Origin of the sequence: Kushneria sinocarnis (genome assembly GCF_003633775.1) — a bacterium.
GTDB classification, from domain to species: domain Bacteria; phylum Pseudomonadota; class Gammaproteobacteria; order Pseudomonadales; family Halomonadaceae; genus Kushneria; species Kushneria sinocarnis.
Genome location: NZ_RBIN01000002.1, coordinates 56,366 through 169,268, shown reverse-complemented (window position 1 = coordinate 169,268; position 112,903 = coordinate 56,366). Strand labels below are relative to the sequence as shown.

Genomic DNA, 112,903 nt, shown 5'->3' with positions numbered 1-112,903 from the left:
ACCCCGCCGATGAGGCGCGCACGCCCAGCAGGCTGCTCTGCAGGCCGTTGCCCAGCATCAGCAGCCCCACGCCCAGCAGCAGCGTCCAGAGACTCCAGGCTGCCGACAGGGTGGTCGGTCGTCGCGCCGTGGTGGTGGTCATGGTGGTGTGTTCCCCTGGCAGTGGTTGGACAGCCTCGTCTCGGGCCATGGCTGAAAGGGCTTTTCCGGCCACACGGACGGGTTCAGAGTCGGAAGCATCGCTCGCGCTGCGGGTTCGCCCCAACAGTGAGGTCTCTCATGTCCCACTCTTCCCGTAGTCTGGCAAAACATGTGCTGCACAAGGAATGGGAGCAGCTCTCCCGGCGTGAGCGACGCGGGATCGAACACCTGCAGCAGCACGCCCACATCAGTCGCAACATCAACCGCGAGTTTGCCGATGGCCGTACCTTCGGCGAGCGTCTGGCGGACCGCATTGCCGCCTTCGGAGGGCCTGGTTGTTCATCGCGCTGTTTGTGTCGTACCGGGCGGCTGGATCGTGCTCAACAGCGTCGTACCAATCGCCTGGGCGCACGCCCTCGATCCCTATCCCTATATCCTGCTGAACCTGTTTCTTTCCATGCTGGCGGCCATTCAGGCCCCGGTCATCATGATGGCACAGAATCGTCAGGCGGCCCGGGATCGGCTGGAAGCCGCGCACGACCATGAAGTCAATCTGAAGTCCGAGCTGGAAATTCGCGGGCTGCACGACAAGCTCGATCGGTTGCGCGACAGCCAGTGGCTGGCGCTGGTCGAGCGGCAGATTCGCCTGCTGGCAAGGCTGCCGGGCGATCGGCAGCAGGAGGAGGCCGGCCCCCGGGAGCCGACGGTGATGCCGGGGGTGCACGCCAGCGGGCGGCAAGCCCGGGGCCGATCCGAGCCAGGGCTCTCAATGCAGCCCGTGTCGTGGCCGATATCGCAGGGCCTACTCATTACGGTGAAATCTCTCATGACCGTGACCGATATCGTATCTTCCCCGGCTGCCCGGGCGGAGCAGCTGACCACACTGATTGATCTGATCCAGGAATTCATTGTGCTCAAGGATGGGGAGGGGCGCTGGCTGATCACCAACCGTCAGGTGCTGGAGCAGTATGAACTGCTTGATGTGAACTATGTCGGCATGACCGACCGGGAGCTGAGCCGGCTGCGCCCTCATCTGAGTGAAGGATTCGAGTACAACACCTATACCGATGAACTGGCCTGGCACCGAAAAGCGCCGCTGGTCATCGAGAAATCCCTCAGGTCAGCCGATGGCCGGCTCAATACCTGGGAGGTGATCAAGACACCGATCTTCGATGCCGTCGGCCATCGCCACCGGCTGGTCATCGTCAGCCGGAACATCACCGAGCGCAAGAGTGCCGAGGCAGAGCTCAGGGCGAGGGAGCAGCAGTATCGCCTGATCACGGACAACATGCTCGATATCATCGGCGTGGTGGAGCCTGCCGGTCATGTCCGCTATCTCTCTCCCTCCTTCGAGCAGGTGCTGGGGTATCGCAGCGATGCGTATCAGGGCCGATGGCTGCCCGACTTGCTGCACCGTGACGATCGGGCCCGGGTCATCGGCAAGTGCCGGTCACTGCTCGGCAGGCCCGGGGCACATCTGAAACTGGAGTACCGGGTCCGCCATGCGCAGGGCCACTACATGTGGTTCGAGGGGCATATCTCCCAGCCCGAGGCGGCCGAGGGGGAGGAGGCCTCGCTGGTGTTCTCGAGCCGGGATATCGTGCAGCGTCAGCAGTATGCGCAGAAACTGCATGACATGGCCTATCGCGACGCGCTCACCGGGGTGGCCAATCGGCGTCAGCTGCTCGAGCAGCTGCAGCGGGTGATACGTTATGCAACGCCTGACACCTCGTTCGCCCTGATGTACCTGGACCTGGATCATTTCAAGAAGATCAATGATATCCACGGTCATGACGCCGGTGATGAACTGCTGATCGGCTTTACCCGGCAGATCGAAGCGCTGCTGGCACCGCATGACTGTCTGGCCCGCATCGGCGGGGATGAGTTCGTGATCCTGCTGCGGGAGGCGGATGATTGCCGGGTCGAGGCCCTGGCCCGGGCACTGTGCGACGACGCGAAAGCACCGGTGGTCGGGTCCCACAGGGCCCGCGTCTCCATCGGCATTGCAATGTTCCCCCGGGCGGGGCGGGATATCGACCTGCTGCTGAGACGGGCGGACGAGGCGCTCTATGAAGCCAAGCGCCGGGGGCGCGGCTGTTTCGTCATGCATGATGATGCGGCTGCGGACACAGCCGGGGCGCTCGCCGGCTGAGCCCGCCGCAGGGTCAAGGGGCCGTGGTCGGTTCGTGCTGCCGGCGCAGTTCGCAGGTCGGGCTGAGCCCGAAGTAGCGCTTGTATTCGCGGCTGAACTGGGAGGCGCTGTGATAGCCGACGGCGGCTGCCGCGGTGCCGACCTGCTCGGCACGGCGCAGCATCAGACGTGCCCGCAGCAGTCGGATGCGCTTCTGATACTGCAGTGGTGAATGGCAGGTCAGCTGGCGGAAATGGTGGTGGAAGGCGGAGGGGCTCATGTTGACCCGCTCGGCGAGCCACTCCACCGCCAGCGGTTCGGCGTAGTTGTGATGAATCAGCTCCAGCGCCCGGGCAATCCGTCCGTAGTGGCTCTGATGATGCAGTAGATGGTGCAGGGAGGCTCCCTGGGGGCCACGCAGGGCCTCGAAGAGGACCTCGCGGATGCGCGCCTCGCCCAGCGCCTGACGGATCAGCGGATCATGCAGACACTCGAGCAGCCGGACCACGCTGTCCTCCATGGCGGCATCGATCGGCACGGCGGCCATCGGCTGTGACGTATGCGAGGTCTCCGGTTCCGGCACGATGCGGGCCAGTTCGCTGAGCATGGCAGGATCGATGCGCAGGCTCAGCCCGAGCATCGGACACTCGGGGTCGGCGCGGGTTTCGCATTCGAAGGGCAGCGACATGGCCTGCACCAGATAATGGCCGGCCCCATAGTGCATCGTTCGATCCCCGAGATAGGCGGTCTTGCCGCCCTGGGCGATGATGATCAGCCCCGGCTCGTAGCACTGGGGGGTGGCCGGCTCCCCCTGATGCGCTGCCATCAGCTGAACCCCCTCGAGCGCTGTCGCCATGAAGCCATCGTGCTCGATCAGCGGCCTGATCAGGGCACTCATGCGCTGGTTGGAGGAGGAAGGATTTGCGGGATGTGGCGTAATGGTGTCGACAGTCGTCATTACCGGATATCCGAGTGCCAGGCTGGTATCAGCCATATATTATGCATGAAAACTGCATTGACTCCGGAATTTTGCCGCAGGGCATGGAGGATTGTGCAAGTAGTGGCGAGTATGGAGCATGGCTGAAGCCCCGCTGGTGACACATACTGAAGAGATTTCATGAGCGTCCGATGCCGATTCATTTCGGGCGCGGTTGCAATCTTCGGTTTCGAGGTTTTCATGCCAACACAGGTGCAATCCTACGCTGCCTATGCAGCTGATACGCCCCTTTCCCACTATCGTTTCGAACGGCGCGATCTGCGAGCCGACGATGTGGCCATTGACATCCTCTACTGCGGTGTCTGCCATACTGATCTGCACTTTGCACGTGATGACTGGGGGATGACGAGTTTTCCGATCGTGCCCGGCCACGAGATCGTGGGTCGGGTAACCGGCGTGGGCTCGGAAGTGACCGGTTATCAGGTCGGTGAACTGGTCGGTGTCGGCTGCATGGTGGACTCCTGCCGCCAGTGCAGTGCCTGCAGTGATGGTCTGGAGCAATACTGCGAAAACGGCTTCACCATGACCTATGGCAGTGTCGATCCTCATGACGGCACCATGACCCAGGGCGGCTACTCCGATGCCATCGTGGTCAGCGAGCGGTTCGTGGTACGCATGCCGGAAGGCATCGATCTGCCCTCGGCGGCGCCGATCATGTGTGCCGGTATTACCACCTATTCGCCGCTGAAGCACTATGGCGTGAAACCCGGCCACAAGGTCGGTGTGATCGGCATGGGCGGTCTGGGCCACATGGGAGTCAAGCTGGCGAAGGCGCTGGGTGCCGAGGTGACCATCTTTACCCGTTCGGAGAGCAAGGTGGCCGAGGCGAAGCGCCAGGGGGCCGATCATGTGGTGATCTCCTCCGATGAGTCGCAGATGGCCGAAGTGGCCGAAACTTTCGATTTCATGCTCGATACCGTGCCGGTACAGCACGACCTCAACCCCTATCTCAACGTGCTGCGCTATGACGGCACGCATATTCTGGTGGGCCTGCTGGAGCCGATCGATCCGGCCGTCAACGGTGGTTCGCTGATCTTCAAGCGTCGCGTGCTGGCGGGTTCGTTGATCGGTGGCATGCCGGAAACCCAGGAAGTGCTCGATTTCTGCGCCGAAAACGGCATTACCTGCGATGTCGAGATGATCAACATCGACCAGATCAACGAAGCCTTCGAGCGCATGCAGAAGGGTGACGTGAAGTATCGCTTCGTCATCGACATGGCTTCGCTCAAGACACAGTCCGCCGCCTGACGATGGCATGACGGACAGCGAGGCTGACCACCGGCGCCTTCGGGCGCCGGTTTTTTTGTATCATGGTCGCCTGTTTCAGCAGGAGAGGCACATGGCCAGCGACGACTACTACATGCACCGGGCGCTGGATCAGGCGCATCTGGCACTGGCCGCCGGTGAGGTACCGATCGGTGCGGTGGTGGTTGACGCTGCCGGAAACATCATCGGCGAAGGCTTCAATGCGCCGGTAGCCGCCCATGACCCCACGGCACACGCCGAAATCCGGGCATTGCGTACTGCCGGCGAACGGCTCGGCAACTACCGGCTGGGAGGCTGCAGCCTGTTCGTGACCGTGGAGCCCTGTCTGATGTGCACCGGCGCCATCATCCAGGCGCGCATCAGACGGGTGGTCTACGCCGTGGCGGAGCCGAAGACCGGCATGGCCGAATCCCGCGCCAATCTGTTTGCCCAGCCATGGTTCAATCACCGGGTGGACGTGGCATCCGGGGTACAGTCCGGCAGGGCACGCCGGCTGATGCGGGAGTTCTTCGCCGCACGGCGCTCGAGCCGCCGAAGCGCCGAGCCACAGCGGGATGCGCAGGCCACGGATGGTCCTGCCCGGGAGGGCGACGGCCCTACCTCGTCATGACCCGGTCCCGGCCGGCCTGCTTGGCACGGTAGAGTGCCCGGTCGGCCGTTTCGATCAGCCTGCCGATATCGAACAGGCCGACGGCACAGTCGATGCCGATGCTGACCGTCAGCCACTCGCCGGTGTGGGGCTGCTCGAGCTCCAGCAGCTGCACTTCCCGACGGATGCGCTCGGCGCAGAGCACAACCTCGTCTTCCTCCACACCGGGCAGACAGGCGACAAACTCTTCGCCGCCATAGCGGGCCAGCAGACCGCCGCAGGCCTCGATCGGCCGGCGGGCCACCTCGGCCACGCACTTGAGATAGTGATCGCCGCGGGCATGCCCGAGCTGATCGTTGACCGTCTTGAAGTGATCGATATCGATCAGCATCACGGCGCCGCCGCGACTGTCGAGCCGTTCGGAGGTCCACTCCATGAAATAGCGCCGGTTGGGCAGCTGGGTCAGCTCATCGTGACGGGCCAGCCACTCCACCTCGGTCTGCAGGGCAATCCGGGCCTCGACCTCGTTGCGCAGCCGTCGATTGGCATTGACCACGCCGCTGTGCTTGCTGCGCAGTCGCTGATGATAATACATCACCAGATAGAGCATCAGCGCAAAGGCCAGTCCGGTCAGCAGCAGCAGTGCCGGCAGCGTGGTCCGCTCGGCAAACAGCCGGGCCATGGTCGGCTGGGTGCAGAGGGTGAAGCTGTTGCCGCCCAGGGTGATCAGATTGCAGTAGCGATCCTCGCTGAGGCGCCGGTCGCGACCGGTGCGAAACAGCAGCTGCCGATCGTGATGGATGGTGACCAGATAGTCATTGGTATCCGTCATGCGATCTTCGAGCTGATGAAACAGTCGGGAGAGCGACAGGGTGAAGGCCACGGCGCCACGGCTGGGGCGCTGATCACCGGTATCGACCGGGAAGTAGAGGCCAATCGAGCGCTGTTCGCCGGCGGTATCGAAGACACCGGCGCTGCCTTGCTGGCCATAGCCGAAGACCTGCTGCAGGGCCTGCTTTACGGCGGGGTTGTCGGCCATGCCGGCCGGCTGCTGCGAACCGCGGTTGACGAGTCGCTGCAGCCGGCGCTCGCGATCGAACCAGCCGATGGCGGCAATATCCGGGAAATCCTGCAGCAGCAGCTGCCCTCGCAGCGCCCAGTCGTTTTCCTCGGGCACGCCCGGCTCGTTCTGCCAGCCCTTGCTGAACCGCTGCATGGCATCGTTCTGCACGGCCAGCATGCGACCCATGAGTTCGCTCAGCCGGTCACCGGTGACAAGCGCGAGGTGGTTGACCTGATACAGGTTCTGTCCGTTCTGGAAGTGCCACAGTGCCAGCGTGATGACCACCACCAGTAGAGCGCCGGCCTTGGCCAGCCGGATCGGGCGCCGGTAGCGCCCCAGCTGACGATGCAGGTCGATCGCCTCGGCCAGCAGCAAGAGGGCCAGCGCCAGCCCGCTCATCGGGGTCAGCCCGCTATCCTCGTTGAGATCGAAGATGAGCTGCTCGAACAGCTGGGTCACACTGAACAGCACGGCAACCATGCACAGCAGCGGGGCGATCAGATGAGGCCGCCAGAAGAGCAGTGACGGCAGCACCAGCAGGATCAGCGTCAGGGAGATCAGCAGTGATGGCCGCAGTGCATAGAATTCGCCGTCGCCGAGCCAGGCATCGAACAGCTCCGCCCAGCGCTCATAACCGATCCAGCTGTCGGGAATCAGAAAACTCAGCACGAACAGGGCCAGCAGGACGAGTACCGGCAGGCTGACAAGACGGGCGCTGCGCGGACATTGCAGCCGGCGCAGGATCAGGCTGAAGGCGACCAGCGCCGTGGTGCCTCCCAGCAGGTAGCGGCTGTCATCGGCGAACGCCATTTCCAGGCATACCGCCAGCAGCGACAGCAGGCTCAGCAGTAGCGGCAAACGGCGAAGCTCAGGGTGCGGCATCAGGGGTGACAATATTGAACGAAGGAGAGAGCGAAGCGGCCCGGCTGTTGACCAGGGGGGCAAACTGACGCTGGCTGCGCGTCACGTAGCTCAGGATTTCATGATAGCGGCGGATATTGCGCACATAGTAGACCGCCCCCTTGCCGCGGGCGAAACCGTGGGGCAGCTCATGATACCAGCGACTCTCCTGCAGCCTGGGCAGCATCTTCCTGACATCCTCCCAGCGATCGGGGTCCAGCCCCTGGCGATCCGCCAGCAGTCGGGCATCAGCGAGATGGCCCATGCCGATGTTGTAGGCGGCCAGCGCCATCCACAGGCGATCCGGTGAAGGGATGTCATCGGGCAACCGCTCCACCAGTTCCTGCAGATAGCGGGCGCCACCGTCGATGCTCTGGGCGGGATCGATGCGATCGTCGACGTTCATGCGTGCTGCGGTGGTGCGCGTCAGCATCATCATGCCGCGGACCCCGGTGGGCGAGGTGGCCTCGGGATTCCAGTGCGACTCCTGGTAGCTGATCGCTGCCAGCAGCTTCCAGTCGAAACCGGTCTTGCGGGCGGCGGCGAGAAATTCATCCGTCCACTGGTCAAGGTGCTTGCGGGTCTGGCTGATGAACCGTCGGGCGCCGACATACTCCAGATAGTCGTCATGACCGAAGTAGCTGATCTCGAGGCGCTCGAGTTCACCATTGGCATGCATCCGGTCGATGAAACGGTTGGCGCGCTCAAGCAGCGAGAGATCGCCGCTTGCAGGGAAGGCCCAGGCGAGGGTCAGCGGCTGGCCCAGCTCGAAGCCGTTCTCCACTCCCGGAAAGAAGATGCGGCTGAGCTTGAAGGCGTGAGCGTAGATCACGGCCGCATCGAGCCGACCGCTGGCCACCATGGCGATCAGGTCGGTGTTCTCGAGTTCGTGGGTTTCCCGCCAGCCGAGTTCCGGATGGTCGCGGCGCGCATTACGCAGCGCCAGCACGCTGCCGGAGTTGGCCAGCGCGCCGATCTTCAGACCGACCAGATCCTCCACCGATGTCGGCGGATTCAGACCACGGCGGTAGATCACTATCGGCTGCAGCGACATGATCGGCCGGGAGTAACGAATTCCGGGGGTCAACGGATCGAGCACCAGTCCGGCTGCGCCGAGATCGGCTTCACCGCTGCGCACGGCATCGAGCACGCCTTCGATGTGATGGCTGCGATCGACCGCGAGACTGACGCCCAGCTCATCGGCAAAACGACGCACCAGTTCGTATTCGAAACCGGTCGGGCCCTGGCGACCCTCGTAGTAGGTCGTCGGGGTATTGCGCGTATAGAGCTGGAGAAAGTCGCGTGTGTGGACGGCCGACAGGGCGGAGCTCTGGCCGGGCAGCCAGTCGAGTCGCGGCAGCAGGTTCCGCTCGGGCGTCGCAAGCGAGCCCATTCCGACCAGCAGCACCAGCAGCCATCGGCGGTGGTAGAATCCCTTGGGCATAGACGGGTCAATGGCTGTAGACGCCATAACCATACGCGCCCATGGGTCTCGGGACCAGCCGTCTGCCCCGGTCTTCGCCAGCCGGAGCGCTTTCCAGTATCATGACGGGCCGGCAAGGCCGCGCCGAGGCGCTGCCGGGCACGCCGCCCGACACAACCATCATGCACGTTGCAGAGGCTTTTGTTCGTCATGCTCGAACTGCGAGGCCAGAGCGCCCTCTCTTCCTTCCGCCATGCCCGCCTGCTCGATCGCCTGCGTGAAGCGGCCGATTGCGTCACGCAGGTGACCGCCAGCTGGCGCTACTTCGTCGACATCGACGAGGTCGATACCGCCACCCGCGAGCGACTGGAACAGCTGCTCGAGGCCAGCACCCAGCCTGAACCGGCGCAGACGGAAGGGGCGCTCTATCTGGTGGTGCCTCGGCTGGGCACGCTCTCTCCCTGGGCCTCCAAGGCGACCGATATCGCCCGCAACTGCGGCCTCGACGGCGTCCGGCGCATCGAGCGCGGCACGGCCTGGCGGGTGCAGACCGCCGAGATGCCGTCGAAGGCTCAGGTCGCGGCGATCATGGCCGAGCTGCATGACCGCATGACCCAGACGGTACTGTTCGATGCCAGCGATGCGGCTCGCCTGTTCGATCATCCCTCGCCGCAGCCACAGGCCCACATTGATGTGCTGGCGGGCGGCCGCGAGGCGCTGGCGGCGGCCAACGGCGAGCTGGGGCTGGCGCTCGCCGAGGACGAGATCGATTATCTGGTGGCGGCTTTTGGCGAGCTGGGGCGCAACCCCAGTGACGTCGAGCTGATGATGTTCGCCCAGGCGAACTCCGAACACTGCCGCCACAAGATCTTCAATGCGGACTGGACCATCGACGGCGAGGCCCGGCCGCACTCGCTGTTCGGCATGATTCGCAACACTACCGAGCACAGCGGTGAGCGGGTGCTGTCCGCCTACAGTGACAACGCGGCGATCATCAGCGGTCACGAGGGCGGACGTTTCCTGCCCGAGCCGGCAAGTCGACGCTACACCAGCCATCGTGAACCGATCCACATCCTGATGAAGGTGGAAACGCACAATCATCCCACCGCCATTGCGCCCTGGCCGGGCGCCTCGACCGGTGCCGGCGGTGAGATCCGGGACGAGGGTGCCACCGGCCGCGGTGGCAAGCCCAAGGCCGGCATGACCGGCTTTTCGGTCTCCAATCTGCGCATTCCCGAGTTCATCCAGCCGTGGGAGGAGTTCGACTACGGCAAGCCCGAACGGATCCGCAGTGCGCTGGACATCATGCTGGAAGCACCGATCGGCGCGGCCTCGTTCAATAATGAATTCGGCCGTACCGCACTCAACGGCTACTTTCGCACCTATGAGCACGATTTCATCGGGCAGGGCGGGATCGAGCGGCGCGGCTATCACAAGCCGATCATGCTGGCCGGCGGTTACGGCAACATTCGCGACGAGCATGTCAGCAAGGGCGAGATTCCTGCCGGCGCGAAACTGATCGTGATGGGGGGGCCGGCGATGCTGATCGGTCTCGGTGGCGGCGCGGCCTCCTCGGTGACCTCGGGCAGTACCGGCGCCGAACTCGATTTCGCCTCGGTGCAGCGCGACAACCCCGAAATGGAGCGGCGCGCCCAGGAGGTGATCGATCGCTGCGTGGCGCTGGGCGAGGCCAATCCCATTGTCTTCATTCATGATGTCGGCGCCGGCGGGCTCTCCAACGCGCTGCCGGAGCTGGTCAAGGATGGCGGCCGTGGCGGCCGTTTCGAGCTGCGCGACGTGCAGAGCGCCGAACCCGGCATGAGTCCGCTGGAGATCTGGTGCAACGAGGCCCAGGAGCGCTATGTACTGGCGGTGGCACCGGACGAGCTGGCGCGCTTCGAGGCGCTCTGCGAGCGTGAGCGCTGCCCGTTTGCGGTGGTCGGCGAGGCGACCGAGGCCCACCGCCTGACGGTCACCGATCGTCATTTCGAGAGCACCCCGATCGACCTGCCGATGGATGTGCTGTTCGGCAAGCCGCCGAAGATGAGTCGCAGCTTCAAGCGCCACGAACCCGAACTGCCCGGGGTGATGCTCGACAACCTCGATCTGCACGAGGCCCTGGCCCGGGTGCTGAGGCTTCCGGCGGTGGCTTCCAAGGGCTTTCTGATCACCATCGGTGATCGTTCGATCGGTGGCATGACCGCGCGGGATCAGATGGTCGGCCCCTGGCAGGTGCCGGTGGCGGACTGCGCGGTGACGACCGCCGCCTACGATACCCATGCCGGCGAGGGCATGGCGGTCGGCGAGCGTGCGCCGACCGCGCTGATCTCGGCGGCGGCCTCGGCGCGACTGGCGGTGACCGAGGCGATTACCAACCTGATGGCAGCGCCGATCGAGCACCTTGGCGATATTCGCCTCTCCGCCAACTGGATGAGCGCCGCCGACCATGTCGGCGAGAATCAGGCGCTGTATGACGCCGTGCACGCCGTGGGGATGGAGCTCTGCCCGGCGCTCGGGGTGGCGATTCCGGTCGGCAAGGATTCGATGTCGATGCAGACCGCCTGGCAGGAGGAGGGCCAGCACAAGGCGGTCACCGCGCCGCTGTCACTGATCGCCACCGCCTTCGCACCGGTGGTCGATGCGCAGCGCACCCTGACCCCGCAGCTGCGCACCGATGCCGGTGATACCGACCTGATCCTGGTCGATCTCGGCCGCGGCCGGAATCGGCTGGGAGCCTCGGCGCTTGCGCAGGTCTACGGCCAGGTCGGCAACGAGGCCCCGGATCTCGACGATCCCGAGGACCTCAGGGCGCTGTTCGCGGTGATCCAGGGGCTCAATCGCGACGGCCGGCTGCTGGCCTATCATGACCGCAGTGATGGCGGCATGCTGGTGACCATCGCCGAAATGGCCTTTGCCGGCCATGTCGGCGTGACCATCGGGCTGGACTGGCTGGTCGATCAGCCGCTGCAGGCGATGGAAGTGCTGTTCAACGAGGAGCCCGGTGTCGTCATCCAGGTGCGCCGCGAGGATACCGAAGAGGTGCTGTCGCAGCTCTCCGCCAGTGGTCTGGGCGGTTGCTCGGGGGTGGTGGCGCGCCTCTCCGAGGACGATCAGCTGCGGGTCACGCTGTTCGGCGAACCGCTGATCGAGATGCCGCGGGTCGAGGCGATGCGCAGCTGGAGCGAAACCAGCTACCGCATGCAGCGCCTGCGCGACAATCCCGAATGTGCCGATCAGGAGTTCGACAGCCTGCTGGACAGCCGTGATCCCGGGCTCTCCGCCAATCTCTCGTTTGATGTTGACGAGGATGTGGCAGCGCCCTACATCAATACCGGTGCAGCGCCGAAGGTGGCCATCCTGCGGGAGCAGGGGGTCAATGGTCAGCTGGAGATGGCCCACGGATTCGATCGGGCCGGCTTCGAGGCGATCGATGTGCACATGTCGGATATTCTCGCCGGCCGGGTCGATCTGGCCGACTTCCGCGGTGCGGTGGCCTGTGGCGGCTTCTCCTATGGGGACGTGCTGGGCGCCGGCGGTGGCTGGGCGAAGTCGACCCTGTTCAATACGCGCGCCCGCGATCAGTTTGCCGCCTTCTTCGAGCGCGAGGATACCTTTGCGCTGGGCGTGTGCAACGGCTGTCAGATGTTCGCCCGGCTGCGTGAGCTGATTCCGGGCACCGAGCACTGGCCGACCTTCGTGCGCAATCGCTCCGAGCAGTTCGAATCGCGGGTGTCGATGGTGCGCATCGAGCGCAGCCCGTCGATCCTGCTGGACGGCATGGCGGGCTCGACGCTGCCGATTGCCGTGGCGCATGGTGAAGGACTGGCGAGCTTCCGCGATGATGGCCATCTGCGCCGCGCCCAGAACAGCGGCACGGTGGCGCTGCGCTACATCGACAATCACGGCGAACTCACCACCCGCTATCCCGCCAACCCCAATGGCTCGCCGGCCGGCATCACCGGCATGACCAGCGAGGATGGTCGGGTCACCATCATGATGCCGCACCCGGAACGGGTGGCGCGGGCGATCACCAACTCCTGGCAGCCCGACGGCTGGACGCAGGATGGCGGCTGGATGCGGCTGTTCCGCAATGCCCGGCGGTGGCTGGGCTGACGGTCCGGCTTGCATGAAAACGCCCCGCCGGGCAGGCCGGCGGGGCGTTGCCGGGCCCGCGGGCCCGCTACCGGGGCAGCATCAGTTCTGCGGACGCTCTGCCCGATTGAAGAAGCGCACCACCGGCTCGTCGGCCAGCAGCGGCGCCGTGCCTTCCTGGAAGGGCGCATAGTGCGGCATCTGCGTATGCTGCTCGAAGGCCGCGCGGTCGGTATAGACCTCGTGCAGGATCACCCGGCTGCTGCCATCCTCAGGGACCAGTACATCGAACTCGTGGCAGCCGTGCTCATTGGCCAGCGATTCGTTGGCGTCGTTGTAGGCGAGCGCCAGAAAGGCATCCCGTTCCCCTTCCTTGACGCTGAATTCGGCGATGACCACGAATTGTCCCGTGGAGTCACTCATTGCTCTCTCCCTGTTGCGAGCGGCGGCGTCATTCCGCAGAAGACGCGGGTGGGCCTGCCGCTCGTGGATGATGTCGGACTGCTGCCTGTACTACTGTCGCTGCCCGGTGGCGACAACGCAACACACCCCGCGTCATACAGCCTAGTGCACCCGGGGGGCTTCCCCCATGCCGAGACGCTCGTGCAGTTCGGCCACGGCGCTGCGCAGCAGCTCGAGCATGCCGGGCAGCAGCGCCACGCCCTGCTCGGGGCCTTCGACGAACTGCTCGACACTGACATGGATGCCTTCGCCGTGAATGACCAGCTTGGCGGCCTTCAGGGTGTTCATGACATCATTGGTGGCTTCCAGCAGGGCGGTCCGGTCACTGCCGGCGCCGGCCTGCCAGGCACCGGGGAGCATCAGCTGGAAGAAGGCGGGTTCATCCTCGGCGACCACCAGCACGAACTCCAGTCCTTCATGGGTGATGCGCAGCGCATGGGAATCGATCAGCTCGCAATCATGGGACTGCGACTGCAGGTCGTGCAGATAGTGCGCCAGTTGCGCATTGGGTTGCATGAGCTGACTCCTCGATGATGAATGACGTTCCGCGGGTCTCTGCCCGGGCCCACGGAACCGGAAACAGGTGATATGGACATGGTAGCCCTGCGACCCTATCAGCAGGAGGCCGTGACCCGGGTGCTGCATCACTTTCGTGGCAGCAGCGAGCCGGCTGTCGTGGTCCTGCCCACCGGCAGTGGCAAGAGTCTGGTCATTGCCGAGCTGGCCCGGCTGGCCCGGGGCAGGGTACTGGTACTGGCCCATGTGCGCGAGCTGGTCGAACAGAATCATGCCAAGTATGAGGCCTACGGCCTGCATGCCGATATCTTCAGTGCCGGACTGGGGCGACGCGAGAGCACCCGGCAGGTGGTGTTCGGCTCGGTGCAGTCGGTGGTCAACCATCCCCGGGCCTTCGCCGATGGGGCCTTTACCCTGCTGGTGATCGACGAGTGTCATCGTGTGCCATCGGATGTGGCCGATACCGAGCGCCGGCCGGCCAGACCCTCGAGCTATCGTCGCGTCATTGATCATCTGCGATCGGTCAACCCGGATCTCAAGGTGCTGGGACTGACCGCTACCCCCTATCGGCTGGGGCAGGGCTTTATCTACCACCGCCACTACCACGGCATGGTGTGCGGTCCCGACAGCGCCTTCTTTCGGGCCTGTGTCTTCGAGCAGCCGCTGCGCGTGATGGTGCGCCAGGGCTATCTCGCCGAACCGAAGCGCATCGATGCCACCCTGGCGATGTACGACTTTTCCCGGCTCGAACCGAAGCGGGGCGGACGCTTCGCCGAGGAGGAGCTCGATCGGGTGGTCTGCGGCAATCGCGCTACCCCGCAGATCATCGAGGATGTGCTGGCGCATGCCCGTGACCGGCAGGGGGTGATGATCTTTGCCGCCACCGTGGCGCATGCCGAGGAGATCGTCGGCTACCTGCCCGGGGAGGCCACTGCACTGATTACCGGCGCGACCCCCGGCGACGAGCGCGAGCGGCTGATCGATGCCTTCAAGCGCAGGGCGCTGAAATACCTGGTCAACGTTTCGGTACTGACCACCGGTTTCGATGCCCCCCATGTCGATCTGATCGCCATTCTGCGGCCCACCGAGTCGGTCGGTCTCTATCAGCAGATTGCCGGCCGCGGGCTGCGGCTGGCGCCCGGCAAGCAGGACTGTCTGATCCTCGATTATGCCGGCAATCCCTGGCAGCTCTACGCCCCCGAGATCGCTGCGCCGAAACCGCCCGGCGACAGCGAGCCGGTGCAGGTCGAGTGCCCGCAGTGCGGTTTTGCCAACATCTTCTGGGGCAAGCGCGATGGCGAGCTGGTCATCGAGCACTACGGCCGGCGCTGTCAGGGGCTGGTCGATGCGCAGGGCGAGCCCGTCTCCGGTGAGGCGGCGACCGCCGGGCAGGATGTGCGCCAGTGTGATTTCCGCTTCCGTTACAAGGTGTGTGATCAGTGCGGGACGGAAAACGATATCGCGGCACGCCGCTGTGGCGGCTGTCAGAGGCTGCTGGTGGATGCCGATGACAAGCTGCGCGAGGCCCTGCGCCTGCGCGATGCCAGGGTGCTGCGGGTCAGCGGCATGACGCTGGAGGAGACCGTCAACGGTCGGGGACTGCGGCGGTTGAAGATCACCCATCACGACGAGGAGGGCGCGACGCTGGAGGAGTGGTTTGCCATGGAGACGGCTGCCCAGCGGGGTGCCTTTCATGCCGCCTTTCTGCGCCACCACCTGCGCGCTCCCGGGATCGACTGGCGACCGGCCTCGATCGAGGAGGTGCTCGGCCAGCAGCATCGACTGCGCGCCGCGGATTTCGTGATCGGCCGCCGGGTGGGACGCTACTGGCAGGTGCGCGACAAGCTGTTCGACTATGAGGGTCGCTATCGGACTGCCGACAGTGCCGGTTGAAGTCGCATTATGCGTTAAATCTCGTAAGGCGATTTGCTACAATGGGCGTATTGCCGAACCGGCAATACCCTCCGCCGCGCGAGCGGCCCGTGTTTTACCCACAATCAGGAGTTTCCCATGAGCTGGACGACCCCCGAAGTCAAGGAAGTCTGCGTGGGCATGGAAGTCAACGACTATCTGCCTGCCGAATTTTGAGCAATGCCAGCACCCCGCGCCTGCGGATTCGCGTGCTGGGGGCGGCCGCCGGTGGCGGCCTGCCCCAATGGAACTGCCGCTGCGAGGTCTGTCGCCTCGCGCGCACCGAGCCGGACCGGGTCACGCCGCGGACCCAGTCCTCTCTCGCGGTTTCCGTGGATGGTCAGCGCTGGGCGCTGATCAACTGCGCCCCTGAAGTCCTGACCCAGCTGCATCGTGAACCGGCGCTGCATCCCCGCGAGGGCAGCGGCGATCGTCATACGCCGATCGAATCGGTTCTGCTGACCAACGGCGATGTCGATCACGTGGCGGGGCTGCTCAGCCTGCGCGAGCGCTCGCCATGGCGGCTGTATGCCACGCCCGAGATTCACGGGGTACTGCGCCACAACCCGATCTTCAACGTGCTGGCGCCCGACTGTGTCGAGCGTTTTGACGTGGCACTCGACAGTAGTGTCGAGCTGCTGCCCGGGCTCGCGGTCCGCATATTTGCCGTTCCCGGCAAGACCGCGCTCTATCTGGAAGGCGATGAAGTCGAAATCGGCGCCGAGGGCGAGGCAACCATCGGCGTGGAGTTCAGCCACCAGGGCCAGCGGCTCTACTACATCCCGGGCTGTGCGACGCTGACGCCTGCGCTGGCGACGCGACTCGACGGTGCCGATGCGCTGCTGTTCGATGGCACCCTGTGGCGCGATGACGAGATGATTACCGCCGGCGTCGGCCGCAAGACCGGTCAGCGCATGGGGCACATGCCCATGTCCGGTGCCGCGGGCAGCATCGCGGCCCTGGCCGGGCTGACGCTGGGGCGGCGCATATTCGTGCATATCAACAATACCAACCCGGTGCTGATCGAGGACTCGCCCGAACGGCGCGAGGCCGAACAGGCCGGTTGGGAGATTGCCTTTGACGGCATGGAGATCGAACCTTGAATCAGCCGTCCGGAACGGCGGCCGAGCCGCTCGGCGCCGATGCGCTTGAAGCGCGGCTGCGCGAGATCGGCGAGCAGCGCTATCATCATCGTCACCCCTTTCAGCTGATGCTGCAGAACGGTGAACTCGATCGGCGCCAGGTCCGGGCCTGGGCGCTCAACCGCTACTATTACCAGGCGATGATTCCGATCAAGGACGCCTCGCTGATGGCGCGTCTCGAGGATCCCGAGTGGCGCCGCGAATGGCGCACCCGGCTGGTGGATCATGATGGCGAGGCGCCGGGCGAGGGCGGCATCGAGCGCTGGCTGAAGCTGACCGACGGGCTCGGCCTCGAGCGCGAGCTGGTGCAGTCGGGCCGGGCCATCCTGCCCGGCACCCGGTTTGCGGTGGATGCCTATGTGCACTTCGTGCGCGATCGCAGCCTGCTCGAGGCGATCGCCTCGTCACTGACCGAACTGTTCTCGCCGAAGGTGATCGGGACCCGCGTCTCCGGCATGCTGGCGCACTACGATTTCATCTCCGAGGAGACGCTGGCCTATTTTCAGCCACGGCTGACCCAGGCGCCGCGTGATGCCGAAATGGCGCTGGGCTATGTGCGCGAGCACGCCCGGCGACCCGATCAGCAGCAGGCAGTGATGGCGGCACTCGAGTTCAAGTGTGATGTGCTCTGGAGCATGCTCGATGCGCTGCAGCATGCCTATGTGCACGGGCATGTGCCGCCGGGGGCCTGGGAGGGCGAGCAGGGTCTGATCGCCGGAGCCACCCCATGAGCGGGGGGCTCGCCGAGGCCACGGTCGTGCGGCTGCCCCGCGGGGTACGGCTGCGCCACGATCAGGCGCGCGGCGGCTGGGTGCTGCTGGCGCCGGAGCGTGTGTTTCAGCTCGATGCCATTGCCCATGCCGTGGTCGAGCGGGTCGATGGCGAGCGCAGCGTGGCCGGTATCATCGACGATCTGGCCATCAGCTTTGATGCCGAGCGGCAGCGAATTCACGATGATGTGCTCGCCCTGTTCCGATCGCTGATCGACAAGGGCGTCATGGAGGTGGCATGAGCAACGCCGCGACAACGACTGCAGAGACTGCTGCACCGGCCATTGCCCCGCCGATGGGGATGCTGGCCGAACTGACCCATCGCTGCCCGCTGCAGTGTCCGTACTGCTCCAATCCGGTCGAGCTCGAACGCCGGTCGGATGAGCTTGATACCGCCACCTGGCAGCGGGTGCTGCGCGAGGCGGCCGAACTCGGCGTGCTGCAGGTGCATCTTTCCGGTGGCGAGCCGGCGGCCCGGCGCGATCTGGTCGAGCTGGTCAGAACCTGCGCCGAGGTGGGGCTCTACTCCAATCTGATCACCGCCGGGGTCAATATCACGCCGGAGAAGCTCCGGGAACTGTATGATGCCGGGCTCGATCACGTGCAGCTCTCCTTCCAGGGCGCGACGGCCGAGGTGACCGAGCAGGTTTCCAACCTGCCCGGGGCACACGCAAGAAAACGGGCCTTTGCCGGCGAGGTACGCGCGCTGGGGCTGCCGCTGACCGTCAATGCGGTGATCCACCGCGCCAACATCCACCAGATCGACGATTTCGTCGAGCTGGCGCTGGCGCTGGATGCCCGCCGGCTCGAGATCGCCCACGCCCAGTACTACGGCTGGGCCCTGGTCAACCGGGCGGCGCTGATGCCGCGGCGCGGGCAGGTGATGGAGGCGATCGACCGGGTCGAGGCCGCGCGTCAGCGTCTGCAGGGGCGGCTGACCATCGATGCGGTGGTGCCGGACTACTATGCGCGCCTGCCCAAGCCGTGCATGAACGGCTGGGGGCGGCAGTCGCTCAACATCACGCCCTCCGGCAGGGGGCTGCCATGTCACGCCGCCGAGACCATCCCGGGGCTTGAGTTCTGGAACGTGCGCGAGCATTCGGTGGCGGAAATCTGGCAGCAGTCACCGGCCTTCAATGCCTTTCGCGGTACCGATTTCCTGCCGGATGCCTGCCAGAGCTGCGAGCGTCGCGAGATCGACTGGGGCGGCTGTCGCTGTCAGGCGCTGATGATGACCGGCGACGCGACCCAGATGGACCCGGTCTGCGAGATGTCGCCCTATCATGACGATATCCAGCAGCTTGCGATCATCGACGCCGAACGTGACGAGCCGTTTCGCTACCGGCGCTTCGAGCGGCGCAGACCTGATCGGGTGCGTCAGCCCGCCTCCGAGACATCGGACTGACAGCGGCGGCCACGCCGCAGGGATGCCGCCGCCCGCCCGGCCTGATAGACTGGGTGCCGGCATCCCCGCCACGGGGATATTCATCCCGCCCTGAACGATCCTGCTTGCGTTGCCATGAGTGAACCCCTCGATGCATCATCCCCCGGGGATGGATCGGCTGCGCCTTCGCGGGAGGTGGCCGCACTGGTGCGTGGCGAGCCGCTGCACGAGCTCCCGGAGGATCTCTACATTCCGCCCGAGGCGCTGCGCGTCTTTCTGGAAACCTTCGAGGGGCCGCTCGATCTGCTGCTCTACCTGATCCGGCGTCAGAATCTGGATATCCTGGCGATCAACGTGGCCGCCGTGACCCATCAGTATATCGAGTATGTGGAGCTGATGGAGGCCAGCGGCATCGATCTGGCGGCCGAGTATCTGCTGATGGCGGCCATGCTGGCGGAGATCAAGTCGCGCTCGCTGCTGCCGCGTCCGCCGGCCAGCGAGGAGGAGGATGAAGAGGATCCCACGGCATCGCTGGTGCGGCGGCTGCAGGAGTACGAACAGCTGAAGAGGGCGGCCGAAGGGCTGGACGAACTGCCCCGTGAAGGGCGCGACTGGTATCCGGCGGCAGCAGCGCCCCCCGAGCTCGAGGTGCGGGTCCGTCATCCCGATGTGGCGCTCTCCGAGCTGCTGGGGGCGCTGTCGTCGCTGATGCAGCGGGCCGATTTCAATCAGGCGCACACCATTACCCGGGAAGTGCTCTCGACCCGCGAACGGATGATGGCGATTCTCGACCGGGTCAGCCCGGATCACTTCACGCCCTTCGAGGCCCTGTTCACGCCCGAGGAAGGTCGTGCCGGTGTGGTGGTGACCTTCATGGCGCTGCTGGAGCTGACGCGGGAGCGGCTGATCGAGCTGATCCAGAACGCGCCGCTGTCGCCGATTCATGTGCGTGGCCGTGCCGCCCACGAGTACGAGGAAGACGAGGGCGAGGGCGCCTATGAGGAAGGATTGTCGGTGGCCGGTTCGGGGGATGAACGTCATGAGTGAGGCAGGGCAGGACGGGGAGAGGCGATGACTGCCGAACTGGATCGGATTCTGGAGGGCGCCCTGCTGGCAGCCGGTGAGCCGCTCACCCTGGAGCGGCTGGAAGGCCTGTTCGATGAGAGCCGCCGACCCGAGCGGCGTCGGCTGCGCGAGGCGCTGGAGACCCTGCAGTCACGGCTCGGGGAGTCCGCGCTGCGCCTGGAAGAGACTGCGTCGGGCTACCGCCTGCGGGTCGATGACGCACTCTCGCCCTGGGTGTCGCGGCTGTGGGAGGAGCGCCCCCAGCGCTACTCCCGGGCGCTGCTGGAAACCCTCGCCCTGATCGCCTATCGTCAGCCCGTGACCCGCGGTGACATCGAGGATGTCCGGGGCGTCTCGGTCAGTTCCTCGATCATGCGGACCCTGAGCGAGCGCGGCTGGATCCGGGTGATCGGCCATCGTGAAATGCCCGGCCGGCCGGCAGTCTATGCCACCACCCGGGCCTTTCTCGATGCCTTCGGGCTGAAAACGCTGGATGAGCTGCCGCCCATGCAGGCGCTCAGGGAGGGCGAAACCGCCGACTGGCTGGAGCAGCTGGTAGCAAGTGAACCCGAGGCGAGTGCCGAGGCGGCCTCGGCAAGCGAGGCATCGGACAATACAGCGGCCGAGCTCGCCGCAGGGGAGACATCGCACGCCGCGACGGCGTCCGAACGGTCCGGACTGAGTCTGGCCGACATCGGGGATCGTTTCGCGCAGCGCGTGCATGCCGGTGACGAGCGTACCGGCGAGGATTCGGAAACCCCGGCCGAAGGTGAGGACACCTCCGGTGACCGGGAGACGGACACTTCTGAACAACGGGACTGACGTGCAAACGATGGATACGGAAAAGCTGCAAAAGGTGCTGGCACGAGCCGGCAAGGGCTCGCGTCGCGAGATGGAGAGCGCCATCAGCGCCGGCCGCGTGACCGTCAACGGTACCCCGGCGGCACTGGGCGATCGGGTGAGCGTCAATGATCACATCAGCCTCGATGGGCGGGCGGTCGTGGTAACGGCCAGCGATGATTCGACGCGCCGGGTGATCATGTACAACAAGCCCGAGGGCGAGCTCTGCACGCGCAAGGACCCGGAAGGACGCCGTACGGTCTTCGAACGGCTGCCGCGGCTGAAGGGCGAACGCTGGATCGCGATCGGTCGGCTCGACATCAATACCAGCGGTTTATTGCTGTTCACCACCGATGGGGAGCTGGCCAATCGGCTGATGCACCCGTCGATGCAGATCGAGCGCGAATATGCCGTGAGGGTGATGGGCGAGGTCACCATGGACCATGTCCGGGCGATGGTCGACGGCGTGATGCTCGAGGATGGCCCGGCCAGCTTTACCGATGTACAGGAATTCGGTGGCGAAGGCATCAACACCTGGTTTCATGTGGTGATCATGGAGGGCCGCAACCGCGAGGTGCGGCGACTCTGGGAGTCCCAGGGGCTGACCGTGAGCCGGCTCAAGCGGGTCCGTTACGGCAACATCTTTCTCGACAAGCGGGCCCGGGCCGGTGAGTGGAGCGAGCTGAATCAGGAAGAGATCGATGAGCTCTCCGCCATGGCCGGGCTGGCGCCGCGCAAGGTGCCCGAGATGACCCCCGATGAGCGCAACCGCTGGAGCCGTGACAAGCGCAAGCGCCGTCCCGTGCGCGGTCTGAAGAATCCCGGACGCAACGCCGATGCCGAAGGACGCGGCTCGCGCGAGCGTGACACCGGCAGCACACGCCGTGCCGGAAGCGGCCGCGGCAGGGGTTCGTCATCACGCTGATGATGCGCATCACTGCGCTTGCATCTGCACGTTTTTGAAAGTAATATTTGCGCCGCTGTTGCGCGGGTCGTTAGCTCAGTTGGCAGAGCAGTTGGCTTTTAACCAATTGGTCGCAGGTTCGAATCCTGCACGACCCACCATCGCAGCGGCAGACGACCGTTACCGGTCGTCGCATCGAGGCTGGCGGCGGGTCGTTAGCTCAGTTGGCAGAGCAGTTGGCTTTTAACCAATTGGTCGCAGGTTCGAATCCTGCACGACCCACCATGATCCTGCCGCCTCGGGGCCATGTTCAGCTATTCTGACTGCTGCTGTCATGTCCATCGCTTCGGGGTCGTTAGCTCAGTTGGCAGAGCAGTTGGCTTTTAACCAATTGGTCGCAGGTTCGAATCCTGCACGACCCACCAGATTGTCACGCCCCGGTCCTGTCGGACCGGGGCGTTCTGTTTTGCAGCCGTGTCAAGCCGGTCAGAACTTGTCGAGGGCCTGCTGATAGCCCCGAAAGGCCTGGCGCCGCTCACGAATCCGTCCGGTCAGGGCGTAGTCACCCGTCTGCTGCGACAGCTTTTCGGCAATGTCGAGCTGATCGAGCCCGCGGTCGATGTGGCCGGTGAGCTGCAGCTGTTCGGCCAGGGCCAGATGACCCCAGGCATCATGCCCGCTGCGGCCGGCTGCTTCGGCCATCAGGTTCCAGACATCGGGGTCCTCGTCATGATCCCGAGCGATGGCGCGCAACCGGGTAAAGGCCTCTTCCGGCGCAATGCCGAGCTGTGCTTCGGCAGCAATCATGCGAGCGGGAAAGTAGTCCGGGGCGAGCTCGAGAATCCGCTGCGCCCGCTGCAGTGCTGCCCGGTTGCGGTCGGCATCGAGCGCGGCATCGGCGGCACTGGCGGGGAGCATCAGCAGGTCGGGCTGCTCTTCGGCAAGCCGGTCGAAAGCCGCCAGCGCCTGGTCCGGGTGGTGGTTGACCGAGTCGACCAGCGCCTGCAGATAGCGCAGCGCCAGCGGGCTCGCATTGCTCTCCCTGAGCTGGCTGCGCACCTCTTCCGGATGTTCCATGTTGCTGGCCAGCATCACCCGGGCGCGAATCATGTCGTACTCCGGGCCGGGGGCGTGGGCTGCGTCGTGATACTGCTTGGCCCGGGCGCGGATGTCGCTCAGTCGGGACTGGGTCAAGGGGTGGGTCAGCAGGAATTCGGGGGGCGAATCTCCCTGCAGACTGGCGAGCTGCGCCATGGTCGCGAACATGTGGGCCATGGCATCAGGATCCATGCCGGCACAGGCCATGGTCTGCAGGCCGACCCGGTCGGCTTCCTGTTCGTACTGGCGGGAGTAGGCCAGCTGATTCTGCAGGGCTGCGGCCTGGGTGCCGGCGATGGTGGCCATGCCGAGATTGCTGCTGCTGCTGCCGCCTGCGCCGGCCGCGATCACCATGCCGGCCAGCAGGGCGGCCATGGTGGGGAGCTGAGCGCGTTCGGAGGCGGCCATCTGGCGGGCAAAATGGTGCTGCGAGAGGTGGCCGAGCTCGTGCGCTACCACCGAGGCGAAGGCATCATGGCTTGGTGCATAGCGAAACAGGCCGGTATTGACGCCGACCACCCCACCGGGCACGGCAAAGGCGTTGAGCATCCGGCTGGACACCAGGGTGATGGTAATGCGGGGATGGTCCAGCTGGCTGCAGGGTACCAGCTGATCGACCAGCGAACGCAGCCAGGCCTGGGTGATGGGGTCGCGCCACTGGGAAGTCTGGGCGCGAAACTGGCGCAGCCAGGTGCGCCCGAGCTGATATTCGCTCAGACCCTGGAAGCTGGTTCGGGTCGTACCGAGATCGGGCAGCTCATGACTGCGCTGTTCGGCTGAGCTCGACAGTGACGCGATCAGCAGGGTGCCGGCCAGCAGGAGGCACCCCGATCGCTTTCGGGAGAACCCGGGCATCAGCGACTCCATTGAAGCGATGGCAGGGCGGGTGCCGCGGCGGCATCGCGGCGCACCCGGTACGATCCGTCGGGCATTGAATTGTCTGGCAAAGTGCCCTTAAATCGGGGCGATTTCAAGACCCGACCCATACAGTGAGGAGGGGCATGGACGAGAACATCGATCGGACTCTGGACGCGACCGGATTGAACTGTCCGATGCCGCTGCTCAAGACCAAACAGGCCCTGGCCGAGATGAACAGCGGCGAGCGGCTGCATGTCATGGCGACCGACCCCGGCTCATGGCGCGACCTTGACAGCTTTGTCGCCCTGAGTGGCCACGCGTTCGCTTCCCGCGAGGAGCGCGACGGCCTTTTCCACTATGTGCTGATCAAGGGCTGAGCGGGGCTTGTCCGGCTCCCTCACTCATCCCATTTCGTAGAGCAGGCTTATCCCCGATGACATTCAAGGCCCTGATGAAGCGGCTGGTCAGCCGCTATTTCTCCGACGAGGAAGCGATCGTGCTGGGGGGCCTGCTGATAGTCGGCCTGCTGGTGGTGCTGCTGTTCGGCAGCATGCTGGCGCCCTTCTTCACGGCGCTGATCATTGCCTTCGTGCTGCAGGGGGGCGTCAGCTGGCTGGAGCGTTGCGGCCTGCCCCGACTGGTGGCCGTCGGCCTGATCTTCATCCTGTTTCTCGGCGTGCTTTTGACGCTGGCGCTGATCGTGCTGCCACTGGTGTGGAATCAGCTCGCCCACCTCATCCAGGAAATTCCCGACCTGCTGGGGCGCAGCCGGATCCTGCTCGAGGAGCTGCGGGATCGCTATCCGACGATCATTACCCCCGACCAGATCCAGCGCTGGATTTCCACTGCCGGCAACGAGTTCTCGCTGCTGGGGCGCCGCCTGCTGAGCCTGTCGCTGAATTCGCTGGGCAGCCTGCTGGGCGTGGTGATCTATCTGGTGCTGGTGCCGATTCTGGTCTTTTTCATGCTCAAGGACCGTGAGCGGCTGATCGGCTTTCTGCTCTCGCTGCTGCCGAAAAAGCGCGATCTGATGACACGCATCTGGTGGGAGATGGATGATCAGATCGCCAATTTCATTCGCGGCAAGTTCATCGAAATCGTGATCGTGGCGGTGGTCTCGTGGGTCACCTTCTGGGCGCTGGGGCTGCCCTATGCGACCCTGCTGGCGCTGATCGTGGGGCTCTCGGTGCTGGTGCCCTACATCGGGGCGGCCGTCGCCACGCTGCCGATCGCCGCGGTGGCCGGGCTCACCTTCGGCTTCAGCGATCACTTCCTCTGGGTCATGGTGGCCTATGCCATCCTGCAGGCGCTGGATGGCAATGTGCTGGTGCCCGTGCTCTTTTCCGAAGCCGTCAACCTGCACCCGGTCGCGATCATTCTTGCCGTGCTTTTCTTTGGCGGCATATGGGGCTTCTGGGGAATCTTCTTCGCCATTCCGCTGGCGACCCTGCTCAAGGCGCTGATGTTTGCCTGGCCGCGCAACCGTGATCGGCTGCCGCCGGAGGAGATGCCCGAGCAGGGCAGCAGCTGAGACGTCAGGTGATGGCATCGCCGGCATGCAGGGCGCGTGCCGCGGCCAGCACCTCCTCGGCGTGCCCCTCGACCCTGACCTTGCGCCAGACACGGGCAATGCGGCCGGTGGCATCGATCAGAAAGGTGCTGCGCTCGATGCCTTCGTGCTCCCGGCCGTAGAGCTTCTTCGTTTTGATGACGTCAAAGGCGCGGCAGAGCCGTTCGTCGGGATCGCTGATCAGCTCGAAGGGGAAGCCCTGTTTCGCCCTGAAGTTCTCGTGCTTTCTGACGCTGTCCCGCGAGACGCCATGAATGACGGTATCGACCGCATGGAACTCCTCGGCCAGATCACGGAAGTTCTGACCTTCGGTGGTGCAGCCCGGCGTGGCATCCTTCGGATAGAAGTAGAGCACCACCTGGCGCCCTTCGAGATGGGTCAGGTTGATCTGCTGATCGCTGGTGGCCGTCAGGGTGATATCGGGCACGCTGTCACCGGTGGCAAGGCTCATGGCATGGGCTCCTGAGGGGTTGGGATCGATCTGGCACGGCCGCCATTACATGTTGCCCACCATGACATGTAAAGCGAAGCTGTGCGCTGTCTGTACACCTCGGAGCACGCTGAGTACCATTGGGAGCCTTGTCCGGGCAGGGCGCGTCGGTATGCCGATCGCTGCAGACCACCCCCGGTCCGCGCTGGTTACATGATTCACTGCATCCACGGAAGAGGTTCGCGGGATGATCACAGGCAGCATCGTCGCCCTGGCGACGCCGATGAAGGCTGGTGGCGAGATCGACTGGGACGCCCTGCGTCGCCTGGTCGAATTCCATCTTGAGCACGGGACCGACGCCATCGTTGCCGCGGGCACCACCGGTGAGCCGACCACCATGTCGGTCGAGGAGCACTTCAACGTGATCCGCACCGTGGTCGAAACGGTCAACGGCCGCATTCCGGTGATCGCCGGTACCGGCGCCAACGCCACCTCGGAAGCCGTGGCACTGGCGCGCTATGCCGCCGATGTCGGTGCCGACGGCTGCCTGTCGGTCTGTCCCTACTACAACAAGCCCACCCAGGAAGGGCTTTATCAGCACTTCAGGGCAGTCGCCGAAGCCAGCGACCTGCCGGTCATTCTCTACAACGTGCCGGGTCGCACCAGCGTTGATCTGTACAACGAGACCACCCTGCGTCTGGCCGAAGTCGACAATATCGTCGGGCTAAAGGATGCCACCGGCAATCTCGAGCGCGCCGAGGATCTGATCGAACAGCTGCGCGGCAGCGATTTCGCGCTCTATTCCGGCGATGACCCGACGGCGTGCGAATTCATGCTGGCCGGTGGGCATGGCGTCATTTCGGTCTCCGCCAACGTGGCACCGCGCGCCATGCATGACATGTGCGCGGCAGCCCGGCGCGGCGAATACGAGATGGCGCACCAGATCAATACCCGATTGATGCCGTTGCACTCGGCGCTCGGGATCGAAGCCAATCCGATTCCGGTGAAGTGGGCCCTCAATCAGATGGGGCTGGCCGATACCGGGATCCGGTTGCCGCTGACCTGGCTATCCGAAAAGTACCGGCCCACGGTCGGTGAAGCCCTTCAGCTGGCGGGAGTTGTAAACGCATGAGGTCACAGTATCGCTGGGTGATGACCGTGCCCCTGATGGCACTACTGGCCGGTTGCGGCGGCGGTTATTACTACGATCGCAACGCCGAGTACAAGGATGCCGAAATGGCGGCCCCGCTCGAGTTGCCGGCACAGCGCAACCAGCGCGCCTATCAGAATGCCATGCCGGTGCCCGACGCCAGCAATGATTTCATGCCCAGCGATGATTTCGAAGCGCCGCGGCCGCAGTCCATGTCGTCGCAGCAGTCGCGGCAGTTCGTGGAAGACCGTCAATCCCAGGGGCAGCACTGGCTGGTGGTCAATGCCGCTCCCGGCAGCATCTGGCCGCGGCTACAGAGTTTCGTGACGCAGCGTGGCTATCAGGTGACGAGCGTGGATGGCAATGCGGGCCGGATCGTGACGGATGCGGGCACCCTGTCGGTACGTCAGGGGCTGCGCAACAACTCCAGCGAGGTCTACTGTCAGCAGCAGGATGCGCCCAATGAGCGCTGTCTGACTGCGCTGGCCCGGTTCCTCGACCAAAAGGCGCCCGAAGGCGGGGTGTCGATGGTGGCCCAGAACCTGTCGCGCAACGATCGGGTCCGTCTCGAAAACAGTGGCGGTAGATGGCAGCTGGCGGTGGCCCTCGACTTCCCCCGGGCGTGGTCGGAATTTTCATACCAGCTGAACAACAACTTTGCCAATGATGATCGCCGGCTGGTGGACGAGGATCGTTCGCAGCGGGTGTTCATGGTGCGCTATCGGCGTGCCGACGAGGGCGGCAGCTGGATCCCCTTCATGGGTGGCAAGCCCGACCTCAGGCCCTATCGTCTGGCGGTCGAGCCCGAGGGCGATAGTGTCCGCATGCGCGTGACCGATCCGCAGGGCGAGACGGTGGATCCGAAGATCGCCCGGTCACTGCTGGATGCGGTTGCGTCGACCCTGCGCTGATGATGCGCTTCGCCTCGCTGGGCAGCGGCAGCCGCGGCAACGCCACCCTGGTGGAAACCCGCGAGGTCCGGGTGCTGGTGGATTGCGGTTTCGGCATCCGCGAGGCGGTCGGGCGGATGAAGCAGCTGGGCGTCGAGCCGGAGCAGCTCGACGCCCTGCTGGTGACCCATGAACATCGTGACCATCTCACCGGCGTGGCGGCACTGGCACGACGCTACCGGTTGCCGGTTCACCTGACCGCGGGCACCTGGCTCCGGGCGAAGCTGGCACCGACGATCGAAACGGTGCTGATGACGCCGGAGCAGCCCTTCGCACTGCGCGATCTGACGATCGACCCGGTCACGGTGCCCCATGATGCCCGTGAGCCGGTGCAGTTCCTGTTCGAATGCGGTGGTCGCCGGCTGGGTCTGCTGACCGATCTGGGCTGGGCGACCGAGCATGTGCAGCGACGTTACCGTCACTGTGATGCGCTGGTACTGGAGAGCAACCATGATCCGCGCATGCTGGCCGAGGGCCCCTATCCGCCTAGTCTCAAGCGGCGGGTCGGCGGCCGGCGTGGCCATCTCTCCAACGCCCAGGCCGGGGCGCTGCTCCGACAGCTGGGGACCGATCGCCTGCAGCGGCTGGTGGCCTCGCACCTGTCGGAGAAGAACAACCGCCCTGAATTCGCCTTCGAGGCCCTCAGTCCGCTGCTGGACGGGGATGTTTCCCGGCTGGTGATTGCGGCACAGAATGAAACCACTCCCTGGCAGCAGATTGCCTGATGACTGCCGGCACGCCCTGACTGCAGGCGTGTCCGGAAGGGCAGGCGGGGCGCTGCGTTCAACCGGTCGGACCCGGGTCCGGTCGATACTGCTTATCGGAGACTGTCATGGAAAAACGCGGCGTACTCTATTTGGGCAAGGCCAAATCGGTCTATGAAACCGACGATCCGGATCGGCTGATCCTGGAGTTCCGCGATGATACCAGCGCCTTTGATGGCAAGAAGGTCGAACAGCTGGATCGCAAGGGCATGGTCAACAATCGCTTCAATGCCTTCATCATGGAGCATCTGAAGGAAGCGGGCATCCCGACCCACTTCGAACGCCTGCGTTCGGAAACCGAGTGCGAAGTGAAGCGGCTGACCATGATTCCAGTCGAGTGTGTGGTGCGCAACCTCTCGGCCGGCGGGCTGTGCAGACGTCTCGGCGTCGAGGAGGGCCTGACGCTCGATCCGCCGACCTTCGAGCTCTTTCTCAAGAATGATGAGAAGGGCGATCCGATGATCAACGAGTCGCTGGCCGAGACCTTCGGCTGGGCGACCCGTCAGCAGCTGCAGCTGGCCCACGAACTCACCCTGCGGGTCAACGACGTGCTCAGGCAGCTGTTCCTCGAAGGTGACATGCTGCTGGTCGACTACAAGCTCGAGTTCGGGCTGTTCCACGGCGAAATCACCCTGGGTGACGAGTTCTCGCCGGATGGCTGTCGTCTCTGGGATGCGCAGACCCGCGAGAAAATGGACAAGGACCGCTTCCGTCAGGGCCTCGGTGAGGTCATTGAGGCCTATGAAGAGGTGGGGCGCCGCCTCGGGGTCCGTTTCGACTGAGCGCCGCCCGGGGCATGCGGGTCAGGGCGCGGCGGGCACCACGGCCTCCACGATGACCCGGCTGCCCGCCTCATCATGGGTGACGCGAAAGCGGACATCGACATCATGAAGTCTTGCCCCGTAGCGATGGTCGTCCCGGTCGCCACGCCGGTAGGCGGGGCGCGGGTCCTGCGCCATCACCTCGCGGATCAGGGGAGCGAGGCGGTCGGCTTCCGGATGCCTGTCCAGCTGCTGTTCGGCGTCACGTGTGAAGCTGACGGGCAGCAGGTCGGGCGGGTCGGCGGCGAACCCGCCACTGGCCTGATCGGCGCGGTCTGCCCAGGGCAGATAGGGCTTGATATCGACCACCGGGGTGCCATCGACCAGGTCGTGGGCCCGCAGATGCAGCCGGACACCGTCATCGGTGTCGACTCCGGCCAGTTCGACCAGCGACAGCCCGAGGCGATTAGGCCGGTGCGTCGAGCGTGAGGCGAAGACGCCGATGCGGGTATTGCCACCCAGTCGGGGCGGGCGCACCAGCGGTGTCCAGCGTTCGGGGCTGTGATGGAACAGGAAGGTCAGCCAGAGGTGGCTGAACTGTTCCAGCCCGCGTACGGCATCGGGATGATCGAACGGCGGGTGTAGCTGCAGGGTGGCCGTGGCACTCGGGGCCAGCGAAGGCTGACGCGGAATGCCGAACTTGTCGGGGTAGCAGCTGCTGACCGTGCCGATGACGGCAAGGGTCGGCGACTGGCAGTCAGGCTGCTCGGTAATCGGACGAACGTCATTCATGACGCCATTATGCCACTCACCGCTCCGCCGGACATCTCGGGCCATCCGGTGGCATGACCACGGCCGGTCCGGCCGTGGTCGGATGCTCCAGCTGCCGGAGTGAGCGGGTGCTCAGGCTGCCCTGGGCACCAGCGCCTGAATGTCGTCGGGCAGCTGATCGGTAACGCGGTTGATCTGCCCCTGATCCAGCTTTTGTTCAAGCAGTCTGAAGACACCGCGTGTTGCCTGATCGACATCGAGTTCACTGTGACCCACGGCGTTGCTGCGCACGCGCTCCAGGAATTCCTCGGCAGTATTGTACTTCTGCGGCGTATCGGCCGGTTTCCAGCCGTCAAAGAAGATACCGGTCAGCATGACGGGCAGCTGACTGGAGAGGTTGGCTGCCATGTCTACCGTGATCCGGTCACGCAGGGCATGCATGACGGCCCGCAGTGCGCCATAGGCCTGTTCGGGGCTTTCGAGCTCGAGCTCGTTTTTCAGATCCTGCAGCCGGATGTCGGTTTCCTGCACGCTGCGGCTGAGGACGTCGGGACGATTCTGACTCATTGCTCACCTCCTTGTCGTGTAGCATGAATCGTGTGACGTGCAGCAATGCTGCGACGACACTTCAGTTCTGGATGATGACAGGCGGAATTGTCAAAGTTTTCCGAGCCGACTTCACCGGCCGTTACGGACTGGGGCAGAATGCCGGTTGCCGGTAACCGCGCGTTGACCGGCAGCAACCATGCAAGCCGGGAGAGTGGCTGATGCTGGATCGTTTACGCTTACGGGAAGCCCGGGCCGAGGATGCCGCCGATCAGGCCGAGGTCTTTTATCATGCTGTCATGCAGGGCGCTGCCGGGCACTACAGCCGGGAGCAGCGGGAAGCCTGGGTGCAGGCCCTGCCTCGGGAGGCAGCAGCCTGGGTGGTTCGCCATCTCCATCATCGTACCGTGGTGGCCGATCTGGATCGGCGCTGTGTCGGTTTCTGCGAGCTTGGCCTCGGCATGCCGCGCCAGGCTGCCGCCATCGTTACCCTGTATGTCTGGCCCTCCCTGGCGGGGCGGGGGATCGGCAGTCGCCTGCTGGCAGTGGCTCTTGATCAGGCGCGCGAGGCAGGGGCCGCCATGATCATGCTGGATGCCAGTGTAATGCTGGCGCCCTGGTTGTGTGCCAACGGCTGGGAGCATCTGGGCAGTGATGTGGTCGAACGTGCAGGTGTCTCGCTGCCACGCGAACGCTTTCGCTACAGACTGTCCGACCATGACGGCGTCATGCATGCGAAAGCGGCGCCCGGGCAGCCTCAATTTCCTGCCAGTGACGAGAAACGGTAACGGCATGACTGACTCTTCCGAGCCCTTGTTGTTTGTGGAAAAACGGATCAATACCAGCTTTCTGACGATCGCCTTTGCGGTGTCGGCGGCCGGCGGTGTCACCCTGCTGATGCTGGCCTGGCAGCAGCAGCGCTGGCAGCTGCCGGTGCCGATCGGCCTGCTGCTGCTGGCATGGGGGATGATGATGGGGGGCAATCTGCATCGACGCAGACGGCTCTCACCGATCCTGCGGCTGGAAGCGGACCGGCTGCGTTACATCGGCGCGCCCGCCTGGGCGCCGCGGCTGCATGATGTGCCCTACGATGATATTGCCGCCATTGAAAAGGAAAACCGTTCGATCATGCGCCTGCGGCTGGCCTCTTCCGGCAAGGCCTGCAGTATCCCGATCGGACTGCTGCCGCGAAGCGAGCGGCAGCGTTTCAGCGAAGCGCTCAGGGCGCGTTGCGACAGGCAGACCGAGTCGGCAGGCTATCCTGCCTCCGGGCACTGAATATTGGTGCGTCATGCCGGGCACGCAGCAGTTGGGTACTCTCCGGCGCGGGTAGCCTGTTGTCGCTGGCTGCACCCAGGGGGCTCGTGTCACGGGATACGGCCCCCCGGTCATACGCGGTCAGACGCGACGATCAGGAGATGAAGTCGATGATTCCGCCTTCCACCCGCAGGGCAGCGCCGGTGGTCGCAGAGGCCTGGGGTGAGGCGGCATAGACGCTCATGCTGGCGACCTCGTCCACCTCGGCCATGCGCTGGATGATCGAACTGGGGCGGTTTTCCATGACGAATTCGGCCCCCACTTCCTCCACTGACTTGCCGCGTTCCCGGGCCATGCCTTCCAGCATGCTCTCCACGCCCTCGGAACGGGTCAGGCCGGGCAGGATCGAGTTGACGGTGACGCCGGTGCCGGCCAGCGCCTTGGCCAGCCCCCGGGCCAGCGAGACCACGGCGGTCTTGGTGACCCCGTAATGAATCATGCCGGCCGGGATGTTGTAGGAGGATTCGCTGCCGAGAAACTGGATACGGCCCCAGCCGCGATCGCGCATGCCGCGGGCATAGTGGCGGGCCACCCGGACACCGCTCATGACGTTGACCTGGAAGTAGCGCTCCCACTCTTCGTCATCGATGTCGAAGAAGTCCTGTGGGCCGAAGATGCCCATGTTATTGACCAGGATATCGGTCTCGGGCACTGCATCGAACAGGACCCGGGCGCCTTCCGCGGAGCCGAGATCGGCCGCGACGCCTGACACGGAGGCGCCGGGGACGGCATTGCGCACCTGGCGAATGGCCTCATCCACACGCGACTGGGTGCGACCGTTGACCACGACTTCGGCCCCGGCATTGGCCAGGCCTCTGGCAATGGCCAGCCCGATGCCGGCGGTCGAGCCGGTGATGAGAGCATGTCTGCCGGAGAGATCGATCTGCATGGGGTCTCCTGTGGTGTATGCCCGGTGGCCCGGCGCGTGGCCGGCCGCCGGGGAGGGCGGTTGATCATGGCCGGCGCCGTGGGCGGCCGGCGGGTACTCAGGCCTCGTCCAGCGTGATCGGCATCGACATGCCGATGGCCCGGACACTGGCGGTCAGATCATGCAGGACCAGTCGGTCGATACCGGTATCGGCCAGTCCTTGCAGTGCGGTTTCATCGCTCGCGCTCAGGGCTTCCAGCCGGACACGGCCGGCATTGCGACGGGCCGCCTCGGCGACCTGTGCCGGCGTGAAGCACTCCAGTCGCACGAAATCGGCCCTGGCCGCCACGGCCGCCTCCAGTTCATCGGGGCGGTCGATGACCACACCGACCGTCAGTTCGCCGGCGATATCGCGAGCCTCGGCCACGGCCCGGGCAATATTGCCGCAGGCTGCGACATGCGCCGCCTCGATCAAAAAGGCATCGTGCAATCCGGTACGGTGGCTGAAGCCACCCCCGCACTGGACGGCATATTTCTGCGCCAGGCGCATGCCCGGCAGGGTCTGGCGGGTGGCGATTATCTCGATGCCGTGATCGGCCAGCAGGTCGACACAGTGGCGGGTGCGGGTGGCCGTAGCGGACAGCGTGCGCAGCACGTTGAGCGCGGCTTCGCGCCCGGCCAGCAGCGAACGTGCCGCCCCGTGCAGTGTCAGAATGGCAGTGTCGGCTGCGACCCGGTTGCCGTCGAAGTGCGCCCACTCGAGACGGATGGTGGGATCAAGGCGGCGGAAGAGCTCTTCCACCCAGGGGACGCCGCAGAGTATGGTGGCTTCATGCACCATGATATGGGCATCGGCCTCCCGATGGCCGGGCACCAGCTGGGAAGTGATGTCACCGGGGCCGATGTCTTCGGTGATCAGTCGCGCCGCACTGATGCGGATGTCTTCGGCAAGGGCTTCCTGAAACTTCATGGACGGACTCTCTCGAACAGGCTGGTCCACGGGGCCGGTCGACCGTGGCGGACCCGACGGTCACGACGATGCCAGTATAGAACAGGAAACGGGCTTGCAGCAGAATCAGAGGTCATGGCAGCAGCGCGCCACGGAGCTCATCGAGGGGCATCGGCTGCGCGGCGCGCGCCAGGTCCCGTCGCCCAATTGCAATGAGCGGCCCCGGGGAGAGGTGTCCCTGGTGGTGGTGCATGCCATCAGCCTGCCGCCGGGCGTATTCCGGGGCGATGCCATCGAGCAGCTGTTTACCAATCGCCTCGCAGCACATGGTCATCCCTTCTTCGCCGCCATTGCCGGACTGCGGGTCTCGGCGCATCTGCTGATCCGGCGCGATGGCGAGTGTATACAGTTCGTGCCCTTTGACCGGCGAGCCTGGCATGCCGGCCGCTCCTGCTGGCAGGGGCGTTCGCAGGTCAACGATTTCAGCATCGGTATCGAGCTCGAGGGAGATGCCCGCCCCTTTGCAGCCGCCCAGTATCACCGGCTGGGCGGTGTGCTTCAGGCACTGGTCAGATCCTATCCCGGGCTTTCCCTTGACCGGGTTGCCGGACATGAGCAGATCGCGCCGCTGCGCAAGGAGGACCCCGGCCCGGGTTTCGACTGGCAGTACCTGAAGCGCTGCCTGCATCCGGTTCCGCCATGATCGATGCTGCCGAGCGGATGGCATCGTCCGCTTCGCCCAGCTACATTGCATGTACGATCCCCGGTATGCCGACCGCCTTTCCGATGTATTCATCCGTCAAGTCATCGTCGCGTACTATCAATGGTGCTGCCCTCAATTGGCACGGCGCGGCGTTTCAGGTATCTTTTTTCACCGATTCTGATACTACCGCAGCGAGTCACTACGCCTGCTCCCGGCAGTTCACGATAATGCTCCGGCTGCGTCGTCATCCCGGTATCAATGCCTTCGGTCATTGTCGACACTCGTGTCGATGCCGCGGGCACGGTACCGTTGCGACTCCCATGAGACGGCCCGCCCGGAACCGCGCGCCCCTGAACAGTGCCACAGGCCCCACAAGGGCCCACCGATCACTCATCTTCTATTCGGAGAGATATCTATGAGTCTGGAGGCAAGAGAGGATCTCGATCCGACCGAAACCCAGGAATGGCTGGAGTCCCTGGCGTCGGTCGTTGATCGGGAAGGCGAGGAGCGTGCCCAGTACCTGTTGACCCGTCTGGCCGATCGATTGCGTCGTGATGGGAAGATTCCGCCGTTTTCCGTTAACACTCCCCATCGCAACACCATTCCGGCGCATCGTGAAGCGAAGATGCCCGGCGACATGTTTCTCGAGCGCAAGATCCGTTCGGCCATTCGCTGGAATGCCGTGGCTCAGGTGCTGCGTGCCAACAAGAAGCACAAGGGCTTGGGCGGTCACCTCGCCAGCTATCAGTCCTGCGCCACCCTCTACGAGACCGGTTTCAACCATTTCTTCCGTGCCGACAGCGATCAGCAAAAGGGTGATCTGGTCTACATCCAGGGTCACGTCACGCCCGGTATCTATGCGCGTTCCTATCTCGAGGGGCGGCTGAACGAAGAGCAGATGGACGGTTTCCGGCAGGAAGCGGAAGGCTCCGGTCTCTCTTCCTATCCGCACCCCTACCTGATGCCGGATTACTGGCAGTTCCCCACCGTCTCGATGGGACTGGGGCCGATCCAGGCGATCTATCAGGCGCACGTCATGAAGTACATGCACGCGCGCGAGCTGAGCGACATGGGGGATCGCAAGGTCTGGGCCTTCCTCGGTGATGGCGAGTGCGACGAACCGGAATCGCTGGGCGCCCTGCACCTGGCCAGCCGGGAAAAGCTCAACAACCTGATCTTCGTGATCAACTGCAACCTGCAGCGTCTCGATGGCCCGGTACGCGGCAATTCCAGCATCATGGATGAACTGGAAGGCATCTTCCGGGGCGCCGGCTGGAACGTCATCAAGGTGGTCTGGGGTGGTCTCTGGGATCCGCTGCTCGAGCGCGACAGCAAGGGCATGCTGCAGCGTCGCATGGACGAGGCGGTCGACGGCGAGTACCAGAACTACAAGGCCCAGGGCGGCGCCTATACCCGCGAGCACTTCTTCGGCAAGTACGACGAAACCCGCAAGCTGGTCGAGGACTACACCGACGAGGACATCTTCCGCCTCAACCGCGGCGGGCATGATCCGCAGAAGGTCTATGCGGCCTACCATGAAGCCTTCCACAACGCCGGCGATCGGCCCACGGTAATCCTGGCGCATACCGTCAAGGGCTACGGCATGGGCGGCGGCAGCGGTGAAGCCGACATGGAAGCGCACCAGATCAAGTCCATGGATACCGATGCGCTCAAGGCCTTCCGCGATCGTTTCGGCGTGCCGATCTCCGACAAGCAGATCGAGGATGGCAACATCCCGTACTACCGGCCGGAAGACGAGACGCCGGAGATGAAGTACCTCCATCTCCAGCGTGAACGGCTGGGTGGCTATCTGCCGTCACGGCGTACCGATTTCGAGCAGCTTGAAATCCCCGGACTCGATGACAAGATGTTCGCGACCCAGATGAAAGGCTCCGGTGATCGCGAAGTCTCGACCACGATGTCGTTCGTGCGTGTACTGGGCGGACTGGTCAAGAACAAGCAGCTCGGCTCGCGCGTGGTGCCGATCATTCCCGATGAGGCGCGCACCTTCGGCATGGAGGGCATGTTCCGCCAGCTGGGCATCTATGCCGCCGAAGGCCAGAAGTACGAGCCCGTCGATGCCGGCCAGATCATGTACTACCGCGAGGATCAGAAGGGTCAGATTCTCGAGGAGGGCATCACCGAGGCCGGTTCGATCTCGGCCTGGCTGGCGGCCGCAACGTCCTATGCCAACCATGATCTGACGCTGATTCCGTTCTATATCTACTATTCGATGTTCGGATTCCAGCGCGTCGGTGATCTGGTCTGGGCAGCCGGTGATCTCCAGGCGCGCGGTTTCATGGTCGGTGGCACCGCCGGTCGTACCACCATCAACGGAGAAGGCCTGCAGCACCAGGATGGTCACAGCCATGTGCTGATGTCGACCGTACCGAACTGCCGCTCCTATGACCCCTGCTATGGCCACGAGCTGGCGGTCATCCTGCAGGATGGCATGAAGCGGATGTTCCAGGATCGGGAGAACTGCTTCTACTATCTCACGGTGATGAACGAGAACTATCATCATCCCGAGATGCCCGAAGGCAGCGAGGAAGGCATCATTCGCGGCATGTATCTGCTCAGTGAAGGCAAGGCCGGGCGCAAGAAATCGCCGCGGGTGCAGCTGATGGGCAGTGGCACCATCCTGCGCGAGGTCGAGGCTGCCGCCGAGCTGCTGAAGGAAGAGCACAACGTGGTTGCGGACATCTGGAGCGTGACCAGCTTCAACGAGCTGCGTCGTGAAGCGCTTGAATATGATCGTCAGCAGTTCCTGGCGCCGGATGACAAGCGCGAGAAGCCCTGGGTCACGCAGCAGCTGGAAGGCCGCGAGGGGCCGATCGTGGCCTCGACCGACTACATGAAGCTCTACGCCGACCAGATCCGTGCCTGGGTGCCGCAGAACTTCTACGTGCTGGGCACCGACGGTTTCGGGCGTTCGGATACCCGTGAAGCGCTGCGTCGCTTCTTCGAAGTGGACCGGTATTTCGTCACCGTGCAGGCACTGCGGGCGCTGGCAGAGCGCGGCGAGATCGAGGCGAAGGTCGTGACCGACGCCATGAAGAAATATGATATCGACCCGGCCAGGCCCAATCCGCTGGTGAGCTGATTATCCCCGATGGGCGAGGCCATGGCCTCGCCCTTTCACAGGCCATGGCCAGGTGAGAGGAGCGCGACCTTGAGTAGTGAAACCATTAAGGTCCCCGACATCGGGGGCAGCGAGGGCGTCGAGATCATCGAGGTCTCGGTACAGTCCGGCGACACGATCGACCCTGAAGACACCATGATTGTGCTGGAGTCCGACAAGGCCAGCATGGACGTGCCCGCGCCGAAGGGCGGCAAGGTCACGAAGGTGCTTGTGCAGGAGGGCGACAAGGTCTCCGAGGGCGATGACATCCTCGAGCTTGAAGTTGCCGGCGAGGACGACGCCGGCAGTGACGAGAGTGGCGGGGACGAAGAAGCCGATGCCGACAGCGGGGATGAACAGGCCGCCTCCGCTTCGCAGGAGGAGTCGGAAGAGGACTCGAAAGCCTCGCAGCAGGGCGGTGACGGGTCATCGCGAAAGCAGTCGCAGCAGAAGTCCGCACAGAAGTCCGGTGGTGGTGGCCGTCGCACCGTCGAGGTACATGTGCCGGATATCGGCGGCAGCGAAGGCGTCGAGATCATCGAGATGGCGGTCAGCGAGGGCGACGAGGTCAGCGAGGAAGATGCGCTGATCACGCTGGAGTCCGACAAGGCCTCGATGGATGTGCCCAGTCCGTACAGTGGAAAACTGGTATCGCTGTCGGTCAGCGAGGGTGACAGGGTCTCCGAAGGCGACCTGATCGGCACCATGGAAATCGCCGGCGAAGAGGGCGATGACGCCCCGGCAGAGGATGACGAGCCGGAAAGCCGTGATGAGCCGGAAGATGCCGGTGACGAGGATGACGACGACGAGGATGAGGATGACGCCGAGTCGGGTGGTCGGCAGGAGCTGCGCGTACCGGATATCGGGGGCAGCGAGAATGTCGAGATCATCGAGGTCGCGATCGGCGAAGGCGACGAGATCAGCGAGGAGGATACGCTGATCACGCTGGAGTCCGACAAGGCCTCGATGGACGTACCGAGCCCTTACAAGGGCAAGGTGGCCGAGGTCAGTGTCAGCGAGGGCGATACGGTTTCCGAGGGCGATCTGATCGGCTACATCGAAGTCGCCGGCAGCAAGCCCGGGCCGAAAAAACAGCAGTCGCAATCCTCCGGCGGCGGACAGAAGAGCGAGCAGCAGGCGACGAAGCAGGAGAGTGCCCGCCGCGAGCAGCCCGCCGAGGAGAAGAAGGACGAAGGCAGTTACGGTGGCGAGCAGGCTCCGCGCCAGAGTGACAGCCAGCAGCGCAGCAGCGGTGCCGGCGTGCATGCCGGTCCGGCGGTGCGGCTGATGGCGCGTGAGCTTGGCGTGGATCTGGCCGAGGTGAAGCCCAGCGGACCGAAGAGCCGTATCCTCAAGGAGGATGTCGATGCCTTCGTCAAGCAGGTCATGCAGACCCGCAAGGAAGAGAGTGGCAGTACGACCCGGGCGCAGTCGCAGGGCGAAGGAGGGGGCGGCATTCCGCCGATCCCGGCTGTCGACTTCAGCAAGTTCGGCGAGGTCGAAGAGAAGCCGATGGGCCGGCTGATGAAGGCCGGTGCCACCAACCTGCATCGCAGCTGGCTGAACGTGCCACATGTCACCCAGTTCGACGAGGCCGATATCACCGAGCTGGAGTCCTTCCGCAAGTCGATGAAGGACGAGGCCCAGGCCCAGGGCGCCAGGCTGACGCCGCTGCCGTTTCTGCTCAAGGCCGCTGCTCATGCACTGGCGAAGTATCCCCAGTTCAACGTCTCGCTGCACCCGGATGGCGACAAGGTGGTATGGAAGAAGTACTTCCACATCGGCATGGCCGTCGACACACCCAACGGACTGATGGTGCCGGTGATCCGGGATGTCGATCAGAAGGGGCTGCTCGAGCTGGCGAAGGAGGCCGGCGATCTGGCCGCGCGTGCCCAGGAGGGCAAGCTCAAGCGTGACGAGATGCAGGGCGGCTGCTTCACCATTTCCAGCCTCGGCTCGATCGGTGGCACCGGGTTTACGCCGATCGTCAATGCGCCCGAGGTGGCCATTCTCGGTGTCGCCAAGTCACAGACGAAGCCGGTGTGGGATGGGGGGCAGTTCCAGCCGCGGCTGATGATGCCGCTGTCGCTCTCCTATGACCATCGCGCCGTCAACGGTGCCGATGCCGCACGCTTTACCGCCTATCTGGCGCAGCTGCTCAGTGACATCCGTCGCCTGGTACTGTAGCGCCTGACAGGAGGTACCGTGAAAAGCGGCCCGCGGGCCGCTTTTCCTCTTTCGGGCAGCACGGCGTGCAGGCCGCCGGACCATGGTGGCAGGGCGCAACGCTTGTACCTTGTCCGTGCGGCCGGTATGGTCTGTCACAGACCCCGCTGGTACACATGTCCAGTCCCTCATCGAGCAGAACCGGTCCTCGTGGCCGGTTCTGCTCATGCATCACGACCGATACGAACAAGGAGCGGCATCCATGCGCTTGATTCTTCTGGGCCCCCCGGGTGCAGGCAAGGGCACGCAGGCGAAATTCCTCTGTGAGCGCTACGGAATCCCGCAGATTTCCACCGGTGACATGCTGCGTACCGCCATTCGCGAGGGCAGTGAGCTGGGCCGGAAGGTCGAGGCTGTCATGAATGCCGGCGAACTGGTGTCCGACGATCTGATCGTCTCGCTGGTGAAAGAGCGTATTGCTCAGCAGGATTGTGCCAACGGTTTCCTGTTCGATGGCTTTCCGCGCACCATTGCCCAGGCCGATGCGACCCGCGAAGCGGGGGTGCGGCTGGATCACGTGATCGAGATCGCCGTTGACGAGGACGAGATCGTCAAGCGGCTTTCCGGGCGGCGTGTTCATCCCGATTCAGGCCGTGTCTATCACATCGAACATCAGCCACCCCGCCAGGTGGATATCGATGACGAGACCGGTGAGCCGCTGATCCAGCGCGACGATGACCGCGAGGAGACCGTACGCGATCGTCTGCGGGTCTATCGTGATCAGACCCGGCCGCTGGTCGACTACTACCAGCGGCTGGCAGCCGACGCGCCCGACCAGGCCCCTGCCTACCATCGGGTAGAGGGCATCGGCAGTGTCGAAGAGATTCGCGAGCGCATTCTGGCGGCACTGGAAAGCAAACAGACCTGAGAATGGCGAGGTTCATGCTCCGTTAAGGCGGCGTTGCTACTGTGCCGCTTCGCCGGGCGGAGCATGTCCTTTTTGACGCCGTCCCCTGCCTTCGTATAATGCCTTCCAGTTTCTAGCGCGGCAGATCCTCATGACACGAATCCTGGCTCTGGATACCTCGGCTGCGAGCTGTAGCGTCGCACTCTGGTGTAATGGAGAGGTAACCGGGACCTGCGAACATGCCCCTCGAGAGCAGTCGCGCCGACTGATGCCGATGATCGATGAACTGCTGGCAGCCAGCGGCCTGGCGCTCTCGTCGCTGGATGCGGTGGCCTATGGTCACGGTCCCGGCTCGTTCACCGGCATTCGCATTGCGGCGGGCACTGCCCAGGGGCTGGCATGGGGAATCGAACGCCCGTTGCTGGGTATCTCCACGCTCGAGACGCTGGCCCTGCAGGCCCATCTGCAAAGTGGCATCGGGCTGGTGCTGCCGGCACTCGATGCCCGCATGGGAGAACTCTACAGCGCACTTTATCGGGTGCATGAAGGGCAGCCCGAACTCCTGCTCGAGGAGCGGGTGCATCCCCCGGGTGAACTGAGCCTGCCGCCGTTGAACGACGACGAGACCCTGCATGGGGTGGGCAGCGGCTGGCAGCTCGCACAACAACTACCCCGGGACGTTCGCGTCCGGGCCAGCCGGGTCGATGCCGGCCATGAACCGGAAGCTTCGGCCATGGTACGTCTGGCGGCCGCCAGGCTGGACGCCGGGAACTTCAGGGCAACTGCTTACGCGATTCCGGTCTATCTGCGGGATCAGGTTACCACGCGCTAATCCGAGGCTTGTTCCATGGAGTGGATGCACGTCGTCATCCTTGCCCTGCTACAGGGCGTTACCGAATTTCTGCCGATTTCCTCTTCTGCTCATCTGATTCTCCCCTCTCAGCTGCTGGGCTGGCCCGATCAGGGGCTGGCCTTCGATGTGGCGGTTCATATCGGTACCCTGCTGGCGGTCATCATGGCCTTTCGTCATGAGGTGGTGGCGATCCTCAAGGGCTGGTGTGCCCAGGTCTTCGCGGGGCGACCGAATCAGGAAGGACAGCTGGGCTGGGCGGTGCTTATCGGCACACTGCCGGCCGTGATCATCGGTTATCTCTGCGAGGACCTGATCGAAACATGGGGGCGATCGGCGGCGGTCATTGCCACCACCACGGTGGTGTTCGGCCTCGCCCTGTGGTGGGCGGATCGCGCCGGCGCCCGGGCCCGTGACAACACCCGGCTCGGCTGGCGTCATGCCCTGCTGATCGGGCTGGCCCAGGCGCTGGCGCTGATCCCCGGGACGTCACGCTCGGGGATCACCATCACCGCTTCGCTGCTGCTGGGGTACTCCCGTCAGGCGGCCGCACGCTTCTCCTTTCTGCTGTCGATCCCGCTGATCATTGCCGCCGGCAGTCTCAAGGGGCTCGAGCTGTGGCAGACCGGCAGCGACGCCCAGTGGTTTGATGTAGGGGCCGGGGTGGTGCTCTCCTTTATCGCCGCGCTGCTGTGTATCCGGCTCTTTCTGGCAGCGCTGGATCGCATCGGCATGCTGCCGTTCGTGATCTACCGGCTGATCCTGGGGCTCTTTCTGTTCCTCTTCGTGGTGGCCTGAGGCGCGATGGCGGCCTCGCGTTGCGCAGACGAGCCTCGCCCGCTGCGAAGCATCGAACCGCTGCTGCGTCCTGCTGCCGGTCAGCTGGTCGTCAGCGGCGCGAGCGACGCCGAACGCATGACAGCGCTGGCCGAGTGGCTGCAGACAGCCGCGCCCCTGGAGACCAGTGCGTCCGGGGCAGGCTCGCCGCTCGAGCTGCGTGAAACGCAGGCCGGTCTGGTGCTGGCCGGTGATCAGCGCAGCTTCGGGGCACCGGTACAGGTGGATTTTCTGGCCGGTCGGACGGCACATCGTCAGCAGTTCGGCGGTGGACGCGGTCAGCTGGTGGCACGCGCCTGCGGACTGAAGCGGGGCGTGACTCCGCATGTGGTTGATGCTACCGCCGGTCTGGGGCGGGACGCCTTCGTGCTGGCGGGGCTGGGCTGCCCGGTGCTGATGCTCGAGCGCAGTGCCGTGATTGCGGCCCTGCTGCACGATGCTCTGGTACGGGCCGATCGGGATACCACGCTCACGTCAGTCATGGCACGACTGTCGCTGATCGCGGCCGATGCCGCCGTCTCGCTGACAGCGGCGGTTGCGCGGGCGGAATTTGCTCCCGAAGTGATCCATCTCGATCCGATGTATCCCCATCGCAGCGGCTCGGCGCTGGTCAAGAAGGAGATGCGGCTGTTCCGCACGCTGGTGGGAGATGACGATGATTCGCCGCGGCTGCTGGAAGCGGCCCTGGCGACGGCGACGCATCGGGTGGTGGTCAAGCGGCCGAAGGGCGCGCCGGCCATTGCCGGGCCCGCGCCCCAGCACAGTCTGGAAACCCGTGGCACCCGCTATGATCTTTATGTTCACCGTGCCCTGGAGCGACGCTGAGCCATCGTATCGTCTGATGCTCCCCGTATCGGGGCCCTTGCCGGTCGCGTTACGAGTCGGCTGTGCCGTTCGGGGTGGCGCTTGCCGTCAGCTGGGTCAGCCGATGACGCAATGCGGGATCGAACAGCAGCCGACTGCGTTGCAGGGCACCGGTCAGATGCTGATCGAAATGCAGGTGGCCGTGCTCGTCATGCCATAGCCAGCCCTGCTCCGTCAGGCTATCGAGCAGCCCGCTGAACAGGCGCTGATCGTAGTACTCCGGAGCATTGAGACCCTGCAGCAGCGTCAGCCGTTCGGCCAGCTGACGGCTCTGTGCGGCCAGGGTATCGCGATCGAATGCTCCGGACGGGTAACGCATCAGCGTGGAGAGCAGCAGAAATCCCCGCTCCAGGGTGGGCTGAATGATCCGCCCCAGCAGGTGCAGGCGTTCGCGGGCTTCGGTATGGGCGGCCGGGCGCTGCCATGTCGTGCCGTCATGGGTCAGCAGCCCCTCGCCGGCAAATGCTTCCAGCAGCCGGGCCAGCCGGGTGTCATCGAGCTCGCTGTCACCGAGAAAGAGCTCCTGACGCAGGGTGGGCCAGGCCGGGGCGATCAGTTCGTGCAGTGCAGTGGTCTCAAGGCGCTCGTTGTTGCGAAAGGCGAAGGCCACCAGGGCGTGGGCAGCGAACAGATGCAGGATGTTGTTGCGATACCAGGTCAGCAGCGTGGCCCGCTCATCGGGAGCGGTCGTCAGCGTACCGAGTGATTGCTCGACCTGTTCGATCATGCCGAGCCCGACACAGTGCTCGACCCACTGCTGCGGCTCGCCCTGTGGCAGTCGCACCCGTTCGCCGCCGGGCGCATGACGCTGCAGCGCCACCAGCGTGTCGAGCTGGCGATACAGCAGGGTGGTTTCGATGGTGCGATGGGAGGTGCCCAGCAGTGCCGTGGCTACCAGTGCGACCGGATTCAGCGCGGCCGCGGCGTTGATGCGCGAAGCGAGTTCAAAGCCCAGTGCCGGCACCACCTTGCGCCGCCAGGCCTCGGGCTGTTCGGCGGATTGACGGCGCCAGTCGGGGGAGTGGTCATCCAGCCAGGCGCCCAGGGTGAGCGGTTGGCCGAAACTGACGTGTACCTGCCCGAACGGCTGGCGCAGATGGCGCAGGACGCGCAGCAGCCGTAGCGGGCTCTCGCGGCGCTTGTGGCCGGTGCGCAGTTCGCGCATATAGGCATTCGATTCCAGTACCTTTTCATAGCCGATGTAGACCGGCACGAAGGTCAGCGCGCGCCTGTGATGATGCTGCCAGGAGTCGACCGTCATGGAGAGCATGCCCGGCTTCGGTGGCAGCATGCGACCGGTGCGTGAGCGCCCGCCCTCGATGAAGTATTCAACCGGATGCCCGGCCAGCAGCAGCTGGTGCAGGTATTCGTTGAATACGGCGCCATAGAGGCGATTGCCACGAAAGCTGCGTCGCATGAAGAAGGCACCGGCACGACGCAGCAGCGGGCCGATCAGGGGCATGTCGAGATTGCGTCCGGCAGCAATGTGCGGTGCCATCAGGCCATGCCGATAGAGCAGCCAGGAGAGCAGCAGGTAGTCGATGTGGCTGCGGTGGCAGGGCACGTAAACGAGTTCGTGACTGCCGGCGAGGGATTCGACCTCTTCCATGCCGTAGACCCGAACGCCGTCATAGAGCTGCTGCCAGAGCCGACCCAGCAGCCGGTAGAGCAGTCGCAGGACCGGTGGGGACATGTTCGAGGCGATTTCGAAACCGTAGCGCAGCGCGCGTCGCTCGATGCCGCGGCGGGGTTGCTGCTGCTCGGTGGCGGCGGCATCGATGGCGGCCGTGACATTCGGGCGATGGATCAGTCGCCGTACCAGGGTACGCCGGTGCGAGAGGTCGGGACCGATGGCCTGGCGCCGGGTGCGATGAAAGCTCCGGCGCAGCAGGCGTTGAATGCGGGGTACCGGGTCGCGGCCGGTCTCGACGTAGCGGGTGAGCGGTGCGCGCAGTGCCAGTGGAGTGTCCAGCCGGGCTTCGACAGCGCGGGCATTGCACGCCATGGCCAGCAGCCGGCGCAGACGGCTGCCCAGCGTCCAGCCGTCCGCGGTCAGCAGCCGCCACAAGCCGCCTGCCTCCCGCTCCGGCATGCGCCCCCAGAAGATGGTGACCGGCACCAGCCGAATGTCCTCGCCGGGGGCATGGGCGGCTGCCTCGAGCAGGCGCGCCAGCGAGCGCGTGTAGTGCTTCTGCCTGCTGTCACGATAGAGTCCGTGCAGGGTGCCATGCCGTTGTCCCGAGAGCACGATCCGGCGATCCGGGTCGGGCAGGGCGTGACGGCGACACAGCAGACGCAGGGCCAGGCGGTCGGAGAGGGCAGGGCCCTGCAGTACATAGACCACCGGTGAGCCCTCATGGGCCCGGGATTCGGGAAGCGGGTCGATGCTGCGAAAGCGAATCAGTGGTGCCAGCAGGGCCGTCGCGGCGCGAACGGCGCCCCGGCGCAGGCGCAGTGGTAGATGCATCAGGCCCTCGCAGAATCCGGCCGGGTGTGGGGGCCACGCGCAGGGCGGCGACGGCGAGACGGGTTATACTCGCCGGCTGCTGCCTCCCACGGGGGGATGGAAGAAGCCGGAACGGGAGAGAGCCGGATGAGAGAGCCATGGCGCGATGGCAATGTGCTGACCCTGTTGCCGGAAGCCCGGCGTTTCCTGCCGGCCCTGTTCGATGCCATCGAGGCGGCCGGGCACGCCATCGATATCGAGCTGTATGCCTTCGAGGACGGTGTGCTCGGCGAACGCATGATGGCCGCGCTGGCGCGTGCTGTCACGCGGGGGGTGCGCGTCAGGCTGCTGCTGGATGCCTGCGGCAGCTGGCCGCTCTCCACGGCCAGCCGGCGTCGACTGCTCGAGAGCGGCGTCATGCTGCGATTCTTCCATCCTCTTTCACTGCGCCATCTCAGTCGTTTCATTTCGCGCGATCACCGCAAGCTGGTCGTCGTGGATGAACGCCTTGCCTTCACCGGCGGCTTCGGCATGACCGATCAGTTTCTCAATGCCTGGTTCGATGTCGCCGTGGCGGTACAGGGTCCCTGTGTAGCGGACTGGCAGGCCCTTTTCGAACGGGTCTGGCACTCGCGTCCGGTCCATTCGCCGCGTGGCCTGCGGCCTCCCCGGCCGGCGCCGGTGCAGCCGGCCGGGCGGGGCGATGGCATGTCAGCCCTGAACGGGATGCGCGGGCGCGTGGTCTGGGGACAGGGTTATCGCTATCAGGCCATCCGGCGCTCGCTGCATCATCATGTCAATACCGCGAAGCGGCGGATCTGGCTGTGCACCCCCTATTTCGTGCCCACCCGCAGCCTGCGCCGACTGCTGCGGCGTGCGGCGCGTCAGGGGCTGGATGTCCGCCTGCTGCTGGCGGCGCGTGATCACGATCATCCCGGTGTCCGCTATGCCGGCCAGCGCTTCTATGCCCATCTGCTGAGGGATGGCGTGCGCATCTTCGAATTTCAGCCCGCCTTCATTCATGCCAAGTTCGGTCTGTGTGACGACTGGTGCACCATCGGCTCCTGCAATTTCGACCACTGGAGCCTGCAGTGGAACCTGGAAGCTAATCAGGAAGTGGAGGACCCGGCGTTTGCCGGGGAGCTGGCCGCCCTGTTCGAACACAACTTCCGGCAGAGTCGCGAGGTCACTTTGGAGCAGTGGCAGCAGCGTTCGCGCTGGCAGCGGCTGCGGGAGTGGTGCTATGGCACGCTCGACGCCATGATCACCCGTCTGCGCTGAATCAGCGTCCACGCCGCGGTGACCGGGACTTGCCTGATCGGCTGGTATTGCGGGAGCGACCGGCCGGTTTGCCTTTCCCGCTGCCTTTGCCCGCGTCCTCGGGCGGCGCCCGATAGAGCAGGTAGAGATCCAGGGTCAGTTCGGGCAGCTGCTCGGCCAGACGGGTGGCTTCCCGGGGATCGCGGCCCACGGCGGCCAGCTCGGGGTCCTCTTCATCGAACAGGCCCGAGAGGATCATGAAGGGCAGCAGCAGTTCGGCGGCCTGATCCTCATGGCCCTCGAACCAGGCGGTTTCATCGCTGAAGACGCCCTCCATGAAGCCGGCACACCAGAGGCGCACCGGATGCTCCTGGTCGGATTCTTCCTCGCTCATGTCGAGATCGAAGGGCAGATCGGGAACATCGCCGGCCTCGAATGCCCGGGTAGCGTTGATACACAGCTGGTCGAGGGCGGATTCGATCTCCTGCTGCTGGCCGGTGTCATCGAATTCCGCAGCAGTATCGAAGACCGCGGCCAGTCGGTCGTTCCGTTCGGCCGGCGCCACGGAGATGGCCTGGGCAATCATGTAACCATGGGCGCCGAACAGATCGAGGGCCTCATCGCTGACCCGCTCGGAATCCAGGAAGTCATACAGCAGATCGAGCTGGTCATCATCGAGCAGCGGATACGGCTGGGGCGTCTCGGCCATGAGTGCGGCTCCGGTTGTCGGCACGTGTGGTGCTTTACGTTCAACGGCGTGCCCCGCATTCTATCATTTCGCGATACGGCTGCCGCGTTTGCGATGCATTGCGGCATGGACGATGACATACAGGCAGGTAAAGGCGGGACATGGCAGAGATAAGCGATGAACAGCTGCAGCAGCGGTTGCTGAGTCGTACCGAGCGCTGCTGGCAGCTTGCCCGTTCGCACCATCCCGGAGTGCCGTGGCCACGCATCTGGTTCGACCTGCGTGGTCGCAGCGCGGGTCAGGCGCACTACCGACGCGGCGGTCTGCGCTTCAACATGACGCTCTATCGTGATCAGCCGGAGGCCTTTCTCACCGAGGTGGTGCCGCACGAGATGGCCCACTGGGTGGTCCATCACAGCATACCGTATCGGGTCCGTCCGCACGGGCGTGAATGGCAATCGGTCATGCGTGAAGTGTTCCGGCTGCCGCCGCGCGTGACCCACGCCTTTGATACCTCGCAGGCAACCCCCACGCCCCACGGTTATCGCTGTGACTGTGAGCAGCTGCACCGCTTTACGGTACAGCGTCATGCGCTGGTTCGCCGCGGGCGCCGTTATCGCTGCCGCCACTGTCACGGCGTACTGCGCTATCAGGGCCGCATTGACGAGCCGGCCTGACAGGAGCCGGCAGTGGCTGCCGCCATCCCGGCGATCAAGTCGCTGTTTTGACGGCACAAGCCCCGAAGATTCGCGACCAAGGTCTAATGGGAGGGGCCCGGGTCTATCCGGCTATCCTGATCCAGTTAGGCGAATTCCGACTGCCCGATGCGGGCATCCATACTGGAGGGGCAGCCATGACCGAGAGTGTCAGTAGTGCCAATGCGCAGCGTCATTCGATCGACCCGGATATTCGCTCGCGGGCCTGGCTTGACGAGTCGCAGTACCAGGAGATGTACCAGCGCTCGATAGAGGATCCCGAAGGTTTCTGGCGCGACCAGGCGAAGACACTGGCGTGGTTCAGGGAGCCCGAAACCATTTCGCGAAGCACCTTTTCCGCTACCGGTACCGACATCCGCTGGTTCGAGGATGGCACGATCAACGCGGCGTGGAACTGTCTGGATCGGCATCTCGAAACGCGCGGTGATCAGCCGGCCATCATCTGGGAAGGCGATGAGCCGGGCGACACGAAGACCCTGAGATTTCGCGAGCTGCACGGCCGGGTCGGACAGTGCGCCAATGCGCTGAAGTCGCTGGGTATCGGTCGCGGTGATACGGTGACCCTCTACATGCCGATGGTTCCCGAGGCGGCCATTGCGATGCTGGCCTGTGCCCGGATCGGGGCACTGCATTCGGTGGTGTTCGGTGGTTTCTCGCCGGATGCGCTGGCCGGGCGCATTCAGGACTCCGGCTCACGGGTGGTGATCACTGCCGATGAGTCGGTCCGCGGCGGCAAGCACATTCCGCTCAAGGAGAATGTCGACGAGGCCCTGAGCCGTGAGGGCACGGAAATCGTCGAGCATGTGCTGGTGGTCCGCCGGACCGGTGGCGACACCGCCTGGCATGATCGGGACCGCTGGTATCACGAGGTGGTCGACGGTCAGTCCAGGGAGTGCCCGGCCGAGGAGCTCGGCGCGGAAGAGGGCCTGTTCATCCTCTATACCTCGGGCTCGACCGGCAAGCCCAAGGGGCTCAAGCACACCATCGGCGGCTATCTGCTGTACACCTCGCTGACCCATCGCTACGTGTTCGATTATCACGATGGTGACGTGTACTGGTGTGCCGCCGATGTCGGCTGGATTACCGGGCACTCCTATATCGTGTACGGGCCGCTGGCCAACGGCGCGACCACGCTGATGTTCGAGGGCGTGCCGAGCTACCCCACACACGGCCGGGTCGGCGAGATCATTGATCGCCACGGCGTCAATATCCTTTATACCTCGCCGACCGCGGTACGCGCGCTGATGGCGCACGGGGAGCACATCATGGACTCGAGTTCGCGCGACTCGCTGCGCATGCTCGGCAGCGTGGGTGAGCCGATCAACCCCGAGGCCTGGTCCTGGTTCCATCGCGTGGTGGGTAACGGGCGCTGCCCGATCATGGATACCTGGTGGCAGACCGAAACCGGGGGGCACATGATCACGCCACTGCCCGGCTTTTCCGAGATCAAGCCCGGGGCTGCCATGAAGCCCTTCTTCGGTGTCCGGCCGGCACTGTATGACAACGAGGGCAATCGGCTGGAAGGCGAGGCCTCGGGCAATCTGGTCATCGAGGCCAGCTGGCCCGGACAGGCCCGTACCATCTGGCACAATCACGAGCGCTTCGAACAGACCTACTTCTCCATGCATGAGGGGGTCTATTTCACCGGTGATGGCGCCCGGCGCGATGCCGATGGCGACTACTGGATCACCGGCCGGATCGATGATGTGCTCAATGTCTCGGGGCACCGGCTGGGCACGGCCGAAATCGAGTCGTCGCTGGTGGCTCACGAGGCGGTAGCCGAAGCGGCAGTGGTCGGTTACCCCCATGACGTCAAGGGACAGGGCATCTATATCTATGTGACCCTGAACGACGGCGTGACCCAGAGCGAGGAGCTGCGCCGGGAGCTGATCAGCCGGGTGCGTCACGACATCGGTCCGATCGCGACACCGGATATCATCCAGTGGGCGCCCGGCCTGCCCAAGACCCGTTCCGGCAAGATCATGCGTCGTATCCTGCGCAAGATCGCTTCCAACGAGCTGGAAGGGCTGGGGGATACCAGCACGCTGGCTGATCCCTCGGTGGTCGAGGAGCTGATCGAGCACCGGCATCAGTAGAGCACCGGCAGCGAAATGCGATAATAATACGAGTCTCAGGCGGGCCATGGCCCGCCTGTGTCGTTTGCAGCATCACTGCGACCAAAGGCCTGGTTATCCTTTGGTATTCAAAAGGCACTGCGGTAGTATGCGCTGAAGGCGTGACAATCTGACGCACCCCGCGGCGCCGATGATCCGGTCGGCCGCACACTGACAGGCGGCTCCATAAATACAGCGCTGATACCCGCGTCGAGGTGTGACAGGGTTTGGAGGAGACTGCATGGCGTTTGCCCAGAAATTCATTGTCGCCGACGATCATCCGCTGTTCCGGGCGGCCCTGACGCAGTCACTGCGTCAGGTGGCGGCCAATGCAGAGATCGTCGAAGCCGATACCATGGAGGCGACACTGGACGCGGTAACCCGGCATCCCGATGTCGATCTGATTCTGCTGGATCTGCGCATGCCCGGCGCGCATGGCTTTTCCGGCCTGATCCAGCTGCGGGGGCAGATGCCGGATATCCCGGTTGCCGTGATCTCGGGAAGTGAAGAGGTGCACGTGGTGCGCCGTGCGATCGACTACGGCGCCTCGGGTTTCATTCCCAAGTCGGCCTCGCTGCCGGTCATCTCCGATGCCATCGGCGAGATTCTCGAGGGTGAGGTCTGGCTGCCACCGGAAGTGGCCGACGCGCTGGGGGAAGGAAACGAGGAGGAAGCGAAGTTTGCCGAGGCGATCGCTTCACTGACACCCCAGCAGTTTCGTGTGCTCAACATGCTCACCGAGGGCCTGCTCAACAAGCAGATCGCCTATGATCTGAATGTGTCCGAGGCGACCATCAAGGCGCACGTGACGGCCATTCTGCGCAAGCTGGGCGTACACTCGCGCACCCAGGCGGTCATCGCCGCCCAGAAGCTGGAAGTGGACCCACCGAAGATCGAAGAGGGGTAGCCGCTTTCCGCTATCAGGTCCTGCAGCGCCCGCTGGCATCAGCCACCGGGCGCTCTGCATTCACGGGGCCTGATCGTCCTCGCCGATGTGACTGTCCGGCGCATGGCGCCGCGCCTGCAGGGTGCGGGTCAGCAGGGCGCGCAGGGCGGCCGGCCGTACCGGCTTCATCAGCAGGTGATAGCCGGCGCGCTTGACCTCTTCGGCGACCTCATCGGTACGATCGGCGGTGATCACGATCCCCGGAACTTCCGAAGAGAAGCGTTCCCCCAGCGCCTCCAGCGCCATCAGGCCGGTGATCTCGTTGTCGAGATGGTAGTCGGCGAGAATGGCGTCGGGATCGCCATCGAGATTGCGCAGTACCGATTTGCTGCCGCCGATCGAGGTGGCGGTATACACCTCGCAGTCCCAGCCCTCCAGCATCGCCTTCATGCCCTCGAGCGTCATGGTCTCGTTGTCGATGCAGAGCACCCGCGCTCCCTTGAGCTTGTTGCCGGCCCGATGTGACCGGGTGCTGTCGCCCTTGCCGGTTTCGGCACGCTGACCACGCTGCCAGGGGACGGTCAGCGAGAAGACGGTGCCGTGGCCCATCCAGGAGCGGATGGCAATGGGGTGTTCGAGCACCCGGGCCATGCGATCGGCAATCGACAGCCCCAGTCCCAGGCCCTTTTCGCTCTCCCGGTGGCGGGAGGTCTGGTCGAGCCGGCGGAACTCCTGGAAGATCTCCTCCTGCTTGGCTTCGGGGATGCCCGGTCCGGTATCCCAGACCTCGATCGATAGCCGTTCGCCGCGCCGGCGACAGCCCAGCAGCACCCGGCCCTGCTGGGTGTAGCGCAGCGCGTTGGAGAGGAAGTTCTGCACGATGCGCCGCAGCATCTGCGGGTCGCTGTCGACCATGGTATTGGTGCCGACCACATCCAGGTCGAGACCGCGGTCGGCGGCCATGACCTCGAATTCGGCCCGCAGCGGCCGGAAGATTTCCTCCAGCGCAAACACCTGGCGCCGGGGCGTCAGGGCGCCGGAGTCGAGCTTGGAGATATCGAGCAGGGTACCCAGCAGTTCCTCGGCGGCCTGCAGCGAGTTGTCGATATGCTCGAGGGTGCCGGCGTGTTCGGTTTCCTCGAGCCGCTGGGAGAGCGCCGAGGTGAACAGCCGCGCCGCGTTGAGTGGCTGCAGCAGATCGTGACTGGCAGCGGCAAGAAAACGGGTCTTGGAGGTGTTGGCGGTTTCCGCGACCTGCTTGGCCTGGCGCAGGGCGCTTTCGGCTTCCGCGCGCACTTGGTTCTCCTGCCGCAGCGCCTCGTTGACCTTGGAGAGGGCCTGGGTGCGTTCCCGCACGCGCTCCTCGAGGTGCTCGTTGGTCTCCTGAAGGGCGATCTCGGCCAGCCGGCGTTCGGTAATGTCCTGGTAGAGGGCGAAGAAGCCGAGGACCCGCTGGCCCTCCCGGAAATGCGGGGTGTAGGTGGCCAGCAGATAGCGGGTGCCGCCTTCGCCGTCGGCCATCGACAGTTCCCACGAGACCCGCTCGCCCGCCAGTGCCCGCAGCATCCAGGGGGCCCGCTCGCGCCACATGGCCGAGCTCATGACCTCCTCGGCGCGCTTGCCGATGGCATCCAGCCGGTCGATGTCCATGACCGATTCATAGGCGCGGTTGGTAAAGAGGTAGTGGCAGTCGCGATCAAAGTAGGCGATCAGCGCCGGCACGTTGTCGGTATAGATGCGGATGTTGTTTTCCGAACGGATCAGGGCCTCTTCGGTGCGCTTCTGGCTGGTGATGTCCTGATAGGTATAGACAAAGCCGCCGCCGGGCATCGGGTTGCCCTCGACATCGATTACCGTGCCGTCCTGACGGTAGCGCTGGTAGTGGTGGGGCTGACCGGTACGGATGTTGTCGATCAGCAGATTGACATGCTCCTCGGGGTCACCGGGCCCGTACTCGCCCTGGTGGGCGTTGTAGCGGAAGATGCGGTCGATCGGCACCCCGACCCGGATCAGGTTGTCGGGAAAGTCGAAAAGCTCGAGATAACGCTGATTCCAGACCACCATCTGCAGGTTGTGATCCACCACCATGATGCCCTGGGCGACATTCTCGATGGTGGCCTGCAGCAGCGCGCGATTGAACTCCAGCACCTGGGAGGCTTCATCGACGATCGACACCACATCCGAAATGGCCACGTCCCGGCCGGACAGCGCCGAGTTCACCACGATGCGCGCCGAGGAGGCGCCGATCGCCGAGGAGAGCAGCCGCTCGCTGAACTGGATGAGGTCGATGGAGGCCGGCGAGCCGGGCGTCAGTGCCTGCTGGTTCTGGCTGGCATAGCGTTCGAAGGCGCGTTCGACCTGCTCTTCGCTGAGAAAGCGCTTGCACAGGTTCTGCAGATCGCCGACCGAAGTGGAACCGCGCCAGGGGCGATTGATGGAAGTCTGGCGGGTTTCGACGCTATCGACGAACAGCGAGGCCTGGATGCGCTCCACGACGCGCTGTTCGGTGAGCTGGGAGATGAAGATGTAGCAGAACAGGTTGGCGCCCAGCGACAGCAGCACGCCATGAGTCAGCGGCCCGCCCAGGGAGAGGCCGAACAGGTTGAGCGGACTGAGCAGGGTGATACCGAAGGGGCCACCGGTGACCAGTGTCTCCGGCATCAGCCCTGCACGCGCCAGTGCCGGCACCAGCAGCGTCCAGCTCCAGATGGCAAAGCCCAGCGTCATGCCCACGCTGACGCCCAGCCGGTTGCCGCGCTTCCAGTACAGGCCGCCGATCAGCGCCGGGGCCAGCTGTGCCAGCGCCGACAGTGACAGCCAGCCCAGCGCGGCGAGCGTGCTCGACTCCGCGACCAGTCGATAGAAGAGATAGGCCAGCGCCATGATCAACACCATGATCAGGCGTCGTGCACGCAATACCCACTGGGCGTAGTCGCCGCGGTGCGCGTCGAACCACTTCAGCCGCAGCAGCAGCGGGATGACCAGCTCGTTGGAGAGCATGATCGCCAGGGTGACGCCGGCCATGATGACCATGCCGCTGGCGGCCGCGAAGCCGCCAACGAAGGTGATCAGGGTCAGCCAGTGGCTGCCGGTGGCCATCGGCAGATGCAGGATCCACTCATCGGGGCTGATGCCGGAGTTGCCGAACAGGCTGATGCCGGCGCTGGTCAGGGGCAGGACAAAGAAGCCGGAGGCCAGCATGTAGAGGGGAAACAGCCAGCGTGCCCGGGCGCTGTCATCGCCGTGGGTGTTCTCCAGTACCGTGACATGAAACTGGCGGGGCACACAGAAGACCGCCAGCATCGCCAGCAGGGTCTGGGTCCAGAAGCCGTGACCGAAGGTGGTTTCGTTGAACTGCCGGTCGAGATCGAGCGCGGCCCAGGCACGCTGGCTGAGATCGTCAAGGCCGTTGAACATCCCCCAGGTGATGACCATGCCCAGGATCAGAAAGGCGGCCAGCTTGACGATCGACTCGAAGGCGATGGCCTGGATCAGCCCCTCGTGATGCTCGGTGGCATCGGTATGCCGGGTGCCGAACAGGATGGCGAACAGGGCCATCAGGATGGCGACATAGAGGGCGGTATCCCCGAGCAGGGGAGAGCGCACCATATCGTTGTTGACGGTCAGTACGGTGACACTGGCGGCCATCGCCTTCAGCTGCAGGGCGACATAGGGTAGGGTGCCTACCAGCGCGACCAGACTGGTAAAGGCGGCCAGGGCCTGCGACTTGCCGTGGCGCGAGGCGATGAAGTCGGCAATCGAGGTGACGTTCTGGCGCTTGGCGACCCGGATCATCTTGGCCAGAATCGGCCAGAACAACAAAAAGGCCAGCACTGGGCCGATGAAGATGCTGGCATAGGGCAGTCCGGCATCCGCCGCCTGGCCGACGCTGCCATAGAAGGTCCAGGAGGTGCAGTAGACCGCCAGTGCCAGACTGTAGACCATCGGTCGTCGCTGGACGGGACCACGCAGGCGAGCACGCCGATCCCCCCACCAGGCGATGAGAAACAGGGCAGCGATGTACCCGATCGATATCGCTACCAGCAGCCAGCCCTGAAACATGATGCTCTCCCCGTAACCCGGCTCCATTGTAATCGATTGCACTCCGGTGCGTTCGCGGGTGTGGTCTGCCGCTGCCTACCGGGCAAGGAAACGTTGCGATAAGTATCACATCACGGCCGGCCTATCATAGGCCGGTTACCGGTTGCCGGTTGCCGGTTGCCGGGAAAGTGGGGGATGGAGCGCCGGATGCCACCTTCAGTCCGTCACGGGGGGCCGCGCTTCGGGCCGCGGCGCTTCTGCCGTGCCGGGCTGCGTTGCCTGTCGCACCCGTCGGGCGGGCGATGATAGAATTGCCGTCCTTTTTGCAGCCCATATCAGACCGACACCATGCAAGAGCTGACCCCGCAACGCACTGCCGCCGAGCAGGGCAGGAGCAAGCGCGAATTCGACAAGCTGCAGAAACGGCTGCGTCGCCTGGTAGGCAATGCCATCACCGATTACGGCATGATCCATGACGGTGATCGGGTCATGGTCTGCCTCTCCGGTGGCAAGGACTCCTACACCATGCTGGAAATCCTGCGCAATCTGCAGCGCAATGCGCCGGTCGAGTTCGAACTGGTGGCCGTCAACATGGACCAGAAGCAGCCGGGCTTTCCCGAGCACGTACTGCCCGAGTACCTGGATGCTGCCGGCATCGAATATTACATCATCGAGCGCGATACCTACTCGATCGTCAAGGAGAAGGTCCCCGAGGGCAAGACCTACTGCGGGCTCTGTTCGCGCCTGCGCCGCGGTACCCTCTACGGTTTTGCCGAGGAGATCGGGGCGACCAAGATCGCATTGGGCCATCATCGCGACGACATGCTCGAGACCCTGTTTCTCAACATGTTCTTCGGCGGTACGCTGAAGTCCATGCCACCCAAGCTGCTGTCCAATGACAATCGCAACATCGTGATCCGGCCGTTGGCCTACTGCAGCGAGCAGGACATCGCCGATTTCGCCGAGGCGATGGCGTTCCCCATCATTCCCTGCAATCTCTGCGGCAGCCAGGAAAACCTGCAGCGTCAGGTGGTCAAGGAGATGCTGGGGGAGTGGGACCGCAAGCATCCGGGGCGGATCGAAACCATGTTCAAGGCGATCACCAATGTCGCGCCCTCGCAGCTGGCCGATCGTGAGCTGTTCGATTTCGAGGGGCTCGAGGCGCAGCGTGAAGCGCTCAATCGCGGCCGTATCGATGCGGTCGACCTGACGGACCCCGATGCCTCCTGAGCAGACCGGGGCGCTCCCGATCTCTGCAGACGCGTTCGGCGACTATCTCGTGACCGGCCGGGCCGGCATTGACTGGTTCGATGTCGAGGACCATGGCCGTGTCCGGGTCAGTGGAGTGGCCCGCTGTGGTCGGCTGCTGCTCGCTCATGGCGCCGGGGCCGGCCCCGAGCATGCGCTGGTAAGTGCGCTTGCGGATGCACTGGCTGCAGAGGGCATTCAGTGCATCGCCATCGAGTTTGCCTATCGCGCCCGAGCAAGGGCAGTCGGCAAGCCTCATCCGCCGCCCCGTATCGATCGTCTGGTGACTCCGTTTGCCGCCTGGACCGCGCTGATGCCTGCCGGTACCTGGTGGGGCGGTCGCTCGATGGGTGGCCGGGTGGCATCGCTGCTGGCCGTCGAACAGGCATGCCCGGGACTGCTCCTGTTCGCCTATCCCTTTCATCCCCGGCGCAAGCCACAACAGTTGCGTCTCGACCACTGGCCACGGCTTCAATGTGCCACCCATGTCTTTCAGGGCAGCCGCGATCCGCTCGGCAGCCGGGAAGAGGTGGCCGGCTACCGGCTGCCGGGGAATGTCAGCCTGCACTGGCTGGAGCAGGGTGACCACGACTGGCGTACACCACGCGGCCATGACATGAGTCAGTCCGGACTGGTAGTGCAGGCTGCAGCGGCGGCGGCTCGGGTCATGGAAGAGGCTGCCCGGCCCTGTCAGGGGCAAGTTGCTGGCAGGGATTGACTTTGGTGCTGTGGTCGGTAGAATGCAGCGCCACGTGACCGAGGGTGGTTAGCTCAGCTGGCAGAGCACCGGCCTTACAAGCCGGGGGTCACAGGTTCGATCCCTGTACCACCCACCATCACGTAGAAAGTGCTGTCGTCAGCGGACCGGTAGTTCAGTTGGTTAGAATGCCGGCCTGTCACGCCGGAGGTCGCGGGTTCGAGTCCCGTCCGGTCCGCCATTACGAGAGTCTTTCGTCCGTTATCGATCGGGGACCGGTAGTTCAGCTGGTTAGAATGCCGGCCTGTCACGCCGGAGGTCGCGGGTTCGAGTCCCGTCCGGTCCGCCACGTCGATATCGGTAATTACATGACTGCGGGGGTGGTTAGCTCAGCCGGTTAGAGCACCAGCCTCACATGCTGGGGGTCACAGGTTCGAGTCCTGTACCACCCACCATTATCGAAAGGGAAACAGCCCGCTCGGTAATGATGCGGACCGGTAGTTCAGCTGGTTAGAATGCCGGCCTGTCACGCCGGAGGTCGCGGGTTCGAGTCCCGTCCGGTCCGCCACTTTCAGACTCCGCAGCCATCGGCCGATAACGGCCCGAGACATCAGGCCCCGTGATCCCACCGGATCACGGGGCCTTTTCTTTGCAGTTCCCTTGTCCCACCGAATGCTTTCGCGAAGAGGCAGGCCTCGGCTGGCGCTTGGCTGTAGCGCACGCATGACGGGCCTGGCAGGCCAGGGAGGCACGAGGGGGCAGCAGTCCCGCGCGTCGTATCGAACCAGGAAATGCGCCCGGGGGACTTGCGTCCTGATGCCAACCGCCGTAATGCTGTAAATACACAGCATGACTACAGGCGGAAGCGGTAACATGTCGAAAACAATCGCCCAGGATGATCTCCTGGCTGCCGGAGAGCGCGTCATGGCGGAGAGTCAGCCGCGCTTTCTGGCCAGTGACAATACCTCCGGTATCTGTCCGGAAGCGATGGAAACATTGCTGGAAGCCAATGCCTCCGATGATCTGGCCTACGGCAACGATCGCTGGACGCAGCTGGCCAGTGACCGTTTCAGGGAACTGTTCGAAACCGATTGCGAAGTCTTTTTCGTCTTCAACGGTACGGCAGCCAATTCGCTGGCGCTGGCCTCGATGTGCCAGTCCTACCACAGCGTGATCTGTCATCAGCTGGCGCATATCGAGACCGATGAGTGTGGCGGTCCGGAATTCTTTTCCAACGGTTCCAAGCTGCTCAATGTCGGCGGTGACAACGGGCGCATCACCCCGTCGGGAATCGCGACGACCGTGACCCGGCGGGGCGATATCCACTACCCCCGACCGAAGGTGGTCTCGCTCACCCAGGCGACCGAGGTCGGTACCCTCTACAGCCTTGATGAGCTGCGTGCCATCCGGGAAGTGGCCGATCGCTACGAGCTGAAGATCCACATGGATGGCGCCCGGTTTGCCAATGCCTGCGCGGCACTGGAGTGTTCGCCCGCCGAACTGAGCTGGCGCAGCGGGGTTGATGTGCTCTGCTTCTCCGGCACCAAGAACGGTCTGGCCTTCGGCGAGGCGGTGATCTTCTTCGATCGGCGGATGGCCGAGGACTTCGAGTATCGCTGCAAGCAGGCCGGTCAGCTGGCCTCCAAGATGCGCTTCATTTCCGCACCCTGGCTGGGGCTGCTTGATAGCGGAGCCTGGCTGGACAATGCCCGGCATGCCAATGCCATGGCTTCCCGGCTCGCCGAAGGTCTGAAGGATGTCGAGGGTGTTGAACTGATGTTTCCGGTACAGGCCAACAGCCTGTTTCTGGAGCTGCCGAGCCGGGTTCAGCAGACCCTGCGCGAGCGCGGCTGGACCTTTTATACCTTCATTGGCGAAGGCGGCGTGCGTTTCGTGTGCAGCTGGAATACCTCACCGGAACTGATCGATGCGCTGCGCGATGACATCATCGCGGCGCTGGCATCCTCCGGCCGATGATGGTATGGCTGATGAGAGGGCAGCAGCGAACGACTGGTCAGGCCTCATCCTTCCACTGAATTCAGCCTGTTGTGGCGCCTGGCGCGGCAGCAGAGACGATATTGCGATATCCGGTGACCCATCCTGCGATTTTTTCGTGGCAGGCCATGACAGGGAGCAGATGTGAAAAGAACGCAGGAGTGTTTTATCGAATAACCCAGACCCGGGCCCCCGGCGCCGCAAGGGTGAGGTGCCGGGCGGTCAGCTCGCAAGGAGACGTCCATGAGCATCTTCGATCATGTCCAGCAGCGTTTCGAGCGTACACGCCAGGAGGAAATGACCCTCGAGGAGTATCTCGAACTCTGCCGTGACGACCCTTCCGCCTATGCCAGCTCCGCCGAACGGCTGCTGCAGGCCATCGGCGAGCCCGAAGTCGTGGATACCTCCCGCGACCCCCGCCTTTCGCGCATCTTTTCCAACAAGCTGATCAGACGCTATCCGGCCTTCGAGGAGTTCCACGGCATGGAGGAAGCGATCGAACAGATCGTCGCCTACTTCCGTCACGCCGCTCAGGGGCTCGAGGAGCGCAAGCAGATCCTCTATCTGCTGGGGCCCGTCGGTGGTGGCAAGTCCTCGCTGGCGGAACGCCTCAAGGCGCTGATGGAGCTGGTGCCCTTCTATGCCATCAAGGACTCGCCGGTATTCGAGTCACCGCTGGGCCTGTTCTCATCCGAAGAGGATGGCGAAGTGCTCGAGCGTGAGTACGGCATCCCGGGTCGCTACCTGCGTGGCGTGATGTCACCCTGGGCGGCCAAGCGGCTCAGGGAGTATGGCGGCGACATTTCACGCTTCCGGGTGGTCAAGCTCTATCCGTCGCGGCTGCATCAGGTGGCGGTTGCCAAGACCGAGCCGGGCGACGAGAACAACCAGGACATCTCGGCGCTGGTCGGCAAGGTCGATATCCGCAAGCTCGAGCTCTACTCTCAGGATGATCCCGATGCCTACAGCTTCTCCGGCGGGCTGTGTCGTGCCAACCAGGGGCTGATGGAATTCATCGAGATGTTCAAGGCCCCGATCAAGGTGCTCCACCCGCTGCTGACGGCGACCCAGGAGGGCAATTACAACCCGACCGAGGGCATGGGCGCCATTCCCTTCGACGGAGTGATCCTGGCGCACTCCAACGAGTCCGAATGGCAGCAGTTTCGCAACAATCGCAACAACGAGGCCTTTCTCGATCGCGTCTATATCGTCAAGGTACCGTACTCGCTGCGTGTCTCCGAGGAGATGAAGATCTACGAGAAGCTGCTCGAGCACTCCTCGCTCTCGGAAGCCCCCTGTGCGCCGGATACGCTGCGCATGCTGGCCCAGTTCTCGGTGCTCTCGCGCCTCAAGGAGCCGGAGAATTCGAGCATCTATTCGAAGATGCGGGTCTATGACGGCCAGAACCTCAAGGACACCGATCCACGCGCCAAGTCGATTCAGGAGTATCGCGATTCCGCCGGGGTCGACGAGGGCATGGACGGGCTCTCCACGCGCTTCGCCTTCAAGATCCTCTCCAGGGTGTTCAATTTCGATGCCACCGAAGTGGCGGCCAACCCGGTGCACCTGCTCTATGTGCTGGAGCAGCGGCTCGAACAGGAACAGCTGCCGAAGGAAACTCATGAACGCTACCTGCGCTTCATCAAGGAGTTCCTCGCGCCGCGCTATGTCGATTTCATCGGCAAGGAAATTCAGACCGCCTATCTGGAATCCTATTCCGAATATGGTCAAAACATCTTCGACCGCTACGTGACCTATGCCGATTTCTGGATCCAGGATCAGGAGTATCGCGATCCCGAAACCGGCGAGATGTTCGATCGGCAGGCCCTCAACGAGGAGCTGGAGAAGATCGAAAAACCGGCGGGGATTTCCAATCCCAAGGATTTCCGCCACGAGGTGGTCAATTTCGTGCTGCGGGCCCGGGCGCAGAACAATGGCAAAAACCCCGGCTGGCAGTCCTACGAAAAGCTCAAGGGGGTCATCGAGCACAAGATGTTTGCCAATACCGAGGAGCTGCTGCCGGTCATCTCGTTCAATGCCAAGGCCTCGGAGGCGGATCGTCGCAAGCACGAGGACTTTGTCGACCGCATGGTGGCCCGCGGCTATACCGAGAAACAGGTGCGGCTGCTGTCGGAGTGGTACCTGCGCGTACGCAAGTCGCAATAGGTCCGCATCCTTCCGATCATCCGAGTGTCCTCCGACTGCCCGTGCGGCAGTCGGGGCACCGAACAGGCCGGGCCGGTTTCCGGCATGACAGGAGGTGGCGATGAGCTACTTCATTGATCGACGGCGTAACGCGCGCAACAAGAGTGCGGTCAATCGACAGCGCTTCCTGCGCCGCTATCGCAGCCACATCAAGCGCGCGGTGGAGGACTCCGTCAATCGGCGTTCGATTACCGACATGGAGCGGGGCGAGAAGGTCAGCATTCCCTCGAAGGATATCTCCGAGCCCAGCTTTCGGCATGGCAGCGGCGGTCGGCGCCATGTCGTCAGTCCCGGCAACCGTGAGTTCGTCGAGGGGGATCGGCTGCGCCGGCCCGAGGGGAGTGGCGGCGGTAATGGCGCGGGCGATGGTTCGGCTTCCAATCAGGGGGAGGGCGCCGATGAGTTTGCCTTTACCCTGACCCGCGAAGAGTTTCTCGACTTTGTCTTCGACGGGCTGGAGCTGCCGCATCTGGAACGCAAGCAGCTGGCCGACCTTGACGAGCGGCGCCCCGTGCGGGCGGGCATTTCACGCAGTGGCGTGCCGGCCCGGATGAACATCGTGCGCTCGATGCGTCAGGCGCATGCCCGCCGCATCGCCATGCGGGCACCGATCAAGCGGGCACTGCGCGAGGCCCGGGAGGCGCTGGAAGCGGAGGAGCGCAAGGACCCGGTGCTGCGCGATCCCACCCGCATCCGGGCGCTGCGCGAGGAGATCGAAAGGCTCGAGCGGCGTCTCGAGGCGGTGCCGTTCATCGATACCTTTGATCTGCGCTATACCCATCTGATGGATCAGCCCCAGCCATCCAACAAGGCGGTCATGTTCTGTGTGATGGATGTCTCCGGCTCCATGACCCAGTCCCACAAGGACATCGCCAAGCGTTTCTTCCTGCTGTTGTATCTCTTTCTCGAGCGCAACTACGAGCGGGTCGAGCTGGTCTTCGTGCGTCACCATACCGCCGCCCGCGAAGTGGATGAGGAGGAGTTCTTCTACTCCCGCGAGACCGGCGGCACCATCGTCTCCAGTGCACTCGGGCTGCTGGATGAAATCATCGACCGCCGCTATCCGCCCGGTCAGTGGAATCTCTACGTGGCCCAGGCCAGCGACGGTGACAACTGGGATGACGATTCCGGTCACTGCCGCAAGCTGCTCTGCGAACGGCTGATGCCCCGGCTGCAGTACTACGCCTATGTGGAAATCACGCCGCATGCCCACCAGACCCTGTGGGAGGAGTACGAGCGGGTGCAGGCCGACTATCCGGAACGCTTCTCGATGCGCCAGATCATCGAGCCCGGTGATATCTACCCGGTTTTCCGGGAACTGTTCAAACGCCGCGAGGCGGCGTGAGGAGCATGTGCCATGACCGACAGCCATATCCGGAGTCAGGACGAGGCGTGGTTCGACAAGGGCTCGGACTGGTCGTTCGAGGATCTGGAGTTCTATGAACGCGAGATCGCCAGGATTGCAGCGGAATACCGGCTCGATATCTGGCCCAATCAGATCGAGGTCATCACTTCCGAGCAGATGATGGATGCCTATGCCAGCGTGGGCATGCCGGTGGGATACAATCACTGGTCGTTCGGCAAGCAGTTCCTCTCCGTCGAGCAGGCCTATCGGCGCGGGCAGATGGGCCTGGCCTACGAACTGGTGATCAATTCCGATCCCTGTATCGCCTATCTGATGGAAGAGAACACCCTGATGATGCAGATTCTGGTCATGGCGCACGCCTGCTATGGCCACAACTCCTTCTTCAAGGGCAACTATCTGTTCCGTGCCTGGACCGATGCCTCGGCGATTGTCGATTATCTGGTATTCGCCCGGCGCTACATCGCCGAATGCGAGGAGCGTCACGGCGTCGATGCCGTCGAGCAGCTGCTCGATGCCTGCCACGCCCTGCAGAATCATGGTGTCGATCGCTACAAGCGGCCGTCGCCGATCTCGCCCGAGGAAGAGGCGAAGCGTCAGCAGGAGCGCGAGGCGTATCTGCAGGCCCAGCTCAACACGCTGTGGAGCACGATCCCCCAGCCGGAGCGCGAAGACGAGCAGCGGCACGACGACGAGGACCCGCTGGGTCTGCACCGTCGCAGTCGCTATCCGGCCGAGCCGCAGGAGAATCTGCTCTACTTCATCGAAAAGAACGCACCGCTGCTGGAGCCCTGGCAGCGCGAGATCGTACGGATCGTGCGCAAGATGGCGCAGTATTTCTATCCCCAGCGCCAGACCCAGGTGATGAACGAGGGCTGGGCGACGTTCTGGCACTACACCATCATGCATCGGCTCTACGACGAGCAGCTGATCGACGAGGGCATCATGATGGAATTCCTGCAGTCCCACACCTCGGTGGTGGCGCAGCCGGCCTTCGACAGCCCCTACTACAGCGGCATCAATCCCTATGCGCTGGGATTCGCCATCTTCAGCGATATCCAGCGCATCTGCCGGACACCGACCGAGGAGGACAGGCGCTGGTTCCCCGAAATGGCCGGCAGCGACTGGCTGGAAACGCTGCATTTCGCAATGAACAACTTCAAGGATGAATCCTTCATCCAGCAGTTTCTCTCGCCCCGGGTCATTCGCGAACTCAAGCTGTTTGCCATCATCGACGATGACACCGACGAGATGATCGAGGTCAGCGCCATCCATGATGATCGCGGCTACCGGCGCGTGCGGGAAGCGCTGTCGACCCAGTATGCGCTGGGCCATCGCGAGCCCAATATCCAGGTCTGGGAAGCCAACATCCACGGCGATCGCTCGCTCACCCTGCGTCATGAGCGCAGCGACCGACGTCCGCTGGACAGGACCGTGTATCCGGTGCTGCGTTACATGCATCAGCTGTGGGGGTTTCCGGTGCATCTCGACTGCATGGAAGGAGGGGAGTGCGTCGCCCGCTACCACTGGCCGATGACCGAGGACGCGTAAGCGCGCAGCGGCCCTGCCGAGCCCCCGGGCGGTGAAGTTGTCACCCCGGACTCGGCGCCCCGACGACCCCCTGATATACTCTGCCGCCGGCGTCATTCGCGCCGGGTAATCATGACAGAACAAGGCAGGGGAACATCGGTATGGCGGCACGGGCACCGCTCGGGTTGATGCGGCGGCTGTCGCGTCTGGGGGGCATCGGCATGCTGAGTGCTGCCGTGCTGGGTGGCCTCTGGTACTGGCAGGAGCGCGACTACCGCGCGCAGATGAGCTGGATGGGCACCCCCGAGGCGCAGGTCTGGTATGACTGGCATACCCTCAATCGCACCCTGCGCAACGAAGGCTACATGGTGGGCTGGTCGGATCTGCGGCGCAATCCGCTCTGGGTGACCTATCGTCTCACCCGGGTGGCCGATCCTGATGCGCCCCCCAGGCCGGATGGGTTTCGCGAGGATGTCCGGGCGATCTGGCGCACCACCAGCAGCGACTACACCGGGACCGGCTATGATCGCGGCCACATGGCGCCCAATTATGCCATTGCCGTGGTCAACGGCCGCGCCGCGCAGCGTGACACCTTTCTGATGACCAATGTCTCGCCGCAGCGCCCGGCGCTCAACCGCAAGCTCTGGCAGCGTCTGGAAGAGGTGATCATCGACGATTTCGTACCGCATTTCGGTACGGTGTGGGTGACCGATGGGCCGATCTTTGATGCCGACATCACCCGCCTGCCGTCACTGATCGAGATTCCGGATGCCTTCTACAAGATCCTGGTGGTACCCGGGCGTCAGCCGCGCATGCTGGCCTTCATCATGCCACAGAAGGTCTCGGGCAATGAGCCGCTGGATCGTTTTGTGGTCAGTGTCGATGAGATCGAGGCGCGCACCGGGCTGGACTTCTTCAGTCAGTTGCCGGCAGAGGTGGAGCGTCAGCTGGAGTCGCGAGTCGATCCCGGCGCCTGGCAGCTCGGACGATATGCCCGTCAGCCGGCCCGTTATTGAGGGTTGCGGGGTTGAGGGACGGGGCTCGGGGCGCCATCGGCGTGACCGCCAGGGCGCGGCGTGCTGGCGATCACCGTGAATCGGGCGAAAGGCTTCAGATGCTGTTGCTTTCGGTGCCGGTGCGCGTAACGTCAGGGGTCGCCGAGGGGTACGGGAAGGACAGACCGAAACCGGGAAGAGTGGTGCGAGACGTCGGCAGGGAAGACTCGGGCTGAAAACGGGAGGTGCGACTGCAGGGAAGGCATCCCGTCCGTTCGGGATGATGGTGCCCGGAAGAGGACTTGAACCTCCACGACCATACGGTCACCAGCACCTGAAGCTGGCGCGTCTACCAATTCCGCCATCCGGGCCTGTCAGCCAATCGATTGTGGTGCCCGGGAGAGGACTTGAACCTCCACGACCATACGGTCACCAGCACCTGAAGCTGGCGCGTCTACCAATTCCGCCACCCGGGCAATCGATTGTGGATCGGCAGGCTGTGCGAACCTGTGCCGATCGGCGGCATGCATTATCAACAAAATCAGCGATGATGCAAGCCTCTGGCAGCTTTTGCTGCCGGGGTACCTGCCTGGTGGCACCATCCATGCTTTCCGATCGAACCTTTGTTCCGCAGGAAAGCCGAAAGCAAGAATGGTGCCCGGGAGAGGACTTGAACCTCCACGACCATACGGTCACCAGCACCTGAAGCTGGCGCGTCTACCAATTCCGCCACCCGGGCAAGTGGCCCGAAATAATACGGAAATTTTGCAGTGATGCAAGGGGGCGCGGGCTACTGAATATCAATCAGTCGGATTCTCCCGGTCGCCAGGGGTTGGGATCGCCGCCCTGCGACCGGTATACTTGTTACATGATCCGCTCTTCCCGTGCCGTCTCGTGTCCACCTTTCGCCGCATCTTACTCCCGTCAGGGCAATAACAGTTTCAAGGAAGTCTTATGAGTCAATGGAATACCGGCGACGACCCGCAGGCGGCGCGCGAAGCCAGTCGCTATGAAAATCCCGTCCCCAGTCGCGAATACCTGCTCGAGCAGCTCGCCGAATACGGCAAGCCGATCTCGGCCGACAACATGTGTCGCCGTCTCGGCATCGAGGACGAGGAGCAGCAGGAAGCAGTACGTCGCCGTCTCAATGCCATGGCCCGCGATGGCCAGGCAATCGGAACCCGGGATGGCAGTTTCGAGGCGATCGATCCGGCCTCGCTGATTGATGGCCGCGTGGTCGGCCATCGCGATGGCATCGGTTTCATGGTACGTGATGACAAGGTCAAGCCCGACCTGGTCATTCCGCCGCGTCAGATGCGGCGCCTGTTCGATGGTGATCGCATTCGGGCCCGTATCAGTGGCCGCGATCGGCGCGGTCGCGACGAGATCAGCATCAACGAGATTCTCGAACGGCGGACCCAGCAGCTGGTAGGGCTCTACCGGGAGCGTGGTCCGGATATCGGCGTGCTGGTGCCCGAAAACAATCGCATCGCGCACGAGGTGATGATCCCCGCCGGCAGCGAGGCCGGGGCGAAGGATGGTCAGGTAGTCATGGTGCGCATCACCGAGCAGCCGGGGCTGCGCCAGCAGCCCATGGGCGAAGTGATCGAGGTGCTGGGTGAGCGCATGGACCCCGGCATGGAGATCGATATTGCCATCCGTGAGCATGATCTGCCCGAAGCGTTCCCCGAGGAGGTCCTCGATCAGATTCGCCACATGAGCGAGGAGGTCCGGGAAGAGGACAAGGCGGCCCGGGTCGATCTGCGCGACTGGCCACTGGTCACCATCGATGGCGAGGATGCCAGGGACTTCGACGACGCGGTCTATGCCTGGAAGACGAAGTCGGGCGGCTGGAAGCTGATCGTGGCGATTGCGGATGTGTCGCACTATGTGCCGGCCGGCTCGGCGCTGGATGAAGAGGCCTATTCGCGCGGCAACTCGGTCTACTTCCCCGGCCAGGTGGTCCCGATGCTGCCGGAGCTGCTCTCCAATGGCCTGTGCTCGCTCAATCCGGATGTCGATCGGCTCTGCATGGTTTGTGAGATGAACATCTCCCGGCAGGGGACGATCAGCCGCTACAAGTTCTATGAAGGCATCATGCGCTCGAAGGCGCGGCTGACCTACACCAGGGTGGGTACCATCCTCGAGGATGCCGACAGTGAGGCCGGTCAGGCGCTGCGACGCGAATACGCCTCCCTGGTCAAGCCGCTGGAGGCGCTCCATGGTCTCTATCAGACCCTGCGCCAGGCCCGCAGTGTACGTGGCGCCATCGATTTCGAAACCACCGAGACCCAGATCGTCTTCAACGATCAGCGCAAGATCGAACGCATCGTGCCGCGGGTTCGCAACGATGCGCACAAGCTGATCGAGGAGTGCATGCTGGCAGCCAACGTGGCAACCGCGCGCTTTCTCGACAAGCACAAGCTGCCGGCGCTCTATCGGGTGCATGCGCGTCCCACCGAGGAGCGGCTGGACAATCTGCGCCTCTTCCTCGGTGAGCTGGGGCTGACGCTGGGCGGCAGCGGTGAGAATGGCGAGCCGACTCCCGGTGACTTTCAGCGCCTGCGCGAGGCCATCAGCGATCGGCCGGATGCCGACATCATTCAGACGGTCATGCTGCGCACCATGACCCAGGCGATCTATACGCCCTACAACGAAGGCCATTTCGGGCTGGCCTATCCGGCCTATGCGCACTTCACCTCGCCGATCCGGCGCTATCCCGATCTGCTGGTGCATCGCGCCATCCGCTCGGTGGTACGCAGCAACCGCAGCAGCAGTCATGTCGAACGTCTTGCCGATACCCCGGTCGACAAGCCCCAGCGGTGGTGCCCCTACACCTTCGAGCAGATGATCGAGTTCGGTGAGCACTGCTCGATGACCGAACGGCGCGCCGATGACGCAACCCGTGATGTCGAGGACTGGCTGAAATGCGAGTTCATGTCGGACAAGGTGGGCGATGTCTTCGAGGGTAGCGTGGCCTCGGTGACCCAGTTCGGCCTGTTCGTGCGCCTGGACGAGCACTTTGTCGAAGGGTTGGTGCACATCTCGTCACTGCCCTCGGACTACTATCAGTTCGAGGCCGAGCGTCACCAGCTCCGGGGTGAGCGGGGCGGTCTGACCTATCGGCTCGGTGACGGCGTGACCGTCCAGGTCGCCCGGGTTGATCTCGATCAGCGGCGTATCGATTTCGAACTGACCGAGGCGCAGCCGCGCTCCCGGCGTCGGGTACGCAAGAAACCCGGTGCCGAGCCCGCGCAAGCGGATGGCAGCGGTGAACAGGCGGGGCAGGAAGAGAAGAAGAAGCCGCGCAAGCGCAAGTCGCGTCCCGGCAAGCGCGAGCGCGAGCGCAATCGGCGTGGCGATGAGGCTCCCGCGGCGACGGAGAGCACGGCAAAGGCCGATGATGCACCGAAATCGCGCGGCAAGGGCAAGGCCGATGCGAAGCCGAAGCAGAAGGCCGACACCGGCGGCAGGAAGCGCTCCGGTGGCAAGCGTTCATGAGCCGTTCCTCATCCGACAGGGGGCGCTCGTCGCGCTCCCGCCCGCGTCGCGCACGGGAGCAGGGCAGTGGCGCCGGTGTGCCGGGCGCCCCCCGCGGGCTTGAGCCCGTCTTCGGAGTCCATGCCGTCGAGGCGCTGCTGGCGGCTTCCCGGCTTCCCGCTCTGGTGTGGGTCCAGTCCGGCGCGGCCTCGCGTCGACTGGCCCTTTTGATCGAGCAGATGCAGGCGCGTGGCGCTGAACTCGTCGAGCAGCCCCGGGAGCGGCTCGATGCCATCGCCGAAGGGGCGCACCAGGGGATCGTGGCCTTCTGTGAGCCGCTGACCTTCAGCAGTGAAGAGGCGCTTTTCCGGCGCCTCGATGCGCCTCGTGAAACGCCGGCGCTGCTGCTGATTCTTGACGGCATTACCGATGTGCACAACTTCGGCGCCTGCCTGCGCAGTGCCGATGGTGCCGGGGTGGATGGCGTGATCGTGGCCAAGGACCGTTCGGCACCGCTCAATGCCACCGTGCGCAAGATCGCCAGTGGTGCCGCGGAGAGCGTGCCGGTCTATCAGGTCACCAATCTGGCTCGCGCCATGACGCGCCTGCGTGATGCCGGGATCTGGCTGGTGGGCGCTGCCGGGGAGGCCACGGCCGAGCTGTTCGAGGTCGAGCTGAGCATGCCCTGTGCCATTGTCATGGGCTCGGAAGGCAAGGGGCTGCGCCGGCTGACTCGGGAGCACTGCGACCATCTGGTTCGACTACCGATGGTCGGTCAGGTGGAGAGTCTCAATGTCTCCGTGGCCACCGGCATCTGCCTGTACGAAGCGCTGCGCCAGCGCCGGGCGCTGTCCGCCGGGTAGCACGCTTGCAACGCCTGCGCTGCATCCCTACAATTACGCGGTTCTGCGATGTACGCCTGCAGGGCAGGTGTACCGCGTGGATATCCATCGAAGATGACTCCTTGCTTCTCCAAGGGCGATCCGGCCCTGGCGGAAGCTGCCAAACCGAAAGGAGATGACATGCGTCATTATGAAATCGTGGTCATGGTCCACCCGGACCAGAGCGAGCAGGTGCCGGCGATGATCGAGCGCTACACCAGCATCGTGACCGAAAACGGCGGTACCGTTCATCGGCTCGAGGACTGGGGTCGGCGCCATCTGGCCTATCCGATCAACAAGATCCACAAGGCACACTATGTTCTGATGAACGTCGAGTGCAGCAATGAAGCCCTGGAAGAGCTGGAAAACATCTTCCGCTTCAATGACGCCATCATTCGTAACCTCGTGGTCCGCGCTTCCGAAGCCGTGACGGAACCGTCGCCCATGATGAAGGCCTCCGAGGAAAAGGGCTCGCGTCGTCGCGAAGAGCGCCCGCGCAATGAGCGTGGTGAGCGCAGCGAACGCAACGAAGAGCAGACCGAATCCGAATCCGAATCCGCTTCTTCCTGATCCAGTCAATCGGAGACTCTCATGGCCCGTTTTTTCCGTCGTCGCAAGTTCTGCCGCTTCACCGCCGAAGGCGTGAAGTACATCGATTACAAGGATCTTGATACGCTCAAGTCCTATGTGACCGAAACCGGCAAGATCGTTCCCAGCCGGATTACCGGTACCCGGGCGCGTTATCAGCGCCAGCTGTCCACGGCGATCAAGCGCGCGCGCTATCTGGCGCTGCTGCCGTATACCGATCGTCACCAGTAATTCCCGACCGGTCCGGGGCCCATGACGGACGCAGCCAGATGGCTGATGCAGAGCGTATACCGGGCGATGGCCGCCGCCCTGCTGGCGGCACTGATCCCCTGGACGTTCTGGATCGGCGCCACCATCAGTGCACTGGTCACGCTGCGGCGCGGGCTGTCGACAGCCCTGCCGGTGGTCGTGGCCGCGGCACTGCCTTCTGCCTGGTGGTGGTGGCAGGGTGATCGGGTGCCGCTGGCCAGCGTGGTGCTGGTTACCCTGATGGCCGTCATGCTGCGCAACCGGGTGCGCTGGGGAGAGGCCCTGCTGGCAGGGGCGGCACTGACCGCGGTCCTGATCCAGAGCGGCCTGTTCACCCCCCAGGATGCCATGCGCATCATCAGTGAAGTACGCTCGAGTGCGCCCCAGGTCGATCAGCTGCTCTCGGAGTATGCGGCTCGCGGGGTGCCGATCGATCGTCTTTCGGCGCTGATGCTGGCGGCCGTCAATGGCTGGATGGCCCTGTTTGCCGGTATCGGCTGTCTGATACTGGCCCGCAGCTGGCAGGCGAAACTCTATAACCCGGGCGGGTTCCGGGAAGAGTTTCACCGCTTTCGCCTTTCCGGTCGCGAACTGCTGCTGCTGCTGGGGGTCAGCCTGCTGTGTGCGCTGCTCAATCTGCCGGCCCCGGCGCTGGTGGCCTGGGTGCCGCTGCTGATTGCCGGTCTGGCACTGGTCCACGGACTGATCGGAATGCGCTCGCTGAGCGTGTTCTGGCTGGTCGGGTTCTACGTGGTGCTGGTAACCACCTGGCCCACTTTGGTTATTCTGCTGCTGCTGCTGGCGCTGATCGATACCCTGGTCGATTTCCGGGGACGTCTGGCCGGTGGCCAACACTAAGAGGTTTACGCGATGGAAGTCATTCTGCTCGACAAGCTCGGCAAGCTGGGCACCCTGGGGGACCGGGTCAAGGTCAAGCCCGGTTATGGCCGCAACTATCTGGTGCCATACGGTCTGGCCGTCCCTGCCACGAAGGAAAACGTGGCCGCATTCGACGAGCGCCGTGCCGAGCTCGAGCGCGAGGCTCAGGTACGCTATGCCGAAGCCGAACGCCGTGCCGAACAGCTCAACGAAATCGAGCTGTCGCTGGTGGCCCGTGCCGGTGACGAAGGCAAGCTGTTCGGGTCCATCGGACCGCGCGATCTGGCCGATGCCATCGCTCAGGCCGGGATTGACGTGGCGCGCAGTGAAGTGCGCATGCCGGACGGCCCGATTCGCCAGACCGGTGAATATGACATCGACCTGCAGCTGCATTCCGATGTCATGGCCAGCGTGCGGATCGTGGTCGTGGCCGAATAAGGCCGGCGCCAGCAAGCCGGTCGGGTACCGTCCATTCGGTACCGCCCGAGGGGTACGGGAAGGTTTCCGTACCCCTCGTTTCGTCCGTTCCCGCTGACCGGTGCATGGGCTGTACGCACCACTCCCCATGACAGTGCGGCCGGCAGCAGCGTATTCTGATCACCGCTTGCCGTTATCCTTTCCCGAGTCTTCGAGACCGTTGATGAATGAAGTGATCGCCCACGATCAGGAAACCGCCGCCCTCAAGGTGCCGCCGCACTCGCTGGAAGCCGAGCAGTCGGTGCTGGGCGGACTGATGCTCGACAATTCCGCCTGGGACGAGATTTCGGATCGTCTGATCAGCGATGATTTCTATCGCTTCGAGCATCGCGACATCTTTAACGCCATGGGGCAGCTGGCCGAGGAGGGGCGGCCGCTCGATGTGGTGACGCTGTCGGAGTCGCTGGAGTCACGGGATCGGCTGGAGCGCATCGGGGGGCTGGCCTATCTGGCGGAGCTGGCGCGCAATACGCCCTCGGCCAGCAACATCCGCGCCTATGCCGATATCGTGCGCGAGCGCGCTACCCTGCGCAAGCTGATCCAGGCGGCCAACCAGATTGCCGAAGGCGCCTTCAATCCCCAGGGGCGGCCGGCGGATGAACTGGTCAACGAGGCCGAGCGGCTGGTCTTCCAGATTTCCGAGTCACGACCCAAGTTCGGTGGTCCGGTCGGCATGAGTCAGCTGCTGACCAAGGCGGTTGACCGCATTGATGAACTTTTCAATCTCAAGGGCCAGATGACCGGGCTGTCGACGGGGTTTCGTGATCTTGATGACATGACGTCGGGCCTGCAGCCCTCCGATCTGGTGATCATTGCCGGGCGCCCCTCGATGGGCAAGACCACCTTCGCCATGAACCTGGTCGAGCACGCCGTGGTCAGCAGCGACAAGGCGGTGGCCGTCTTCTCGATGGAGATGCCGGCCGAGTCGCTGATGCTGCGCATGGTGTCTTCACTGGGGCGGATCGACCAGACCCGGGTGCGCAACGGTCAGCTCGAGGATGAGGACTGGCCGCGGCTGACCTCGGCGGTCAATCTGCTCAAGGACAAGCAGCTCTACGTCGATGATACGCCGGCACTCTCGCCCAATGAAATGCGCGCCCGGACCCGACGGCTGGCGCGTGAAGCGGGTGGCATCGGGCTGATCATGATCGACTATCTGCAGCTGATGCAGGTCCCCGGCATGTCGGAAAACCGGACCGCCGAGATCTCCGAGATCTCGCGCTCGCTCAAGGGGCTGGCCAAGGAGTTCAACTGTCCGGTCGTTGCCCTGTCGCAGCTCAACCGCTCGCTCGAGCAGCGTCCCAACAAGCGTCCGGTGATGTCGGACCTGCGTGAGTCCGGTGCCATCGAGCAGGATGCCGACGTGATTGCCTTTGTCTACCGTGATGAGGTGTACAACAAGGACAACCCGGACAACAAGGGACTGGCCGAGCTGATCATCGGCAAGCATCGTAACGGTCCGGTCGGTACCGTTCACATGGCCTTTATCGGCAAGTATACCCGTTTCGAGGATCTCGCTCCGGAGAGCTACGGTCAGTACGAGGAGTAGCGCCGTGAGGGATATCGACTTTCCTGACAGCAACAGGGTTCCGAATCCGCCCCCCGGTACGCGCCCCCTGCCGGGGGCTGCCCGGGGGCGGCTGTAATCGATTTCCGGATGGAGTGATCAACACATGGAAGGATACAAGCGCGGCCGCCGTCGCCAGCCTCGTGAAGAGAAGCGCGGCACTCTGGAGAGTGTCGAAACCGAAGGGCCGTTCAAGGAGTGGCTGGGCATGCCGGATCTCTATCGGCATACCCTGGTCGTGGATGGCGAGACCTACAGCTATCAGGTCGAGGAGCTCGAACTGCCGGTCGCGGTGGGTGACTACGTGGTCTTTCGCTACCGGGACACCAAGGGCGGCCGCTGGGTGGACCGTCGCTCACTGGGGGTAGCCATCGATCCTTCGAGCTATCAGCGTGACTGAGTCGTCTTCGCGGCAATAACGGGTCGGCCGGTAGCACTACCGGCCGGCCACGGTGCCGTGCCATGGTCGACCTGCCTTACCCGCCATCGCCTCCTTTTTATACCGTTATCTTCCTGTCGGATTCCGTTTGCATTGAATCTTTCGTGGTGTCATTTGATTGTCATTGCTATCCCTCAGGATAAGCCCGAATCAGTCGATAAGCATCATGTACCGGGCAGGGGCCCGAGCAACAGGAGTACTCGCCATGGAACTGCAGCAACTCAGGCGGGCCGTCAGGGAGCAGGCGGATCTGGAAATCCATGTGGTACGGCATACCGGCAGTCAGCTCTATCAGGTCGAGTGCCTGCCGACCGATGGGGAGAGCCAGCTGCTTCGCCGCAGCGGCAAGCCGAAGCTTTATCGGTCGCTGGATGCCGCGGAAGACGATCTGCGCCAGGCCGGTGTGCACCGTGCCTGGCTGGTACATCAGGTCCCCAATGATGAAGTCGTCGGCCGGCCGCCGAACTATCATCACCCGCTGACATCACGGATTCCGCTGAGCTTCTGAAGCGGCCCTGTCAGCTGCGATAGCCTGCCAGATGATCCTCCCGGCCGTAGGCCGGTTCGAACCGAATTGCCTCCAGCACCTGCCGGGCCTTGTCACGCTGGGCCCGGCGCCGCTCGTCGCTCATGCGGTGCAGCGAGCCGTAGATCAGTTTCATGCGGTGATTGCCGGCCAGCTCGCGCTCATGGCGTTCCAGAAAATCCCAGTAGAGACTGTTGAACGGGCAGGCGTTGTCACCGGTGGTGCTTTTGACATCATACCGGCAGTGCCTGCAGTGATCGGACATGCGATTGATGTACTTGCCCGAAGCGCAGTAGGGTTTCGAGCCGAGATAGCCGCCATCCGCATGCAGCACCATGCCCAGCGTATTGGGCAGTTCCACCCACTCGTGGGCGTCGGCGTAGACCGCCAGATACCAGTCACACAGTGCCTCCGGCTTCACGCCGCAGAGCAGGGCGAAATTGCCGGTCACCATCAGACGCTGGATATGATGGGCATAGGCATGATCCCGGGTCATGGTGATCGCGCGGTTCAGACAGCGCATCTCGGTCTCGCCGCTCCAGTAGAAGTCCGGAAGACCGCGCTCGGCCTGCAGCCGGTTCTCGCGCTTGTAGGCCGGCATTCTCAGCCAGTAGACACCGCGCACGAATTCCCGCCAGCCGAGGATCTGGCGGATGAATCCCTCTACCGCATTGATCGGCGCCCGCTCTTCCCGCCAGGCTCGTTCGGCAGCGTCGCAGACTTCCCGTGGCGACAGCAGACCGGTATTGAGTGACACCGACAGCCGGGAGTGGAACAGAAACGGCTCCTGATCGCTGATGGCGTCCTGGTAGCAACCGAAATCGGCCAGCAGATGATTGATGAAGTGGCGCAGGTCACTCAGCGCCTGGCGACGGGTGACCGGCCAGTTGAAGCCTTCGAGGCTGCCGAAGTGATCGCCGAAGTGGCGCTCGACCAGTTCAAGCACCTCCCGGGTGGTGTCATCCGGCTGATGGCGGGGCGGCGCGGGGATATCGAGCCTGTCGGGCAGCGGTTCACGGTTATCGTGATCGAAGTTCCATTGGCCGCCGGCCGGTTCGTCGCCGTCCATCAGCAGGCCGCTCTCCCGACGCATGAGACGATAGAAGTGCTCCATGCGCAGCTGGCGGCGATTGCCGGCCCAGTCGGCAAATCCGTCCGGCGAGCAGAAGAAGCGGTCATCCTCGACCAGCTGCCATGCCGGGCGGCCCCGGCGGCGCCGGGTCATCCGCTCGTACAGACGCCAGTCGCCGGGGCGGATGACTCGGATCTCGCTGCAGTGGTACAACCGGGCAAGCCGCTCAGCTTCATCAAGCAGGTCATGGTAGTTGTCCTCATCCTCCAGACGACTGTAGTGCACCTCGAAACCGCGCTGACGCAGGCCATCGGCAAAGTGGCGCATGGCTGAAAACAGCAGGGCAATCTTCTGGGGGTGGTGGGGGACATACCGCCCTTCACCGGCTACCTCGCACAGGGCAACGACAGCGTCGTCGGGCGGGTTGCGCAGCAGGGGCAGGTCCGTACTCAGCTGGTCGGAGAGAATCAGGATCAGGGGTCGGGACATGGAGCATGGCCTTGCGGGGGGGGGAAAGCGAGTGGCACTCATGGCCGATTCAATATCAGATATAGCGACATTTCATCCCGTGAACAGGCGGATTGTTGATAGAATCGCTGTATTGGGAAAACACAAGTGACCAGGAGTTTTCAATGGCGGAGGCTTCCTTCGGTGTAATGCTGGCCAATCTGGGGACGCCGGATGAGCCCACGCCAGCGGCCGTGCGACGGTATCTGGCGGAGTTTCTCTGGGACCGCCGGGTCATCGATGTTGCGCGCCCGGTATGGTGGACGATTCTCAACGGCATCGTGCTGCGTACCCGACCCAAAAAGGTCGCCGAGGCCTATGCCTCGGTATGGGAAGAGGAAGGCTCGCCCCTGCTGGCCATCGGCAGACGTCAGCAGCGGGCACTCAAGGCGCGCCTCGATGCCCATTTCGATGCCGATGTTCCGGTCGAGCTAGCCATGACCTATGGCCGCCCTACCATGGAAGCGGCAGGGCTGGCCTTCCGCAAGGCCGGCGTGGAGCGCATCCTCGTGTTGCCCCTGTATCCGCAGTACTCGCGCACGACCACCGCCCCGGTCTTCGACCGCTTGGCAGATGCCCTGTCGGAGTGTCCGCATCTGCCGGAACTGCGCATGGTGCGCAACTACCACGAGGAGCCGGACTATATCGACGCGCTGGCCGCCAGCGTCCGTGAACACTGGGAGGCCCGCGGTCGGCAGAATCATCTGCTGATGTCCTACCATGGCATTCCGAAGCGCTACGCCAATGAAGGCGATCCCTATCCGCAGCATTGCGAGCAGACCAGTCGGCTGCTGGCCGAACGCCTCGGGCTGCGGGAGGATCAGTGGACCATGACCTACCAGTCCCGCTTCGGTCGCGAGGAGTGGCTCAAGCCCTACACCGATGAGACCCTGACGGCCTGGGGCAAGGCCGGTCATGATGGTGTCGATGTCATCTGTCCGGCCTTTGCCGCGGACTGTCTGGAAACCCTGGAGGAGATCTCGATCCAGAATCGCGAGTTCTTCCAGGACAATGGTGGCGGCGATTACAGCTATATTCCGGCCCTCAATGACCGGGCCGATCACATCGGGCTGCTCGAACAGCTGGTCGTGCGCCATACTGCCGGCTGGTAGCCTATCGCAGCGCGACCTCAGCGGTCGCGCTCGCTACCCAGTTCATAGGGTTCCCCCTGGGTCCGTTCGGTTCGCCGCAGCCGGTGATGCATGCCGGTCATGGTCAGCAGATGGGCACTGACCGGTGTGGTGATCATGAGAAACAGGGTGATCAGCAACTCGCGGCCACTGTGATCACCGGTCTGCAGCCAGAAGAAGAGCATCGAGGCGAGCAGGGTACAGCCGACGCCCAGCGTGGAGTTCTTGGCCGGCCCGTGCAGGCGCTGAAAGAAGTCGCGAAAGCGCAGCAGCCCCAGCGCCCCGATCACTGCAAAGATGCCGCCGGTCACCAGCAGAAAGGCAATCAGACCTTCCAGCCAGGGCGCCAGCCAGTCGGGCATGAACGTCATCTCGACTCCCTCCTCATTCGATGATATCGCCACGCAGCAGGTACTTGCATACTGCCACGGTACTGATGAAGCCCAGCATGGCGATCAGCAGGGCCGCCTCGAAGTAGAGGTTGGTATCCTGCCAGAGCCCCTGGATGATGATCATGCCGATGGCATTGACGTACATGGTATCCAGGGCCGCAATGCGATCGGGCAGGGTTGGGCCGACCAGTACCCGATAGAAATTCATGACCAGTGCCAGCGTGAATAGCGCCGAACTGATCCAGAAGGCCCAGGTCAGCATTGGAAGATCTCCTTGAGCGGCTGCTCATAGCGTCGCCGGATCTGATCGATCAGCGCTTGTGTATCCTCGATATCAAGGGCATGGATCAGCAGGGTGCCATCGTGAATGCGCAGATGCGCCGAGATGGTCCCCGGGGTCAGCGAAATGGTGCTGGCGAGAATGGTGATCGGGAACGGCTCGGTCAGCGACAGCGGATAGAGCACAAAGGCAGGCTGCGGTTCGCGCCGACGCGCCAGGATCAGTCGGGAGACTTCCAGATTGGCGATAATGATGTCCCACAGCAGCACGATAACGTAGACCAGCAGTTTCAGCGGCCGATGGACCGTCGGCTGGGGCTCCCAGAAGCGTCGGATCAGGATGGGAATCAATAGTGCCAATACCAGCGCCAGCAGGGCATTGCCCGGGGTCAGGGCGGTCAGGCCCATCCAGATCGCGAACAGCAGCAGTGACAGCAGTGGCATGGGGAGCAGGCGCTTCATGAACTCTCTCCTCCTGCATGAGACACGTCCGCGGCCTCGGAGGCGGTTGTCGGATTGCCGAGAATGGCCTGCAGATAGTGGTCGGGGTCGCTCAGCTGGTGGGCGGTGGCAGCCGCATAATCGCTCATCGGTCCGGCCAGTACGGTCAGTACCGGCGAGGCCGCGATCAGGCCGGTAATGCCGAGTCCGCGTCGCCAGCCCATCCGCGGCCCTTCCGGATCCCCTTCACCGGCCCGCCAGAAGATGGTCGAACCGGCACGCGAGGCGGAGATGATGCCGCACAGGCCGGCCAGCAGCAGGATCGGCCACAGCCACAGGGCCTGCTCCTCGCCGGCGCTGGAGAGTACCAGTGCCTTGCCGATGGCGCCGGACAGGGGCGGTAGTCCGATGACGGCGATCATGCCGATGAAATACAGCGCTCCCAGACGGCCGGGCTGTACCAGTGGCCGGCTGCGCACGGCTCGCGCTCCGGCACGACCGCGCTGACTGGCAATCATGTCGGCCAGCAGGAACAGGCCGCCGGTCACCAGGGTAGTGTGCACGATATAATAGAGCGCCGCGGTGATGCTTTCGATATGACCCATTCCGAAGGCGCAGAGCAGGGTGCCCACCGAGATCAGGATCAGATAGCTGGTCTGCAGGCGCAGATCGCGCGCCGAGAGCACCCCCACGCCGGCCACGGCGAGAGTAGCCAGCCCGCACCACCACAGCCAGGGCTGGGCAAGTCCGGCCAGCGGCCCGGCATGATCGGCAAAGATCAGCGAATAGACCCGCAGGATGGCGTAGAGGCCGATCTTGGTCATGATCGCGAACAGGGCGGCGACCGGCGCCGGTGCCGCGGCATAGGCGCGCGGCAGCCAGAAGTGCAGCGGCAGCATGGCCGACTTGTGAGCGAAGACACTCAGCAGCAGCAGTCCGCCGGCGTGCACCAGTCCACGCTGGTGGGCATCGAGCCCGGCACCGATCTGACGTGCCATGTCCGCCATGTTGAGCGTGCCCAGCGCGCCATAGAGGATGCCCAGCGCGAACAGAAACAAGGAGGAGCCGGCCAGGTTGAGGGCCACATAGTGCATGCCCGCGCCGGTACGGCTGCGGCCGCCGCCATGCATCAGCAGGGCGTAGGAGGCGATCAGCAGCACTTCGAAGAAAACGAACAGGTTGAACAGGTCACCGGTCAGGAAGGCGCCGTTGATCCCCAGCAGCTGCAGCTGGAACAGCCCCTGGAAATTGGTGCCGTCCTCGTCCTGGCCGGCGCTGGCATAGAGGATCGCGCCCAGGGCCAGCACGGCGGTCAGCAGCACCATCATGGCCGAGAGACGATCGAGCACCAGCACGATGCCGAACGGTGGCTGCCAGTCCCCGAGGGCGTAGTAGCGGATCACCCCGTCGCCGGCCATGTGGACCAGGGCGATGCCGATCACGACCAGCGCCAGGGTGGCCCCGATGCCGAGCGAACGCTTGATGATCGGTGCGCCGCCGCGCCGCCACAGCAGCAGTACCGCAGCACACAGTGGCAGTACGAGCGGAGCGATGAGCAGATGCTGGCTCACGATGCCTCCCGGGACTCTTCGCGCCGCTGGCCATCAACATGATCGCTGCCCAGGTCTCCCCGGGCGCGCATGGCAAGGATGACCACAAAGGCGGTCATGGCGAAGCCGATGACGATGGCGGTCAGTACCAGTGCCTGCGGCAGTGGATCGGCCATCGGCATGTCGCTGCCGATCACGGTGGAAGCTGCGGTATGCAGTCCGCCCATCGAGAACAGGAAGAGATTGACGGCATAGGTCAGCAGTGTCAGTCCCACCACTACGGGAAAGGTGCGTCCGCGTAGCGCCAGAAAGATGCCGCTGGTGGTGAGTACACCGGTACAGATCGAATAGATGAGTTCCATCAGGTCTTCTCCCGTGACGGACGGTGCGGAGTGGTGACCTTGCCGAGGTTAGCCAGGATCATCAGGGTGGCGCCGACCACCGCGAGATAGACGCCGAGATCGAACAGCATGGCGGTGGCCAGTTCGATGTCACCGATGACCGGGATATGGAAGTGGCCGAAGGCCGAGGTCAAAAACGGATGCTCGAACAGCCAGCTGCCCAGCCCGGTGAACAGCGCAATGGCTACCCCGGTCACGGCGATCGGCTGATACTGGAAGGGCAGGCGACGCTGGGTCCACTCCACGCCGCGTGCCATGTACAGCAGGATCAGCGCTACCCCGGTGACCAGCCCGGCAATGAAGCCGCCCCCCGGGGCATTGTGGCCGCGCAGGAAGATATAGATCGACACCATCAGGGCGAATGGCAGCAGGGCCTGGGAGACCACCGACAGGATGACCGGATAGCGTTCGCTGATCCACGCCCGTCCTTCCATGTCACCCGAGGGCATCGCCAGCCGCAGTCGATTGAGCAGCTTGTAGATCGCCAGTCCGGCAATGCACAGCACGGTGATCTCGCCTAGCGTATCGAAGCCGCGGAAGTCCACCAGAATGACGTTGACCACGTTGTGGCCGCCACCGCCGGGCACGCTGTTATCGATCATGAACTGCGAAATGCGTTCGACCGGGTGGGTCAGTACGGCATAGTTGAGACTGGCCACTACGCCGCCGAAGGCGGACGCCAGCAGGCCATCGCGCAGGATCCGGTAACCGCTGGATTCGCGCGGTGTGGTCTGGGGCAGGAAGAACAGCGCCAGCATCAGCAGGATCATGGTGACCACTTCCACCGCCAGCTGGGTCAGGGCCAGATCGGGTGCGGAGAAGCGGGCGAAGGCCAGTGATACCAGCATGCCCACTACCGACAGCAGGATCAGGGCCACCAGCCGCCGGTGATGCAGGAAGGCGGTCCCGAGTCCGGCCAGACAGAGCAGCAGTCCGCCGGTCGCGACTACGCCATCGACCGGCTGGGGCGCGGCCGGGCCACTGAGCTCGGGAATGGCCATCAGGCCGAGGGTGGCAAACAGCAGCGCAGCCAGCATCAGCCAGAACATGTAGCGCTGCAGCGAGCCGTTCTCGAAACGTCCCAGCAGTCGTTCTGCGCCATTGATGATGCCCTGGACCACACTTTCGAATACCAGTCGTGCGTCACGCACGCGAAACTGACGCTGAAAGTTGTAAAGGAAGTGGCGCAGCACATAGACCAGCAGCCCCCCGCCCAGGGCCACGGCGCTCATCAGCAGCGGCAGGCTGAAGCCGTGCCAGATGGCAAGATCGATCTCCGGCAGCTCCGCGGCCGGCATCATGGTCGCCGACGCCGCGCGCAGCAGTTCCCCCACCGTCAGCGCCGGCAGCAGACCCACGGCAATGCACAGCACAATCAGGATCTCCATCGGCAGGCGCATGTAACGCGGGGGTTCGTGCGGCTTGTGTGGCAGCTGTTTCGGTTCACCGTTGAAGAAGACGTCGTGCACGAAACGCAGCGCATAGGTGACCGACAGCACGCTGCCCAGCGTGGCCAGTACCGGTACCAGCCACGAGAGTCCGCCGAACATCTGGGTTTCGAGGCTTTCGGCGAGGAACATCTCCTTGGAGATGAAGCCGTTGAGCAGCGGTACCCCGGCCATCGAGGCGGAAGCCACGGTGGCCAGCGCCGTGGTGTAGGGCATGTAGCGCCAGAGTCCGTTGAGCTTGCGGATGTCGCGGGTACCGCACTCATGGTCGACAATGCCCGCCGCCATGAACAGTGACGCCTTGAAGGTGGCGTGGTTGATGATGTGCAGTACGGCGGCAATTGCCGCCAGGCGCGAATCGAAGCCGAACAGCAGGGTGATCAGCCCCAGATGACTGATGGTGGAGAAGGCCAGTACCCCCTTGAGGTCCTGCTTCATCAGTGCAAACCAGGCCCCGTAGAGCAGGGTGATCATGCCGACCAGGGTGACGATGTAGAACCACCACTGGGTGCCCGAGAGGATCGGGAACATGCGGGCCAGCAGAAAGACGCCGGCCTTGACCATGGTGGCCGAATGCAGATAGGCAGACACCGGCGTGGGCGCCGCCATCGCATGCGGGAGCCAGAACTGGAAGGGGAACTGGGCGGACTTGGTGAAACAGCCCAGCAGCACCAGGATCAGGATCAGTGGATAGAGGGTACTGCCGCGTATCTGATCGGCCGCGGCGATCACGTCATCAATGTTGTAGCTGCCGACCAGCTGACCGATCAGCAGGAACCCGGCCAGCAGGGCCAGGCCACCGGCACCGGTCACGGTCAGCGCCATGCGCGCGCCCTTGCGGGCGTCGCTTTCACGGTACCAGTAGCCGATCAGCAGGAACGATGACAGGCTGGTCAGCTCCCAGAAGAACCACAGCAGCAGCAGGTTGTTGGCGGTCACGATACCGAGCATGGCGGTCATGAACAGCATCAAAAAGCCGTAGAACCGCACGATCGAATCGTTCTCGGCCAGGTAGTACCGCGCGTACAGGATGATCAGCAGGCCGATGCCGAGAATCAGCAGGGTGAACAGGAAGCTCAGGCCATCGAGACGCAGTGCCAGCGACAGGCCCAGGGTGGGAATCCACTCCAGCGAATGGCGCAGTACCTCGCCATCCAGCACCAGCGAGGTCTGTGAAAGCGAAATGCCCAGCGCAATCGCCGGCAGCAGGGCGGTCAGCCAGGCACACAGCCCCCGCGAAAGATGCTGACACAACAGGGGGACAAGGCTACCTGCCAGTGGCAATAGCACTATCAGTAGCAGGACCATTCAGGACTCGCTCTGTCTATCGTTCGGAATGTGCCGCCAGCGCGGGGCAGCGGTCGATTGACGTCGGGTCAGCAGGGGGCTTTGCCGGTGATGTGGCGCAGCCCGACAGGCGGGTCGGTCAGAAAGGGACGACGAAAGAAACGGGGAGCGTGGATCCACGCAGGAGCACAATGCCGGCTTCTGCCATGCACGGTCGTATCATTGCAGCGCTGTCGTCTGGCGCCTGGAGTGGTCATGGTCGTCTCCTCATCCTGGGTGACGCGGCGTCACCACCGGCTGCGGGTGGCCATCATGAGCCGGGCGTCAATGATCCGGCTGAATGTAGCATGCTCCCCGAAGTGCATCCAGCCACGCTGTGGTGGTTCGCTTAAGAGGCGGACAAGCCCGATGCCTGCATCCGGCCTGTATCGCCGTCGATAGCGTTAAGGCATCATCGTGCGCCACTATCGGAAACGGGCACGCTCTGGCGGTTCGATACATACACGAAGGAGGGGTGATGGAGACCATCATGGTGACCGGCGGGGCGGGCTTCATCGGCTCGGCGCTGGTCCGGCACATCATCGGAGAGCGTCACGAGCGGGTGGTCAATGTCGATGCGCTGACCTATGCCGGGCAGCCCGATTCGCTGGCGGAACTGGCCGGTCTGTCACGCTATCGGTTCGAACGGGGTGATGTGCGCGATGGCCGACACATGGCACGGCTGCTGGCAGAGTATCACCCCCGGGCCGTGATGCATCTGGCGGCGCAGACTCATGTTGATCGTTCGATTACCGGGCCGGGGGTGTTCGTGGACACCAACGTGAATGGTGTCGCCAGCCTGCTTGAGGCGTCCAGGCAGCATTGGCAGACACTGTCGGCCGACGAGCGGGCGCACTTTCGCTTCCTGCATGTCTCGACCGATGAGGTTTACGGGGCGCTTGCGCCGGATGCGCCGCCGCCGGATGAGACCGCGCCGATGGCACCGAGCTCTCCCTACGCCGCCAGCAAGGCCGGTGGCGATCATCTGGTGAACGCCTGGCATGCGACCTATGGTCTGCCCACGCTGCTGACGCGTGCCACCAACAACTATGGTCCCGGCCAGTATCCGGAAAAGCTGATTCCACTGATGATTCTCAATGCCCTGGCCGGGCGATCGCTGCCGATCTATGGCGATGGCGGCCAGAGCCGCGACTGGCTGCATGTCGATGATCATGTTCGGGCACTATGCCAAATACTGGATGCCGGTCGACCGGGTGCGAGCTACAACATCGCCGGCGGCTGCGAGAGCAGCAATCTGGCGATTGTCGAGGCGCTCTGCGATGCTCTGGAACAGCAGGCGGGGCTGTCGCGTGCGGCGTTGCGCAGGCTGATCACCCACGTGCCCGATCGGCCGGGGCACGATCGGCGCTACTCGCTGGATGGCCGACGTATGCGCGATGAGCTCGGCTGGCGGCCACACCGTGCGTTCGATCCCGGGCTGGAGGAGACCGTTGGCTGGTATCTGCGCCATGAACAGTGGTGCCGGCGGCTGATCGACCCGGGCGCCCGGGCGGGGCGAGCATGAGCGGGTGGCGGCCATGGTGACCTCGCCGAGGTGCCGAGGAGTGCTGCCATGGCCCCGATGGCCCGGAACCGTTGCCGACTCAGGAGTTTCTGTCCGATGAACATGCTCTCTTCCAGAACCCCCGGGCTGCCGCTGGGGCTCGGGCTGGCAGGTCTGCTGCCATTTCTGCTGTGTGCCGCGATCGTGGTTCTGATGGGGCTGCCCTGGCAGGCCATTGCACTGCAGGCCTTCATTTATTACAGCGCCGTGATCCTCTCCTTTCTGGGAGGCATCCACTGGGGCGTGGCGATGAGTCTCGATCATGGTGGCAGCGGCGAATTCAACGGCCGCATGATCATGGCCATGGCGCCCAGCCTGATTGCCTGGCCGGCGCTGATGCTCGATGCCCGTTTTGCGCTGCTGGCACTGATGGCAGGGTTTCTGCTGGTCCGCCTGTATGAGCGCCAGAGCGACAGCATCGAGCGGCTGCCGGGCTGGTATCGTGCCCTGCGCACGCTGCTGACCGTGGTGGTGGTACTGATCCATCTGGTACTGGTGATCTGGCTGTCGCTGTTGCCGGTGTAAACCATGCCGGACTTCAGAACAGCCGTGACAGCAGCGCCACCACGGCCGTTTCCACCCGCAGGATTCGCTCGCCCAGATGCACGCCCTCGAAGCCGGCGGCCTGCAGGCGTTCGACCTCGTAGTCGACGAAGCCGCCTTCCGGGCCAATCATCAGGGTCACCGATTCCCCGGGGGGCAGTCGGTAAGGGCAGGCGACCGACTGACCGGGGTGAGCCAGTAGTGCCCGGCGCCCCTCGATCAGGGCCGGCAGTTCATCTTCCACGAAGGGGCGAAAGCGTGGTGCCATGCCGACCCGGGGCAGACGGGTATCGCGGGCCTGCTCCAGACCCAGTACCAAGTGATCGCGAATGCGCGATTCGCTCAGCTCCGGCGACTGCCAGAAGCTCTTTTCGACCCGCGCCGTATGCAGCAGGGTCAGCTCCTTGGCGCCCAGCGCAGCGATGTTCTCCAGCGTGCGTGCCAGCATCCTCGGGCGGGGCAGGGCAAGCAGCAGATGTACCGGCAGGGGCGGTGGGGGCGCGCACTCGAGTTCATCGAGTGCGAGCTCGACCGCGTGCCCGGTCAGCCCGGTAATGGTGGCGCGGCCGATGCCGCCTTCCTCGATACCCACGGTCAGGGTGTCGCCTCGTCGTGCACGATGCACCTCATGCAGGTGACGCAGGCGGCGGGGGTCGGTCACTCGGGCGATGTTCGACGAGAGCCGTTCCTCGGCCCTGAGCAGCAGCAGGTTCATGGGATCACTCGTTTGAAGGGGGTCTGCAGCCGGCCATGATAACCTGCCGTGGCAACCGTTGCTTGGCTGATGACTGCGTGGCGGACATCCGAGTGGCCTGACATAATGAGTGCCATTTGAAAATGCTTTGCAATCCGCGGGCACCTGCTGCGTGCCCTTTCACAGGATGAGACTTCATGAAGGTTCTGATCATCGGCGGCGGAGGCCGTGAACACGCCCTGGCGTGGAAGATCGTACAGTCGACCCGGGTCGAGCGTGTCTGGGTGGCACCGGGCAATGCCGGCACCGCGCGGGAGCCCGGGGTGGCCAATGCGGATGTTGCGGCCACTGATCTCGAGGGGCTGGTTGCCTTCGCCAGCGACAACGGCATCGACCTGACCATTGTCGGCCCCGAAGCGCCGCTGGTGAGCGGGGTAGTGGATCGTTTCCGCGGGGCCGGGCTGGCCGTCTTCGGGCCGACTCAGGCGGCTGCCCGGCTGGAAGGGTCCAAGGCCTTCAGCAAGGATTTCCTGGCCCGGCATCACATTCCCACGGCGCAGTATCGCAGTTTCACCGATCTCGACGAGGCGCTCGGCTACCTGCACCAGCAGGGCACCCCGATCGTGATCAAGGCCGATGGTCTGGCGGCCGGCAAGGGGGTGGTGGTGGCCACGACCACGGCCGAGGCCGAAGCCGCCGTGCGGGACATGCTCTTCGGTAACGTCTTCGGTGATGCCGGCGCGCGGGTGGTGATCGAGGAGTACCTCGAGGGCGAGGAGGCCAGCTTCATCGTCATGGCGGATGGCGAGCATGTGCTGCCGCTGGCTACCAGTCAGGATCACAAGCGCGCCCAAGACGGCGATCAGGGGCCCAATACCGGTGGCATGGGCGCCTACTCCCCGGCGCCGGTCGTCAGCGAGGCGGTGCACCAGCGCATCATGGACGAGGTCATCCGCCCGACCATTGCCGGCATGGCCAGCGAGGGCTGCCCCTATACCGGCTTTCTCTATGCCGGGCTGATGATCACCCCCGAGGGCGCTCCGAAGGTGATCGAGTTCAACTGCCGTTTCGGCGATCCCGAAGCCGAGCCGATCCTGATGCGGCTGCGCAGCGATCTGGCCGAGCACTGTCTGGCGGCGCTGGAAAGCCGGCTGGATGAGCAGCAGTGCCAGTGGGATGAGCGCGCGGCGGTCGGTGTGGTACTGGCGGCGGGCGGTTATCCCGGCAGCTACCGCAAGGGAGTGCCGATCCATGGGCTGGACGGCTGCGAGGCGAGCGGCTGTCGGGTCTTTCATGCCGGTACCGCGGAGAGCGAGGCCGGCGGTGTCGTCAGCAGCGGTGGCCGGGTGCTCTGTGTCACGGCGCTGGGCCAGGATGTGCAGGCGGCCCGCAATCGTGCCTATGATGGATTGAACGCCATTCGCATGGAGGATGGCTACTATCGTCGGGATATTGCGCATCGGGCGTTGAACCGCGGCTGAGCGCTGCCTCGAATGCCGCCCTGTTGACGTTCGTCGGATCGTGCTCCGATACGCTATCGGAGCACGTCGAGCGAGGAGAGAGGTCATGTCGCGCGAATATCCCATCGTAGCCGTGACCGGCTCGTCCGGAGCCGGTACCACCACGGTGCGACGTGCCTTCGAGCGCATGTTTGCACGCGAGGCCATTCACGCGGCCTTCGTCGATGGCGACGCCTTTCATCGCTACTCACGCGATGATCTGGCGCGCATCTTCGAGCAGGAGCCGGAGCGCAAGCACGAGCTGTCGCATTTTGCGGTGGAGGCCAATCTGCTCGACCGGCTCGAGAACCTGTTCAGCGAGTACGGTGAACACGGCACCGGCATCTATCGGCAGTACATCCATGCCGAAGACAAGCGCATGCTCGAACAGGGCTATCGGGTCGGCACCTTTACCGAATGGCAGTCACTGCCGGCCGGCACCGATCTGCTGTTCTACGAAGGGCTGCATGGCGGACTGGTCTCCGAGCACCATGACATCGCCCGGCACGTCGATCTGCTGGTAGGCGTCACGCCGACGGTCAACCTGGAGTGGATCCAGAAGATCGACCGTGACATCAACATGCGCGGCTACTCGCATGAAGCCGTGGTCGATACCATCCTGGGTCGGATGCACGACTACGTGCGTCACATCCTGCCTCAGTTCTCACGCACCCACATCAACTTTCAGCGGGTGCCGAGCGTGGATACTTCCAACCCGTTCGAGCCGCAGGCCATTCCTTCCGATGCCGAATCCTTCGTGGTGATCCGCTTTCGCGACCGTACCAGCGCCGATTTCCCCTATCTGCTCACCATGCTGCGTGATGCCTACATGACCCGCCCCAACACGCTGGTGGTGCCGGGGTCGCAGATGCCGCTGGCGATCGAGCTGATTCTGGCGCCGCGTGTGGAGCAGCTGCTGACACAGCGGCGTTTCCGCTAGCCTGTGGGTAGAGAGTGGCGCATTGCTTCGAGACTGCGCGTACAGCGGGTTCTTCAGTCATCGTGTGCACTGTGGTGCTACGGTGTTAATGCGGTGGTTCACCGTCCCAACCAGCAATTTGTGGAGTTGTCATGGCTACGCTCTTCGACCAGATCATCAATCGCGAAATTCCCGCCGAGATCGTCTTCGAGGATGATCAGGTGCTGGCGTTCAACGATATCAATCCGCAGGCGCCGACCCATGTGCTGGTGATTCCCAAAAAGCCGATCGCCACGCTCAACGACATCACCGAGGATGATCTGGAGCTGGTCGGCCGGCTGCACCTGACCGCGGCGCGGATTGCCCGGGAGCGCGGCATTGCCGAAGAGGGCTATCGGCTCGTGATGAACTGCAACGAGTACGGCGGCCAGACCGTCTTTCACATCCATCTGCACCTGATGGGCGGTCGCCGCTTTACCTGGCCGGCCGGTTGAGCATGCTCAGCTGCCGATAGTGTTCGAGCAGTTCGTCGAGTCGGCCCGGATCGAAGATGGCGCCATCGATGAAGCGATCGGCGCTCATTTCGAGGGTGCCCCCGTCACGCCCCTCGAGCTGCCAAGGGCCTTCGTGACAGCCCTCGAGCTTGCTGTCACCCTCCGGCATGGGCAGCCCGAGGGCATCGGTGGCCTGGCGGCAGAGATCCGGTCGGGTACACTGCATGACTGCGCCGATCAGATGAGCGGCGTCACTTTCGGATTCCGGCAGATGGCCCCAGCGCGCCATCTGCGCGGCGTACCACAGGGTCTGTGAGCGCCACGGCCAGGGCGTGACCGAACGACTGAAGATGATGCCGTCATCACGCAGTTCGAGGCTGCGCTCGACATCCTCGGGTGCGGCATCCAGATAGCCGCCGTCGATCATCCAGCGGGCTGCCTGGCGGCGGTGTTCGGTGTCATCATCGAGCCAGGCGCCGGTGCGAATCAGTGCCCGCAGCAGCGCCTGATGGGTGCCCGGATGGGCGTCATGCCATGCTCGAGTGACCCCCAGCACCTTCTCCGGTGCACCCTCCCAGATGCGGTGACCACTGATCGCCACCTCGCCCTGATGCTGCCTTCGCGCCATGGCATTCCAGGGTTCGCCGACACAGTAGCCATCCAGCCAGCCGGCTTCCAGCTGGGCGGCCATCTGCGGCGGGGGCATCACCCGCAGTTCGAGATCGCGATCGGGGTCGATGCCGGCACTGCCCAGCCAGTAGCGCAGCTGGTAACGGTGCGAGGAGAAGGGATAGACCGTGGCAAAGCGCAGCAGGGCCTGACCGCTGGCGCGGCGCTCGGCAATGACCTCGGCCAGCGCCCCGGCGCTGGCGGGATCGTCGGGCTGCAGCCCGGGATGCTGGTGCTGCATGGCGGCAAACAGGGGGCGTGAGACGGTCACGGCATTGCCGTTGCGATTGAGCGTCAGCGCGGAGAGCATCGGAGTGAGCTGACCATCCAGCCCCAGTGAAGCGGCCAGCGGCATCAGGGGCAGCATCTGTGCTGCATCCAGCACGCCCAGCTGAATGCGGTCGCGAATATTGGCCCAGGAGGGTTCGATGGACAGGGTGACTTCCAGCCCCTCCCCGGCGAAGAAGCCGGCGTGCAGGGCCGCGACCAGCGGGGCGGCGTCGGCCAGCGGCAGCATGCCCAGGGTCAGCTGACGGCGTTCGAGGGGGGTGGGCATCATCGCATTGTGCTCCTGTCTCGCCTGGTGCGATCGGTTGCCGTCGGCAGTGCGGGCTGCTGTTCATCGGCGGCGTTCATCGGCGGCATTGATCAGTTCCTCGGCCAGCTCGGACATGTTCATGCGACGGTCCATGGCGAGCTTGCGCAGATACTGATAGGCGTTATTTTCGCTCAGGCGGCGGCGCTCCATGAGCAGGGTCTTGGCGCGATCGACGGCCTTGCGCTCGGTCATCGAGCGGCGCGTGCGGGTGAGTTCCTCGCGCAGGGCATTGTGCTGCTCGAAGCTGGCGATGGCGACATCGATCATGGAACGCATCAGCGGTGGCATCAGACTCTCCACTACATAGGCGGACACCCCGGCGCGGGCGGCATCGCGGGTCAGTTCGGGAGAGTCCTGACTGGTCAGCATGATCATCGGCCGGGGATAGCGTTTGCCCAGCTGGCCGAGATGCTCCAGCGAATCGCGGCTCGGCGAGGCAGCATCGATGAGCACCGCATCCGGCTCGAGCTGCTCGACTGCGGCATAGAGATCCTCCTGCTCGCCGATGGTCATGACGACGTCGAAGCCGGCCTCGCGCAGCGCCTGCTCCAGGGCCTGCGAGCGTTCCGAGCGGGCATCGACAATCAGTACGCGTGCCGACATGGTGTCACTCCCGGCAAGATTGGGCTGTTTCCCGGGTCACTGTGCTCTCCTGGCTGATGGGCGGTATCGGCCGGGTCTGCCGAGGTTCGCCCGGTGCAGGTCGTGTCCGATGTGTGCTCTATCCTGGCCTGAAACCCCCGGCCAACGCCAGCCCGGGGCTTGCGGTCATCGCTGCTGCCTCGTTGCAGTGCGCAGCGTAGCCGGAATGCACGGTCATGGTGCCGGCGCGGGGCATGTAACCTGTCGTGCAGCGGTCCGTCCGGAATGGCGCCCGCCATGCCATCGGGTTTCGACCAATGTGGCATGAACCTTGCTGAGAATTTCGGGACATGTGACGTGGACCAGGCCCGGCGTCGGGTACGAGTGCGTCGATACGGCTGTCCTGCCCGGCTTCGGGGAGGGCGGTGTCGATGACTCCTGTATTCGAGGTGGTGCCATGGATATCCGGAACAAGGCCACGCGCATTCGGCTGTTCGATTTCAAGACCCCGCAGATGCGGGCCTTCCATCTCTCCTGGTTGGCCTTTCACGTTTGCTTCTTCGGCTGGTTCGGCATCGCGCCGATGATGGCCGTGGTGCGCGACGACCTGAATCTGACCAAGACCCAGATCGGCAATACCATCATCGCCTCGGTGGCGATCACGGTGGTGGTACGCCTGTTCATCGGGCTCCTGTGTGACCGGCTCGGCCCGCGACGCACCTACAGCTGGCTTTTGTGTCTCGGCTCGCTGCCGGTAATGATGATCGGGCTGACCGACAGTTTCGAAACCTTCCTGCTGGCCCGGCTGGCCATTGGCGCGATCGGCGCTTCCTTCGTGATCACCCAGTACCATACCTCGGTGATGTTTGCGCCCAATGTGGTCGGGACCGCCAATGCGACTACCGCCGGCTGGGGCAATCTCGGCGGCGGCACGACCCAGATCCTGATGCCGCTGGTGCTTGCCGGCATCCTGATGCTGGGGGTCAGTGAGTCGCTGGGCTGGCGCCTGGCGATGGTAGTGCCGGGGGTGGTGCTCTTCCTGACCGGTCTGGCGTACTGGTTCTTCACCCAGGATGCGCCGGATGGCAACTTCCGCGAGCTGCGGGAGCGGGGTGAGCTGGTACGCACCGAAGAGGAGTACAGTGCACGCAACAGCTTCCTGTCAGCGGTGAAGGATATCCGGGTCTGGGCACTGTTCGTGATCTATGCCGCCTGCTTCGGCATCGAGCTGACCATCAACAACATCGCTGCGCTTTATTATTTCGACAATTTCTCGCTGTCACTGGAAACCGCCGGGCTGATTGCCGGGCTGTTCGGTCTGATGAACCTGTTTGCCCGGGCGCTGGGCGGCTTCTTCTCGGACAGCTTTGCCCGTCGCCGCGGCCCGGACGGACGGGTCCGCTGGCTGTTCATCGCCATGCTCTGCGAAGGGGTGGCGCTACTGCTGTTCTCGCAGATGCAGGTACTGACGCTGGCCATCGGCAGCATGGTGATCTTCAGCCTGTTCGTACAGATGGCCGAGGGGGCGACCTTCGGCGTGGTGCCGTTCATCAACAGGAAGGCGCTGGGCGCCGTGGCCGGTATCGTCGGTGCCGGTGGCAATGCCGGTGCCGTGGCGGCCGGTTTTCTGTTTCGCGCTGAGCTACCAGCAGGGTCTGGTGATCCTGGGGGTGGCGGTCACCGCCATTGCCTTCTGTACCCTGCTGGTGCGCTTCTCGCCCGAGACGCACAGTGAGGTGGTGCGTGACCAGCGTCAGGCCAGTGACATCGCCGATGGTGAGCGCGTGCCGCTGGCCCGGCAGCCGGGCTGAGCAGCTCCGGGCGGGATACGAGGCCGCTCGACCGAGCGGCCTTGCGGCATTGCCATTGCCAGCGGCAGGTTTCGACGCCGCGAGCTGCGGCGCACTATGCTGTACTGGTGAACGATAATGCCTGCAGGGAACCGGCAATCCGCAGAGGAGGGACGACGATGACACGTCAGTGGCGAACCCGGGATCGCTGGATGATTCAGCTCGATGGCATGCTGCGTACCCTGGTGCCGGGGGCGCTGGTGCCGATGCGCCCCTCGCCGGCACTGGGCGCCGGCGAGCCGACATTTTCACGCCTGGAGCGCCATCGGATCATTTCCCTGATGCGTTTCAATCACAGTAGCGGGATCTGCACCCAGGGGCGTTATCACGGCCAGGGGCTGGTCGCCCGCGCTCCCCGCGTCAGTCAGCGGATCTGTGATGCTGCCGACGAGCAGCGTGACCACCTTGCCTGGTGCGAAGGGCGGCTGAAGGAGCTGGGAGCGCACACCAGCCCGTTCAACCCGCTGTACTATACCGCTTCGTTCGGTCTGGGGGTCATGCTCGGGCGGATCAGTGATCCGGTCAGTCTGGGATTCCTGCATGCCGGTTCGGAGCTGGCGACCACACGTCTGGAAACCCAGCTGCGCCATCTGCCGGGCGGTGATCAGCGCTCGCGTGCCATCCTCGAGCGCATGCGCGATGACAGTGTTCATCACGCCTACGGTGCGCTGGAAGCCGGTGGTCGCCGGCTGCCGGGTCCGCTGCGCTGGGGGCTGTCGATGGCCGCGAAGGCGCTGCGCTCGGACCGGCGACTGGAATAAGGGCGAATGCCGCGACCGCGCGGTTTCAGCGCCGGCGGCGGAGGCCCCGGTTCGGGCGACTGACGGGCTGACCGGATGGCGAGGCCTCCTCGGGGCGCTCGCTATCGGTTTCGGTGGCCAGCAGGTCCCAGGCAGCAATGAACAGCGCGGCAATCAGCGGACCGATCACGAAGCCGTTGATGCCGAACAGTGCCATTCCACCGAGGGTCGAGATCAGTACGACATAGTCCGGCAGCTTGGTGTCCTTGCCGACCAGAATCGGCCGCAGCAGGTTGTCGACCATGCCGATGACCAGCACTCCCACCGCAATCAGGATGCTGCCCCGGACGACCTCCCCGATGGCGATCATCCAGATGGCGACCGGCACCCAGATCAGGCCGGCGCCGATCGCCGGCAGCAGCGACAGGAAAGCCATCACCACGCCCCACAGCAGCGGTGCCTCGATCCCCAGCAGCCAGAAGGCAATGCCGCCGAGCGCGCCCTGGCTGGCGGCCACGATGATGTTGCCCTTGACGGTGGCACGGGTGACCGCGATGAACTTGCTTAAAAGCTGTTGCTTCTGGCGTGGGCTCAGCGGAATGGCCTGGCGAATGCGACGGCCGAGCGCCACGCCGTCACGCAGCAGAAAGAACAGCAGGTAGAGCATTACTCCGAAGCTGATCACGAACTGCAGGGTGTTCTGGCCGATATTGACCGCCTGGCCGGCCAGGAACTGGCTGCCCTGCATCGCGCCGGCGGAGAGGCGATCGCGCAGGGCGGAAAAGTCATCGACCCCCGCGCTCTGCAGCCACTGCTGCACGGAAGGGGGCAGGGCCGCACGGATCTGTTCGACCCACAGGCCGAGATTGAGATCGCCCGAGCGAATGCGCTGGTAGACGCTTGCCCCTTCCTGGATCAGTGAAGCGGTGATGAAGATCACCGGGATAATGACGATGACCAGACAGACCAGCAGGGTGGTGAAGGCGGCGAGATTGCGTCGGCCCTGCATGAGACCGAGCATGCGCTGCTGCAGCGGGGTGAACAGCAGTGCCAGGATGACGCCCCAGAAGATGGCACTGAAAAACGGCAGCAGGATCCAGCAGAAGGCGACGGATACGCCTGCCAGCAGTAGTCCGAAAAACCTGCGATCAACCGGTCGTTCCATGGGGTTCTCCGGCCCGGGGGCTGGCGGAAGAAGCCGGCCCGGGGCCGGCTTCGAAGGCGGCCAGCGTCGCTGGCCTCGATACGGTCAGTCCATGTTGCGCGAGTAGAAGATTTCGAGCATCTCGCGGCGCAGGCGTCGCTCGATGTCATCGGCCTCTTCGAAGGAAAGATCGCGTCGTGACGTACCGAACAGGTAATTGTCCAGATTGAAGTCCTTCAGCAGCATCTTGGTGTGAAACAGATTCTCCTGATAGACGTTGACATCGGTCATCTGATAGGCGCGCTTGGTATCCTCGGCAATGTAGTCCTGGATCGAGGCAATATCGTGATCGATGAACAGCTTGCGGCCGTCGACATCACGGGTGAAACCGCGCACCCGATAGTCGGTGGTGACGATGTCGGAATCGAAGCTGTGAATCAGATAGTTCAGCGCCTTGAGCGGCGAGATCATGCCGCAGGTCGAGACATCAATGTCGAGCCGAAAGGTGCTGATGCCGTTGTCAGGGTGTGATTCGGGATAGGTGTGCACCGTGACATGGCTCTTGTCGAGATGGCCGACCACGGTTTCCGGCAGCGGGCCGGGGCCGGGTTCGGTATGGTCCGACTCGTCCTGCTCGAGTTCATGCTCGGCGATCAGCAGGGTGACACTGGCGCCGTGCGGTTCGTAATCCTGGCGCGCCACATTGAGCACATGAGCGCCGATGATATTGCTGACATCACTCAGTATCCGGGTCAGACGCTCGGCGTTGTAGAGTTCATCGATGTAATCGATGTAGGCGCGTCGCTGCTCTTCCGTCTTGGCGTAGCAGATATCGTAGATGTTGAAGCTCAGCGAGCTGGTCAGGTTGTTGAACCCATGGAGTCGGAGCTTGCTGGTCAATACCGAACCTCCTGATTGCACAGAGGTGGTTCACCCGACGAGCTGGCGTCGGAACCGGGCGGGTGGGGGAGTGCAGTGTCGCGACTCCCCCGACAAGGCCGCGTATTATGCATGGAGCATGGCGGTGTTGCATCTCCTGCAAGCGCATTGCGCCGAATCAGTCATGCGCCTCGTGTATCTCGTAATCATGACTGATCTCGACACCGCCGCGCTCGAGCATCAGCGAGGCGCTGCAGTATTTTTCCGCGGAAAGCTCGACTGCCCGCTTGACCCGGTCCTCCTTCAGGCTGCGGCCGGTGACCACGAAATGAATGTGGATGCGTGTAAAGACCGCCGGCGTTGAATCGGCCCTTTCGGCCTCGATCTCGGCCACGCAGTCGGTGACATCCGCCCGCGCCTTTTCGAGAATGTTGATGACATCATAGGACGTGCAGCCGCCCAGTCCCATCAGCATCATTTCCATTGGCCGGGGGCCGGTGTTGCGGCCGCCGTTCTCGGGGTTGCCATCGATGACCACGGCGTGACCGCTGCCCGATTCGGTGACGAACTGGCGGCCATCGGTCCATTTGACGCGCGCTTTCATGTCGAAACTGTCCTGCTGACAAGTGTGTGAGGCCGGCTGGTGACATGCAATGTCGCCGGCCGGCGGCATGCTTTTCTTCGGGAGGCTGCCCTCGGCGGCGGCTGCCGCTCAGGGGTGTGGCAGCCGGGCATCAAGAGCGGCCAGGCGCTCGGGAGTACCGATATCATCCCAGTCGCCATGGTAATGGTAGCCGCCTACCCGGTCATGCTGCATGGCCTCGATGAGCAGCGGCGCCAGTCGGGTGGCCTCACCCTCCGGCACTCCGGCGATCAGCTCCGGGTGAAGCAGGGCGATGCCGGCGTAGGTCAGCTTCGGCTCGCCCCGGGGATGCAGGCGGTCGGCGTCATCCAGATGAAAATCGCCTCCGCTGTGCTGGGGCGGATTGTCGACCATGACCAGCTGGGCAAGATCATTCGGTGCCAGCGCCAGCCGACCGGGATCGAGATCACACCAGACGTCACCGTTGATCAGCAGAAAGGGGGCCTCATCCAGCAGGGGCAGGGCGTGACGGATGCCGCCGGCCGTCTCGAGCGGCGTGTCTTCACGACTCCAGCGGATGCTGATGTCGTAGTGCCTGCCGTCTCCGAGCGCCTCGATCAGGCGCTCGGCAAGATGGCTGACATTGATCACGACTTCCCGGATGCCGGCCCGGCGCAGGCGCTCGAGATGATGGACGATCAGCGGCCGACCGCCGGCTTCGAGCAGCGGCTTGGGAGTGTGTTCGGTGAGCGGGCGCATGCGGCGACCGAAGCCGGCCGCCAGAATCATCGCCTTCATGAAGTGCTCTCCGCAATGGCGGGCTCGGCAAGGCGTGCATCGAGCCGGGGCATGAAGGTGTGTGCGAACCAGTGTCGAAAAGCGGTGAAGCGCTGGTGGCCGAGGCCTTCCATCACATGGTTGGCGAACAGTGGCAGCAGGCGCAGATAACGCGGCTTGCCATCGCGATGCGCCAGCCGGCAGAACAGCCCCAGAACCTTGAGGCTGCGCTGAGTGGCGCTGAGATCGACCAGCTCATGGACGGCGCCGGCAGGCATCGGTTCGATCACCCCCTGCCGGCGGGCACGCTGATGCCATGCCTCGATCCAGTGCTGCTGTGCCGTCTGCGGCCAGGCGAGATTGCGATCGCGCAACAGTGATGCCGGGTCATAGGTCAGCGGGCCGTATACGGCGCCCTGAAAGTCGATGATCCAGAGTCGGTCCTGGTGACACATCAGGTTCTGCGGATGAAAGTCGCGATGTACCGTGACCTGGGGCTGATCGGTCATTGCCCGGATCAGGGTGTCACGCAGCGCCGGCCACTCGTCGGGCGCTTCCAGCGAGAGCCAGTGCAGACACCACTGCGGGAACAGGTCGAGCTCCATGCCCAGCCAGTCGGCATCATAGGCGGGCAGGCGGTTGGCGGGCTGCGCGGCGACCTCGACAGCGAGTTCAATCGCCTGCTGCATCCGGGTCATGACCTCATTCGGCACCCCTGAAGTGGTCGGGGCGTGATGGCGCATCAGTTCCTGCAGCCGCGAGCGCAGCATGACGTCACCAAGATCCTGCAACTCGATAAAGCCTGCTTCGATATCGGCTTCGTCGATGCGGGGCACCGGCAGGCCGGCCTGGTGCCAGTGACTTGCGATCTCGATGAAGGCCCGGCAATCTTCCCGTTCGGGTGGTGCATCCATCAGGATTCGGGTATGGCCATCAGGCAGGGTCAGACGAAAATAGCGTCGGAAGCTGGCATCGTCGGCGATCACGTCGAGATCGAGCGTGTCCGGCGTGAGTCGATGGCGCTGTGCCACCCACAGGCGCAGGGCATCGAGCCGCGTATCCATGAAACCTCCTCAGGTTGACGGTCCGGGTCGCGCGCCGCATGCTGACGCAGTTTTGCCAGCCAGTCGTGATAATGTGCGTGCAGGGACGCGCACGATGGACGCAGGCTGGGTACGATACCGGTTTTCAGGTGCCAGCACACCGCTTTCGACAGCAAGGATATCCAGGGATCATGGGCCAGCGACTTTTCTGGACCGCCGCCTCTCTGACGGGGCTGCTCACGTCAATCGGTGCCCAGGCGGCCCCCGACCCGCTGCCGGCCGATCAGCTCGATTGGCAGCCCTGGGGCGACGACCGCCCCAGCGACGCGCTGTGTCGTGGTCACTATGTCATGCCGGAGTATCGCCTTGCACCGGGGGAGACGCCCTCCCGGGTGCGTACCTCATCCGACAGCGCCGATTACGGCGCGGACGGACAGGCCATCCTTCACGGTGACGTGGTGCTGCGCCGGGGCGAGCAGCAGCTCGAGGCCTCGCGCATCACCGTCAACGAGGCGCGCACCCGGGCAACCCTGGATGGGCCACTGACCTACCGCCGACCCGGCATGCTGGTACGCGGCAGCGATGGTCAGGTATCGCTCAACAGTGATGCCGCCCATGTCGACCAGGCGCACTATGTCGTTCACGATCAGCACCTTCGTGGTGATGCCAACCGGGTGGCGCGGCTGGAGGATGGCCGCTACCGGATGACCAGTGCAACCTATACCAGCTGTGACCCGCAGAGCCGACTGTGGAAGATCGTTGGCAGTGATGTCACGCTCAATCGCGAAGAGGGCTACGGCACCGCCACCAATGCCCGGCTCGAGGTCGAGGATGTGCCGGTCTTCTACTGGCCCTGGGTGCGTTTTCCGATCGATGATCGGCGCCAGAGCGGTTTCCTCTGGCCCACCGTCGGCTTCAGCGGGGATAGCGGGCTGGACTACTCCCAGCCGTACTATCTCAACCTGGCGCCCAACTACGATGCGACCATCACGCCACGTTACATGGTCAATCGGGGCGCCATGCTGGGCGGGCAGTTCCGCTACATGATCGACGAGCGCAATGCCGGATTCATCGAGGGCAACTATCTCCCGAATGACCGGGAAGGCACCGACGAGGATGATGCCGACGAGGATCTGCAGGGTGAGGACCGCTGGCTGTTCCGCTTCGCCCAGAACGGGCAGATCAACGATCGCACGCTTTACAACCTGCGCTATGGCGCGGCCAGTGACGGCAATTACTTCGATGATTTCGGGCAGACCTTCGGGGAGAAGGATACCGACAATCTCGAGCGTCTGGCCCGCATCGACTACGCCGGCAGTGCCTGGCATCTGCAGGCGCGGGCGCGCGGTTACCAGAAGATGGATTACCCGCTCGATGATGATGACAAGCCGTTCTACGAACTGCCGGCGCTGATCGCCAACGGCCGCTGGAGCCAGCCGAGCGGGCTCTACGAGGAGTGGAATACCTCGGTGATCAATTTCTGGCGCGACGTCCAGAGCGATGAGGTACCGATCCGTGAAGCGGCCACCGGTACCCGGGTCAATCTGGCACCGGCCATCGGCTATCGTCGTTCACCCTCCTGGGGCTTCTTCGAGCCGCGCGTCCAGATGATGTATACCCAGTACGATCTCGACTGGCACAATCGTGATGGTGCCGAGGGGCGTGACGAGACGCCCGATCGCGCAGTACCGGTCTATTCGGTCGATTCCGGGCTGGTCTTCGAGCGCGAGGCGTCGTTCTTCGGCAACGACTATCGCCAGACCCTCGAGCCGCGGCTCTACTATGCCTATGTCCCCTATCGGGATCAGAGCGAGTATCCCGAGTTCGATACCGATGAGCAGCCGCTCTCCTACGGCCAGCTCTGGTCTCCCTTCCGCTTCAGCGGCATCGACCGCATCGGTGATGTCAACAAGGTCTCCTACGGGGTGTCGTCGCGGTTTCTCGAGGGAGACAGCGGCCGGGAGCGGCTGGCACTGTCGCTGGGCCAGAGTCACTATTTCGAGAACCGTCGGGTAGTGGATGCGCAGTATGAAAACTTCGATGATACCTACCGGGACGAGCTCGACTATCGCAACCATCGGGACGAGTCGCCGGTCATCGGTCAGCTGGACTGGCAGATGACCGAGTACTGGTCGGCGCGTCAGGCACTGTTTTATGACACCAACCGCGGCCGTACCGAGAAGAGCGCCAGTTATCTGCGCTATCACAATCCCGAAGGCGGGCTGGTACTCAACCTCGGTTATCGCTGGGAAGTCGAGGGCTTCGATCCCTCCGGTGATTATGACGACCGGCTCGGCTACGACCGCGACGAATACGATGTCTCGCTGGCCTGGCAGGCCACGCCGGGTGTTTCCCTGATGGGCCGCTATCTCTACGATCAGACCAACAGCCGCTCGCTCGAAAAGCTCGCCGGGGTGCGGTTTGATGACTGCTGTTACGGGGTCGAGGTGGCCTGGCGCGAGTGGGTCGATGATGATGATTCGGCCAACACCATCGAGGATGACGAGACCAAACGGGGCATCTTCCTGCGTTTCGTGCTGAAGGGGCTCGGTGGCCTGGGCACCTCGACGGACAGCTATTACGCCGATGCGATTCCGGGCTATCGTCCCGATCGTTTCTGAATGAGGCGGCCCCGGCCTGCAGCTGCCGGGGACGAGTGCCGCTCGACAATCATGTTTGCACATCAGGAAGAGAGTCCCATGAAAGCAGGCAATCTGCGCAATCCGCGTCTCGCACCACTGCTGGCCCTGGTCATGGCGCTGGTGCTGGCACCGCTGGCGCATGCCGAGGTTCAGCCGCTGTCGCAGATCGTGGCCGTGGTCAATGATGACGCCATCATGTCCACCGAGCTGGATGACCGGGTCAGGCAGGTACGCAGTCAGCTGCAGAGCCGTGATGTCCCCCTGCCGGACGAGAGTGAGCTGCGCCGTCAGGTCCTGCAGCGCATGATCACCGAGCAGATCGAGCTGCAGATGGCCGAGCGGGCCAATCTCTCCGTCGGCGATACCCAGCTCAACCGGGCACTGCGCTCGATTGCGCAGAACAATGACATGACGCTGGATCAGTTCTCGCAGCAGCTGCAGCAGCAGGAGCTGTCGCTGGGTGATGTGCGTGAACAGGTGCGTCGTGAACTGCTGATCAACCAGGTGCAGCAGCACGAGGTGGCCGGCCAGGTCAATATCTCCGATCGCGAGGTCGATCAGTACCTGCAGAACGCCGGTGCCAATGCCAACGTGCAGTACCACCTGGGCCATATCCTGATTGCCGTACCGGAAGCACCCACGCCCCAGCAGGCTCAGGCCGCGCAGCAGAAGGCCCGGCAGCTGCGTGAGCGGATCGCCTCGGGTGATGCCGACTTCCAGCAGGTGGCGGCCAGCCAGTCCGATGGCTCGCACGCCCTGGATGGCGGTGATCTGGGCTGGCGCAGTGGTGCCGAGCTGCCCACCGTGTTCTCCGATGTGGTGCCCGAAATGTCGGTGGGCGATATCAGCCAGCCGATTCGCAGCCCCAGCGGCTACCATCTGGTCAGGCTGATCGATCAGCGGGGCGGCGGCAGTGCCGACCAGCAGCGGGAGCAGGTGCGGCGTCGCCTGTTCGAGCGCAAGGTCAACGACCGGCTCGAAGCCTGGACCCAGGAGATCCGCGCCTCGGCCTACATCGACAACCGTCTCGAAAACAGCGACTCCTCAGGCGGTAGCGCCCAGTGAACGGTGTCACGGGAGATTCGGTGATCGCACTGACGCCGGGTGAGCCGGCCGGCGTCGGTCCCGAACTGGTCGCCATGCTGGCCTGCGAGGGCGGGCAGTGTACGGCGGTCAGACGGGTGGCGGTGACCGACCCGGCGCTGTTGCGTGAGCGGGCCCGCGCCATCGGGCTGGCGCTGGAGGTGATCGAGCTGGCACCGGGGGAGCCGGTGCCGCCGGCCGTGGCCGGGCAGCTGCCGGTATGGCCGGTCGCCCTGCGCGCACCTGTCCGGGAAGGCGTGCCGGATGCGGCCAATGCCGATCATGTGCTCGAGACCCTGACGGTAGCGGCGCGGGCGTGTCTGGAAGGGCAGGCGGCCGCCATGGTGACCGCGCCGATCCACAAGGGCGTGATCATCGAGGCCGGGCATGCCGGATTTACCGGTCATACCGAGTTCCTGCGCGATCTCTGTGGCGTGGATGAGGTCGTGATGATGCTGGCGACCCGGCTGGGTGAGCATGCCCTGCGGGTGGCGCTGGCGACCACGCATCTGCCGCTGAAGGAGGTCAGTGCTGCCCTGACGCCGGCGCTGCTGGAGCGGGTGGTGACCCTTCTTGATCACGATCTGCGCCGTCACTTCGGGATCGAAAACCCGCTGGTGCGGGTCTGCGGTCTCAATCCCCATGCCGGCGAAGCAGGTCATCTCGGCCGCGAGGAGCTCGAGGTCATCACGCCGGTACTGGACAACCTGCGAAGCCGCGGCCTGCGCCTGGAAGGTCCGCTGCCCGCCGATACCCTGTTTACTCCTCGCCATCTCGAAGGCGCGGACGCCATCCTGGCGATGTACCATGACCAGGGGCTGCCGGTGCTCAAGCATGCCGGCTTCGGCCGGGCGGCCAATATCACCCTCGGCCTGCCCCTGATTCGTACCTCGGTTGATCACGGTACTGCGCTTGATCTGGCCGGCACCGGCCGGGCCGATCCCGGCAGCCTGCACGTTGCCTTCGACATGGCACTGGACATGGTTCAGGCCTCGACCGCTCGCTGATTTCCGGATACTCACAGCATGGCAAACTCTCCCGGCCCCCAGCGGGCCCGCAAGCGTTTCGGTCAGAACTTCCTGCGCGACGAGCGCGTGATCACCCGAATCGTCAAGAGCATCCAGCCCCGCTCCGGGGATCGACTGGTCGAGATCGGTCCCGGTCAGGGGGCCCTGACCGGCGCCCTGCTGGCGGCCCACGGCGAGCTGGATGCGATCGAACTCGATCGCGATCTGCTGGCCGGATTGCGCACGCAGTTTTTCAATTATTCCGGCTTTCGCCTCCACGAGGGGGATGCCCTGCAGGTGGATTTTGCCGAGCTGCGCGGGGATGGGGCACCATTGCGCGTGGTCGGCAATCTGCCCTACAACATTTCCACGCCGCTGATCTTTCATCTGATCGCCGCCGGTGATGCGATCCGCGACATGCATTTCATGCTGCAGCGCGAGGTGGTGCAGCGGCTGGCGGCCGAACCCGGCAGCGGGCAGCGGGGGCGGCTTTCGGTGATGGCTCAGTATTACTGTCAGGTCATGGCACTGTTCAGCGTGCCGCCCGAGGCCTTCGTACCGCAGCCGAAGGTGGAATCGAGCATCGTGCGACTGGTGCCCTGGCAGGAGAAACCCCATGCCGCCGAGGATGAAGCGCTGCTGGCTGAGCTGGTGCGACGCGCCTTTACCCAGCGGCGCAAGACCCTGCGCAACAATCTCGGGGGCTGGATTACAGGCGACACCCTGACGGCGCTGGCGATCGATCCGGGACGTCGTCCCGAAACCCTGACGGTGGCCGAGTTCGTGGCGCTGGCCAATCATCCGGCAGTCACACTATCTGCTTCATGAGGGCCGCACGGCCGGCAGGGCGCATCGGGCCTCTCACGCATCCGACCCGAAAAGGGAGTAACGCATGACGACCTGGGCAATCGGCGATCTGCACGGCTGCTGCCGCGAATTCGATGCCCTGCTCGAGAAGATCGAGTTTCAGCCGGGCCGCGATCGGCTCTGGCTGACCGGTGATCTGATCAACCGCGGTCCGGAATCGCTGGAGTGCCTGCGCCGGGTGCGCGAACTCGACGAGAGCGTCGAGGTGGTGCTCGGCAATCACGACTTCCATCTACTGGTCGTGGCGCACGGCCATGGCAGTGAAAAGTCCCGCGACACGCTGCGGCCGATCATCGAGGCGCCGGATGGTGCCGAACTGCTCGACTGGCTGCGGCGTCAGCCGCTGCTGGTACACCAGACCTTTGATGCCGACCGCGCCGCGGGGCGCACGGCAACCGTGATGACGCATGCCGGGCTGCTGCCGCAGTGGTCGCTCGAGCGTGCTGCAGCGCTGGCCGCCGAGGTGGAAAAGAACCTGCGCAGCGACGCCTTCTTCGAGCTGCTGCCCGAGCTCTATGGCAATGAACCGGCGTTGTTCGAGGAGCATCTCACGGGCTGGCCGCGGCTGCGGGTGCTGATCAACATTCTGGCCCGGATGCGCTTCATCGATGCCGAGGGGCGGCTCGACTTCAGCGCCAAGGAGGGGCTGGACAGTGCGCCCGAGGGGTTTCACCCCTGGTTCTGTTATCCGCGTCCGGACCGCCTGCGCCTGATCTTCGGCCACTGGGCCGCGCTGGAAGGCGATACGCCCGGCGCACGCACCGAGGTGCGCGCGCTGGATACCGGCTGTGTCTGGGGTCGGTCATTGACGGCACTCAATCTGGAAACCGAGGATCGGGTCAGTGTTCCGGCCCGACAGGAAGAGTCTTCATGAACTTCAGTCATCTCGATCAGCTCACGCTTGCAACGTGGCTCGATGAGCAGCGTCCGCTGGCGCTGGTCGATATCCGCGATCCCCACAGCTTTGAAAGCGGTCATATTCCCGGCAGCCAGCGCCTCGACAACACCAGTGTGGGCGATTTCATCGACCGTACCGCTGCGGAGCAGCCGGTGGTCGTGGTCTGCTACCACGGTCACTCCAGCCAGCAGGCCGCCGGCTGGCTGGCCGGTCAGGGCTTCCGGGAAGTCTACAGTCTCGATGGCGGCTTTACCGACTGGCAGCATCGTCATCCCGAACGGGTGGCAAGCGGCCGTGATGATGAGCGGGAGCCGTCGTGAGCTGCCCCCCGCTCGATGACCGGCCCGATCCCGCGACGCACGGACTCGAAATGTACTGTGTGGGCGGGGCGGTGCGGGATGCCCGGCTGGGGATCGACAGCGTTGACCGGGACTGGGTGGTGGTCGGGGCGACCGTCGAACGGATGCTGGCCCGTGGCTTTCGTCAGGTCGGGCGCGACTTTCCGGTGTTTTTACATCCCGAGAGCCATGAGGAATATGCCCTGGCGCGGACCGAACGCAAGTCCGGCCGGGGATATACCGGCTTCGAGGTGCATGCCGACCCCGGGGTGACGCTGGAGGAGGATCTGCGTCGGCGTGATCTGACCCTCAATGCCATGGCCTGCAGCGTGCAGGGTGAACTGATCGATCCCTTCGGCGGAGCGGCGGATTGTGACGCCGGATGCCTGCGCCATGTGTCCGAAGCCTTTGTCGAGGACCCGCTGCGCGTGCTGCGCACCGCGCGGTTTCTGGCGCGTTTCGCACCGCGGGGCTTTTTCATTGCCGAAGCGACCCGGGCGCTGATGCTCAGCATGGTGGCCCGGGGCGAGATGCGCGATCTGGTGGCCGAGCGGGTATGGCAGGAGACGGCACGGGCGCTGGCGGAAGCCTCGCCGGAGGCGTACTTCATGGCGCTGCACGAGTGTGGTGCGCTGTCGGAACTGATGCCGGCGCTGGCCGATCATGAAACGCTGGCCATCGGCCGGCTGGCTGCGGGGGCTCCGCCAGCGGACGCCATGCAGCGTTTTGCGCTCTTCACCTCGGTGCTCGAGGAAGCGACTCTCGAGACGCTGTGCGAGGCGCTGCGGGTGCCCAATGGCTGGCGGGAGGAGGCCGTACTGCTGGTGCGCAGTCTGGCCTGGCTCGAGCGGGCGGAGGCATTCACGCCAGAGGCGGTGGGCAGCTGGCTGCAGGCGATCGATGGCTGGCGCCGTCCCGAACGGGTTTCGCGGGTGCTGGACACCCTCGCGCTGCTGTGGCCCGAAGTGGACCGTGCATCGCTGGAGCAGGCGCATGCTGCCGGGCTGGCGGTGTCGCCGCAGACGCTGATGGCCGAAGGCTACCGTGGCGGCGAGCTCGGCCGCATGATCGGTCAGCGGCGCCGGGAAGCCCTGGCCGCGGCGCTCGGGGCCGGGCCGCAATAGCTCAGTCGGGGGATGAAATGCACTTCCCCTGCCACTCGAAGTGCACCGGCCAGAGACGCTGTTCTGCGCAATCGAAGGCCCGCCAGAGCTCGGCAAAGGAGCGGCCGTCGACGGGATGCTGTCGTTGCGGACACAGTTCGGCGAGCGGCCACAGCACAAAGGCATTGTGGGTGATCTCGTCGCGGGGCAGGCTGACCCCGTCGATGACGCCGATCCGGTCGTCGACCAGCAACAGGTCGATATCCAGGCTGCGGGAGCTGAACTTCGGTGCATCGGGCCGACGCCCCCGGGCCTTCTCGAGTGCCTTGCTCCAGCGGGACAGCTCACCGATGGTGAGCTCGGTCTCGAACCCCACGACCAGGTTGTAGAAGTTGCGCTGGCTGCTGAAGCCCACCGGTTCGCTTTCGAATACCCGGGATACGGCCAGCGCGCCGAAACGGGCCTGCAGGGCATCCAGCGCGGCACACAGGTGATGGTGACGATCGATGTTGCTGCCGAGCCCCGTCAGCACCTGACTCATGTCACTGCTCCCGTCGGCCGCGCTCGATGCGTACGCCCACGAAGGCGGCGTCGGCCACGGCGCCCGGCTTGCGCAGGGTCAGGCGTAGCCAGGCGACGCCGAACTCCTGCTGCAGCAGTGTCGCCATGCGTTCGGCATAGGTTTCGGCCAGCTCGAAACGGTGCTCGCGGCAGAAGCTGCCGAGACGCTTGCTGATGGCGGCGTAGTCGAGGGTGGCGGCCAGTTCATCGTCACGGGCGGCACGGGTGATGTCGCAACCCAGTTCCAGATCGAGCAGCAGCCGCTGGTGGATCTGCTGCTCCCAGGCGTAGACGCCGATGACGGCTTCCAGCGCCAGTCCCTCGATCAGTACGGTATCCATGAAACTCTCCCCGGGGCGGTGGCGTCAGACGGCAGGGGTGGTCAACGGGGCCGTCAGTTCATGCAGCGGCCAGCGGGCGACCGCGCGCATCGGGCCGGGGTCGCGCTCGCCTGCCAGCAGGCGCTGGGTGCCGGCATAGGCGATCATGGCGCCATTGTCGGTGCAGAAGCGTCCCCGGGGGTACCAGACCCCGGCCCCGCGTTTGGCCAGCGCGGCCTCGAGCCGCTGGCGCAGGCGCTGATTGGCACTGACGCCGCCGGCGGCGACCAGCCGGGTCAGGCCGGTCTGCTCCAGGGCGCGGCGGCACTTGATGACCAGCGTGTCGATTACGGCCTCCTCGAAGGCCCGGGCCACGTCGGCACGATCCTGCTCGTTGACCCCGTGTGCGGCCTGCAGCTGACGCAGGGTTGTCAGGGTATGGGTCTTGAGGCCGGAGAAGCTGAAGTCGAGCCCGGGACGATCGGTCATCGGCCTCGGGAAGCGAAAGCGTTCGGGATTGCCCTGTTCGGCGAGCCGCGAAACGTGCGGGCCGCCGGGGTAGGGCAGCTCGAGCATGCGTGCCGTCTTGTCGAAGGCCTCGCCGGCGGCATCGTCCACCGATTCTCCCAGCAGCCGGTAACAGCCGATACCACGCACCTCGACCAGCTGGGTATGACCGCCGGAGACCAGCAGGGCGACAAAGGGGAACTCGGGCCGGGTCTCTTCCAGCATCGGCGCCAGCAGGTGGCCTTCCATGTGGTGAACGCCCAGCACCGGTACCTGCCAGGCCCGGGCCAGGCCATGCGCCGTCGACGCGCCCACCATCAGCGCACCGATCAGGCCGGGGCCGGCGGTGTAGGCGATGGCATCCACGTCGCCACGGCGGAGGCCGGCTTCCGTGAAGATCTGCTCGATCAGTGGCAGCAGACGGCGCACATGGTCGCGCGACGCCAGTTCGGGGACGACGCCGCCGTAGACGGCGTGCAGATCGGTCTGGCTGTGAAGCGCATCGGCCAGCAGCCCGTGTTCGCTGTCGAACAGGGCAACACCGGTTTCATCGCAGGAGGTTTCGATGCCCAGTACGCGCATGGCCTCGCTCTCCGGAAATGGCGTGATGCCGTCCAGGCGAACGGCAGTGATCGAGGCGCATTCTACCCGCTGGACCCGCTCGCGTCAGCGCCATGCCGACGTTTGCAGTCAGCAGGGCTTGCGGGTACAATATCTGCCCTTGCAAGCCGGGCTGTGCATCAAGGCCGCGTCATGGCCCTTGCACTGCAGTCGCAGCAACAGCGCATGCGATGTGAGTGCTCCCGGACCGTTGATGACGGTATTGAGCACATTCATGACTGAAACGTTACCTTAAGGTGGTGATTGCTTAATGCCTTCTGTCAAAGTACGTGATAATGAACCGTTCGACGTAGCGCTGCGGCGCTTCAAGCGCTCCTGTGAAAAGGCCGGTGTGCTTTCCGAAGTGCGCCGTCGTGAGCATTACGAGAAGCCGACAGCCGAGCGCAAGCGCAAGGCAGCAGCTGCCGTGAAGCGCCACGCCAAGAAGCTTCAGCGTGAGCGCAAGCGTTTCGAGCGGATGTACTGATCAGCTGATCGGTACGGCGTACGAGAAGCGGTCGCCCGCCGCTTCTGGAGGGATGACAAACGGCCGCTCTAGCGGCCGTTTGTTTTTTACAGAGGCTGTTCGTTTTTGCGGAAGCCGGATCATCATGCATGCCTTCGCCGGTTCGTGTCGGCTTCAGCGTCCGGTGTGACGCTGCAGTGGCAGACATGCCCGTATGAGTGAGCATGGCGGATTGATCGTTCGGATAACCATGATCGAATCGGCCCCTGATACCGGTTCGCTACATCCGCGGATGCATCATGGCTGGCAGGATTCCACAACGCTTCATCGATGACCTTCTGGCACGCTGCGATATCGTCGATATCGTGGGCGAGCGCGTGCGTCTGAAGAAGTCGGGACGCAACCATTCCGGACTGTGTCCCTTCCACCAGGAGAAGACGCCTTCCTTTACGGTCAGCGCCGAACGCCAGTTCTATCACTGCTTCGGCTGTGGTGCCGGGGGCAACGCACTGCGCTTCATCATGGAGTACGAACGGTTGACGTTCCCCGAGGCCGTCGAGCAGCTGGCGGCCCGGATGGGGCTGGAAGTGCCTCGCGAAGGGGAGAGTGAAGTCTCCCGCGAGCGCTCGCGGGAGCAGGCCCGGCAGCGTGAGGAGGCGGTCAACCTGCTGGAGCGGGCCAGTCGCTTCTATCATCATCAGCTGTGGCAGGGCGAGAGCGCGCCGGCCATGGAGTACCTGCGCCAGCGCGGGGTTTCCGATGAGGTGGCCGAACGCTTTGCCATCGGTTTCGCGCCACCGGGCTGGGATAACCTCAAGCGCCATCTGAATGAGCACGGCGTCGATGAGTCGGTTCAGGTCGAGTACGGTCTGCTGGTACAGAAGGAGGAGACCGGACGCAGCTGGGACCGTTTCCGCAATCGTCTGATGTTTCCGATCCGGGACTGGAAGGGGCGCACGATTGCCTTCGGCGGTCGGGTGCTGGGCGATGACAAGCCCAAGTATCTGAACTCGCCGGAGTCACCGGTCTTTCACAAGGGGCGCGAGCTCTACGGTCTCTATGAAGCGCGCCAGGCGTCGAGCCGTCTCGAACGCGTGCTGATCGTCGAGGGCTACATGGACGTCGTGGCGCTGGCCCGGTTCGGTGTCAACAACGCGGTGGCCACGCTGGGAACGGCCACTTCCGAGGAACACCTCAAGCGATTGTTCCGGCTGGTCGATGAAGTGGTGTTCTGCTTCGATGGCGATGAAGCCGGTCGCCAGGCCGCCAGACGGGCACTGGAGACGGTGCTGCCGATGATGATCGATGGGCGGCAGGCACGCTTTCTGTTTCTGCCCGAGGGCGAGGACCCCGATTCGCTGGTCCATGCCGAAGGGCGCGAAGGCTTTGAAAATCGCGTGGTCTGTGCCGGCTCGCTGTCCGAATTCATGTTCGAGCAGGCGGCCCAGGGGCGCGACCTCGGCCGGCTCGAGGATCGCGAGCGCTTTGCCAGTGCCGTGCTCGCACACGTGGCGCAGCTGCCGGAAGGGATGCTGCGTTCACTGATGCTGCGGGAGCTGTCACAGCGCAGCGGCCTCGAAGTGGACCGGCTCGAGGCCCTGATGAGCGGCTCGGCTCACGACATGCCCTCCGAGCCGCCAGCCGGGCAGGGCGGCGAAGGCTCCCGCACGGCGCCGGCGGCCGGCCGCTCGTGGCAGCCACGACAGTCGGGTGCCTCCGGCCGGGACAACCGTCTGTCGCTGCCGGCCCGGGCACTGCACCTGCTGATCCATTCGCCCGGGCTGGTGCAGCAGCTGCCGGAGGGCGTCGACTGGTGCCCGGAGGGTGATGAAGGCCAGCTGCTGGCAGAGGTGGTTCAGCTGTTGCGTTCGGGTGGGTATCGCTCTCCCCAGGTGCTGCTGGCACACTTTCACGGTACTGCCGAGGGCGAGCAGCTGCTGGCCCTGATGCGCCGGGAGCTGCTGATTCCGCGCGATCGGCGCGAGATGGAGCTCGAAGGCCTGGTGGCGCGCTTTCGCCATGACAGTTCGCAGCGCACGCCCGAGCGCGAGCTGCAGGCGCTGCTGGACAAGGAACGGACGGGTGAGCGGCTCAGTGACGAGGAAAAACAGCGGTTTCGCGTGCTGATCAGTGAGCTGGGGGGTAGCGGGGGTTGAAAACCCGGAACTGCGCCATATTAAAAATGTCAAAGACGCTCGAATCACGAGCGTAACGGATAAAGCTAACACACCTGGATGCAGTAGCAAACGGTTTGGTGGCGTTAATTCCACCGTTCACTATACTGATCTGACAGTGCGACCGTCATGGTAATCGCGTTCAGGTGCTTCACTCTTCTTCGAGATAGGTTTCTATGGCTGGAATGACACAGCAGTCACGTCTGAAGGAGTTGATCGCGCGAGGAAAGGAACAGGGTTTCCTGACCTATGCCGAGGTCAACGACCATCTGCCTGAAGATATCGCCGACCCCGATCAGGTCGAGGACATCATCGGCATGATCAACGATATGGGCATCAATGTCGTTGAAGAGGCGCCCGACGAAGACACCCTGATGATGTCCGACCAGTCGCCGGATGAGTCGGCTGCCGAAGAAGCCGTGGCAGCGCTGGCTGCCGTGGAAAGCGATGTCGGCCGGACCACGGACCCGGTGCGCATGTACATGCGCGAGATGGGCACGGTCGAGCTGCTGACCCGGGAAGGCGAGATCGAGATTGCCAAGCGTATCGAGGAAGGTACGCGCCAGGTCATGGCGGCGCTGGCCTACCTGCCGGGGGCGGTCGACTCGATCCTGGAAGCCTACGATGCCACCCAGGACGAGGAGGCGCCGGGCCGGCTCTCCGATCTGTTCTCCGGTTTCATCGATCCCGATGAGGGTGTGCCGGGTGTAGCGGAAGTGGAAGAGCCGGCGCCCGAGCCTGCCGAGGTCGAAGGCGGCGAGGTCGATGACGACTCCGACGAAGAGGACGCTGACGAGGATGACAGCGAGGAGTCGTCCGGTGACAGCGGTCCCGATCCGGAGCTGGCGCGGGTGCGTTTCGAGCAGCTGCGCGAGCAGAACGAGCGCGTACGGGCGGCGCTGGAAGAGCACGGGCTGAATTCGAAGGCGGCCACGGCCGAGCAGGATCGGCTGGCCGAGCTGTTTGCGCCCATCAAGCTGGTGCCGCGCCACTTCGAACGGCTGGTCGGCCAGATTCGGCTCAGTGTCGGGCAGGTGCGCGATCAGGAAAAGACCATCATGCAGACCGTGGTCAAGCGCTGCAAGGTGCCGCGCAAGACCTTCATCGCCTCCTTCCCGGGCAGCGAAGCCGATACGCAGTGGCTGGATCACTTCATCGAAAAGAACGGCAGGTACGCCGAGGCGCTGGAAAGCTGGCGCAGCGAGATCCTGCGCGCCCAGCGCAAGATTGCCTTCGAGGAAGAGCTTGCCCAGCTCCCCGTGGCCGACCTCAAGGAGGTCAACCGGCGGCTGTCGATCGGTGAGGCCAAGGCACGTCGGGCCAAGAAGGAGATGGTCGAGGCCAACCTGCGTCTGGTGATCTCGATTGCCAAGAAGTACACCAACCGCGGGCTGCAGTTCCTGGATCTGATCCAGGAGGGCAACATCGGTCTGATGAAGGCGGTCGACAAGTTCGAGTATCGCCGGGGCTACAAGTTCTCGACGTATGCCACCTGGTGGATTCGCCAGGCGATCACCCGCTCGATTGCCGACCAGGCGCGCACCATCCGCATTCCGGTGCACATGATCGAGACCATCAACAAGCTCAACCGGGTTTCTCGCCAGATGCTCCAGGAAATGGGGCGCGAGCCGACACCGGAAGAGCTGGGTGAACGCCTCGAGATGCCGGAAGACAAGGTGCGCAAGGTCCTCAAGATCGCCAAGGAACCGATCTCGATGGAGACGCCGATCGGTGACGATGAGGATTCGCATCTCGGCGACTTCATCGAGGATGGCACCATGGTATCGCCGATCGATTCGGCGACCGGCGAGGGGCTGATCGAGGCGACCCGCAACGTGCTGGGCGGCCTGACTGCCCGCGAGGCCAAGGTGCTGCGCATGCGGTTCGGCATTGACATGAATACCGACCACACGCTGGAAGAGGTCGGCAAGCAGTTCGATGTGACCCGCGAACGTATCCGTCAGATCGAGGCCAAGGCGCTGCGCAAGCTGCGTCATCCCTCGCGCAGTGAAGCCCTGCGCTCCTTCATCGAGGAGTAGGCTTCACTGTCGGATCAGGGCTTCGGCCAGGTCCGCCAGCAGGATTCGTTGCCAGAGGGGCGCTCCATGGAGCGCCCCTTTTTTGTGCACTGCCGGTCAGGCCGGCTGATGACCCATGCGCACCCACCGATAAGCCTTCGGAGCGGCAGGCGTTCAGCCCGGTCGTTGCAGCTCCTCGAGCAGCCAGTCATGTACGGCGCGGATCCGGGGGTCATCGAGGGCGCCCGGCGGATGAATGATCACGTACTGCTTGCCGGTGGCGACGCGCTCGCTGAAGGGGGCGATCAGCTGGCCGGAAGAGAGCTCGTCGCTCAGCAGCGTGCGCCGGGCAATCGCCACCCCCATGCCGGCAATGGCCGCGGCCATGGTGAGATCGTGGCGATTGAAGGTATAGCCGCGCTGCACATTGAAAGCCGGTGCCCCAATGGCCTCGAGATAGGATTCCCACTCGGCGTGATCGCTGCTGCCTCGCCAGGCGGTGACATCATGCAGCAGCGGGTACCAGGCCAGATCGCTCGGGCGGTGCAGGATGGGTCGGCCGCGCAGCAGCGAGGGCGCGCAGACCGGGAAGATTTCCTCGGCCATCAGCGGCGTGGTACGCATACCCGGATAAATGCCGTCACCCAGATCGATGGCGAGATCGAAATCCCCGTTGGCCAGCGACTGACTGCTGTCCTCGGCCTGCAGGCGCAGATCCAGTTCCGGCAGGCGGGCCCGCAGCCGGGGCAGCCGCGGCATCAGCCATCTGGCCAGAAACGAGGGCAGGGCCCGCAGCCGGATCTCGCCGCTCATCAGGCTGCGCGACAGGCGTTCGATCTCCTGATCCAC

General features: G+C 64.2%; 100 protein-coding genes, 11 tRNA genes and 1 pseudogene (2 of these 112 cut by a window edge). 74 read left to right on the top strand and 38 right to left on the bottom strand.

Features of this window, described 5'->3' with window-relative positions; translation table 11 throughout:
* Positions 1-142 carry the 5' portion of an MFS transporter gene (locus C7446_RS03370; RefSeq protein WP_121171282.1) on the bottom strand. 1,184 nt of this gene lie to the left of the window's left edge, so only the first 142 of its 1,326 coding nucleotides appear in the window; its start codon is at positions 140-142; the stop codon falls past the left edge of the window.
* A 168-nt stretch (positions 143-310) separates the two neighbouring features.
* On the opposite strand from C7446_RS03370, the gene C7446_RS03365 reads away from it, so the two are divergent.
* Entirely contained in the window at positions 311-2,293 is a 1,983-nt protein-coding gene (locus tag C7446_RS03365) for a diguanylate cyclase domain-containing protein (protein ID WP_121171280.1), read from the top strand.
* 13 nt (positions 2,294-2,306) lie between these two features.
* On the opposite strand, the gene C7446_RS03360 is transcribed toward C7446_RS03365, so the two are convergent.
* Complete coding sequence (locus tag C7446_RS03360) at positions 2,307-3,230, bottom strand: AraC family transcriptional regulator (RefSeq protein ID WP_121171789.1); 924 nt, start codon at positions 3,228-3,230, stop codon at positions 2,307-2,309.
* A gap of 219 nt (positions 3,231-3,449) precedes the next feature.
* On the opposite strand from C7446_RS03360, the gene C7446_RS03355 reads away from it, so the two are divergent.
* Both C7446_RS03355 and tadA read left to right on the top strand, forming a co-directional pair.
* Positions 3,450-4,517, top strand: coding sequence for an NAD(P)-dependent alcohol dehydrogenase (locus tag C7446_RS03355; protein WP_121171787.1), 1,068 nt, complete (start codon positions 3,450-3,452; stop codon positions 4,515-4,517).
* 91 nt (positions 4,518-4,608) lie between these two features.
* Entirely contained in the window at positions 4,609-5,145 is a 537-nt protein-coding gene (tadA, locus tag C7446_RS03350; RefSeq protein WP_121171278.1) for a tRNA adenosine(34) deaminase TadA, read from the top strand.
* Here tadA and C7446_RS03345 read toward each other — a convergent pair.
* Together C7446_RS03345 and mltF are read right to left on the bottom strand one after the other, a co-directional pair.
* Positions 5,132-7,045 (bottom strand): GGDEF domain-containing protein, encoded by a 1,914-nt coding sequence (locus tag C7446_RS03345; protein ID WP_170149990.1) that lies wholly within the window; start codon positions 7,043-7,045, stop codon positions 5,132-5,134. The genes tadA and C7446_RS03345 overlap by 14 nt on opposite strands.
* 10 nt (positions 7,046-7,055) lie before the next feature.
* Complete coding sequence (gene mltF / locus C7446_RS03340) at positions 7,056-8,531, bottom strand: membrane-bound lytic murein transglycosylase MltF (RefSeq protein ID WP_245977643.1); 1,476 nt, start codon at positions 8,529-8,531, stop codon at positions 7,056-7,058.
* Positions 8,532-8,720: 189 nt separating this feature from the next.
* On the opposite strand from mltF, the gene purL reads away from it, so the two are divergent.
* Complete coding sequence (purL, locus tag C7446_RS03335) at positions 8,721-12,623, top strand: phosphoribosylformylglycinamidine synthase (protein ID WP_121171274.1); 3,903 nt, start codon at positions 8,721-8,723, stop codon at positions 12,621-12,623.
* A gap of 81 nt (positions 12,624-12,704) precedes the next feature.
* Here purL and C7446_RS03330 read toward each other — a convergent pair whose 3' ends face one another.
* On the bottom strand, positions 12,705-13,025 hold the full coding sequence (locus C7446_RS03330) for a putative quinol monooxygenase (RefSeq protein WP_121171272.1): 321 nt from the start codon (positions 13,023-13,025) through the stop codon (positions 12,705-12,707).
* Between the two features lie 141 nt (positions 13,026-13,166).
* Entirely contained in the window at positions 13,167-13,580 is a 414-nt protein-coding gene (locus C7446_RS03325) for a hypothetical protein (RefSeq protein ID WP_121171270.1), read from the bottom strand.
* A 78-nt stretch (positions 13,581-13,658) separates the two neighbouring features.
* On the opposite strand from C7446_RS03325, the gene radD reads away from it, so the two are divergent.
* From radD to C7446_RS03265, 12 genes are all read left to right on the top strand, one after another.
* On the top strand, positions 13,659-15,473 hold the full coding sequence (radD, locus tag C7446_RS03320; RefSeq protein WP_425454102.1) for a DNA repair helicase RadD: 1,815 nt from the start codon (positions 13,659-13,661) through the stop codon (positions 15,471-15,473).
* Between the two features lie 117 nt (positions 15,474-15,590).
* On the top strand, positions 15,591-15,668 hold the full coding sequence (pqqA, locus tag C7446_RS16885; RefSeq protein WP_121171783.1) for a pyrroloquinoline quinone precursor peptide PqqA: 78 nt from the start codon (positions 15,591-15,593) through the stop codon (positions 15,666-15,668).
* Positions 15,665-16,594, top strand: coding sequence for a pyrroloquinoline quinone biosynthesis protein PqqB (gene pqqB, locus C7446_RS03310; protein ID WP_245977641.1), 930 nt, complete (start codon positions 15,665-15,667; stop codon positions 16,592-16,594). Before pqqA ends, pqqB begins: the two co-directional genes overlap by 4 nt.
* Entirely contained in the window at positions 16,591-17,364 is a 774-nt protein-coding gene (gene pqqC, locus C7446_RS03305) for a pyrroloquinoline-quinone synthase PqqC (RefSeq protein ID WP_121171266.1), read from the top strand. Before pqqB ends, pqqC begins: the two co-directional genes overlap by 4 nt.
* Complete coding sequence (gene pqqD / locus C7446_RS03300) at positions 17,361-17,645, top strand: pyrroloquinoline quinone biosynthesis peptide chaperone PqqD (protein WP_121171264.1); 285 nt, start codon at positions 17,361-17,363, stop codon at positions 17,643-17,645. Before pqqC ends, pqqD begins: the two co-directional genes overlap by 4 nt.
* Complete coding sequence (gene pqqE / locus C7446_RS03295; RefSeq protein ID WP_121171262.1) at positions 17,642-18,808, top strand: pyrroloquinoline quinone biosynthesis protein PqqE; 1,167 nt, start codon at positions 17,642-17,644, stop codon at positions 18,806-18,808. Before pqqD ends, pqqE begins: the two co-directional genes overlap by 4 nt.
* A gap of 114 nt (positions 18,809-18,922) precedes the next feature.
* Complete coding sequence (locus tag C7446_RS03290) at positions 18,923-19,834, top strand: segregation and condensation protein A (protein WP_121171260.1); 912 nt, start codon at positions 18,923-18,925, stop codon at positions 19,832-19,834.
* 24 nt (positions 19,835-19,858) lie between these two features.
* Entirely contained in the window at positions 19,859-20,674 is an 816-nt protein-coding gene (scpB, locus tag C7446_RS03285) for an SMC-Scp complex subunit ScpB (RefSeq protein WP_121171258.1), read from the top strand.
* 10 nt (positions 20,675-20,684) lie between these two features.
* Positions 20,685-21,617: a 23S rRNA pseudouridine(2605) synthase RluB gene (rluB, locus tag C7446_RS03280; protein ID WP_121171256.1), complete on the top strand. Its 933-nt coding sequence runs from the start codon at positions 20,685-20,687 to the stop codon at positions 21,615-21,617.
* A 64-nt stretch (positions 21,618-21,681) separates the two neighbouring features.
* Positions 21,682-21,757: transfer RNA gene (locus tag C7446_RS03275), tRNA-Lys, on the top strand.
* 48 nt (positions 21,758-21,805) lie between these two features.
* A tRNA-Lys gene (locus tag C7446_RS03270) sits at positions 21,806-21,881 on the top strand.
* Positions 21,882-21,945: 64 nt separating this feature from the next.
* Positions 21,946-22,021, top strand: a tRNA-Lys gene (locus tag C7446_RS03265).
* Between the two features lie 61 nt (positions 22,022-22,082).
* Here the strand turns inward: C7446_RS03265 and C7446_RS03260 are convergent.
* Complete coding sequence (locus C7446_RS03260; RefSeq protein WP_245977639.1) at positions 22,083-23,549, bottom strand: M48 family metalloprotease; 1,467 nt, start codon at positions 23,547-23,549, stop codon at positions 22,083-22,085.
* 146 nt (positions 23,550-23,695) lie between these two features.
* Here C7446_RS03260 and C7446_RS03255 point away from each other — a divergent pair, with 146 nt between their 5' ends.
* Together C7446_RS03255 and C7446_RS03250 are read left to right on the top strand one after the other, a co-directional pair.
* Positions 23,696-23,929 carry a sulfurtransferase TusA family protein gene (locus C7446_RS03255; protein WP_121171252.1) on the top strand — a complete coding sequence of 78 codons (234 nt, stop codon included), beginning with the start codon at positions 23,696-23,698 and terminating at the stop codon, positions 23,927-23,929.
* Between the two features lie 56 nt (positions 23,930-23,985).
* On the top strand, positions 23,986-25,083 hold the full coding sequence (locus tag C7446_RS03250; RefSeq protein WP_121171250.1) for an AI-2E family transporter: 1,098 nt from the start codon (positions 23,986-23,988) through the stop codon (positions 25,081-25,083).
* A gap of 4 nt (positions 25,084-25,087) precedes the next feature.
* Here the strand turns inward: C7446_RS03250 and C7446_RS03245 are convergent, their stop codons facing one another.
* Complete coding sequence (locus tag C7446_RS03245; protein ID WP_121171248.1) at positions 25,088-25,573, bottom strand: peroxiredoxin; 486 nt, start codon at positions 25,571-25,573, stop codon at positions 25,088-25,090.
* A 226-nt stretch (positions 25,574-25,799) separates the two neighbouring features.
* Here C7446_RS03245 and dapA point away from each other — a divergent pair, with 226 nt between their 5' ends.
* The 4 genes from dapA (at position 25,800) to purC (ending at position 29,198) form a co-directional block, all read left to right on the top strand.
* On the top strand, positions 25,800-26,684 hold the full coding sequence (dapA, locus tag C7446_RS03240; RefSeq protein ID WP_121171246.1) for a 4-hydroxy-tetrahydrodipicolinate synthase: 885 nt from the start codon (positions 25,800-25,802) through the stop codon (positions 26,682-26,684).
* A complete protein-coding gene (locus C7446_RS03235; protein ID WP_121171244.1) occupies positions 26,681-27,613 on the top strand; it encodes an outer membrane protein assembly factor BamC in 933 nt (310 codons plus the stop codon). The genes dapA and C7446_RS03235 overlap by 4 nt, the downstream gene beginning before the upstream one ends.
* A complete protein-coding gene (locus C7446_RS03230) occupies positions 27,613-28,377 on the top strand; it encodes an MBL fold metallo-hydrolase (RefSeq protein ID WP_342768343.1) in 765 nt (254 codons plus the stop codon). The genes C7446_RS03235 and C7446_RS03230 overlap by 1 nt, the downstream gene beginning before the upstream one ends.
* A 107-nt stretch (positions 28,378-28,484) precedes the next feature.
* Positions 28,485-29,198: a phosphoribosylaminoimidazolesuccinocarboxamide synthase gene (gene purC, locus C7446_RS03225; RefSeq protein ID WP_121171242.1), complete on the top strand. Its 714-nt coding sequence runs from the start codon at positions 28,485-28,487 to the stop codon at positions 29,196-29,198.
* A gap of 21 nt (positions 29,199-29,219) precedes the next feature.
* On the opposite strand, the gene tsaA is transcribed toward purC, so the two are convergent.
* Entirely contained in the window at positions 29,220-29,969 is a 750-nt protein-coding gene (tsaA, locus tag C7446_RS03220) for a tRNA (N6-threonylcarbamoyladenosine(37)-N6)-methyltransferase TrmO (protein WP_121171240.1), read from the bottom strand.
* A gap of 111 nt (positions 29,970-30,080) precedes the next feature.
* On the bottom strand, positions 30,081-30,515 hold the full coding sequence (locus C7446_RS03215; RefSeq protein WP_121171238.1) for a DUF2267 domain-containing protein: 435 nt from the start codon (positions 30,513-30,515) through the stop codon (positions 30,081-30,083).
* Between the two features lie 200 nt (positions 30,516-30,715).
* Between C7446_RS03215 and C7446_RS03210 the strand changes: the two genes are divergently transcribed.
* Together C7446_RS03210 and C7446_RS03205 are read left to right on the top strand one after the other, a co-directional pair.
* On the top strand, positions 30,716-31,282 hold the full coding sequence (locus tag C7446_RS03210) for a GNAT family N-acetyltransferase (RefSeq protein WP_121171236.1): 567 nt from the start codon (positions 30,716-30,718) through the stop codon (positions 31,280-31,282).
* Positions 31,283-31,286: 4 nt separating this feature from the next.
* Positions 31,287-31,772 carry a hypothetical protein gene (locus C7446_RS03205; protein ID WP_147408718.1) on the top strand — a complete coding sequence of 162 codons (486 nt, stop codon included), beginning with the start codon at positions 31,287-31,289 and terminating at the stop codon, positions 31,770-31,772.
* Positions 31,773-31,905: 133 nt separating this feature from the next.
* Here the strand turns inward: C7446_RS03205 and C7446_RS03200 are convergent, their stop codons facing one another.
* On the bottom strand, positions 31,906-32,700 hold the full coding sequence (locus C7446_RS03200) for an SDR family NAD(P)-dependent oxidoreductase (protein WP_121171232.1): 795 nt from the start codon (positions 32,698-32,700) through the stop codon (positions 31,906-31,908).
* A 97-nt stretch (positions 32,701-32,797) separates the two neighbouring features.
* On the bottom strand, positions 32,798-33,649 hold the full coding sequence (gene nadC, locus C7446_RS03195; RefSeq protein ID WP_121171230.1) for a carboxylating nicotinate-nucleotide diphosphorylase: 852 nt from the start codon (positions 33,647-33,649) through the stop codon (positions 32,798-32,800).
* Between the two features lie 94 nt (positions 33,650-33,743).
* Here nadC and ampD point away from each other — a divergent pair, with 94 nt between their 5' ends.
* Positions 33,744-34,331: a 1,6-anhydro-N-acetylmuramyl-L-alanine amidase AmpD gene (gene ampD / locus C7446_RS03190; protein WP_425454101.1), complete on the top strand. Its 588-nt coding sequence runs from the start codon at positions 33,744-33,746 to the stop codon at positions 34,329-34,331.
* 101 nt (positions 34,332-34,432) lie between these two features.
* Here ampD and C7446_RS16435 read toward each other — a convergent pair whose 3' ends face one another.
* Positions 34,433-34,603 carry a hypothetical protein gene (locus C7446_RS16435; protein WP_170149989.1) on the bottom strand — a complete coding sequence of 57 codons (171 nt, stop codon included), beginning with the start codon at positions 34,601-34,603 and terminating at the stop codon, positions 34,433-34,435.
* Between the two features lie 143 nt (positions 34,604-34,746).
* On the opposite strand from C7446_RS16435, the gene aceE reads away from it, so the two are divergent.
* From aceE to C7446_RS03160, 6 genes are all read left to right on the top strand, one after another.
* Positions 34,747-37,434, top strand: a complete 2,688-nt coding sequence (gene aceE, locus C7446_RS03185) for a pyruvate dehydrogenase (acetyl-transferring), homodimeric type (protein ID WP_121171226.1) — start codon at positions 34,747-34,749, stop codon at positions 37,432-37,434.
* Positions 37,435-37,503: 69 nt separating this feature from the next.
* Positions 37,504-39,639 (top strand): dihydrolipoyllysine-residue acetyltransferase, encoded by a 2,136-nt coding sequence (aceF, locus tag C7446_RS03180; RefSeq protein ID WP_121171225.1) that lies wholly within the window; start codon positions 37,504-37,506, stop codon positions 39,637-39,639.
* 241 nt (positions 39,640-39,880) lie between these two features.
* Positions 39,881-40,546: an adenylate kinase gene (adk, locus tag C7446_RS03175; protein WP_121171223.1), complete on the top strand. Its 666-nt coding sequence runs from the start codon at positions 39,881-39,883 to the stop codon at positions 40,544-40,546.
* 130 nt (positions 40,547-40,676) lie between these two features.
* The gene (tsaB, locus tag C7446_RS03170; protein WP_121171221.1) at positions 40,677-41,357 is read left to right on the top strand and encodes a tRNA (adenosine(37)-N6)-threonylcarbamoyltransferase complex dimerization subunit type 1 TsaB; all 681 of its coding nucleotides are present in this window, start codon (positions 40,677-40,679) and stop codon (positions 41,355-41,357) included.
* Positions 41,358-41,372: 15 nt separating this feature from the next.
* Positions 41,373-42,173 (top strand): undecaprenyl-diphosphate phosphatase, encoded by an 801-nt coding sequence (locus C7446_RS03165; RefSeq protein ID WP_121171220.1) that lies wholly within the window; start codon positions 41,373-41,375, stop codon positions 42,171-42,173.
* A 6-nt stretch (positions 42,174-42,179) separates the two neighbouring features.
* A complete protein-coding gene (locus C7446_RS03160) occupies positions 42,180-43,037 on the top strand; it encodes a class I SAM-dependent methyltransferase (protein ID WP_121171218.1) in 858 nt (285 codons plus the stop codon).
* 49 nt (positions 43,038-43,086) lie between these two features.
* On the opposite strand, the gene plsB is transcribed toward C7446_RS03160, so the two are convergent.
* On the bottom strand, positions 43,087-45,543 hold the full coding sequence (plsB, locus tag C7446_RS03155) for a glycerol-3-phosphate 1-O-acyltransferase PlsB (RefSeq protein ID WP_121171216.1): 2,457 nt from the start codon (positions 45,541-45,543) through the stop codon (positions 43,087-43,089).
* 126 nt (positions 45,544-45,669) lie between these two features.
* On the opposite strand from plsB, the gene C7446_RS03150 reads away from it, so the two are divergent.
* Positions 45,670-46,803 carry a phospholipase D-like domain-containing protein gene (locus C7446_RS03150; protein WP_121171214.1) on the top strand — a complete coding sequence of 378 codons (1,134 nt, stop codon included), beginning with the start codon at positions 45,670-45,672 and terminating at the stop codon, positions 46,801-46,803.
* A gap of 1 nt (position 46,804) precedes the next feature.
* On the opposite strand, the gene C7446_RS03145 is transcribed toward C7446_RS03150, so the two are convergent.
* On the bottom strand, positions 46,805-47,491 hold the full coding sequence (locus tag C7446_RS03145) for a YecA/YgfB family protein (protein ID WP_121171212.1): 687 nt from the start codon (positions 47,489-47,491) through the stop codon (positions 46,805-46,807).
* Positions 47,492-47,631: 140 nt separating this feature from the next.
* Here C7446_RS03145 and C7446_RS03140 point away from each other — a divergent pair, with 140 nt between their 5' ends.
* The 3 genes from C7446_RS03140 to C7446_RS03130 all read left to right on the top strand — a co-directional run bounded on the left by C7446_RS03140 (position 47,632) and on the right by C7446_RS03130 (position 51,207).
* Complete coding sequence (locus tag C7446_RS03140) at positions 47,632-48,147, top strand: SprT family zinc-dependent metalloprotease (RefSeq protein ID WP_121171210.1); 516 nt, start codon at positions 47,632-47,634, stop codon at positions 48,145-48,147.
* 176 nt (positions 48,148-48,323) lie between these two features.
* Positions 48,324-50,282, top strand: coding sequence for an acetate--CoA ligase (acs, locus tag C7446_RS03135; RefSeq protein WP_121171208.1), 1,959 nt, complete (start codon positions 48,324-48,326; stop codon positions 50,280-50,282).
* Between the two features lie 259 nt (positions 50,283-50,541).
* Positions 50,542-51,207, top strand: a complete 666-nt coding sequence (locus tag C7446_RS03130; protein ID WP_121171206.1) for a response regulator — start codon at positions 50,542-50,544, stop codon at positions 51,205-51,207.
* Positions 51,208-51,267: 60 nt separating this feature from the next.
* Here C7446_RS03130 and C7446_RS03125 read toward each other — a convergent pair whose 3' ends face one another.
* Positions 51,268-55,248: a hybrid sensor histidine kinase/response regulator gene (locus C7446_RS03125; RefSeq protein ID WP_121171774.1), complete on the bottom strand. Its 3,981-nt coding sequence runs from the start codon at positions 55,246-55,248 to the stop codon at positions 51,268-51,270.
* Positions 55,249-55,575: 327 nt separating this feature from the next.
* Here C7446_RS03125 and ttcA point away from each other — a divergent pair, with 327 nt between their 5' ends.
* The 12 genes from ttcA (at position 55,576) to C7446_RS03065 (ending at position 65,281) form a co-directional block, all read left to right on the top strand.
* Entirely contained in the window at positions 55,576-56,457 is an 882-nt protein-coding gene (gene ttcA, locus C7446_RS03120; protein WP_121171204.1) for a tRNA 2-thiocytidine(32) synthetase TtcA, read from the top strand.
* The gene (locus C7446_RS03115; protein ID WP_245977637.1) at positions 56,447-57,193 is read left to right on the top strand and encodes an alpha/beta family hydrolase; all 747 of its coding nucleotides are present in this window, start codon (positions 56,447-56,449) and stop codon (positions 57,191-57,193) included. The genes ttcA and C7446_RS03115 overlap by 11 nt, the downstream gene beginning before the upstream one ends.
* A 42-nt stretch (positions 57,194-57,235) precedes the next feature.
* Positions 57,236-57,311, top strand: a tRNA-Val gene (locus tag C7446_RS03110).
* 25 nt (positions 57,312-57,336) lie between these two features.
* Positions 57,337-57,413 (top strand) — tRNA-Asp (locus C7446_RS03105).
* Between the two features lie 31 nt (positions 57,414-57,444).
* Positions 57,445-57,521, top strand: a tRNA-Asp gene (locus C7446_RS03100).
* Between the two features lie 29 nt (positions 57,522-57,550).
* Positions 57,551-57,627, top strand: a tRNA-Val gene (locus C7446_RS03095).
* A gap of 36 nt (positions 57,628-57,663) precedes the next feature.
* A tRNA-Asp gene (locus tag C7446_RS03090) sits at positions 57,664-57,740 on the top strand.
* A 305-nt stretch (positions 57,741-58,045) separates the two neighbouring features.
* Positions 58,046-59,149 carry a threonine aldolase family protein gene (locus C7446_RS03085; protein WP_245977636.1) on the top strand — a complete coding sequence of 368 codons (1,104 nt, stop codon included), beginning with the start codon at positions 58,046-58,048 and terminating at the stop codon, positions 59,147-59,149.
* A 261-nt stretch (positions 59,150-59,410) separates the two neighbouring features.
* Positions 59,411-61,333, top strand: a complete 1,923-nt coding sequence (locus C7446_RS03080; RefSeq protein WP_121171200.1) for a PrkA family serine protein kinase — start codon at positions 59,411-59,413, stop codon at positions 61,331-61,333.
* Positions 61,334-61,433: 100 nt separating this feature from the next.
* Entirely contained in the window at positions 61,434-62,717 is a 1,284-nt protein-coding gene (locus C7446_RS03075; RefSeq protein WP_121171198.1) for a YeaH/YhbH family protein, read from the top strand.
* Between the two features lie 12 nt (positions 62,718-62,729).
* Complete coding sequence (locus tag C7446_RS03070) at positions 62,730-64,286, top strand: SpoVR family protein (protein ID WP_121171196.1); 1,557 nt, start codon at positions 62,730-62,732, stop codon at positions 64,284-64,286.
* Positions 64,287-64,426: 140 nt separating this feature from the next.
* Positions 64,427-65,281 carry a DNA/RNA non-specific endonuclease gene (locus C7446_RS03065; protein WP_245977635.1) on the top strand — a complete coding sequence of 285 codons (855 nt, stop codon included), beginning with the start codon at positions 64,427-64,429 and terminating at the stop codon, positions 65,279-65,281.
* A gap of 263 nt (positions 65,282-65,544) precedes the next feature.
* Here C7446_RS03065 and C7446_RS03060 read toward each other — a convergent pair.
* The 3 genes from C7446_RS03060 to C7446_RS03050 all read right to left on the bottom strand — a co-directional run bounded on the left by C7446_RS03060 (position 65,545) and on the right by C7446_RS03050 (position 65,999).
* Positions 65,545-65,631 (bottom strand) — tRNA-Leu (locus C7446_RS03060).
* 18 nt (positions 65,632-65,649) lie between these two features.
* A tRNA-Leu gene (locus C7446_RS03055) sits at positions 65,650-65,736 on the bottom strand.
* 176 nt (positions 65,737-65,912) lie between these two features.
* Positions 65,913-65,999, bottom strand: a tRNA-Leu gene (locus tag C7446_RS03050).
* 215 nt (positions 66,000-66,214) lie between these two features.
* Between C7446_RS03050 and rnr the strand changes: the two genes are divergently transcribed.
* From rnr to C7446_RS03005, 9 genes are all read left to right on the top strand, one after another.
* On the top strand, positions 66,215-68,761 hold the full coding sequence (gene rnr, locus C7446_RS03045) for a ribonuclease R (RefSeq protein ID WP_121171194.1): 2,547 nt from the start codon (positions 66,215-66,217) through the stop codon (positions 68,759-68,761).
* Entirely contained in the window at positions 68,758-69,603 is an 846-nt protein-coding gene (gene rlmB, locus C7446_RS03040; RefSeq protein ID WP_121171192.1) for a 23S rRNA (guanosine(2251)-2'-O)-methyltransferase RlmB, read from the top strand. The genes rnr and rlmB overlap by 4 nt, the downstream gene beginning before the upstream one ends.
* Before the next feature lie 159 nt (positions 69,604-69,762).
* A complete protein-coding gene (rpsF, locus tag C7446_RS03035; RefSeq protein WP_121171190.1) occupies positions 69,763-70,191 on the top strand; it encodes a 30S ribosomal protein S6 in 429 nt (142 codons plus the stop codon).
* A 21-nt stretch (positions 70,192-70,212) separates the two neighbouring features.
* Positions 70,213-70,440, top strand: coding sequence for a 30S ribosomal protein S18 (rpsR, locus tag C7446_RS03030; RefSeq protein ID WP_070976236.1), 228 nt, complete (start codon positions 70,213-70,215; stop codon positions 70,438-70,440).
* A gap of 45 nt (positions 70,441-70,485) precedes the next feature.
* Positions 70,486-71,316 carry a hypothetical protein gene (locus C7446_RS03025; protein ID WP_245977634.1) on the top strand — a complete coding sequence of 277 codons (831 nt, stop codon included), beginning with the start codon at positions 70,486-70,488 and terminating at the stop codon, positions 71,314-71,316.
* Between the two features lie 12 nt (positions 71,317-71,328).
* Positions 71,329-71,775, top strand: a complete 447-nt coding sequence (rplI, locus tag C7446_RS03020; protein WP_121171186.1) for a 50S ribosomal protein L9 — start codon at positions 71,329-71,331, stop codon at positions 71,773-71,775.
* 202 nt (positions 71,776-71,977) lie between these two features.
* On the top strand, positions 71,978-73,363 hold the full coding sequence (gene dnaB, locus C7446_RS03015) for a replicative DNA helicase (RefSeq protein ID WP_121171184.1): 1,386 nt from the start codon (positions 71,978-71,980) through the stop codon (positions 73,361-73,363).
* A 124-nt stretch (positions 73,364-73,487) separates the two neighbouring features.
* Positions 73,488-73,781 carry a hypothetical protein gene (locus tag C7446_RS03010; protein ID WP_121171182.1) on the top strand — a complete coding sequence of 98 codons (294 nt, stop codon included), beginning with the start codon at positions 73,488-73,490 and terminating at the stop codon, positions 73,779-73,781.
* Between the two features lie 244 nt (positions 73,782-74,025).
* Entirely contained in the window at positions 74,026-74,328 is a 303-nt protein-coding gene (locus C7446_RS03005) for a DUF6482 family protein (RefSeq protein WP_121171180.1), read from the top strand.
* Positions 74,329-74,338: 10 nt separating this feature from the next.
* On the opposite strand, the gene C7446_RS03000 is transcribed toward C7446_RS03005, so the two are convergent.
* Complete coding sequence (locus tag C7446_RS03000; protein ID WP_121171178.1) at positions 74,339-75,907, bottom strand: cryptochrome/photolyase family protein; 1,569 nt, start codon at positions 75,905-75,907, stop codon at positions 74,339-74,341.
* 143 nt (positions 75,908-76,050) lie between these two features.
* On the opposite strand from C7446_RS03000, the gene hemH reads away from it, so the two are divergent.
* The gene (gene hemH / locus C7446_RS02995; protein ID WP_121171176.1) at positions 76,051-77,037 is read left to right on the top strand and encodes a ferrochelatase; all 987 of its coding nucleotides are present in this window, start codon (positions 76,051-76,053) and stop codon (positions 77,035-77,037) included.
* Between the two features lie 17 nt (positions 77,038-77,054).
* Here the strand turns inward: hemH and C7446_RS02990 are convergent, their stop codons facing one another.
* From C7446_RS02990 to C7446_RS02965, 6 genes are read right to left on the bottom strand one after another with little or no spacing between them, the layout of a single operon-like run.
* The gene (locus tag C7446_RS02990) at positions 77,055-77,426 is read right to left on the bottom strand and encodes a Na+/H+ antiporter subunit G (protein ID WP_245977633.1); all 372 of its coding nucleotides are present in this window, start codon (positions 77,424-77,426) and stop codon (positions 77,055-77,057) included.
* Between the two features lie 13 nt (positions 77,427-77,439).
* A complete protein-coding gene (locus C7446_RS02985) occupies positions 77,440-77,709 on the bottom strand; it encodes a K+/H+ antiporter subunit F (protein WP_121171174.1) in 270 nt (89 codons plus the stop codon).
* Positions 77,703-78,188, bottom strand: coding sequence for a Na+/H+ antiporter subunit E (locus C7446_RS02980; protein WP_121171172.1), 486 nt, complete (start codon positions 78,186-78,188; stop codon positions 77,703-77,705). The genes C7446_RS02985 and C7446_RS02980 overlap by 7 nt, the downstream gene beginning before the upstream one ends.
* The gene (locus tag C7446_RS02975; RefSeq protein WP_121171170.1) at positions 78,185-79,738 is read right to left on the bottom strand and encodes a monovalent cation/H+ antiporter subunit D; all 1,554 of its coding nucleotides are present in this window, start codon (positions 79,736-79,738) and stop codon (positions 78,185-78,187) included. Before C7446_RS02975 ends, C7446_RS02980 begins: the two co-directional genes overlap by 4 nt.
* Complete coding sequence (locus C7446_RS02970; protein ID WP_121171168.1) at positions 79,735-80,079, bottom strand: Na+/H+ antiporter subunit C; 345 nt, start codon at positions 80,077-80,079, stop codon at positions 79,735-79,737. Before C7446_RS02970 ends, C7446_RS02975 begins: the two co-directional genes overlap by 4 nt.
* A complete protein-coding gene (locus tag C7446_RS02965; protein ID WP_121171166.1) occupies positions 80,079-82,874 on the bottom strand; it encodes a monovalent cation/H+ antiporter subunit A in 2,796 nt (931 codons plus the stop codon). The genes C7446_RS02970 and C7446_RS02965 overlap by 1 nt, the downstream gene beginning before the upstream one ends.
* A 496-nt stretch (positions 82,875-83,370) precedes the next feature.
* Between C7446_RS02965 and rfbB the strand changes: the two genes are divergently transcribed.
* Together rfbB and C7446_RS02955 are read left to right on the top strand one after the other, a co-directional pair.
* Entirely contained in the window at positions 83,371-84,417 is a 1,047-nt protein-coding gene (gene rfbB, locus C7446_RS02960; protein WP_121171164.1) for a dTDP-glucose 4,6-dehydratase, read from the top strand.
* A 96-nt stretch (positions 84,418-84,513) separates the two neighbouring features.
* Positions 84,514-84,981: a DUF3429 domain-containing protein gene (locus C7446_RS02955; protein WP_245977632.1), complete on the top strand. Its 468-nt coding sequence runs from the start codon at positions 84,514-84,516 to the stop codon at positions 84,979-84,981.
* Between the two features lie 13 nt (positions 84,982-84,994).
* Here C7446_RS02955 and C7446_RS02950 read toward each other — a convergent pair whose 3' ends face one another.
* Positions 84,995-85,714, bottom strand: coding sequence for a 16S rRNA (uracil(1498)-N(3))-methyltransferase (locus C7446_RS02950; protein WP_121171162.1), 720 nt, complete (start codon positions 85,712-85,714; stop codon positions 84,995-84,997).
* A 176-nt stretch (positions 85,715-85,890) separates the two neighbouring features.
* On the opposite strand from C7446_RS02950, the gene purD reads away from it, so the two are divergent.
* From purD to C7446_RS02935, 3 genes are all read left to right on the top strand, one after another.
* Positions 85,891-87,174 (top strand): phosphoribosylamine--glycine ligase, encoded by a 1,284-nt coding sequence (purD, locus tag C7446_RS02945; RefSeq protein ID WP_121171160.1) that lies wholly within the window; start codon positions 85,891-85,893, stop codon positions 87,172-87,174.
* A gap of 85 nt (positions 87,175-87,259) precedes the next feature.
* Positions 87,260-88,132, top strand: coding sequence for a phosphoribulokinase (locus C7446_RS02940; protein WP_121171158.1), 873 nt, complete (start codon positions 87,260-87,262; stop codon positions 88,130-88,132).
* 131 nt (positions 88,133-88,263) lie between these two features.
* Positions 88,264-88,605 carry a histidine triad nucleotide-binding protein gene (locus tag C7446_RS02935; RefSeq protein WP_121171156.1) on the top strand — a complete coding sequence of 114 codons (342 nt, stop codon included), beginning with the start codon at positions 88,264-88,266 and terminating at the stop codon, positions 88,603-88,605.
* Here the strand turns inward: C7446_RS02935 and C7446_RS02930 are convergent.
* Complete coding sequence (locus tag C7446_RS02930) at positions 88,586-89,833, bottom strand: CmpA/NrtA family ABC transporter substrate-binding protein (protein ID WP_121171154.1); 1,248 nt, start codon at positions 89,831-89,833, stop codon at positions 88,586-88,588. The two genes, C7446_RS02935 and C7446_RS02930, sit on opposite strands and share 20 nt — an antisense overlap.
* 60 nt (positions 89,834-89,893) lie before the next feature.
* Entirely contained in the window at positions 89,894-90,475 is a 582-nt protein-coding gene (locus C7446_RS02925) for an ANTAR domain-containing response regulator (RefSeq protein WP_121171152.1), read from the bottom strand.
* A 436-nt stretch (positions 90,476-90,911) separates the two neighbouring features.
* On the opposite strand from C7446_RS02925, the pseudogene C7446_RS02920 reads away from it, so the two are divergent.
* Positions 90,912-92,265, top strand: a pseudogene (locus C7446_RS02920) (MFS transporter).
* 158 nt (positions 92,266-92,423) lie between these two features.
* On the top strand, positions 92,424-93,065 hold the full coding sequence (gene coq7 / locus C7446_RS02915) for a 2-polyprenyl-3-methyl-6-methoxy-1,4-benzoquinone monooxygenase (RefSeq protein WP_121171151.1): 642 nt from the start codon (positions 92,424-92,426) through the stop codon (positions 93,063-93,065).
* Positions 93,066-93,090: 25 nt separating this feature from the next.
* Here coq7 and C7446_RS02910 read toward each other — a convergent pair whose 3' ends face one another.
* From C7446_RS02910 to C7446_RS02890, 5 genes are all read right to left on the bottom strand, one after another.
* Positions 93,091-94,209 (bottom strand): AI-2E family transporter, encoded by a 1,119-nt coding sequence (locus C7446_RS02910; RefSeq protein ID WP_121171149.1) that lies wholly within the window; start codon positions 94,207-94,209, stop codon positions 93,091-93,093.
* An 84-nt stretch (positions 94,210-94,293) separates the two neighbouring features.
* A complete protein-coding gene (gene speD / locus C7446_RS02905) occupies positions 94,294-95,088 on the bottom strand; it encodes an adenosylmethionine decarboxylase (RefSeq protein ID WP_121171147.1) in 795 nt (264 codons plus the stop codon).
* Positions 95,089-95,245: 157 nt separating this feature from the next.
* Positions 95,246-95,671: an OsmC family protein gene (locus C7446_RS02900; RefSeq protein ID WP_121171145.1), complete on the bottom strand. Its 426-nt coding sequence runs from the start codon at positions 95,669-95,671 to the stop codon at positions 95,246-95,248.
* 108 nt (positions 95,672-95,779) lie between these two features.
* A complete protein-coding gene (gene murU, locus C7446_RS02895) occupies positions 95,780-96,448 on the bottom strand; it encodes an N-acetylmuramate alpha-1-phosphate uridylyltransferase MurU (RefSeq protein WP_121171143.1) in 669 nt (222 codons plus the stop codon).
* Positions 96,445-97,491: an aminoglycoside phosphotransferase family protein gene (locus C7446_RS02890; RefSeq protein WP_121171141.1), complete on the bottom strand. Its 1,047-nt coding sequence runs from the start codon at positions 97,489-97,491 to the stop codon at positions 96,445-96,447. The genes murU and C7446_RS02890 overlap by 4 nt, the downstream gene beginning before the upstream one ends.
* A gap of 170 nt (positions 97,492-97,661) precedes the next feature.
* On the opposite strand from C7446_RS02890, the gene C7446_RS02885 reads away from it, so the two are divergent.
* From C7446_RS02885 to C7446_RS02855, 7 genes are all read left to right on the top strand, one after another.
* Positions 97,662-100,091, top strand: coding sequence for an LPS-assembly protein LptD (locus C7446_RS02885; protein ID WP_121171139.1), 2,430 nt, complete (start codon positions 97,662-97,664; stop codon positions 100,089-100,091).
* A 78-nt stretch (positions 100,092-100,169) separates the two neighbouring features.
* Complete coding sequence (locus tag C7446_RS02880; protein WP_245977630.1) at positions 100,170-101,177, top strand: peptidylprolyl isomerase; 1,008 nt, start codon at positions 100,170-100,172, stop codon at positions 101,175-101,177.
* Positions 101,178-101,197: 20 nt separating this feature from the next.
* Positions 101,198-102,202: a 4-hydroxythreonine-4-phosphate dehydrogenase PdxA gene (pdxA, locus tag C7446_RS02875; protein ID WP_281272325.1), complete on the top strand. Its 1,005-nt coding sequence runs from the start codon at positions 101,198-101,200 to the stop codon at positions 102,200-102,202.
* Between the two features lie 18 nt (positions 102,203-102,220).
* Complete coding sequence (gene rsmA, locus C7446_RS02870; RefSeq protein ID WP_121171134.1) at positions 102,221-103,030, top strand: 16S rRNA (adenine(1518)-N(6)/adenine(1519)-N(6))-dimethyltransferase RsmA; 810 nt, start codon at positions 102,221-102,223, stop codon at positions 103,028-103,030.
* Positions 103,031-103,094: 64 nt separating this feature from the next.
* On the top strand, positions 103,095-103,943 hold the full coding sequence (locus tag C7446_RS02865) for a symmetrical bis(5'-nucleosyl)-tetraphosphatase (RefSeq protein ID WP_121171132.1): 849 nt from the start codon (positions 103,095-103,097) through the stop codon (positions 103,941-103,943).
* Positions 103,940-104,287 carry a thiosulfate sulfurtransferase GlpE gene (glpE, locus tag C7446_RS02860; protein WP_121171130.1) on the top strand — a complete coding sequence of 116 codons (348 nt, stop codon included), beginning with the start codon at positions 103,940-103,942 and terminating at the stop codon, positions 104,285-104,287. The genes C7446_RS02865 and glpE overlap by 4 nt, the downstream gene beginning before the upstream one ends.
* Complete coding sequence (locus tag C7446_RS02855) at positions 104,284-105,429, top strand: tRNA nucleotidyltransferase/poly(A) polymerase-related protein (protein WP_281272324.1); 1,146 nt, start codon at positions 104,284-104,286, stop codon at positions 105,427-105,429. The genes glpE and C7446_RS02855 overlap by 4 nt, the downstream gene beginning before the upstream one ends.
* Position 105,430: 1 nt before the next feature.
* Here the strand turns inward: C7446_RS02855 and folK are convergent, their stop codons facing one another.
* Genes folK through tsaD form a run of 3 tightly spaced genes read right to left on the bottom strand, consistent with a single transcriptional unit; the run spans position 105,431 to position 107,378 of the window.
* Complete coding sequence (folK, locus tag C7446_RS02850) at positions 105,431-105,949, bottom strand: 2-amino-4-hydroxy-6-hydroxymethyldihydropteridine diphosphokinase (RefSeq protein WP_121171128.1); 519 nt, start codon at positions 105,947-105,949, stop codon at positions 105,431-105,433.
* A gap of 1 nt (position 105,950) precedes the next feature.
* Positions 105,951-106,310, bottom strand: coding sequence for a dihydroneopterin aldolase (gene folB / locus C7446_RS02845; protein ID WP_121171126.1), 360 nt, complete (start codon positions 106,308-106,310; stop codon positions 105,951-105,953).
* Positions 106,311-106,334: 24 nt separating this feature from the next.
* Entirely contained in the window at positions 106,335-107,378 is a 1,044-nt protein-coding gene (gene tsaD, locus C7446_RS02840) for a tRNA (adenosine(37)-N6)-threonylcarbamoyltransferase complex transferase subunit TsaD (protein ID WP_121171124.1), read from the bottom strand.
* A 289-nt stretch (positions 107,379-107,667) separates the two neighbouring features.
* Here tsaD and rpsU point away from each other — a divergent pair, with 289 nt between their 5' ends.
* The 3 genes from rpsU (at position 107,668) to rpoD (ending at position 112,075) form a co-directional block, all read left to right on the top strand.
* A complete protein-coding gene (gene rpsU / locus C7446_RS02835; protein WP_019952611.1) occupies positions 107,668-107,883 on the top strand; it encodes a 30S ribosomal protein S21 in 216 nt (71 codons plus the stop codon).
* A 278-nt stretch (positions 107,884-108,161) separates the two neighbouring features.
* Complete coding sequence (gene dnaG / locus C7446_RS02830) at positions 108,162-110,018, top strand: DNA primase (protein WP_121171122.1); 1,857 nt, start codon at positions 108,162-108,164, stop codon at positions 110,016-110,018.
* A gap of 194 nt (positions 110,019-110,212) precedes the next feature.
* Positions 110,213-112,075, top strand: coding sequence for an RNA polymerase sigma factor RpoD (rpoD, locus tag C7446_RS02825; RefSeq protein WP_121171120.1), 1,863 nt, complete (start codon positions 110,213-110,215; stop codon positions 112,073-112,075).
* Between the two features lie 153 nt (positions 112,076-112,228).
* Here rpoD and C7446_RS02820 read toward each other — a convergent pair whose 3' ends face one another.
* A protein-coding gene (locus tag C7446_RS02820; protein ID WP_121171118.1) for a LysR substrate-binding domain-containing protein crosses the window boundary here: on the bottom strand, positions 112,229-112,903 show its 3' portion. It continues 240 nt past the right edge of the window; 675 of the gene's 915 nt are visible here — the last part of the coding sequence; its start codon lies off the right edge, out of view; it ends in the stop codon at positions 112,229-112,231.

Excerpts from the sequence above, each read along its gene's own strand:
- folB (WP_121171126.1), bottom strand. The coding sequence starts at position 106,310 with ATGGATACCGTACTGATCGAGGGACTGGCGCTGGAAGCCGTCATCGGC.
- folK (WP_121171128.1), bottom strand. The coding sequence starts at position 105,949 with ATGAGTCAGGTGCTGACGGGGCTCGGCAGCAACATCGATCGTCACCAT.
- C7446_RS03080 (WP_121171200.1), top strand. The coding sequence starts at position 59,411 with ATGAGCATCTTCGATCATGTCCAGCAGCGTTTCGAGCGTACACGCCAG.
- C7446_RS03065 (WP_245977635.1), top strand. The coding sequence starts at position 64,427 with ATGGCGGCACGGGCACCGCTCGGGTTGATGCGGCGGCTGTCGCGTCTG.
- aceE (WP_121171226.1), top strand. The coding sequence starts at position 34,747 with ATGAGTCTGGAGGCAAGAGAGGATCTCGATCCGACCGAAACCCAGGAA.
- plsB (WP_121171216.1), bottom strand. The coding sequence starts at position 45,543 with ATGCATCTACCACTGCGCCTGCGCCGGGGCGCCGTTCGCGCCGCGACG.
- rplI (WP_121171186.1), top strand. The coding sequence starts at position 71,329 with ATGGAAGTCATTCTGCTCGACAAGCTCGGCAAGCTGGGCACCCTGGGG.
- C7446_RS03355 (WP_121171787.1), top strand. The coding sequence starts at position 3,450 with ATGCCAACACAGGTGCAATCCTACGCTGCCTATGCAGCTGATACGCCC.
- rlmB (WP_121171192.1), top strand. The coding sequence starts at position 68,758 with ATGAGCCGTTCCTCATCCGACAGGGGGCGCTCGTCGCGCTCCCGCCCG.
- rpoD (WP_121171120.1), top strand. The coding sequence starts at position 110,213 with ATGGCTGGAATGACACAGCAGTCACGTCTGAAGGAGTTGATCGCGCGA.
- C7446_RS02885 (WP_121171139.1), top strand. The coding sequence starts at position 97,662 with ATGGGCCAGCGACTTTTCTGGACCGCCGCCTCTCTGACGGGGCTGCTC.
- C7446_RS03245 (WP_121171248.1), bottom strand. The coding sequence starts at position 25,573 with ATGAGCCTTGCCACCGGTGACAGCGTGCCCGATATCACCCTGACGGCC.
- C7446_RS03125 (WP_121171774.1), bottom strand. The coding sequence starts at position 55,248 with ATGTTTCAGGGCTGGCTGCTGGTAGCGATATCGATCGGGTACATCGCT.
- C7446_RS16435 (WP_170149989.1), bottom strand. The coding sequence starts at position 34,603 with ATGACCGAAGGCATTGATACCGGGATGACGACGCAGCCGGAGCATTAT.
- C7446_RS02900 (WP_121171145.1), bottom strand. The coding sequence starts at position 95,671 with ATGAAAGCGCGCGTCAAATGGACCGATGGCCGCCAGTTCGTCACCGAA.
- C7446_RS03085 (WP_245977636.1), top strand. The coding sequence starts at position 58,046 with ATGTCGAAAACAATCGCCCAGGATGATCTCCTGGCTGCCGGAGAGCGC.
- tsaD (WP_121171124.1), bottom strand. The coding sequence starts at position 107,378 with ATGCGCGTACTGGGCATCGAAACCTCCTGCGATGAAACCGGTGTTGCC.
- pqqE (WP_121171262.1), top strand. The coding sequence starts at position 17,642 with ATGAGCAACGCCGCGACAACGACTGCAGAGACTGCTGCACCGGCCATT.
- C7446_RS03115 (WP_245977637.1), top strand. The coding sequence starts at position 56,447 with ATGCCTCCTGAGCAGACCGGGGCGCTCCCGATCTCTGCAGACGCGTTC.
- rnr (WP_121171194.1), top strand. The coding sequence starts at position 66,215 with ATGAGTCAATGGAATACCGGCGACGACCCGCAGGCGGCGCGCGAAGCC.
- acs (WP_121171208.1), top strand. The coding sequence starts at position 48,324 with ATGACCGAGAGTGTCAGTAGTGCCAATGCGCAGCGTCATTCGATCGAC.
- C7446_RS03215 (WP_121171238.1), bottom strand. The coding sequence starts at position 30,515 with ATGAGTCAGAATCGTCCCGACGTCCTCAGCCGCAGCGTGCAGGAAACC.
- rluB (WP_121171256.1), top strand. The coding sequence starts at position 20,685 with ATGGATACGGAAAAGCTGCAAAAGGTGCTGGCACGAGCCGGCAAGGGC.
- C7446_RS03210 (WP_121171236.1), top strand. The coding sequence starts at position 30,716 with ATGCTGGATCGTTTACGCTTACGGGAAGCCCGGGCCGAGGATGCCGCC.
- C7446_RS03070 (WP_121171196.1), top strand. The coding sequence starts at position 62,730 with ATGACCGACAGCCATATCCGGAGTCAGGACGAGGCGTGGTTCGACAAG.
- glpE (WP_121171130.1), top strand. The coding sequence starts at position 103,940 with ATGAACTTCAGTCATCTCGATCAGCTCACGCTTGCAACGTGGCTCGAT.
- adk (WP_121171223.1), top strand. The coding sequence starts at position 39,881 with ATGCGCTTGATTCTTCTGGGCCCCCCGGGTGCAGGCAAGGGCACGCAG.
- C7446_RS03365 (WP_121171280.1), top strand. The coding sequence starts at position 311 with ATGTGCTGCACAAGGAATGGGAGCAGCTCTCCCGGCGTGAGCGACGCG.
- tsaB (WP_121171221.1), top strand. The coding sequence starts at position 40,677 with ATGACACGAATCCTGGCTCTGGATACCTCGGCTGCGAGCTGTAGCGTC.
- rpsU (WP_019952611.1), top strand. The coding sequence starts at position 107,668 with ATGCCTTCTGTCAAAGTACGTGATAATGAACCGTTCGACGTAGCGCTG.
- C7446_RS02880 (WP_245977630.1), top strand. The coding sequence starts at position 100,170 with ATGAAAGCAGGCAATCTGCGCAATCCGCGTCTCGCACCACTGCTGGCC.
- C7446_RS02890 (WP_121171141.1), bottom strand. The coding sequence starts at position 97,491 with ATGGATACGCGGCTCGATGCCCTGCGCCTGTGGGTGGCACAGCGCCAT.
- rpsF (WP_121171190.1), top strand. The coding sequence starts at position 69,763 with ATGCGTCATTATGAAATCGTGGTCATGGTCCACCCGGACCAGAGCGAG.
- C7446_RS03250 (WP_121171250.1), top strand. The coding sequence starts at position 23,986 with ATGACATTCAAGGCCCTGATGAAGCGGCTGGTCAGCCGCTATTTCTCC.
- pqqD (WP_121171264.1), top strand. The coding sequence starts at position 17,361 with ATGAGCGGGGGGCTCGCCGAGGCCACGGTCGTGCGGCTGCCCCGCGGG.
- C7446_RS03230 (WP_342768343.1), top strand. The coding sequence starts at position 27,613 with ATGATGCGCTTCGCCTCGCTGGGCAGCGGCAGCCGCGGCAACGCCACC.
- C7446_RS03260 (WP_245977639.1), bottom strand. The coding sequence starts at position 23,549 with ATGCCCGGGTTCTCCCGAAAGCGATCGGGGTGCCTCCTGCTGGCCGGC.
- nadC (WP_121171230.1), bottom strand. The coding sequence starts at position 33,649 with ATGAAGTTTCAGGAAGCCCTTGCCGAAGACATCCGCATCAGTGCGGCG.
- pqqA (WP_121171783.1), top strand. The coding sequence starts at position 15,591 with ATGAGCTGGACGACCCCCGAAGTCAAGGAAGTCTGCGTGGGCATGGAA.
- hemH (WP_121171176.1), top strand. The coding sequence starts at position 76,051 with ATGGCGGAGGCTTCCTTCGGTGTAATGCTGGCCAATCTGGGGACGCCG.
- C7446_RS02980 (WP_121171172.1), bottom strand. The coding sequence starts at position 78,188 with ATGAAGCGCCTGCTCCCCATGCCACTGCTGTCACTGCTGCTGTTCGCG.
- C7446_RS03005 (WP_121171180.1), top strand. The coding sequence starts at position 74,026 with ATGGAACTGCAGCAACTCAGGCGGGCCGTCAGGGAGCAGGCGGATCTG.
- C7446_RS03075 (WP_121171198.1), top strand. The coding sequence starts at position 61,434 with ATGAGCTACTTCATTGATCGACGGCGTAACGCGCGCAACAAGAGTGCG.
- purD (WP_121171160.1), top strand. The coding sequence starts at position 85,891 with ATGAAGGTTCTGATCATCGGCGGCGGAGGCCGTGAACACGCCCTGGCG.
- C7446_RS03325 (WP_121171270.1), bottom strand. The coding sequence starts at position 13,580 with ATGCAACCCAATGCGCAACTGGCGCACTATCTGCACGACCTGCAGTCG.
- C7446_RS03000 (WP_121171178.1), bottom strand. The coding sequence starts at position 75,907 with ATGTCCCGACCCCTGATCCTGATTCTCTCCGACCAGCTGAGTACGGAC.
- C7446_RS02940 (WP_121171158.1), top strand. The coding sequence starts at position 87,260 with ATGTCGCGCGAATATCCCATCGTAGCCGTGACCGGCTCGTCCGGAGCC.
- radD (WP_425454102.1), top strand. The coding sequence starts at position 13,659 with ATGGTAGCCCTGCGACCCTATCAGCAGGAGGCCGTGACCCGGGTGCTG.
- C7446_RS03140 (WP_121171210.1), top strand. The coding sequence starts at position 47,632 with ATGGCAGAGATAAGCGATGAACAGCTGCAGCAGCGGTTGCTGAGTCGT.
- mltF (WP_245977643.1), bottom strand. The coding sequence starts at position 8,531 with ATGCCCAAGGGATTCTACCACCGCCGATGGCTGCTGGTGCTGCTGGTC.
- murU (WP_121171143.1), bottom strand. The coding sequence starts at position 96,448 with ATGAAGGCGATGATTCTGGCGGCCGGCTTCGGTCGCCGCATGCGCCCG.
- C7446_RS03165 (WP_121171220.1), top strand. The coding sequence starts at position 41,373 with ATGGAGTGGATGCACGTCGTCATCCTTGCCCTGCTACAGGGCGTTACC.
- C7446_RS02865 (WP_121171132.1), top strand. The coding sequence starts at position 103,095 with ATGACGACCTGGGCAATCGGCGATCTGCACGGCTGCTGCCGCGAATTC.
- C7446_RS02970 (WP_121171168.1), bottom strand. The coding sequence starts at position 80,079 with ATGGAACTCATCTATTCGATCTGTACCGGTGTACTCACCACCAGCGGC.
- tsaA (WP_121171240.1), bottom strand. The coding sequence starts at position 29,969 with ATGAATGACGTTCGTCCGATTACCGAGCAGCCTGACTGCCAGTCGCCG.
- C7446_RS03255 (WP_121171252.1), top strand. The coding sequence starts at position 23,696 with ATGGACGAGAACATCGATCGGACTCTGGACGCGACCGGATTGAACTGT.
- C7446_RS03145 (WP_121171212.1), bottom strand. The coding sequence starts at position 47,491 with ATGGCCGAGACGCCCCAGCCGTATCCGCTGCTCGATGATGACCAGCTC.
- C7446_RS02950 (WP_121171162.1), bottom strand. The coding sequence starts at position 85,714 with ATGAACCTGCTGCTGCTCAGGGCCGAGGAACGGCTCTCGTCGAACATC.
- coq7 (WP_121171151.1), top strand. The coding sequence starts at position 92,424 with ATGACACGTCAGTGGCGAACCCGGGATCGCTGGATGATTCAGCTCGAT.
- scpB (WP_121171258.1), top strand. The coding sequence starts at position 19,859 with ATGACTGCCGAACTGGATCGGATTCTGGAGGGCGCCCTGCTGGCAGCC.
- dnaB (WP_121171184.1), top strand. The coding sequence starts at position 71,978 with ATGAATGAAGTGATCGCCCACGATCAGGAAACCGCCGCCCTCAAGGTG.
- C7446_RS02935 (WP_121171156.1), top strand. The coding sequence starts at position 88,264 with ATGGCTACGCTCTTCGACCAGATCATCAATCGCGAAATTCCCGCCGAG.
- C7446_RS03025 (WP_245977634.1), top strand. The coding sequence starts at position 70,486 with ATGCAGAGCGTATACCGGGCGATGGCCGCCGCCCTGCTGGCGGCACTG.
- tadA (WP_121171278.1), top strand. The coding sequence starts at position 4,609 with ATGGCCAGCGACGACTACTACATGCACCGGGCGCTGGATCAGGCGCAT.
- rsmA (WP_121171134.1), top strand. The coding sequence starts at position 102,221 with ATGGCAAACTCTCCCGGCCCCCAGCGGGCCCGCAAGCGTTTCGGTCAG.
- C7446_RS03290 (WP_121171260.1), top strand. The coding sequence starts at position 18,923 with ATGAGTGAACCCCTCGATGCATCATCCCCCGGGGATGGATCGGCTGCG.
- purL (WP_121171274.1), top strand. The coding sequence starts at position 8,721 with ATGCTCGAACTGCGAGGCCAGAGCGCCCTCTCTTCCTTCCGCCATGCC.
- C7446_RS03200 (WP_121171232.1), bottom strand. The coding sequence starts at position 32,700 with ATGCAGATCGATCTCTCCGGCAGACATGCTCTCATCACCGGCTCGACC.
- C7446_RS03160 (WP_121171218.1), top strand. The coding sequence starts at position 42,180 with ATGGCGGCCTCGCGTTGCGCAGACGAGCCTCGCCCGCTGCGAAGCATC.
- C7446_RS02925 (WP_121171152.1), bottom strand. The coding sequence starts at position 90,475 with ATGTCGGCACGCGTACTGATTGTCGATGCCCGCTCGGAACGCTCGCAG.
- C7446_RS02965 (WP_121171166.1), bottom strand. The coding sequence starts at position 82,874 with ATGGTCCTGCTACTGATAGTGCTATTGCCACTGGCAGGTAGCCTTGTC.
- C7446_RS02985 (WP_121171174.1), bottom strand. The coding sequence starts at position 77,709 with ATGCTGACCTGGGCCTTCTGGATCAGTTCGGCGCTATTCACGCTGGCA.
- C7446_RS02930 (WP_121171154.1), bottom strand. The coding sequence starts at position 89,833 with ATGATGCCCACCCCCCTCGAACGCCGTCAGCTGACCCTGGGCATGCTG.
- rfbB (WP_121171164.1), top strand. The coding sequence starts at position 83,371 with ATGGAGACCATCATGGTGACCGGCGGGGCGGGCTTCATCGGCTCGGCG.
- purC (WP_121171242.1), top strand. The coding sequence starts at position 28,485 with ATGGAAAAACGCGGCGTACTCTATTTGGGCAAGGCCAAATCGGTCTAT.
- C7446_RS03205 (WP_147408718.1), top strand. The coding sequence starts at position 31,287 with ATGACTGACTCTTCCGAGCCCTTGTTGTTTGTGGAAAAACGGATCAAT.
- C7446_RS03235 (WP_121171244.1), top strand. The coding sequence starts at position 26,681 with ATGAGGTCACAGTATCGCTGGGTGATGACCGTGCCCCTGATGGCACTA.
- dapA (WP_121171246.1), top strand. The coding sequence starts at position 25,800 with ATGATCACAGGCAGCATCGTCGCCCTGGCGACGCCGATGAAGGCTGGT.
- ttcA (WP_121171204.1), top strand. The coding sequence starts at position 55,576 with ATGCAAGAGCTGACCCCGCAACGCACTGCCGCCGAGCAGGGCAGGAGC.
- dnaG (WP_121171122.1), top strand. The coding sequence starts at position 108,162 with ATGGCTGGCAGGATTCCACAACGCTTCATCGATGACCTTCTGGCACGC.
- C7446_RS02910 (WP_121171149.1), bottom strand. The coding sequence starts at position 94,209 with ATGGAACGACCGGTTGATCGCAGGTTTTTCGGACTACTGCTGGCAGGC.
- C7446_RS03150 (WP_121171214.1), top strand. The coding sequence starts at position 45,670 with ATGAGAGAGCCATGGCGCGATGGCAATGTGCTGACCCTGTTGCCGGAA.
- C7446_RS02955 (WP_245977632.1), top strand. The coding sequence starts at position 84,514 with ATGAACATGCTCTCTTCCAGAACCCCCGGGCTGCCGCTGGGGCTCGGG.
- C7446_RS03360 (WP_121171789.1), bottom strand. The coding sequence starts at position 3,230 with ATGACGACTGTCGACACCATTACGCCACATCCCGCAAATCCTTCCTCC.
- C7446_RS03130 (WP_121171206.1), top strand. The coding sequence starts at position 50,542 with ATGGCGTTTGCCCAGAAATTCATTGTCGCCGACGATCATCCGCTGTTC.
- C7446_RS03010 (WP_121171182.1), top strand. The coding sequence starts at position 73,488 with ATGGAAGGATACAAGCGCGGCCGCCGTCGCCAGCCTCGTGAAGAGAAG.
- rpsR (WP_070976236.1), top strand. The coding sequence starts at position 70,213 with ATGGCCCGTTTTTTCCGTCGTCGCAAGTTCTGCCGCTTCACCGCCGAA.
- C7446_RS02990 (WP_245977633.1), bottom strand. The coding sequence starts at position 77,426 with ATGACGTTCATGCCCGACTGGCTGGCGCCCTGGCTGGAAGGTCTGATT.
- C7446_RS03330 (WP_121171272.1), bottom strand. The coding sequence starts at position 13,025 with ATGAGTGACTCCACGGGACAATTCGTGGTCATCGCCGAATTCAGCGTC.